The following is an 81718-nucleotide window of genomic DNA, read 5'->3' on the forward strand; positions in this document are numbered from 1 at the left end:
TTGGTTGTTGGGTGTGTGGTAACCTCAATTATCCAAAGAATTTAGGGGGTGGCAATTTTTTTGCCTATAAAGCCCTCTATGGAGATATTTTATAACCTATTTCTTATAGAAGTTTTGACAATACGATACATTGGATGGAGGTGGAAAAATGGGAGTTCCGCCAAAGCATATTGTGACAGCCATCGCTTTCGTACGGAATGATGATAATGAATTACTCTTAATAAAAAGTCCAAGGAGAGGTTGGGAGTTACCAGGAGGACAGGTTGAAGAAGGAGAGTCCATTCAGGCAGCTGCGATACGAGAGACAAAAGAAGAAAGTGGGCTAGATATTGAGATTGAAAAGTTCTGTGGAATTTTTCAAAATGTAAAGCACTCCATTTGCAGTAATTTGTTCATTGGGAAAGTGGTTGGGGGTCATTTGACTACGTCACCTGAGAGTTTAGAAGTGGGTTTCTTTCCGTTAGAAAAAGCACTTGAAATGGTCACATGGAAACATTTTAAGAAGAGAATAGAATATTGTTTAAATGAAGATGTACACCCTTTCTTTGTTGAGGTTTGATTAGTCTTGTCATCGTATTCCCTATAATTATGAAAGAGCTGCCTTATTAAACATTAGGCAGCTTTTTCGTCATTTAACAAACGGTTGAATCCTTGGAAAAACCTTTAGTGCGGTCTCATAAAACACCTGGCTATGATGCTCTTCTGGAATTAAGTTCTTGATGAACTCAATATACGGGGCAATCGGCACTAAGGGCCAATCGGTACCGAATAGAAGTTTGTCATATGAGTCTGCAAATACCAATGCGTGACGTAAATGATCAAGGAAACGACCTTCGCTTTTTTCTACTAGGTCATTCTTTGTTCCGACAACTAATCCAGATAAATCCGCAAACACATTTGGGTTTTTATAAATGATCTCTGCACCTGTCAGTGTCCACGGATCCCCGAAATGTGCCATTATAAAATTTACATTACGGTTGTCAACGGCAACTTCATCTATGGTGAGTGGATGGGAATATTTTAAATAGCCTCTTTCTGAATACGTATCGCCCGTATGAAAAACGACAGGAAGATGGTGCTTTGCCGCCAGTCTATATACAGGTTGATAAACAGGATCATAGGCATAAAACGGATAATAACCAAGATAAATTTTAATTCCAACTGTTTTCGGATGTAATAACATCTTTTCTAAACGAGTGAGTGCCTCTTCGTCTAAGTTGTACGGGTTGATTCCAGCACAGGTAAAGATAGAAGGTGGCAATTCATCTGTTAAATCTAGCCCCATAGGAGTTTGCGTTTCATAATCAGGAAACCCCATTTTAGCTGTTTCTGTTAACCCCATTCCTATTCCAAGTACTACTCCTGCTTCCTCAAATTCTTTGAGGATACCTGAAGGTGAATAATCAACAAATGAAATTTTGTCAGCTGTTTCTTGAAATGACTTTATGTTTGATAGATGGATGTGTGCATCAATGATTTTCATAAGAACTCCTTTTAAAATTGGATGGTTCGTAGTTTTTGGACAGCCATTATTGGTAGAACTCGCTCATCAAACAAAAAGAATAGGGGAGCAGTCTCTTGCTTCTTCTTATTCGTAAAACCTTGTTGAGCCGCAACTAATTGAAAAGCTTCTTTATTCATATAAGCCTCGGTTTCTTCACTCTTTAAACTTGGAATCACATAAAGTTTTTCTTTTTTTGTTTGTGATTCTATATAGGATTCTTTTGGTAGATACATGGGTAATTCCTGCTTACCAGCACGATACTCTGTATTGCCACTTTTTATGGAGAGGTTCGGTAATGCTTCTCCACCAAGGAACAGGTCGGTCAACCATTTTTCTCCATCCAGCCATTTCCCTCCATCATGCATGACCTGTAAAAATGTTGCTAAAACAGGAATGCCCGGAAGCATTAAATAATACTGAATATACTCGACATTTTTCCATTGTGAATGCTCCTCAAATTTTGTGTGAATCGCAATTCCTTTCCATGTATTTCCTTTGCGATCACAGATATTTGTTGTTGAAATAGCTGATTTTTCTTTTAAAAGAGAGAAAGTGGTAATTCCTTCAGGTGCCCATTTCATTCCTCCTGCCCATGGATTCCACCAGCTTTTGGCGGTTCTTTCAGGATACTCAGTATCTAGCCACTCAAGCCCGTTTATTTTCAAGGAGTACAAACCTGGATAAAAATCAGTATTTGCTTTTATTGATAAGCAACCATTGGCTACAACTATTGACCCATCTGACTCTGTACTAAAGGAAATGTCTCCACGTGGTGATAATAGTAGATTCTCAAAATTTGTCCGGATTCCTTCTTGTTGAAAATGAGCCGACAGATGAGAAACAGGATGATTTAATGAGAGCTGTTGTTCAAAAGTAATAGAGTTTTTCTCTTCTTTTGCCTGTATACTCCTTTTACAGACAGGAGAGTGGTCACAAGCTATTTCAAGCGTTCCATTCAAATAACTGTTTCGATAAGTCTTTAATGTGAAGGTTGGTGATGAACTAGGTGGCACAATCATTTGATTTACCTCGAGCTGAAGTTCGTTGGTAATCGGGTGTGGCTCAAGTACCTGTCTTTTCTCAGCGAAAGTCTGAAATTGATTTGCTTCCTGGAAGGAGTCTAGTGCTACTATGATTTTTTCTGTAGTAGCCTTTGCTCCAGGTTTCATTTCACCAATTATTTGCTCAATGACAAACTGCCAACCTTCAGGTGCTGCATGGCTATTCTTTGGCCAAGTTACCCCAACCGTTTCTCCTTCAGTCTTGGAAAAATACCAATTACCTGCTATCATGGCTGGATTTAGGTCTCCGAACTCAAGTGGACGATCTTTCGAAAAATAAACAACTCTTTGATCAAGTGGGAAATACGTGTTGCCGAGTTCTTGGTATAAAGGCTGACTGATAGCGATATTTTGATAAGTAGTAGGATGTACATTTTCAACCTCAACCCACTGGTGAACGATTCCGTCTCCAAAGAGCTGGAGACACTCTGTTAAGTAGATTCCTGGAAATTCCCCCGATTGTAAGACGAACTTAATCAAGATAGAGGAATCATCAGTATGCCAGTCTACTGATGTTGGCTTCTTTTTATTGAATTCGTTTGTATATGGTTTTCCAAGCTTAGGTGCAAGAAAAGCAAAAGATGGTTTTTTCTTTCTAGCATTCTTTTTTAATTGGACATTAAGATCAAGTTTTCGAATGTTTAACTGACTATGGCCATTGTATATGTGCCAGAAAAGTGTTGATTCTCCACCAAATTTCTTCCCTTCACCTTTGAAAGCAACCGATATTTGCTGTTTAAAATCGAGTACATGATTGTTAGTCTTAGTTTGAACATGAATAATTGGATCGTAAAAGCCGTGCTTTTTAACAGTAATTGGTATGGAAATCGTTTTTCTTCCTTTAGCAGGAACTGTAATTTCGTATGTTTTTTGTTTTAGACAGACTAGATCATTCTCAGGGATGGTAAGAACAAAATCTGTGGTGTGAGATAGATTATTCTTTAGCTCAAGATGAAACTCTGATTTTGTATCTAAGAAAGTAAAATTCCCTTCATTGAATGCTTCAAGCTTAGCAGGTTGCATAGGGAAAATTCCAAGGCTCATTTCGCAAGGAACACCATTAATCTCTACGGTTATTTGAATGCTTGGGTGAGTTCGCCAAATACTAGGCTCTTCACCTTTTCGTATAGTAAAAGGCTCTGAGAGTGTCAAATTCTTTTCTATGTTTAGTTTTCCGGTGTTGAGTTGATATTCGACTCGATCATTTTTCGTTCCAGTAGCTTGAAAGGAAAGAGGGGTACCGGATTTGTTTACGACTTTTAATTGATAGCTATGTTCCATTTCCTCAATCACTTCATGGTGCTCCATGGAAAGCTGAACGAGGAAGTCATCGGTTTCAATTAGGGTAATGCCTCGAGCTGTCCGCTCGAATTGTACTCTAGCGTTCGTCTCGGATGAACTCCAGCTATATTCGTAGAAGGTAAACCCGTTTTCTTTTATTCCGTCTGGCTTTACTTCAATTTGCCTTGTGCTAGCTTCATACCAGTCTATTTTTTCGAATAGTGGTTTAAGAAGTGGGGTGTTTAACACGTTAGGGATGAAGTTCATCAAATGGGTAGTGTCATCACGATCCTCCCAAAAGAAGCCGCATTTTTTATAAAGGGGAACAGCTTTGGTGTTACCTGGCCATGTGTATAAATCAAGACGAGGCCAGCCGAGTTCGATTGTTTTTTCAAGAGTTTTCATGACAAGCATCTTGCCAATTTTCTTTCCATGATAATTCGGAAGAACATTGAGTAGAGGGATGTATAAAGAGCCAGTATCCTCCTTATATTCAGATAATCCGCAATAGCCAACGACTTCATTTTCATCTAGCGCTAGGTAAAGCTCAATATTTTCGGAATTGGCTTCCTTTGTTTTTACTTGTTCTTCGGTCATAACACGAGTGTCGCCACCCCAACTGTCACGGCTTAAATTCCACATTTTTGCTACCCCTGCGGCTAATCCTTCGTGATAACTTACGATTTGGATCCCATTTTTTACAGATGGCATATAGTTTCTCCTCTCACTAAGTAGATTCTTCCTTTTTTATTTGAACTTGCTTTTCTTTTATTCTTACTTGAATCATCTTACATCTCCTCCTTGTATGTATTAGGAATGTTTTTCCATCCCAGTTTCAATCGTAACCGCTTAAATTTTCAAAGTAAAGAAAATTCGGACTACAAATTATGTGCAAATACTAGGGCTGAATATAGACCGTGACACGAAAAAAAGCGAGAGTCTCAGACTCTCGCTTTTTCCATTAAGTGTCCACCCCACGCGGACAAAACACACAAATCTGTCCACGAGCGGTGACAGACACCACAAAAAGACAAAAGGGGGTGATTTGTCCACGGAGGGTGTCTGACGCCGCTTTTTCGCCGCTTTTTATGGGTTGGTGGACCAGAGGCCGGCTGATTTTAGGAATACGCGTGGGTGTAGCTTTAGGCCGGATACGATTAGGTCCGCTAGGTCTTCTGGCTGCATGACATTTTCTGGGTTGCCAGAGATTAAGTTTGCTTCCGCAGCGAGGTCTGTTACAACTGTGCTAGGTGTTAGACCGACCACACGGATGTTGTGCTTACGAACTTCTAAAGCTAACGACTCTGTTAAACCTAGTACACCAAATTTAGAGGCACTGTATGCACTTGTTACAGGAGCGCCTTTTTGACCAGCACTAGATGATATATTGACAATGTCTCCAGCTTTTCTTTCAATCATTTCTGGTAAAACCGCACGTGTAGTGTTGTACACGCCCATGAGGTTCACTTTAATGATGTTTTCCCATTCTTCAGGAGAAAGGTCTAAGAAACCGCCAAATTTAGCTGTTCCTGCGTTATTAATTAATATATCTACATCTCCAAGTTCTCCACTAATTTTCGCTACTGCAGTAGTAATCGACTCAAGGTCTGCCACATCAGCTGTTGCGACAGCTACTTTCACATCAAACTCACGCAACTCCCCAGCTACTTTTTCAAGATTAGAAAGGGTTAATCCTACTAATCCAACATTTACTCCTTCTTTTGCAAGAGCTATGGCTGTAGCACGGCCAATTCCTCTGCCTGCACCAGTTACAATCGCTGTTTTTCCATTAATAGATTGCACGTTTACCACTCCTTTTTCTTGTGTAATGTAATTAAATATATCAGGAACCCTTCAATCTAGCCATTGAGACAACTTTTTGATTCAAAATGGTAAAGACAGACTTACTTACTTTGTGCAAATCATGTCAGCTTTAGTCTATTCCTTATGTAAATTGCCGAATAGAGTCGAAAGAATTATCTGAAAATTCCGTTGACGAAGTAGATGGGCTAGGATATAGTAGAGCTAGGATATAACAATATATAACGTCCTATAATGTTGTATATTGAATGAAGGGAGGATAGGCAGTACCCCATACTAAAAAAATCCTTAGGAGGCTTATAAAAATATGAGTACTGAACTAATCGTAGATGTGAAAAATCAAATCAAACATGCGCTTGAGGAAGTTGAGAAAAAACAAATTGATAATGTCTTTTTTGTAGCTTGTGGGGGTTCATCTGCATTAATGTACCCAAGTAAATACGTCATTGATCGTGAAGCGAAAAAGCTAGATGCACATCTTTATAGTGCGAATGAATTTATTCATCGTAATCACGCAAAGTTAGGAGATACTTCTCTAGTAATCTTATGTTCTCATTCTGGTACAACTCCTGAAACAGTAGAATCCGCTAAATTTGCCCGTGCGAAAGGTGCTTTAACGATTTCTCTAACAAATGAACCAACTTCACCTTTGGCTCAAGCTTCAGAAGTTGTCTTAAAGTATGAGTGGGGCCCAACTGCTAATGCATTTGCAACAAACTACTCTGTTCTGTATCAACTAGTCTTTGGAGTCCTTAAGGTTGTAGAAAACAATGAGAAATTTGCAACAATTGAGAAGAGCCTCGAAAACCTACAAACTGTTTTTGAAAAAGCTGCTTCCAAATATCATGATGCTGCTGTAGAATTTGGAAAACAGTACAAGGATGAAAAAGTCATCTACACGATGGCTAGTGGTTCAAACTACGGTGTGGCATACTCTTTCGCGATTTGTATTTTAATGGAGATGCAGTGGGTTCATTCTCATGCCATTCATGCAGGTGAGTACTTCCACGGGCCATTTGAAATCATAGATGAAGAAACACCATTTATCATCCTTCTTGGTCTAGATGAAACTAGATACCTTGAGGAACGTGCCCTTGAATTCTCCCAGCGTTATGGCAAGAAGCTAATCGTTTTGGATGCAAAAGATTTTGACTTTTCTGGAATTGATGAAGAGGTTCAAGGATATATTGCTCCACTAGTATTGAACCACGTATTAAGAAGATACGCAGAAAACTTGGCAGAACAGCGCAATCATCCATTATCTACAAGAAGATATATGTGGAAAGTAGAATACTAAAATCTAACAGGAAAAGCGAAGAGACCTTCGCTTTTCCTCTCATTGCTAGATTAATAGAAAAAAATCTTGAGGGGGCAGATTCATGAAAAAGTTTAAAATCTTTAGTATTATCGCCGTATTAATTCTCTCAATGCTCGCAGCTTGTTCCTCATCTAGTCAAACAGCTTCAGAAGACAGTGATACTGTCGAACTTCGTTTTTTCCACAGATGGCCTACAGAACCCAAAAAGCAATACTTTGAAGAAGCAGTTAAAGAATTTGAAGAGCTACATCCGAATATAAAAATAAAAACCGAAGCGGTTTTGAATGACTCGTACAAGGAAAAAATTCGTGTTGTTTTAGGTTCAAATAATCCTCCTGATGTTTACTTTTCTTGGAGCGGTGAGTTTGCTTACAATTTTGCAAGAGCTGGACAATCCCTAGACTTAACAAGCTATGTTGAGGAAGATAAGGACTGGTCAGGTCAAATCATTGAATCCCAATTTGGTCCATTTACGTTGGATGGAAAGGTATATGGAATTCCTTGGTCCACAGATGGAAAAGCCTTCTTCTATAATAAAAAGGTTTTTAACGACTTAAACCTTGAAATCCCTACCACATGGGAGGAGCTCCTAACTGTCTCTGAAAAAATCAAGGATGCAGGAATTACTCCAATTGCCTTCGGAAGTAAGGCGCCATGGACGATTTCTCATTATATTGGATCACTAAATGAGTATGTCGTTCCGGAAGATGTTATTGCAAAGGACTATAGTCTAACTAATTCAGATGGAGAGTTTACTCATCCTGGTTATGTAACTGCCTTGGAAAAATTCATTGAATTAGAGCCATATTTTAATCAAGGAGTGAACTCCGTTGACCACCAATATGCGAGAGAGCTATTTAACGGAGGAAAAGCAGCGATAGGGTACTTTCAGTTAGCTGAAATTGGTTTGATAGAGCCAAGTCTCGGTGAAGATTTAGGTGTATTCAATACTCCATTCGTTGAAGGTGGAGAAGGAAATCCCAGCTCAATTACTGCTGCTCCAGAAGGAATTATGATTTCTTCTAAAACAAAGCATCCTGAAGAAGCAATGGAGTTTATCAAATTCTTAACTTCTAAGGAAAAAGGAATTGAACAGTTAAAAGAGGTAAGTGAATACAGTGCGGTTAAAGATACAACAACTACTGAAAACGGTTCAGCTCTTCAACAAGAAGCGATCGATCTAATCGTGAATGCTGACAAGACGTACTTATGGTTTGATACGGCTGTAGACATCAAGATTGTTGATGCGTACTTAAATGGTGTTCAACAGATGTTAGATGGAAAAAAATCAGCTGAAGACGTAATGAAAGATGTTCAAAAAGCAACGAAAGAGCTGAAATAATAGTTTAAAAGAAAGGTAGTGTAGGGGACCGAAACTACCTTTCTTTCATAAAGAAAAACAAGAAAAGGGTCGGAAAGGACCTAGAAAAAAAGAGGTGAATACAGTGACACTTAGGAAAATGGCTCCCTATTTATATATTGCCCCTTGTATTTTATTAATGGGATTGTTCGTTTATTATCCCATTGTAGAGAATTTCCGATTTGCTTTTTATGAGTTTTCTGCTTTTGCTCCAGATAAGGTGTTTGTTGGATTCGAAAATTTCCTTGCTCTGTTTCAGGATGAGGTTTTTTATATAGCTTTAAAAAATAATATTTGGTACGCAGTTATCTCAATCGTATGCCAAGTATTCGGCGGGTTAATTTTAGCTGCCATACTAGAGGATCCTTTGACTAGATTGCTAAGTGGTTTTTTCCGAACTGCTTTCTTCCTTCCAGTAATCATATCCATTACGGTAATTGCTTTATTGTTTAGTTTTGTTTACAACCCGGACATTGGGATACTAAACAGCTTTCTACGATTGCTCGGTCTTGAAGAGTGGACAAGGGCATGGCTTGGAGAATCTGAAACAGCTATTTTCGCCGTAATCTCTGTATCACAGTGGCAAAGTATTGGGTATATCATGATGCTTTTCATCGTTGCTATTCAATCTATTCCTCAAGAGCTGTATGAGGCAGCTGATATTGATGGTGCGAATAAATTTTACAAGTTTCTTCATATTACAGTTCCCCAGGTAAAAGAAATGCTTTTTGTAGCAACATTAATTACATTAACAGGCGCATTTACGGTATTTAATGAGCCGTATATTTTGACAAGTGGCGGACCTGGAAATGCAAGTGAAGTGCTTGGCACGTTGCTTTACAAATCAGCCTTTTTTAGAGATGAGATGGGGTATGCATCTGCAATAGCGACCATTATCTTACTACTTTCGTTGGCGGCAGCCATGATTCAAATGAAACTATTTAAGACAGGGAAGGAGGATTAATAGATGGAGACAGATAAAATAACATCAACCGACGTTTCTATGCAATCAATCAAAGTTCGTTCCTATAAAAGTAAAAAGATTGCAGGAGCGATTCCGCTGTATACCATATTAATCTTCTATTTTATGATCATTGCCTATCCGTTGTTTTGGATGGTCATTAATTCCTTTAAAACGACTGAAGAAATTTTCTCAAACAGTTGGGCATTGCCGACAACCTGGCTTGTCTCAAACTATGTTCATGCGTGGAATACTGGAATATCCGAGTACTTTTTAAATAGTACCATTGTTACGTTAAGCACCTGTTTATTAACGGTCTTCATCAGTGCTCTTGGAGCGTACGGTTTAACTCGTTTTCGGTTTAAAGGTAAGAAGCTACTATTAATATTGTGTATGGGTGGAATGATGCTATCTCCGCAGGTGAGCTTAGTCCCCTTGTATAAGCTTATCCAGGCAATGGGTATTCATGACACTTACTTAGCGCTCATTCTTCCCTATGTGGCATACCGTATTCCGATTACTGTGCTATTAATAAGAGCTGCTTTTCTAGAGGTTCCCAAAGAGTTAGAAGAATCGGCTTTTCTTGATGGATGCTCAACATGGTCTGTGTTTACAAAAATCTTTTTGCCGCTAAACCTTCCTATTTTGTTCACAGGGGTCATTATCACTGCTTACTTTACGTGGAATGAATTTATGTTTGCGCTCATCTTTATTGACTCAGACAGTTTAAAAACCATTCCTGCAGGATTAATGCAATTCCGTGATGCATTACAAACCAATTGGGGAGTTCTTTTAGCAGGATTAATGATCTCTGCGATTCCGATTATTACTCTGTTTTTATTTTTACAAAAATATTTTGTTCGTGGTCTTGCTTCTGGAAGTTTGAAAGGATAAGAGAGTGTTAGTAAAAACAGTACTCCAATAGAAAGGAATGTAATAATAATGAAGCTACTAGCAATTGGAGATAATGTGGTGGATGTATATTTGGATCGAAACGAGATGTTTCCAGGCGGGAATGCGTTAAATGTTGCCGTATTAGCGAAGCAATACGGAGCAGAAGAAACAGGATTTATTGGAATTGTTGGAGACGATGCGGAAGGTGAACACATTATTGATTCTTTAGAAAAGAATCATGTGAATATAAGTCATATCCGAAAAGCTTATGGAGAAAGTGGAAAAGCGTATGTGGATATTGACTCAACTGGTGACAGGGTTTTCGTAAAATCAAACAAAGGTGGTATTCAATCGAAGCTACGATTGAAATTGGATCCATCCGATTTTGAGTATACCAAAGGTTTTGATGTTCTTCATACCAGCATTTATAGCAGTCTGGATGATCAACTTCCCCTGATCAAACAGCTATTACCGATTTCCTATGATTTCTCTAATCATTTTACAGTGGAGTTGCTAAAGACGGTATGTCCACATATCACTTTTGCCTTCATATCTGGTAGTGACTTTGGTGACAAACAAATTGAGGAATTAATTAACAAAATTCATGGATATGGCACGCATTATGTGATTGTTACCCGAGGGTCTAAGGGAGTGATCATGTCAGATCGGACACAAAGTTATATACAGGGAATAGAAGAAGCAGAGGTAATAGACACGCTAGGTGCAGGTGATTCATTCATAGCTGGGTTTCTAACTAGTTATTTGAACCACCATACAATTAAGCAGTCACTTCAACTAGCTGCAATACGGGCGGCACGTACTTGTGAAGTGAATGGAGCATTTGGTTATGGAAAACAATTAGTAAAATAAAGAAAAGGGACTGGCTGGTAGTCAAGTCCCTTTTTACGTGGTTATTGTATAAGCGATAACCGTAGTTAAATTTTTAAATGTAGAAAGATGAATAGGTACTTTATACTTATCGTACACGATTTTGTCAATATTGAATAAAATCTCACCAATTTCGCAATTTAGGTGTTCAGCTTCTACAGAAGAGGCAGGGATTCCAGTAATCGTTTTTTTCGTTGTAATGTCCTTCATATCCACGTGATAGATGTTACTCAGGACATCATAGGTGGACTCGTAATCAAATATATGCTCTTGAATGTTAGGAAAGCGCTCTATCGGATAATGGGTTAAATCAAGAGTAAATGGCTCTTCCTCAATATACATTAATCTTAAAAGTTTGAGTACTGGAGCACCGACCTCTATTTGAAGATCTTCTGCAATTTTCTTCGATGCTTTTATTTCTTCACAAAGAAGAACTTTCTTGCTCGTTTTCTTTCCGAGTTGTTTGCTAAAATCCGAAAAACCTTCGATTGTTACTAGTTCGCGAGCAACCTTTTTCCTGGCAACGAACGTACCTTTTCCTTGTTTTCTTTCCAATAAACCTTCATCAACTAAATCTTGAATCGCTCTTCTAACCGTAATTCTGCTTACACCATAAATATCACAAAGCTCCGCTTCATTGGGAATTTGCTGACCTGGTCGATAGGTATTCTGGCCAATTGCTTCTTTTATCGTGTTAAATAATTGTTCGTATAATGGACGTGAACTAGAGCTGTTTAACTTCATAGGAGAACTCCTCTCAAAGTATAAATCATTATATAATATTATATAACATTTATAGGAGAAATGCATATAATTAGTCTGAGAATTTCGAATACTAAAGTAATAAAAAAAGCTCTGGCTTGCAATAGAAATGCAAGCCAGAGCTTTTAAACATATTAAGCTTTTATAGAAGACTCTTTTGGTGCCCATGTCTTTTTCCAAGACATCTGTGCAATGATTAAGACGAGTAAAGCTAATACACCAATACCTGCATATACAAGGAAACCTGTTGCATACGTGCCTGTGATTTCTCTTAACGTTCCAAGGATATTTGGAATAAAGAAACCACCTACACCACCAGCTGCTCCTACAATTCCAGTAACCATTCCGATTTCTTCTTGGAAGCGTTGTGGAACCAGTTGGAATACCGCTCCATTGCCCATTCCTAAACACATCATACCGGCAAATAACAGCAAGGTAACAAGAGTGATGGAAGGTAGCTGACTAACTCCCAGCATGGTTAGAGCGACACCGATAAATAAGAAGGTTAATAGACGAACGCCCCCAATCTTATCGGCAATAAATCCTCCCACTGGACGGAAGAAGCTTCCTGCTGCTACGCAAAGGGTAACAAAGTCTCCGGCTCTTACTCTTGAAAGATCATATTGATCAACGAAAAAGATACTTAAAAAGCTAGATAGTCCTACAAATCCACCGAAGGTAACACTGTATAACAAACAGAAGTAAAGGGCATCTTTTTGTTTAAAAACATTAAAGTATTCTTTAAGTGGTTTTGGTGCTGGCTGGGAAGGAGCATCTTTTGCGATAAGAACAAAGATGATAAACACAATAGCAAGAGGAATCAGGGCAACCCCGAGTACATTATGCCAGCCAATTTGTTCAGCAAGGCGGGGACCAAATAAGGTGGCAAATAAAGTCCCGCTATTTCCCGCTCCAGCAATCCCCATTGCTAACCCTTGTAAATGGGGTGGATACCAACGACTTGCCATTGGTAAGGCTGCTGCAAAGCTAGCACCAGCTACTCCTAATAGTATTCCAATAAAATAAATCTCCGTTAATGTTGTTCCAAACAACCAACCCCATAGAAGTGGAACCATTGTAACGACCATTCCAATGATCGATGTTTTCTTCGGACCAATTCGATCGGTTAAAACACCAAGAACGAGACGGAAGAATGATCCACCAAGAATAGGGATCGCTACAATTAATCCCTTTTGCGAAGGGGATAGACCAAAGTCTTTGGTGATATAAACCCCAAGTGCCCCTAGTATTACCCAAATCATAAAGCTGACATCAAAGTACAGAAATGAAGCAAATAGCGATGGTGCATGTCCACTTTTTCTTAAATTTGCTAACTTCATAGTTACTCTCTCCTTTTAATAGATATGGTATTTCAAATATGTTACCAGCCAATATAATTTTTTCGAGAAAATAAAATCTTACTTAATACATAGAAGAACGAGAAAAAACCTATCTTATTTGTCATTGGAATTCCTCCTTGTTTAGTGTCCAGCTCCAGCGCCTAGCCCCTCGATGGAATAATATAAAGCCATTATTCCTAGGTCATAAGCCAAATCTCACCAGAAGGCAGGCCTTCCTGCGAGATTCGTCTTATGCTTGTCGGGGCTGAACAAGGCGCTTTTGCTTTTCTGTTTGTCAGAGTTTTTACCATCTTTGTCTTGTTAAAGGATAGTATGTATACTCCTGCTTTGTCTCAAAAGGTGTTAGCTAATCTAACACAGAAATTTATTGGAATTTTCAAATGTCTTGAATTTTTATACTTGTAAGCGCATTACAAAATAAACGGAAAAGCGAATGATCTTTTGATTTTACTTCGTAATTCGAAAAATGAGTATACCGTAGTATTGCATAAAAATACTGCCTACTAATAGGCCTTTTATAGTAAATAACACCCAAATAGTACATATCGTGTTAGAAAATGTAACAGGTTAAATTTCATTTCAGTAGATGTATGAAATAATAAAACGAAATTTGGTTTGAGCATCCATCTAAGGTTTGTTGGGGGTTATAACATGAAAAAGCAAAAGTTAGTTATGGTCGGTAATGGTATGGCTGGAGTTCGTTGTTTAGAGGAGATTCTTAAAACAGATTCTGAAATGTTTGAGATTACGGTAATTGGGAGCGAACCACATCCAAACTATAACCGAATCCTTCTTTCTTCCGTACTGCAAGGAACCACACAGCTTGAAGAAATAACCATTAATGATTTTAAGTGGTATGAGCAGCATCAGATTCAACTTTTTACAGGAGAAACCGTTGTTGCTATTGATCATAAAAGCCAAATAGTTATGACAGATAAAGGTCGCAGCTTGTACTATGACCGCTTAATATTGGCAACGGGTTCCGTTCCTTTTGTTCTTCCCTTACCTGGGGTACAGAAGGAAGGGGTCATTTCTTTTCGAACCATTGAGGATTGTCAAAAGATGCAGGAAACAGCAAAGAATCATAAAAAGGCAGTTGTCATTGGTGGAGGATTGTTAGGGTTAGAAGCTGCAAGGGGACTTTTACACCTCGGGATGAAGGTATATGTCGTTCATATTAGTGGTTTTTTAATGGAAAGACAGCTGGATGAAACGGCAGCAAAAATGCTACAAGTAGAACTTGAAAAGCAAGGGATGAAGTTTCTATTAGAAAAACAAACAGAAGAAATCTTAGGCGATAAACGCATTGAAGGACTCCGTTTTACGGATGGAACATCGGTTGAAGCCGACCTGCTTGTTATGGCAGTTGGTGTAAGACCCAATGTTCATTTGGCAAGAGAAAGTGGCATAACAGTTAATCGGGCGATTGTCGTAAATGATTTTCTGGAGACGAGTATTCCCAATATCTTTGCTGTAGGAGAATGTGTGGAGCATCGTGGTATGGTATATGGCCTTGTGAAACCACTCTATGAACAGGCAGTTGTCTTAGCGAATCGTATTTGTGGGGTAGATGGACAAAGTTATGAGGGGACTGTGTTAGCCACTCAATTAAAAATTTCAGGTGTTGATGTTTATTCTATTGGAGCTTTTCAAGAGGACCCTGCAAAAAAGTCAATAAAAATACACGATGAAGTGGAAGGTACTTATAAAAGGCTTGTATTCCAAGAAGACAAAATCATTGGTGCGGTTCTCTTTGGGGATACGAGTGATCGTACGAAATTACAAAATATGATACTTAAAAAGCAAGATGTATCTGATATGGAAAAAGTGACTATTTTTCAATCAAGTGGATCGGGTACAGCAGTTTCCTCCATGGCAGCAACAGAAATAATCTGTAATTGTAATGGAGTTTCTAAAGGGACAATTATAGAAGCGGTTCAAAGCCAAGGTTGTTCTACTGTAGACGACGTAAAAGCATGTACAAAGGCATCCGGCTCTTGCGGAGGATGTAAACCGCTTGTTTCATCACTATTATCCTATATTCATAGTGATGAATTTGATGAAATGAAGATCGAGAAGCCTACGATGTGTAATTGTACAAGGTTAACAGAGGATGAAGTTGTGCATGAGATGCAGGTCCAAAATTTATCCTCTGTTAACGAAGTCATGCAAGCACTGAACTGGAAACACAGAGAAGGATGTTCCAAATGTGTTCCTGCTTTAACGTATTACTTAAGTATGATCAATCCAGAGTATGAGAATGTCCAAGAAACATTATTTGTAAACGAAAAGATGAATGCAACATTGCAAAAGGATGGAACGTACTTTGTTGTTCCGCAAATGTATGGGGGAATGACGAATCCCTATGAGTTACGAAAAATCGCCAATGTGGCAGACAAATATGGAGTGTCAGAGTTAGCCATTACTAGTGAGCAAAGAATTCATTTGATAGGTCTCACAAGAGAAGAACTACCAAAGGTGTGGAAGGAATTAAATATGCCTTTAAGTGCCACATATGGGAACAGAGTTCAGAATGTGAAGACGTGTATTGGTGAGCATATATGCCAATGTGACAAGCAAAAAGCTCTTCAGCTCTCAGCAACTCTAGAAAAGAAACTTGAGTATCTTATCACTCCGTATCGATTGAAAATAGGTGTCTCTGCCTGCTTGCATAATGGTGCTGGTTCGACAACAAAGGATATTGGCATTATTGGAACGAAGCGTGGATGGGAAATTTATGTGGGAGGAAGCAGCGGTCGAAGTGTTAGGGCTGGTCAATTATTTACAGTTGCTGAAACAGAAGAAGAGGCAGTTCATTTCATTGGTGGTCTAGTCCAATACTATCGAGAAACGGCTAATTACTCGGAAAGAACATGGGAATGGGTGGATCGAGTGAGCTTATTGCATGTGAGAGAAGTACTTTTTGATTTTGAACTCCGTCAGCAATTGTTAGAACGACTAGAAGGGGATTCCTTATTGATGAAGGGACCTAAAGATGTTCCTATTTTTTAAAGTAAATTCTAAAGAGTATAAAGGATTGAGGGTGATGATGTGACTGAAATGCTATTAAAATACTTTCGTACAAAGCAAAATCATGTAGAGTCCGAGAAAACATACAACTCGCAGTGTCCATTCTGCAGCATGCAATGCAAGATGCAACTCATAGAGCAATCAATTGTTACACGAAAGAAATATACCACTGTTGGTTTAGATAATCCAACTACACAAGGAAGATTATGTGTAAAAGGCATTAATGCCCACCAGCATACTTTTCATAAAGACCGATTAAAGTATCCGCTTATAAAAGTAAACGGGGAGTTTGTTCGTGCCACATGGGAAGAAGCGATAGCGGTCATCAAAAGTAATATTCAGTCCATTCAAGAACGCCATGGAAAAGACGCAATGGCGGTGTATGGAAGTGCATCCATCACAAACGAAGAAGCCTATTTGCTTGGAAAGTTTGCTCGTGTCGCGTTGCAGACCAAGTACATTGATTACAATGGGAGACTTTGTATGTCATCTGCCGCTTCGGCTGCTACTCAAACCTTCGGAATGGACCGAGGATTTACAAATAGCATAAGTGAAATTCCTTCTTCTCGCTGCATTATTCTGGCGGGAACAAATATTGCAGAATGCCAACCAACCATCATGCCTTATTTTGAAAAGGCAAAGGAAAACGGTGCTTATATTATTGCGATTGACCCTCGTGAAACGGCAACAACGAAAATAGCAGACTTGCATATTAAGCTGAAGCCCGGAACAGATGCCGCATTTGCAAATGGAGTCTTAAAGGTAATTATTGAAGAACAGCTATATAACGAAAACTTTATCTCAGAAAAAGTTAACGGATTCGAAGAAGTAAGGGAGTATGTAACATCAATGACTCTAGAGGAAATCGAATCCTTGTCGGGTGTTCCGATTGATCAGATTCGGAAGGTTGCTCACCGGTTTGCAAAAGAAGAAACAGGCATGATTTTTACGGCACGCGGAGTAGAGCAACACACAGATGGTTCGGCTGCAGTTAGGAATTTCCTAAATATATTACTTTCGGTTGGAAAAATTGGAAAACCAGGCTGTGGGTACGGAGCGATAACTGGGCAGGGAAATGGTCAAGGAGCAAGAGAACATGGACAAAAGGCCGACCAACTACCTGGTTATAGACTCATAGAAAATGATGACCATCGAGCTTATATTGCAAAGGTATGGGGAGTGAATGAAGCTGAGCTGCCGAGAAAGGGTGTCTCTGCATATGAAATGTTTGAAAAAATTCATGACGGTGATATATCCGGGATGCTTTTAATGTGTTCTAACCCCATTGTCTCTAATCCAAATGCACATTTTGTGGAGGAGGCCTTACAAAAACTTTCTTTTCTTGTTGTGGTTGACTTATTCGTATCTGAAACTGCTCGATTAGCAGATGTTATTTTACCGGCTTCCTCTTACTTAGAGGATGAAGGAACGATGACCAATGTGGAGGGGAGAGTCACGTTAAGAGAGGCAAGTTATCCTTGTCCAGAAGAAGTAAAGCATGATTGGCAAATTCTTTGCGAAATTGCTCATGCGATTGGGAAGGGGAAGTATTTTCCTTTTGAATCAGCGGAGGATATTTTTAACGAACTTCGGATTGCTAGTAAAGGTGGAATTGCTGATTATTATGGAGTGACTTATGAGCGACTAAGAGAAGAAAAGGGGCTGTTATGGCCTTGTCCAACTTTAGACCATAAAGGAACAGTCAGGCTTTTTGAAAGTTCATTTGCTCATTCGGATGGAAAAGCAAAGATGGTCTCTGTTTCTAATGTAGCCCCTGTTACAAAGGATCAGGTATGTGAAGAGTTTCCACTTTATTTAACAACCGGACGAGTGATGTCTCACTATTTAACAGGAGTTCAAACACGTAAAAGTGCTTCGTTAGCAGCCAGGAATGTGGAATCGCATGTGGAGATTCATCCGGCTACGGCTTTAAAATACGGGATTAGAGATGAAACCCTTGTGAAGATAACGTCCAGGAGAGGAAGTATTGTTGTACGGAGTAAGCTGTCGGATAGTATTCGTCAAGACACACTTTTTGTCCCGTTTCATTGGGCTAATTCACAAAATGTCAATTTCCTCGTCGGAAAGGAATTGGATCCAACCTGTCGTATGCCTGGATTTAAATTAAGTGCGGTAAAAATAAGCTCTGCCATGGATGTTGGATGACGATAATTTTGGGTGATTTACTCCTTTAATATTCGGAAAATTCGGTTTACGAACTAAAAAGTGTGTGAGGTAATCTAACATGTTAAACAATTTTACACAAATCATGTGTTACAGTTTAAGAAACTTTCTTGGGGAGGCGCGTTAATTTGGCAAAGAAAAAACTCGTTCTTGTTGGTAACGGTATGGCAGGAGTCAGAACCATAGAAGAAATATTAAAGCTTACAAAGGAACAATTTGAAATTACGATTTTCGGTAGTGAGCCACATCCGAATTATAATAGAATCCTACTTTCAAAGGTTTTACAAGGAGACACAGAGGTAGCTGATATTACGCTTAATGATTGGAGCTGGTATGAAGACAATGATATTCAGCTTTATATAGATGAAACCGTGGTTAAGGTTGATTCTGATCGAAAGGTAGTCGTTACAGATGCGGGGAGAGTAGAACCATACGATGAAGTGATAGTGGCGACTGGTTCTGTTCCTTTCATTCTTCCGATTCCAGGTGCAGATAAGGAAGGTGTTACTGCTTTCCGAGATATTAAGGACACAGAAATTATGCTAAAGGCCAGTAAGAAATATAAAAAAGCAGCTGTAATCGGCGGAGGATTATTAGGACTTGAAGCGGCAAGGGGACTTCTAAACCTTGGGATGGAGGTTAATGTCATCCATCTAGCCCCTTATTTAATGGAGCGTCAGCTTGACCCAATGGCTGGAAAAATGTTGCAAACAGAATTAGAAAAGCAGGGAATGACGTTTTTATTAGAAAAACAAACAAAAGAGATTTTTGGAGAAGAGCGAGTCGAAGGTTTGCGTTTCAGTGACGGAACGGAAATTGAAGCGGATCTTGTTGTTATGGCGGTTGGTATTAAACCTAATATTTCCCTGGCGGTGGAAAGTGGGTTAGAGGTAAATCGGGGAATAGTTGTAAATGATTATATGCAAACAAATATCCCACACGTATATGCGGTTGGGGAATGTGCAGAACATAACGGAATTCCATACGGACTTGTTGCCCCGCTTTATGAACAAGGGAAAGTATTAGCGAAAACCATTTGTGATGAAAAGACGGAGCCGTATAAAGGTTCTGTATTGTATACCCAGTTAAAGGTATCAGGAGTTGAAGTGTTCTCTGCAGGTGATTTTACAGAAGGTGACGATAAAAAGGCTGTTAAAGTTTTTGATGAACAAGACAGCTATTATAAGAAGCTCGTTCTTCGTGGAAATCAAATTGTTGGTGCGGTTCTTTTCGGAGATAGCAGCGATGGAAATCGTTTGGTTTCAATGATTCAAAAGCAGGCTGACATTTCAGACACAATGAAGGTTTCCTTGCTGCAGCCAACTGGCCAAGAAGCAGGGGCAAGTCTAGTAGCGACGATGAGTGATGATGAAATCATTTGTGGATGTAATGGAGTCTCAAAAGGCGCGATCGTTGCAGCTATTCAAACACAAGGCTGCTCATCTGTTGATGAAATTAAGGCATGTACGAGCGCTTCCCGTTCTTGTGGTGGTTGTAAACCACTCGTTGCAGAAGTTCTTCAGCACACCTTAGGTTCGTCATTTGATACCTTGCAGCAAAAGGAAGCCATCTGCGGATGTACGACTCTTTCTCGTGATGAGGTAGTAGAAGAAATTAAAGCAAAAGGTTTAACACATGTGAAGGAAGTTATGTTTGTACTAGATTGGAAAACTGAAGAGGGTTGCTCGAAATGTCGTCCAGCTCTTAACTACTATTTAGGCATGGTTAATCCAACTGGATACGAGGATGAAAAAGAATCAAGATTCGTTAATGAACGTATGCACGCAAACATTCAAAAGGATGGAACTTATTCTGTCGTGCCAAGAATGTATGGTGGAGTGACCAATGCGAATGATTTAAGACGAATTGCTGATGTGGTTGATAAGTATGAGATCCCACTCGTAAAGGTAACCGGTGGACAACGAATCGACTTGTTTGGGGTAAAGAAGGATGATCTTCCAAAGGTGTGGGAAGATCTTGATATGCCATCAGGATTTGCTTATGGAAAATCACTTCGTACCGTTAAAACATGTGTAGGAGAACAATTCTGTCGTTTCGGTACACAAGACTCAATGGGACTTGGAATTCAGTTAGAAAAGAAATATGAAGGTCTTCAAACACCACATAAGGTGAAAATGGCTGTCTCAGCTTGCCCAAGAAGCTGTGCCGAATCAGGGTTTAAGGATATTGGATACATTGGCATTGATGGTGGCTGGGAACTTTATATTGGTGGAAATGGTGGTACCCATGTGCGTGGTGGAGATCTTCTTTACAAAGTAAAGACTGAGGAAGAGGTTATCGAGATTACATCTGCATACCTTCAATATTATCGAGAAACAGCGAACTATCTGGAGAGAACATCTGCTTGGGTAGACCGAGTTGGTTTGAATCATATCCGTGAGGTATTAGATGATACTGAAAAGCGTAAGGAGCTAAGTGCTCGTATGGATAAAGCCTTATCTGTAATTGAGGATCCTTGGAAGGCCATTATCGAGGACAAAAAGTTGAAAAAAGAACTGTTTGAAACAGTGGTCACATCGTAATACAACGATCAAAGGAGGAGATCTTCGTATGGTTAATAAAAACATCAGTAAGGTATTAATCAGCTCTCTTCAAGAGCTGCCAGAGCGCTTAGGGAAAACGTTTCATGTGGGAAATATAGAGGTGGCGGTATTTAAGCTCTCCAATGGAACGGTTCGTGCAATAGAGAATCGTTGTCCTCATAAAGGTGGCGTCTTAAGCGAAGGGATTGTAAGTGGTGATTCGGTCTTCTGTCCGATGCATGATTGGAAGATCTGCTTAGAGGATGGATTGGTTCAAGCACCGGATAAAGGTTGCGTTAAAACCTATTCTACGGTAATTGAAGGAGAAGACGTGTTTCTTCTTATTGAATAGTGATTCTATGCATACAATGAAGAGGGGTTCTCCACGTTTCTATCAGGGAAACGGAGAATTCCTTTTCTTTTGGTTTGAATATTTATTAGGGTATATAAATAAAAACACAAATTCATCTTGAAAAAGTATTCTTTTATGCATTATAATTCAGAAGGTAGTTGGAAATATACATTAGAAGTTTCTGTTATTTTAAAAATTCGGAAAATTCCACTTGAATATGAAGTATTTTCTGCTTTAAAATGGAAAAAGGAAGTTTTTCCTTCACCAAATCCAAGAAGGTGACGAGACTAGTATGAAACAAAAGACGGTAACACAAATGATTAAAGGAAACTTTTCGGCATTATCTTCAGGTCAAAAGAAAGTAGCAGAGTTTTTGCTAGAGCATTTGGATGAAGGTTCGCTGCTCACTGCTTTCCAAATTGGGCGAAAAGTGGGCGTTAGTGAAACAACTGTCATTCGCCTAGCGTATGCACTAGGCTTTAGTGGCTACTCAGAAATGCAAGAAACGGTTCGAAGAGAATGGCTAACACATGTTCAACCAGGAAAAAGCGAAGGAAAACCTTCAAGTAGAGATGGCTTTGAAGAAAATCAGTTGTTTTATCAAATCATCGAGAAAGAGAGCCAAGTTCTTAATCAATTGCTTAACCAGTTAGAAATAGAACAAATATGGCGAGTGGTGGATGTGCTTCATCAATCAAAGCGGATTTTTATCGCTGGTTTTGGTAGTTCATATGCTGCTGCTTACTGGTTGTATTACGCCCTAAAACAAATGAGAGAAAATGTGCTTCTCTCTAACCCAAGTGGATTTTTACCTGAAGAACTATGTGAACTTGATGAGCAGTCGACCGTTATTATGTTTTCCTACCCTCGTTACCGAAGAGAATCACTTAAGCTAGCAAACTATGCAAACAATCAAAAAGCAACCCTCATAGCGATTACAGATCGGCAGCTTTCGCCTATTGGCCAGCTCGCACAATTGACTTTAACAACAGAGGAGCATTTGGAATCGAGCCATCATTCGATTGCTTCGGTGATTGGTTTGCTTGAGGTGATTATCTCTGGATTGAACAAAAGGGACAAAGAAAACAGCCTTGTCCGTCAGAAGAAATTAGAGCAGCTATATTCCGAGCAAAATATTTTTTTAGAATGAAAAAGTAGTTACTTAAGAGGAGGTTAACCCTATATGACCAATGCTTCAAATGTTAGAGCGGAAAGAAAGGAAGCTTTACAAAAGTCCTTTTCTGTTCAAGATTATATGAAATTTATCCTACCATCCTTGATCGGTATTATGCTATTTATTATTCCCATTTCAAATGGTGAAGGAATAACGATACCAGTTGCATTCTTTGCCAGTCAATTAAATACCCTTTTTGTTGATCAAATTCCAGCCTTTGCAACTGGTGTCATTATTTTATCTGTTTTAGGTTCACTTATTGCAGTTTTGGCCAAGCCCAAATTTATTATCAATAATACTTTTTTAAATAAGCTGTTAAATGTAAGCAAATTTTGGTTGATTGCACGTGTATTAGGGGCCATTTTTACAGTGATCGCACTTACGAAAGTAGGACCGGAATTTATTTCCTCTGAGAATACAGGAGGGATGTTGCTATTTAGCCTACTTCCGATTTTATTAACCACTTTTTTACTTGCAGGATTTTTATTGCCACTTCTTTTGAACTTTGGGCTGTTAGAGTTTTTTGGAGCATTAACAATGAAGATTATGCGACCAATTTTCAAACTGCCTGGACGATCTTCACTTGACTGCTTAGCATCATGGGTAGGGGACGGGACAATCGGTGTACTGCTAACAACGAAGCAATACGAGGAAGGCTATTATACAAAAAGAGAAGCAGCGGTTATTGCTACAACCTTCTCCGTTGTTTCTATTACTTTTACCATTGTAGTCATTCAGTACTTGAATCTAGATAAATACTTTCTTCATTATTATGCAACGATCGTTATTGCTGGATTAGCAGCAGCTGTGATTATGCCACGTATTCCGCCGTTGTCTAGAAAAGCTGATACAGGTTATGAGCATGCTACATTAGTAAAGGAAACGAGTATCCCAGCTGGTACATCGTACGCAAAATGGGGATTAGCACAAGCGGTTAGTAAAGCAAAGACAAATACAAGTGTAAAGGCAACATTAAAAGAAGGACTTCAAAATGTACTAGATATGTGGATGGGTGTACTACCAATCGTTATGGCTATTGGAGTCACAGCTTTAGTGATTGCAGAATTTACTCCGGTGTTCTCCATTTTAGGAAAGCCATTTGAGCCGATCTTAACGTTAATGCAAATCCCAGAAGCAGACCAGGCTGCTCAAACGATGGTTGTTGGATTTGCGGATATGTTCTTACCAGCCATAATTGGTAGTGGAATCGAAAGTGAATTAACACGTTTTGTTATTGCATGTGTATCCGTTACACAACTGATTTACCTTTCTGAAATGGGAGGATTACTACTTGGATCAAAGCTACCTGTTAGCTTTAAAGACTTAGTACTAATTTTCTTGATTCGTACGGCCATTACTTTACCGATTGTTGCCATTGCAGCACATATTATTTTTTAACTAGAAGGGTTCTGACACAAATGGTTCTTTTAGAAAACTTTATCGATACAGAGCGGAAACAAATTTTGAATACGTATAAAGAACTTCATGAGCTTGCCGAGCCAAGCTGGAAGGAAGAAAAAACTTCTCTGTATGTAAGGCAAAAGCTAGAAGGGGCTGGATTTGATGTCCAAACCTTTCAGGGCCATTATGGGTTGATTGCTGAAATTAAGGGTGAAAGTAATGAGGTAATCGCGATACGTGCGGACATGGATGCTCTTTTGCAAGAGATTGATGGTGTTGTACAAGCGAATCATTCATGCGGTCATGATGGTCATAGTACGATGGTGTTATTCACAGCACTTGCACTTGCTAAAATAAAACATCAACATACCATTCGCTTTATCTTTCAGCCAGCAGAGGAAAAGGCAGAGGGTGCGCTTAAAATGATTGAAGAAGGCGCACTAGACAATGTAAAGTTTCTTTGCGGTATTCATTTGCGCCCAGCATTTGAGGTCGCAAATGGAATGGCAGCTCCAGTGATCTTGCACGGTTCATCAAGCTGTATAAGAGGAACGATTAAAGGAACACCGGCACATGCTGCGAGACCGGAGGAAGGCAATAATCCTATTGAAGCTGCGGCCCTGTTGGTTCAAGCTTTTCAGAAGATTAATGTCCAAACCGATGTGCCATATTCAATTAAAATGACTGAGCTTCATTGTGGAGAAGCATCGAATCTGATTCCAGAAACAGCACGATTCACCGTTGATCTTCGTGCAAAATCGAATGAAGCCATGAAGTTGCTGTTAGAAGAGGCAAAACAATCGATACAAGCCATTGAGGATAGAACGAAAACAAAAATTGTTTACCAACAAGATAGTTATTCTCCTGCTGCAGTGAAGAATGAACATGCGGTGAAGCTTGCCGAAGAAGCCATTAAATCCGTGTTGGGAGAGGAATGCCTCGTACCGATGTGTGACTCTCCTGGTGCAGAAGACTTTCACTTCTACACATTAAAGCGACCAGATATGGTTGCAACCATGATTGGATTAGGTTGTGGATTGGAACCAGGCTTGCATCATCCTAATATGAAATTTGACATTACAGCCTTACTTAATGGAACAAAAATTTTAACAAATCTGTTATTGGAAGCGGACAAACAGACTTGGTAATGACTCCGGTAAAGGAGGAAAGACATTTGAAAAATGAAGTAAGTATTCGTAACCTTCAAACTGTCACAGAGTTAGAAAAGGTACGTGAGTTAGAGGCTCTCATTTGGAGTTTGGAAGATTCTGTACCTGTCAACCAAACGGTAGCCGCAGTGAAAAATGGCGGCTTCGTTCTTGGTGCTTTTCTCCATGAGAAGCTTATTGGTTTTCAATATAGCTTCCCAGGATTTGATGGAGCGAAAGCGTATCTTTGCTCTCACAGCCTCGGGATTCATCCTGATTATCGTGCATTTGGTGTCGGTGAGAAGCTAAAATGGGCTCAGAAGAAGACGGCGCTTCTGAAGGGCTATGATTTAATCACCTGGACATATGATCCGCTTGAAACCGTAAATGCAAATCTAAATTTACATAAACTTGGCGGCGTCTGTTCTACATATATGGAAGATGTATACGGTGTGATGAATGATGGATTGAACTCAGGAATTGCCACCGACCGTTTTTTAGTAGAGTGGAGGCTAAAGTTTGAGAGTGTGAAAAGGGAATTAGATCGAGACGCGCTGCACGTTATAAAAACAGATCAGTTCAATGGAAACCTAACTCCTGAGGAAATTCACTTGAGCCTAGCTCATGATACCCTTTTCGTATCGGTACCAGGGAATTTTCAGAGAATTAAAACAGAAAATTTCTCACTTGCTAAGCAATGGAGAGAGGCAACTCGAAAGGCGTTTACTCACTATTTTAAAGAAGGTTACATGGCTACTGATTTGCTGAAGGAAAAACAAAACCACTACTACTACGTTTTAAAAAAGCTATAGCAAGGGGAGTGTGAAATGGAAGTAAAGAGCATCATTTTAAGGCATGTAAAAATGGACTTGTTAACTCCCTTCACTACGAGTGTGGGTACGGAGGTAGATAAGGATTTCATTATCGTGGAAGTACAGTCCAAAAGTGGTTTGTCAGGTTGGGCGGAGTCTGTTTCAATTATTGAGCCAATTTATAACGAAGAAACGGTGAAGACCAATTGGCATATCATGAGTGATTTTCTAATCCCCTTATTATTAAAAGAACCTATTTCGCATCCGGATGAAGTGTCTGAGCGTTTTCAATATATCCGTGGCAATTATAATGCAAAGGCTGCGTTAGAGTGCGCTGTCTGGGATTTATATGCTAAAGAAAAAAATCTTTCCTTATCAAAAGCGCTCGGTGGAGTAAAAGACCAGATTGAAGTGGGCGTAAGTGTAGGAATTCAAAAGTCAGAAGTGGCGATGCTTAAGCAAATAGAAGAGTATTTAAAAGAAGGTTATAAGCGTATTAAAGTAAAAATTAAGCCGGATTGGGATATTCAAATATTAAAATCTATTCGACGCGAATTTCCTACGATTCCTTTAATGGCTGATGCCAATTGTGCTTATACATTAAAGGATATCGATCATCTTCAAGCGTTAGATGAATTTGATTTAATGATGATTGAACAGCCGCTTGCCTGTGATGACATCATTGATCATGCATCTTTACAAGCGAAGCTTTCGACACCTATCTGTTTAGACGAAAGTATCCATTCTGCTGAAGATGTTAGAAAAGCAATTCAGCTTGGAAGTTGCAAAATCATTAATTTAAAAATTGGCCGTGTTGGAGGACTAACAGAGTCAAGAAAGATACACGACCTTTGTGTAAAAAATGAGATCCCTATGTGGTGTGGTGGCATGTTAGAAGCTGGTATTGGAAGAGCCCATAATATTGCGATTACATCTCTAGCCAACTTTACGCTTCCAGGTGACACAGCCCCTTCATCGCACTACTGGAAGGAAGATATTATCTCACCAGAAGTAGAAATGAGTGGCGGCCTTATTTCTGTACCAGACAAACCTGGAATTGGATTTGAACCAAATATTAAGAAGATTAATCAAGTAACACTTGAACAAAAAATCTTTCGTATATAGTAAAAGGATATAGACTCTTTTGGGTCTATATCCTTTTTTCTACATTTTAAGTATTTGGAGATATGGTGAAAATAGTAGATAATGATCTTATTCATAATAGAGGAGCGGGAAAAGAATGATGTTGTCACAAAAAAGAGAAAACATAAAAATTGGTAGTCAAGTAAAAGTGGTTCAAAAAGCAGATCAACGAACAGGGAAATTAACGGAAGGTGTGGTTGCAAAAATCCTTACTAATAGCCCTACTCATCCACATGGAATCAAGGTTATGCTAGACAGTGGGATAGTTGGGAGAGTAAAGGAAATATTATAAGTTTCCAGAAGTAGGTATTTTACATACAAAGGAATTTTTATTTCGTTCACGTGCAAAGTAATGGTAGGAAAACTATTCTTTGACGCGTGGAGGAAATGAAAATGCCTGATACACCTTCAATGACATCTTCAGAAATTGGAGCAGTATGGATTACATATCAACAAAAGACAATGCTTTTTCAAATGTTAGACTACTTTATCAATAATGCCGATGATCATGAAGCAAGAGAAATCATGAACTCTTTAAAAGAAGAAATGCAACCATTTATTGAACAGATGGTTTCTTTGTTTAATGCAGAGGGAATTCCCATTCCGATCGGCTTTGTTCCTCAAGATGTCAATAAAGATGCACCGAAGCTTTATGATAATGGCTTTGATATTATGTTCGTCCGGTTAGTAAAAAAAATCAGTTCAGGAATGCATACTTTAAACTTAACTATGGTCTATCGGGAGGATATCGTACTTCTCTTTAGAGAACTAACGAAGATGACTCAAAAATATTTTGATAATTGTACAAAGTATTTGCTGAAGAAAGGTCTACTTCCAAGAGCACCATATGTAACAATAGAAAAATCAATTGAATTTGTTAAATCCAATAACTACCTCGATGGCGCAAAACTGTTTAGTGAAAAAAGACCCTTGAATGCGGTGGAAATTGCTCATATTTACCATGGAATTGAGTCAAATGTGACCGGGATGCAAATGATTTTTGGTTTTGCTCAGGTGGCGAAAGAAAAAGAGGCCAAAAAGTTTTTTAATAAGGGTGGAGAATTAGCAAAAGCAATCATTAAGGATATGAGTGAGCTTCTTCTTCAAAATAATATACAAGTTCCAACAACAGCAGGTGGAAATATAACAGATTCAAAAGTTCCTCCATTTTCAGATAAAATAATGACGTACTGTATAAGTCTCTTCTGTAGTTTTTCGTTAGGAGGAAATTCAATCGGAACCGCTTTTAGCCTTCGCAACGATTTACCTTTAAAATTTGCAGCATATATGAAGGATATTTTTGAATATGCCCATGAGGGAGCAAAGATCATGATCCAGAATGGTTGGATGGAAGAGCCCCCACAGACGATCAAGTAAAAGGCATTAAATAGGATGTAAAAGAGCAGGAGCAGATCCTGCTCTTTTTTCACGATAGATGGGAGTGAGAGCGATGAAATTAAGTATATATATCCTGATGTCTTTCTAATATTATTCCTCTTTATTGTAAAATAAAATTTCTTTCCTCCATTAGGTAACCTTCTTTTTCATCGTAATATAATGAAGTAAGACATTCATATGGAGGGGGAAAGGGTGAGGAAACTTTTCGGACTACTACTCATTTCATTTGTTTTACTTATTGGATGTACAAAGAACGATGTTGAAGAAAAGCCTGTGTCACAACCATCAGTGGGAGAGAAGCCTGCAAGCAATGATGGGGACAATCAGTCGTCTGGGGAAAAGCCAGTGAAGGATCCGGGGCAAGAGCAGGATGCCGGAGACTCAGATGACAATCCGGGTACAACCGATCAAGGAAGTACTGGTGTGTCAAAAGTGAAAATATTTCTTATTGGAATAGAAGACAATGGAGCGAGCGGAAAAAAGATTGGCGCAAATGATAGTGCTATACCGGTACTTGTAGATATTGAACCTACAAAGGCACCATTAAAGGCAGCACTTACCAAGCTATTATCCTTAAATGAGCAAATGTACGGCCAATCTGGGTTTTATCATTCTCTTTATCAATCAGACTTAGAAATTAAAAGTGTGATAATTGACGATGGTGAGGCAGTTATTGAACTAACTGGTAATCTAAAACTTGGTGGCGCACTTGATAACCCTCGGGTAAAGGCACAAATTGAAGAAACAGCACTTCAGTTTGATAGTGTGAACAAGGTGTCAGTATTTATTGATGGAAAAACACTTGATGAAGTGTTATCACTTAAGTGAATTTAATATGGACCGAAAAGCTTGAAGCCAAGACTTCAAGCTTGTTTGTTCATACTTTTTTCATACTTCCTTTTTAATATAGAAACATTCGTTAGTTAGAATGACCTATATGAAAAAGTCGTGGAAGGAAGAAAGACCAATGAAACTATTGAAAAATCTCAAATTTGGACAGAAAATTACTGTTCTCACAGTTAGTTTTTTTATTTTTCTTATTATTAGTGGAATAACATCCTTAGTTCAAATTTCAGAAGTGAACTCGAATATTCAAAAGCTTAATAATGAAAATCTCGTACCTATCGTCAAGCTGGAGTCCATTAAATCCGATATTGAATACATAAGAACTCTAGCCAATTCACTTAAGGATACTAGTGGTGATGAGGAAGAGATGCAATCGATTCAAGATGAAATCGAAGCACAAATTGCCAGTACAAATGAAAGTTTAGAAGAATATAAGAATAATAGTAACTACAATGAATTTATGTCTAGCTACAATGAGTATATAGAGGCGATAACATCTTTTCTCGAAAGCGATGGGGTAGGAAGTGAACAGGAGCAGACGGAGACCAATATAGAAAGTCAAGGCCCCCCTCAGGAAATGGTGTTATTAGATTCAACAAAAACGGAATCAGTAAGTGCACTTGATAAAATCATCAATCTACAAATTGCACAAGCTGAAAACACGTATAACGAGAGTGAGACTGTATACAAGACGACCTTAATAATCACGATTATTGTGATAGCAATTGCATTTGTGACGACCTTATTGCTTTCCTTTTTTATTGCTAGATCTATCAGCATTCCTACAAGAAGAGTTACATCTAAGCTCAAGGAAATCTCTGAAAGTAACGGAGATCTTACGGCCCGTATTGGTTACCATAGTAAAGATGAGATTGGTGAGCTAAGCAAAAGTTTTGATACCTTTGTAGAAAAGCTTCAAAAAATTATAAAAGAAGTAGCTGGATCCGCTGAAACCATTTCAGAATCAAGTGATCAGTTAACAGATGCAACTAGTGAAACAACAAAATCACTTGAGCAAATCACTTATACGGTTTCAGAAATTGCATCTGGTACTTCACAAAGTGCTGCGGTAATGGAGGAAACAACGGGTAATTTAATTGAAATGGCAAGCTTCTCTAGTCGTACTTCAAAAGCAACGAAACAAACAGCTGATAAGACTAGATTGGTTCATGAGGCAGCTGTAAATGGCTCAAAAAAGATAACGGAAGTCGTATCTTCTATCTCAAATATTGCTGCATCGTCAAAGGATGTGACCATAGTTATTAATGAGTTGAATACCTCTTCAAACAAAATTAGTGATTTCATTCAGATCATTACAGGTATCTCTGCTCAAACGAATTTGTTAGCGTTGAATGCAGCGATTGAAGCAGCACGAGCTGGAGAAGCGGGGAAAGGTTTCAGTGTTGTTGCGGATGAAATTCGTAAGCTTGCAGACGAAAGTAATCGGGCAGCTTTACAAATCTCAAATTTAGTACAGGAAAATCAAGTGAAAACATCTTCAGCCGTCTCGTCAGTTCTAGAAGTAGAGGAGTTGGTAACCGCTGGAGTTGAGAAATCTAATGACGTATCCGATGCCATTCAACATATTATTTCTCATATTCAAGAGATTTTACATGAGATTAACCAAATTGATGCAGCTGCCGAAAAACAAGCATTATCAACAAATGAAATGGAAATGGCAATGAGTAATTTAGCACAGACAGCAGGAGAAACCGCTGCAGGCACTGATCAAATTCGTACAAGTATTTCAGAACAACTTGCTACAATGACCAATATAGAGGGAACAACCGAACAGTTGTCTAAAATGGCTAAAAATTTACGAGAACTAACAGCTGGATTCAAGATTTAATCACGAGAAAACCCACCAGTTGGTGGGTTTTCATGATTATAAAGACTTTGGTTCAGGTACTTTTGTTAATATCACAAGACCAATAATAAATAAGATTACGAGGCTGAAAACACCACTGCTTGTATGACCTGTTATTTGTGCAGTTGCTGCAACAAGTAGTGGCCCCATAATTGAGGCGAATTTTCCAAAAATATTGTAGAAACCAAAAAATTCATTAGACCGTTCCTTTGGTACAAGCTTTGCAAAATATGATCGACTTAAGGCTTGAATTCCACCTTGCGAAGAGGCAACAAGCATGGCCAGTATCCAGAAATCAGTGGCTGTCTCAAGAAAGAACGCATAAACGCAAACAATGATATAGACCACGATTCCAACGTAAAGCATCTTTTTCTCAGAGAACTTTTCAGCAAGCTTCCCATATAGAATCGCAAAGGGAGCAGCAACAACTTGGGTAACAAATAATACGATTAATAGTGTTGTAGAACCAATACCTAGATCTGTTCCATATGCAGTTGACATCGTAATAATGGTCCCAACTCCATCAATGTAAAAGAAATACGCTAGTAAAAACAAGAATAATGCCCGATACTTTTTAATTTCCTTAAAGGTTTCAGCTAGCCTTTTGAAGCTACTTGCTACAGGCTTAGGATCACGAGGAATATAATAGATTTGATTTACATTTTTAAAGATTGGTATCGAAAATACCCCCCACCAAAGAGCGGTAATGACAAATGAAATTTGGCTGGCTGAAGTCGTAGAGATAGGAATGATCTTAGATTGTGCGAGCATAATAATCGCAATACTAATGATAAAAGGAATGGTACTTCCTATATACCCAAGACTAAACCCACGTGCTGACACACGACTCATTCGATCCTCTGTGGCAACATCAACCAAAAAGGCATCATAAAATACATTTGATCCGGACGAACCGATTACAGCAATCGTGTAAAAGATTAAAAGCCATAGCCATTGATCACTGGGAACAAAGGCTAGTGCTGCTGTCATTGATATTCCTAATGCAACAAAGAAGGTAAAAAATTTTTTCTTAAAGCCTTGATAATCCGCAATTGTACCCAAAATGGGAGCTAGTAGAGCTAGAATGGAAGTTGCAATTGCGATGGTATAGCCTAAATACGCAGTTGAATCGGCTGCATCAACTCCGGAGTTATTAGCTGCTGCCTTATAAAACAGTGGAAAGACAGCAGTAGAGATAATGATAGAATAAGCAGAGCTTGCCCAATCATACATAATCCAGCTTTTCTCTTCTCTGCTAAAGCGCTTCATAAGATTCCCCCTTGAATGGTTACTTCCATTTTTACATAAAAAACAGTTTCATAGATTAGGTTTGGAACTATTTTTACAAACGTTTTACATTATTAGTAACTCTTCTAACACTCTCCCATCAACTGCACCTAGGTCGAGCCCAAGGAGGCGAGCTAGAGTTGGACCTTCATCAATAAGCCTTATGGATGTTAGGGCTTGGCCTGTTCGGATTCCATTGCCGCTTGCAATGAAGAGGGTATTGTAGTCACTTTTTTCTGGTGAATAGCCGTGGCAAGCTTTTGTATACTTTTTTGATGCAACGTCTGTTTCCGTAACTTCATCAATAAAAACGCCTTCAAATGATTCATGAAAGTAATATCCTATAGCTGCTTCTATCATTAAGCTGCAATTTGGGTCTGCCCCGAATTGAGAAGCTCCCTTTGAAGACCAAATGGCTTCGATCTCAGAACGGTCCAGTAATTCACGAACAAGTGTCAAAGTCCTTTGGTCTTGATCCTTTATATAGATATATGCAGATCCATCACAGCTTTTGCAGTATGCCTGCCAGTTGGTAACTTGATTATTTTTCCCAACTTGTAGAAGACCGTGATCACGAAAGAGTACATTAGGCTTTACCACTTTAGACTCATCGAGGGCGCTGTGATCGCCTAATGCGATAATAGTCGATTGATGAAAAATTCCTGCCGACTGTAGGGCATCTATTATTCGGCCGAGTCTTTGGTCGTGTCGTTTAAGCGCGGCAATAGCTTCTTTTGATGAAAAACCAGTTTCATGCCGCTTCGTGTCAAGATCGGTAAAATGGATCAACATGAGGTTGGGCTTTTTCATAAGAATCGTATCAACAGCAGTTTCAAGAACAAAGTCATCAAGTTCTGGCTGGAAAAGTCCCTTTCTGATATGGCCGAATTTTTTGTTCATTTCAAGTTGATAGAGCGAGCTTCCGTTCACTAGTGAAACTGGGATTTGGTGATGCCATCGACGATTGGCGAATATCTCGGGCATATTATAATCAATCTTTGCTTTTGCTGTTACTGGCCAAAGTAGAGCAGCTGTACTCATCCCTTTTTGTTTTGCTTCGTCATACAAGGTCGTTCCTTGGATATCTTTTCTGTACCAATACCAATCCGGAGAGACTTTTCCAGGCTGAAGTAAGGTGTTATTAATAATTCCATGATTCTTTGGTAGTTTTCCAGTTACAATTGTTGCATGACAAGGATACGTAACAGAGGGATAAATCGTCTGTACATTTTTGCAGTAGGAGCTATTTCTTAGTAGCTTTTGAAAATTCGGTAGTGTTTCTAGCAGTGGAAAGTCTAAGCTTGATAAGCAGTCAAACGAAATGACAATTAAATGGTTTGTCAAACGTTCCATGAATGACCTCCGTTATGTAGTTTGAATCTCTTCCTTCATCATATCAAAAAGGATTTCAATTTTCAGAAAAAAATGGAAATACCACAGAAAAAAGACGATGGAGAGAACTCCATCGTCCGTCTTAGTTCTTATTTAAATAGAAGGATTTTACCTACTGTTCCGTCAGCGCTTTGGCCAATTACGCGAACTTTTAACCCATATTGAGGCACGTTACGTCCGGCATCAACCAAGCCTTTGTTTGAATAATCTGCACTGTCATCAAATAATGGAGAACGTTGAGTAAAATTATCTTTCATTGTAATTCCTAGAATACTAGTGTAATCTAAGAACATTTTATCTGTTTTATTAACATTGAAGGCTGCATCGTGAATTTGGTAGCGAGTAGAACCAACCGCACCATCACTCCAGTAGTTCGTGTGCTGATCCGCGTCAACGACACCAACAAAACCTTCACCAGGATGAATTCCTGTCCAGTTAGAATCATACTTTTTATCAACATACCAAACGACTAAGCCTTCGTCATAGCTCATTAAGCTTGCACCACGACGAATATTTGCTAACCCTTCATCAACGCCGTTGTGACTGCGCCACTCAAGCAAGTAGTAATGTTCGGAAGTTACAACTCCGTTTGATTTAGAGAAACCGTCAGGGACGAATGATGATTCTCCCTCAGCATTATCAAATACAACTTGTTCTCCGTTAACACTTACTGCTACATCGTCTACGTATAAACCAGGATTTACTGCTGCCACATCCGTCCAGTAGTTGATGGAAAGTTCAACTTCTTCTCCGACAAAAGCGGATAAGTCGAATTCTGCATCCACCCATTGTCCATTTGAAGAGCCTGTGATTCCATGCCCAGGGTTTTGGTCATGTGGATCAGTTTCTGTGGTAAGGTTTCCTGGAATTGATTTACCATTCACTTGAACGGAAGCATAATCCCAATCCACTTCAATGTCGTACCAAGTTTTAAATGTTAACTTGGCTGATGTTGCATCCGTTAAATCTAGAGTAGTAGAAAAAGAGTTGTCTAAATTATTTCCGCTGCCTGAGAAATACATTGATTCTCCACTGTATGGAGAAGTAATGACGGTTTCTTTGTCAGGAAGTGTTACTTTTAACACATCGTTATTCGTACCTTTTGTTGCTGCTTCATCAAGAAGAACTTCAACTCCTGCTTTAGATACATCTGCAATGTCAATTTCAGTACCTGTTTGCCAGTTGCCACCTGCAGAGGCTTGTAGCATTTCTTTCATATATGGGCTAAAGCCGGTTGGCATAGAACCAGGAAGATCACCTGCCCAGCTACCGCTTGCCATGATTGACCAGTAGGCAACAGCCTCGCCAGCTCCAGTATATTGAGTGTCATATTCATCTGGAAGGCCTAAATCGTGACCGAATTCATGAGCCATTACTCCAACTGCCCCGTCTTCAGGTTCAACTGTGTAGTCGTAAGCAGCCATTGTTCCACCCCAGTATGGGACAGTAGCTTCTGTTCCAGCAATCGGGTAAACTCCACCCAGGTTCCAACGATGTGACCAAATGGCGTCTCCACCGATTTTTCCACCGCCAGCTTCTTCACCAACACCAGAGTGAATCACCATTAGATGGTCAACCAGTCCGTCTGGCTCAAGGTAATCTCCATCGCCATCAAGGTCGTAGCGATCCCATTCATCATAATCTTCAAGATTTACATTTGGATCTGCCGCGGCAGCATTAAGTGCTTCAGCAATTAAGTTTCGAGGTCTTGCATCGCTACCATCAGGAGTAGGGACGTTTCCACCGTAAAATGCAGCTGGGTTTTTAGCTTTGTACCAACCAGCAACCGTACCTTCAACAGAGTAGCTACCGCCAGATTGTTGTTCATAATATTGTTTCATAGATACATAGGTTTTGCCATCTGGACCTTCCCAGCCACCTGTTCCAAAAAGCATGTCCTGATAGTGAGCCTGAGAGTATGCCTCTTCACCCTCGTAGTACATATCGGTTTCTTCAGGGGTAAGAGTATTGTGAGGGAGGTCAGGGTATTCCATTAGCACAACAAGTACTTTATCTGTACGCATGCCACCGTCCCATGCTTCTTCTTGAACAGAGTCAACGGATTGCTTCTTTGTCTGACCAAGCTTGTTTCCTTTTCCGTTTGTTAAGCTAGAATTTTTCATTTCCTTTTGAAGAGCGGTACGAACATCTTCTTCCTTTTCATGGAGCTCACCAGCTTCTTTTTCAGCTGATGTGGCTTTGTTTTGTAGGAATTTGTTGAGAGCTTTTTCTGCCTCTGCTGGGCTTGCATTCTGTGCGATTTTACCTGAAGCTTTTAGCATTTTGATTAATCGCTCGTCATTGGCAATTCCGAGGTCAAAGGGGGAACCACTTGCATGTGAGTGGGAAGCGTGTGAACCACTTGCTGATTCTGCTGCTATTTTTGAACTAAAGGGTAGAGTTGTAGAAAGCATCCCTACACATAGTGCCAAAGCAGCGGCCGAGGATATAACTTTTGAGATTTTCAAATTTTTCCCTCCATCCGATGGTCTATGTTACTAGTTGAAAAGGTATATAGAATTTCAATTATTTAGTAACACGAGTGATTCAAATATATCAGAATAATTTGAAAATGTTTATAGGGAAAAGTGACTGATTATTCTTGTGTAGGTGCATGGAAATAATGTGAATATTTTCCTATAAATGGATAGATAAACGGATGAGAAGGAGAGAATAAGAAGATATGAGAATGTCATCCTAAGGAAGGGATATTTCTTTCAAGATTAATAGACTAGGTGGTTGATTAAAAAAAGGTGACAGACACCCTCCGTGGACAAATCAGGCTGATTTGTCCACGTGGGGCGCACAGTCGCCTTTTAGTTTGACTTTTCCTCGAATAGTCGAGCGATTTCCACTATCACATTTGTTGCCTTTAGCATGTTATCAATGGAGATAAACTCAAATTTCCCGTGGAAGTTCTCTCCACCAGTGAAAATATTTGGAGTTGGTAGCCCCATATAGGAAAGTTGAGAACCATCCGTTCCTCCACGAATGGGCTCGATAATCGGCTCAATGCCAAGGTTCGTCATTGCCTCGTGAGCAATATCAACAATCTCTTTGACCGGTTCAATCTTCTCTCTCATATTAAAGTATTGATCATGAAGCTCAAGTACAATGGTTCCTTGCCCGTACTTTTCGTTCAAGTTAGTAACGATTTTTTCCATCGTAGCTTTTCTATTATTGAAGCTTGATCGGTCAAAATCTCGAATAATGTAACTAAGGACAGTCTTTTCAACATCTCCATGGAAGGAAAGAAGATGGTAGAAACCTTCATAGCCCTCTGTATACTCCGGTGCTTCTTCACTTGGAAGAAGGCTGTTTAATTCCATTGCTATTTTAGCTGAATTAACCATTTTACCTTTTGCCGTACCAGGGTGTATATTATTTCCTTTAATTGTTAATTTTGCAGCAGCAGCACTGAAACTTTCGTATTGAAGCTCGCCGATAGGGCCCCCATCCACGGTATAGGCATATGTGGCAGCGAATTTATCTACATCAAATTTATGTGGACCACGTCCAATTTCCTCATCAGGTGTAAACGCAACTCGAATTTTCCCATGTTTAATCTCCGGATGCTGTACCAAGTAAGCCATAGCAGTCATAATTTCAGCTATTCCCGCTTTATTATCAGCGCCAAGTAAAGTAGTTCCATCGGTTGTAATTAAATGATGTCCGATGTAGTTTTTTAAATTAGGAAAATCCTTTGGTGAAAGGACAATATGTAGGTCTTCGTTGAGTACGATATCGTTGCCGTCATAATTATCATGAAGTAATGGATTCACTCCGTTGCCGGTAAAATCGGTCGCTGTGTCCAGATGGGCTAAGAAACCAATCGTTGGAACATTTTTATCTGTATTTGCTGGAAGGGTGGCCATCACATAGCCATTGTCATCTATACTAACATCTTCTAGGCCAATGGACTTTAGCTCATCTACCAGTTTATTAGCAAGAATAAGCTGTCCAGGGGTGGAAGGGCAGGTGTTGCTTTCGTCATTTGATTGTGTGTCAATAACAACATAAGAAATAAAACGATCAATCAACTCGATTTTCAAAGCACAATTCAGCTCCTTTGGATGATAATTCGAGTTACGAGTTACTAAATTTATGTAACTACAAGAATCATATTATCATAGAGGAAAACCAGTGTCATGCCCCATTTTTTACGAGGAAAATGAGAGGGCTGTCCATCACAGGTGGACAAATCCGCCCAAAGTGTCCACGAACGGTGACAGACACCCTCCGTGGACAAAACAGCATAAAGTGTCCACGAAAGGTGTCTGTCACCCGGTTTTGCACATGGAGTGTGAATAACTACTGGTTGGTGGATCCCATTATATACATATTTAAGGTGGATTGTTAACATTATCCACAAGGATGTGGATAATGTTGTGCACAACCTTGGTCTCGGCTTACAAATGAAGTTGAAAAGCTACCGTGCAGAGGCAGCAAGATTAAATAAGTCTCAAAGAAAAGAACCTCTTAACAGTTTCAATTGTGTGGGGAGCAGATTTAGCGTATGTAAGTAGTATTGGTGGAAAAATGATGGGAAGCAAGATGATGCGAATATTTTCAATGCTTCAGGTGTCTTATTTTTATATTTTGTTTTTTATGTATTTTTCAGTGGTATTACTCTCTTATTGTAGTATAGGAGCAGAATAGTAAAATAAAAGTATGGGTAAGGAAATTAGAATTCACTCTAATTTATAAAAGGACATTAATCCAGTTGAAATTAATGCCCTTTCATAATGAATTTTTTCCTTAGTTACCTTTGAAATAATTAAATAATGTAAGGATTTACCTCTATAGTTGCCGCTTTTTTCACTGCATCTTCTAATGAAAGCCCGTAAAAATTTCTAGCATGGAAAAAACGTCCGCTTTTTTGATCATCAACAAATGCCCCGACCACAACTCCCGGGATCGCACTTTCTACTGTGTTTGGTGCATGCGAGCCACCTAAATCTGTTCTGCACCAGTTCGGATCAGTTATATTAATCATAACATTGGTTCCTTCAATCTTGGAAGCTAAATCCTTCGTAAACTTATCTAGGGCTGCTTTACTTGCGGCATAACCAGCTTGTTCTGGCTCGTTTTTAATTCCGCTTGTTGTATTAATAATACGTCCAAATCCCCGTTCAATCATTTTTGGTATAAGTCGATAACAAATGGTAGTAATCGAGATAAAATTAATACGGAAACTCATTTCAAAATCTTCAATAGGAGTTTTCCAATAGTCTGATCGGTATGCAATTTGTACAGCAGCATTATTAAAAATAATATCGACAGGAGTTCCTTTTTCTTCAATTTCATCAAGCATAGCAACTACTTCGTCGTGGTTAGCTAACTCTGCTTTTACGGAATATGCCTCAACACCGAGTGCTTTTACTTCTGATTCTATATTCTTTGTGTGTTCTAAGTTTCTACTATGCAATATAAGATTACAGCCTTGTTGTGCCATAAAAATAACAGTCTGATAACCTACACCTCTGCTTGCACCAGTAATTAGGGCCCATCTTCCTTTAACATCCACCATAACAAATCCCCCTTTAAAGTATAATTTACTTAACAATTTAAGTAAATTAAGTAATATTTTATCACAATATTACTTATCAGGAAGGATATTCTTTCTAAAATATAATAAGTACCTATATAGAAACTAGATTTAGAGTTTTGTTAAGGTTTGAAGGTGATGTATTATTTTACCTGTTAAGTAATTTCTAATGAAATAAAGTTACAATAAAACAATATTAGTTTAAACTAGTAGTAGGTAGGAATAGGTAAGTAGGGTGGTATTAAGGATGAAAAACAATGTAACAATGAAGGATATAGCGTCCCGTTTAGGAGTTAGTAGTGTAACAATTTCTAAAGCATTAAATGATAAAGAAGGCGTAGGTGAGGAACTGCGGGAGAAAATAAAAGCAGTAGCTGAAGAAATGGGCTATCGTTATAATACCGTGGCCAAAGCCATGAAGGAAGGGACCACTTATAATATCGGGGTTATGATTCCCGAAAGATTTACGAGCATCTCGCAGTCATCCTTTTATTTAGATGTTTATCAGCATATTTCGCGCGCGTTAGAAGAGTATGGATATTATGGGATTTTAAATATTTTGTCTAGCGATGATGAGGACCAATTACATCTTCCTAAGCTCTATCATGAAAATAAGGTAGATGGGTTTGTTTTTCTAGGACAAATAAATAAAGAATACATTAAAACGATTCAAATCATGGATCTGCCAAAGGTTTTCTTAGATTTTTATGATGAGCAAACGGATATTGATGCCATTATTACGGATAACTTTATGGGTGCTTATGAAATAACCAACTATCTTATTAATAAAGGACATAAGAACATAGCATTTGTTGGAAATGTCTATTCTACTAGTAGCATTCAAGACCGTTTCTTAGGATACTATAAGTCCCTCCTCGAACATAAAATGGAGCTTGTAAGTGATTATATCATTAAAGACAGAGACGAACGTGGAAAATATATTGAGATGACGATCCCGGAACACATGCCTTCCGCATTTGTTTGCAATTGTGATCAAATCGCACATAATTTGATTCTTAAATTAAAAAGCCAAGGGATTCGTGTTCCAGAGGATTGTTCAGTTGTAGGATTTGATAATGATATTTACGCTACGATTTCTGATCCTCCGTTAACAACCATTGCAGTTGATGTTGAAGAAATGGCTAAAACATCTGCCCGTTTTATCGTAGAAAAAATAAAAGACAGTCATAAAAGATTTGGCAGAGTTTCAATAAAAGGAAATATTGTCTATAGAGACTCAGTTAAAGAGATTTAAAACAAGGTGGTTATTGCCTTGTTTTTTTTATGTGTAAACAGTACTGATTTTTAATGAAAGTAACGAATAGTATTTACATAAAGTTATCGATTAAGTTATCATCGTGATAAATCCAGTGTTTATTTGGAGCATATAGAACTGAAGGAGGTATACGATGAAGGAAATTTTTATTAAAGGGATGACATATGGCTGGAATACTAAAAGAGGATCTTATCGTACAGATGAAGCAGTAGACTCGCTTAGAAAGCTGAAAGAAACAGGAAGTGAATGGGTCGCTCTGTCCTTTTACACCTTCCAAGAGAATGTATTTTCAACAGATATTACATTTGATTATGGCTTTACCATGACTGATAGGGATATTGAATTTGCTGTTATAAAGGCAAAAGAACTTGGTTTAAAAGTGTGCTTAAAGCCTGTTGTCAATTCTAAAGATGGACTTTGGAGAGCGAGAATTGGCTTTCCAGAGGATGCTCATGAGTATTGGGATAAATGGTTTCGGTCATATACTAATTTTCTCCTTCATTATGCGGAGTTGGCTGAGGAGCTTGGCTGTGAGATGTTTTGTATTGGTTGTGAGATGATTTCAACAGAATCAAAAACGGAGCATTGGATCAAAGTAATCGATGGAGTCAGAAAAATTTACTATGGTCCGATTGTTTATAATGCCAATCATGGGAAGGAAGAAGGGATAGAATGGTTCGACAAGGTTGATATCATTGGAACAAGTGCTTATTACCCTGTGGCTGATGGTCCAGATTGTAGTGAAGAAGTGATGATTGAAAATTGGAAAAAGGTTAAAAAACATATTAAAGCTTTACACCGGAAGTTTAATAAACCCATATTGTTTATGGAAATAGGCTGTCGCAGCGCAAAAGGCTGTGCAACGATTCCATGGGATTTTGAACATACCCATCTGCCATTTGATGAAGAGGAGCAAGCAAAATTTTATTCTTCTGTTATGAAGGTATTTTGGAATGAACCTTGGTTTGCTGGATTTTTCTGGTGGGATTGGAGCACTATATTATATCCCCTTGAAAAAGCAAGTGAGAATACAGGTTTTGATATATATGGAAAAAGGGCCGAACAAATTTTGAAGGATTGGTATTCAAGGTAAGATATGTCAAAGGAGCGTTTCAGATGAAGAAAAATGACAAAATTGTATTTATTGGTGACAGCATTACCGAATGGGGAAGAGGTGGGGATCCAGAAGATATTGGAACAGGTTATGTAAGGCTAATTCACGATTATTTAGTAACCGCTTACCCAGATAAAAAAACGGTAGTACTTAACAAAGGAGTAGGTGGACATCGGATTCCTGACTTAGCAAGCAGATGGGGAGTAGATGTAATTAATGAAAATCCAGCGTATGTATCTATTTCTATTGGAATAAATGATGTGTGGCGTCAACTTGACCATCCAGAAAAGGAGCAAGTATACCCTGAGAAGTTTGAAGAAATTTATTTAGACTTGTTAACACAAGTAAAAGAGAAAACGAATGCCAAAATGATTCTAATGGAACCTACTATCATTAAAGAAGAAGAATTTTCTGAGGGAAATCAAAAGTTGGCACGCTATGCGAAGATAGTAGAGAGATTGGCTGAGAAGTTTGATGCTATTTACGTCCCCACACATAAGGCATTTATAGAATACCTGCAAGCTGACAATCATTACTTGTTAACCCTAGATGGTGTTCATACCAATTCAGCGGGGAATATGCTAATGGCACAAACCTGGATTAAGGCTTTCGAAAACCATGTGAGACATTAGTAAGGTGACTTTTTAATCAACTAATATATTACTTTATTATATAAAAAAATTACTTAACTTTTTAGTTAAGTAGATTGAATTATTAAGTAACTAAGTGTATAATTTTATAATGTAAGCGTTTCATATAACTTGTTTTGGAGGGATGTTGGAATTAATCCGCAAAGATAGGAAGATTAAAAGTTTGCAAGGAGGAAAAGTATGATGAAAAATAGGAAAATATTTTCTACAGTATTGGCGTCAGCCGTTATTTTATCAACCATTTCGCCAGTATATGCCAGCACATCGGTTACGGCTTCTGTGGCATCATCCTCTGTAAAAGCTAGCAAACCAGCTCCCAATAAGGGGAGCAAAAGGGTTGAAAATTTTGTGGATTCTATGGCAACGGATCGTACAAAATCATTGTTCGCCTACCTGAGTGATATACGAGGGAAGCATGTATTATTTGGACACCAGCATACAACAGATGAGGGAATCACACTTACAGGTTCAGATCAACTTGAGTCAGATGTAAAAAACTCTGTGGGTGACTATCCTGCTGTATTTGGTTGGGATACCTTAAGCTTAGAAGGAAAAGAAAAGCCTGGTGTTCCCAATAATCTTGAGCAAAGTCGAACAAATTTAGCTGCCTCTATGAAGCAAGCACACGATCTAGGCGGAATTTTAGCATTAAGTACACACTTTCCTAACTTTGTTACGGGTGGAAGCTTTAATGATACAGCAGGCTCCGTCGTTGAACATATTTTACCTGGTGGAGATAAAAATGCTGAATTTAACGCCTTCCTAGATAATATTGCTGAATTCGCCAATAATTTAAAGGATGATAAAGGTGAACTGATTCCGGTTTTATTTAGACCATTCCATGAGCAGAATGGCGGCTGGTTCTGGTGGGGAGCAAAAACTACAACGACTAGTCAATATAAAGAAATTTTCCGTTATACCGTTGAATATTTAAGGGATAAAAAGGGTGTACATAATTTCTTATATGTATATTCACCAAACGGTACTTTCGGTGGTAGCCAAGAAAACTACCTTACTACATATCCTGGTGATGATTATGTAGATGTTCTTGGAATGGATCAATATGATAACCAAGCTAATCCAGGAACTGAAAACTTTTTAAACAACTTGGTAAGTGATCTAGGGATGATTTCCAGACTGGCTGATGAAAAAGGGAAAATTGCTACATTTTCTGAATTCGGTTATAGCCCGCAAGGTATGAAGGTATCTGGAAATGGTGATTTACAATGGTTTACGAAGGTGATGGATGCTATTAAAGCAGACCCGGATGCAAAAAGAATTTCTTATATGCAAACATGGGCAAACTTTGGACTTAATGGTAACTTATTTGTACCTTATAATGATGCTCCAAATGGATTAGGAGACCATGAGTTACTGCCTGATTTTATTAATTACTTTAATGATCCATATACCTCTTTCTTGGAGGAAGTTGGAAACCCTTATCATTATAAAGTTAAAGCGGCAGAAGAACAGCCATTTATGCATGTTGCCAGTCCAACAGTAGGAGCAACTATCAGTACAGCAACTACTAAGATCCGAGCAAGAGTGTTAAACGATGATCCGTCTAAAGTTACTTTTACTGTTGCAGGTATAGATACGGAATTTCCGATGCAACGCGATGCGGACGGCTATTATTCAGCTGATTGGTCTCCAGACGCCTCATTTAATGGTAAATCTGCAGATATTACTGTAAAGTCCTACGGAGTAGATAACTCGATACAAGAACAAACCTTAAAAGTGTTTGTGAAAGTGCCTGAAATCTCAATTAAAAAATATACTTTTGACTCGAATATAGAAGGTATACAAAATAACGGATCTTGGCCTGAATCGATTGTAACGAATTTGAGTTATTCCACATTAGATGGAGACGGTAAGTTGAAGATCAATGTAAAAGGTTTGAATCGTTCTGATACCTGGCAGGAATTAAAGCTCGAGCTAAAGAGTGTGAATCCAAACGAACTAGGTTATACAAAAAGGCTCAAATTTGATGCATTAATTCCCGTTGAAGCAGGCAATGGAAATGATGACGCAAGCATTCGTGGGGTAGTTATGCTCCCGCCTGATTGGGATAATAAATACGGTATGACAACGACAGAGCAAAAGCTATCTGCTCTTGAGACAACCACCGTAAATGGGGAAGAGTTTGTAAAATATCCTGTTACGATTGATTTGACTGATCCAGCAAAGATTGAATCTGCAACTAGTCTAGCAATCTCGTTGGTCGGTAATGGCTTACAATTAGACGGTGATATCTATTTTGATAACATCGAATTATTTAATACTTACTCAGTAGCACCTACTGATCCATCAGTTGTAGATGATTTTGAGTCTTATCAAGGGGATAGCGCAGCCCTAGCTACAAAGTTTGTTCATGCTGGTGGCGACTCGACTGCTGTTTCTCTTCAGGGGACAAATAAAAGTGGTGGCACTTATGGAATGAAATTTGATTACACACTAGGTGGCTCAGGATATGCAGGTATTACAAAGTCTCTAGGCGGTGTCGATTGGTCAGGCTTTAATAAACTTAAGTTTTGGCTCGCTCCAGACGGAAAAGACCAAAAGTTGGTTATCCAAATTCGTGTTGACGGTGTTTCTTATGAAGCGTATCCTTCCTTAGCTTCAACTACTCCTGGATGGGTTGAAATTCCGTTTAACCAGTTTACTGTTGCCCCATGGGATACAGCTAATGCAGGAAAAACATTAAACAAAGTGAATCTTAAAAATGTTCAAGACTTTGCGATTTACGTGAATTCTAAGAACGGGGAAACTTTAAGTAGTTCTTTGTATTTCGATGATATTAGAGCAATCAATGATGGGACAGGTGGAGTTCCAAACGGTGGAACAGGACCAGGAAGCACACCAGAGCAACCTGGCATCCTATATGACTTTGAATTCGATACCAATGGGTGGATAGTAGAACAAAATCAGGCGAATGCTACCAATCCAACTGTTTCCACAGATGAAGCTGCATCGGGTACCCATTCTCTTTTATCTACCTTGGATTTAACTAAGGCAGGTGGGTTTGAATTAGCAAAGGTACAGGCGGCTGACTTATCGGCTGTAAAAACGATTAGTGCCCGTGTAAAGCTCTCTGCTGGAACTGCGAATGTTCGTCTGTATATTAAAGTTGGTTCAAACTGGGCTTGGTATGACAGTGGGGCAGTAACCGTAGATTCAAGTGGATTTAAGACTCTGACAATTCAACTAGATCCGTCCTGGGGCTTAGATGCTGTTAAATCAATCGGTATAAAAGTGGAACCAACCAGTGGAACTGGAAATGCAGGAGTATATCTAGATAGGGTCGAATTATCTAATTAATAGATTGATAGTTTAATAAAGGTCAGTCTTAAGAGGCTGACCTTTGAATTTTATTTCAATTAGGGGATTTTAATATGGTTTATTTATCTGAAGAAAGTCGTTATGAATCAATGAAATACAATCGAAGTGGCAGGTCAGGATTATTATTACCGGCTGTTTCACTGGGATTATGGCATAATTTTGGAGGGGTAGATACCTTTGAAAATGGCCGTAGTATGTTAAGGAGAGCTTTTGACTTGGGAATAACGCATTTTGATCTTGCGAACAACTATGGGCCGCCACCAGGTTCTGCAGAGGAAATATTTGGACAATTGCTAAAAAAAGATTTCGCACCGTATCGTGACGAAATGGTTATTTCCACAAAAGCAGGTTATTATATGTGGCCAGGGCCATACGGTGATTGGGGGTCAAGAAAATATCTTATATCAAGCTTAGATCAGAGCCTGAAACGAATGGGCTTAGATTATGTCGATATTTTTTATTCTCATCGTCCGGATCCGAATACACCGTTAGAGGAAACTATGGCAGCTTTGGATTCCATTGTGCGTCAAGGTAAGGCTTTGTATATTGGTATTTCTAACTATAGCGTTGAACAAACAACGAAAGCGATTGAAATTCTAAATCAACTTGGAACTCCATTACTTATTCATCAGCCAAGCTATTCTATGTTTAATAGATGGATTGAAGATGGATTACAAGATGTTTTAGAGGAAAATGGGGTTGGTTCGATAGCATTTAGTCCCCTTGCACAGGGTTTGTTAACAAATAAGTATTTAGGGGGCATTCCAAGTGATTCTCGTGTAGCAAAGCCTACAGGCTACCTCCAAGAGGATCATATAACGCCAGAGGTAATTGACCGAGTTCATAAGCTTAATCATATAGCTGTAGAGCGTGGGCAAAGCCTATCTCAAATGGCTCTATCATGGGTATTGCGAGGTGGCAGAGTGACTTCTGTTCTTATTGGTGCTAGCAAAACTAGCCAAATTGAAGAAAACGTAGCTGCCTTAAATAACTTAGAATTTACTGATGAAGAATTAGTAATGATAGATGATATCCTTAATAACTAATCAAACATGTTCAGTGTCCCCAATTGTAGGGGGCGCTTTTTTTCATTTTTAATTCTTAGTATTCTACTATTACAACTGCTCATAAGTGAAAGAATTAATTTTTACATTAAAATTAAAAAGAGTTTACATATTTATATTAGATATATACATTTACATAACTAAGTATATACATTATAATGAAAGCGATAACGATATAAGGAGTGTTCTCATGAAAATAGAACAGGTCGTGAATCAATATAAAGATTATTTTGGAAAAGGAATTAAACCGGTAGATTTTGATGAATTTTGGAAATTGCAGTTAGAAGAACTTGAAAAACTCCCCTTGGATTATGAATTAGAGAAGGTTAACATCCCATCTAATGTGGCAGATTTTTATAATCTTTATTTTACTGGGGTTGGCGGAGCTAGAATTAGATGTCAATACGCTAAACCGAAACAAGTTAAAGGCAAAGTACCTGGAATGCTCATGTTCCATGGCTATCATGTTGATAGTGGAGATTTCGGAGACAAGGCTGGATGGGTTGCAGAAGGATTTTCTGTATTAGCAATGGATTGTCGGGGGCAAGGAGGTCTTTCGGAAGATAGATCCGTTGTAAAAGGCACCACTATGAAAGGGTTAATTATTCGTGGGGTGGAAGAAGGACCAGAAAGTTTATACTTCCGTTCTGTATTCTTGGATACAGTGCAAACTGCTAGAATCCTAATGTCTATGGAAGAAGTGGATAGTGAAGAAATCTATGTTCAAGGTGCCTCTCAAGGAGGAGCATTATCTTTAATATGCGCGGCTCTAGAACCTAGAGTGAAAAAGGTAGTCACACAATATCCGTTCTTAAGCGATTATCGGAAGGCATTTGAATTTGATATAACCTCTTCGGCCTATGAAGAATTGCATTATTGGTTTCGTTTCCGCGACCCTATGCATGAACGGGAAGAGGAATTTTTTAACACATTAGAATATATTGATTTGCAACATTTTGTATCAAGAATCAAGGCTGAAGTTAAATGGGCCATTGCATTAGAGGATGGCATTTGCTACCCAGTACAACAATTTGCGGTTTACAACAAAATACAATCTCCTAAAGAGATGATTTTCTTCCCGGAACATGGGCATGAGTATTTGCCGAAATTTGGAGACCGTGTAAAGGGGTTCTTGTTAAATGAGTAGAATGATAAAGGTAAACAAGGATAGACTAGAGTTCCATTTAACAAACGGTAAGGTGAGTTATTTATTTCGTGTAATGGATAAAATTCAACAATTAGAACATTTATACTTTGGAAAAAGCATTAATCATCGAAACAACTTTGACTATTTAACCGAAAGGGAAGTACGCCCTTCTAATAATCAGTTTGAGGGAGACCATACAACATCGCTCGAACATATTAGACAGGAGTATCCAAGTTTTGGATCAACAGATTTCCGTTATCCAGCCCAACAAATAAAGTATCCGTTAGGTGATCGAATCTCAAATTTTGAATATACTAGTTTCAATATTATAGAAGGAAAACCTAGATTAGAGGGGCTTCCTGCCACATATGCAGAAACAGCAGAAGAGGCTGAAACATTAGAAATTATTCTAAAGGATAAATATTCTGTGCTTTCTTTGCATATGTTGTACACCATTTTTAAAGGTCGCTCAGTGATTGCTAGAAGTGCAAAATTTACTAATAGTGGTCTAGAAACCTATCAAATTGAAAATGCAATGAGTTTAAGTATAGATTTTCCTCACAAAGATTTTGAACTCATCCATCTTAATGGAGCATGGGCAAGGGAAAATCATGTGGAAAGAAGACCTCTATTAACTGGAGTGCAATCGGTTTCAAGTGCTCGGGGAGCTAGTAGTCATGCCCATAATCCTTTTATTGCGTTAGCACGCCCGGAAACAACTGAACATTTTGGGGAAGCATACGGTTTTAGTCTAATTTATAGTGGGAATTTCTTAGCTCAAGTTGAGGTGGATACTTACAACGTAACTAGAGCAATGATAGGAATTAATCCGTTTCAATTTACATGGAAGCTAAACCCAAATGAAAGCTTCCAAACACCAGAGGCAGTACTAGTCTATTCAGCCAATGGTCTAAATGAAATGAGTCAATCGTTTCACGAGTTTTATAGAAATAGACTAGCTAGAGGAGAATGGCGTGATAAGGAACGCCCTATTCTAATTAATAACTGGGAAGCAACATATTTTCATTTCAATGAAGAAAAAATCATGGAAATTGCTCGGACTGGCGCTGATTTAGGAATGGAATTATTTGTTCTTGATGATGGATGGTTCGGTAATCGTCAAGATGATACGTCCTCCCTAGGTGATTGGTTTGTGAATAAGGAAAAATTGCCTAATGGAATGAAAGGGCTATCAGAAAAAATACATGGACTGGGCTTAAAATTTGGTCTTTGGTTTGAACCAGAAATGGTCTGTAAGGATACTAAATTATTTAGCGAACATCCGGACTGGTTGATTCAAGTTCCTGGTAAGAGGCTCTCTCATGGTAGAAACCAATTTATTTTAGACTTTTCTCGTCAGGAGGTTGTCGAGAATATTTTTGAACAGATGGATTCTATCCTATCTGAGTGTCAAATTGATTACATCAAATGGGACATGAACCGTTACATCTCAGAAGCCTTTTCTGTGGCGTTACCAGCAGACCAACAGGGTGAGGTCTCTCACCGTTATATATTAGGAGTTTATTCTTTATATGAAAAATTGATAGAACAATATCCTCATATTTTATTTGAGTCTTGTGCTGGTGGGGGAGCACGTTTTGATCCGGGTATGCTCTATTATGCCCCGCAGGCATGGGCAAGTGACGATACGGATGGTGTCGAGCGTTTAAAGATCCAATATGGCACATCCATGGTCTATCCATTATCTAGCATAGGAAGCCATGTTTCTGCTGTCCCGAATCATCAAGTAGGGAGAACGACATCTTTAGAAACAAGAACAAATGTAGCCTTCTTTGGTACTTTCGGTTATGAATTAGACGTTACGTTATTGACGGAACTAGAAAAGCAACAGATTAAAAAGGACATTGCATTTTTTAAAGAGCATCGAAGACTGTTCCAGCAAGGGACATTTATTAGATTAATGAGCCCATTTGCTGGGAATGAAACCGCATGGATGGTTGTGTCCAAAGATCATTCAGAAGCAATTGTTGGTTATTACGAGGTATTAGCGAAACCGAATCGCCCATATGAACGATTATTATTAAAAGGTTTAGCCGAAGACAAATTATATGAAGTCAATGGCAGTCTTCTCCGATATGGGGATGACTTAATGCAAATCGGCTTATTATTCGGAGATAACTTTATTGGGAAAGCTGATGAGTTTTGGGCTAGAGAGAAAGTGAAGGATTATAATAGTAAATTATTTTATTTAAAAGCAAAAGACTAATAGTTTAGGAGAGACAACCATGAAAAAGTTCCCGGAAAATTTTTGGTGGGGTGCTGCTACATCAGGTCCCCAGAGTGAAGGTCGTTTTAATAAGGAACATGCTAATGTATTCGATTATTGGTATGAGGTAGAACCAGAGGAGTTTTATAATCAAGTAGGTCCGGATACAGCCTCCAATTTTTACAATAGCTATGTAGAAGATATAAAATTAATGAAGGATATTCGCCTCAATTCCGTTCGAACATCGATTCAGTGGACTAGATTAATCGATGATTTGGAAACAGCTACTGTCAATGAAGATGGTGTGCGTTATTATAATAATGTGATTAATGAATTTATAAAACAAGGAATTACGCCAGTTATGGCCTTACATCACTTTGATTTACCAGTAGAACTTTATAATAAATATGGAGGCTGGGAATCAAAACACGTAGTGGAGTTATTTGTAAGATTCGCTGGTAAATGCTTTGAGTTATTTGGTGATCGGGTCAAACATTGGTTTACGTTTAATGAACCGATGGTAATAGTCGATGGGCAGTACTTATATCAATTTCACTACCCAAAACTTGTAGATGGCAAGAAAGCGGTTCAAGTAGCATATAACCTCAACTTAGCTTCTGCAAAGGCAATTAAAGTCTTTCGTGAAATGGGGATGCATGACCGTGGAGCAAAGATAGGGACGATTCTAAACCTGACACCTTCATATCCTGCTACTGACAATGAGGAAGATGTAAAGGCGGGCAGAATTGCTGATTTATGGCGTAATGAGATGTTTTTAAATGCAGCGGTTAATGGGGAGTTTCCAACAGAATTAGTGGATTTATTGACAAAAGATAAAGTCATCTGGGAATCAACTGAAGAAGAATTATCTATTATTAAGGAAAATACAATTGATACATTAGGAGTAAATTTCTATCATCCTTCCCGAGTGAAAGCTCCTGATATTTCGCCAAATAGTACGGCTGATTGGATGCCAAACCGTTACTATGATAACTATGATATGCCAGGGCGTAGAATGAATGTAGATAAAGGCTGGGAAATCTATCCTCAAGCACTGTACGATATTGCTTTAAATATTCGTGATAACTATAAAAACATTGAATGGTTTGTATCAGAAAATGGTATGGGTGTCTCCCGTGAAGAGCGATTCCTTAATGCTGAAGGTATGATTGAGGATGACTACCGAATTGAATTTATTCAAGAGCACCTAGAATGGTTGCATAAAGGAATTGAAGAAGGATCCAATTGCTTTGGTTACCATTTATGGACACCTATTGACTGCTGGTCATGGAAGAATGCTTACCGTAATCGTTATGGATTTATTTCAAATAATATTCATACACAAGTGAAGACCATTAAAAAGTCAGGTTATTGGATAAAAGAAGTAATTGAAAATAACGCTATAAAGTAAAGAGTAAGGATGTTTGTAAAAAGCACCTATTTTTGTAAGAGGCTATCAATGTCCTGGCAAATTAGGTGTTTTTTCATAAAAAAGAACAGGAAGTGTTAACATGTCACTAGTTGTATTCGATATCGGCGGTTCGGCAGTAAAGTATGGAGTTTGGGATAGTGAAGAAATCACTGGAAAAGGCTCGTTTGTTACTCCAGCTACATGGGAAGAAATGAAAGCAAATTTACTACGTGTGAAACAAGAATTTGGTGATCAATATCAAATAGAAGGTATAGCATTTAGTTCCCCAGGAGCAGTGAACCAAAAGACGGGTATCATTGAAGGGGCAAGTGCGGTCCCATACTTGCATAACTTCCCAATATTTACGGAACTGACTGAGCTGCTTGGCTGTCCAATTGCTATTGAAAATGATGCCAACTGTGCTGGTTTAGCAGAGGTTTGGATGGGTGCTGCCAAAGGATTAAAGGATGTTATCTTTGTGGTAGTTGGCTCTGGAATAGGAGGGGCAGTCATTGTAAATGGTAAAATTCATCATGGGAAGCATCTTTTTGGTGGTGAATTTGGGTATATGTTATTAACTGATGAAGGAACCTTTAGTGCTTTAGCTACCCCTGTAAGTATGGCTAATCGATATGCTGAACGAATGAAACTTACCAGTAAGGAAATAAGCGGAAAGGAAGTTTTTGATCTAGCGGAACAAGGGGATCAAGTGGCTATTGAAGAGGTAGAGAAATTTTATAGATACCTTGCACAGGGCATCTATAACTTACAGTACAGTTTTGATCCAGAAAAAATAATCATCGGCGGTGGTGTATCAAGTAAGTCAGATTTAATCCCGCAGGTAACACGTAAGCTTACAGAAATTATCGAACAAGTAAAGATTGCAACCATTTTTCCGGAAATTGAAATATGTCAATACAAGAATGATGCCAATCTCATTGGAGCGGTCTACAACTTCAAACTAAACTATAACAAGTAAAACAAAAGGCCTCTCACCTTATAGGTGAGGGGCCTTACTCAGTTTTTTCTAAACAGGAAGTCTTTGTAGCATTTCAAAACATAGTCTACCATTATGGTAAAAACCCTTCCAGGAATCGGCGATGTTCTCTGGTGTCTGGTAGACCTCACTTCGTAAGGAAGAAATAACTTCGCCCCTTTCATCGATTCTTGAGTACCATTCTCCATTTGGGCGAGAATCATGGAATTTTTCTTGGATATATTTCCACACGTTTTCACTATACGTGATAAAGGTTTCATCTTTTGTTAATTGATAAGCATTGTAAAAGCCAATGACAGCTTCAGCCTGAGCCCACCATACTCTTGTTTTATTTACCATTCCATTAGATTTGGCATCGTAAATAGAACCATCTGCATCTATTCCTTCACTTGCCACACGGTAAGCAATTTGCTTATTCATTTCAAGAATATCAGGTCGATCCAATTTGGTTATATGCAGCGTTTCTGTTAATAACCAGCTAGTTTCAATATCATGTCCATACGAATATGTATCCTTTGTAGGAACCCAATCACAATCAAATGATACTTGGCAATAATGCTCCTTTTCGTTATATATCTTTGTACGAAATATATCTAGCAGGTGCGTAATTCTATCCAATAAGAGTTCATTTGGCCAAACGCTATATAAATTCGTAAACGCTTCTAAGAGGTGAAGATGACTGTTCGTTGTAAAAATGGCTCCAGGTCCTTCGTTCAGTAGTTCATTTTCCTTTTGTTTCCAATCAATAGTAAACTCCTCAAAATATCCTCCGTGCTTTTCAGAAAAACATTTCTCCTCTATTAAATAAAACAGACGAATGGCACGTTCTAAAACCTCCGGATTTGGTGAGATTTTCGCATATTCACTTAAACCGTAAAGAGCAAAGCTTTGGGCATAAATATGCTTTGCAGAAATAAGTGGAGAACCTTTATAATCGACAAGCCAAAAAATACCCTTATGTTCATCATCCCAGAGGCTATTAATTAAAAATTGGTAAGAATGTTCAGCTGCCTGTAAATAAGAGTCATCCTTCATTATAAGATAGGCACGAGAGTAAGACCATAAATGACGAGCGCAAATGACCCCCCCCTTAGGACTCTCTTTATATAACTGTAAGTTGTAATCGACGGTTCCATAAGAACCGCCATTCTCGTAATCTAGTAGTTTTATCCAAAATGGCAAGATGGTATCATTTAGTTCGTTCAAAAATTCATATTTTTTCAAGTGGGACTACCTCCTCTTGTTCCTCTACAATATTTCTGATCCATTTTTTCGTTAATGTCCTTTTTACTCCTAGGACGGCTCGTATCACATCATGTGAATTAGCTAGAGCGTAGACAATAAATAGTGGGAGATGGAAGAAAACACCCAGGGCGGCCAAAGGAAGACCACATAACCATACTCCTAATGTATCTAGCCACATGACATATTTTGTATCACCTCCAGCTCTTAAAATCCCCACATTATTAATATAGTTAATATTTTTTGCAAGAGAGATCGCTAGATATACATAAATGAGACTATAAACATATTGTTCAACTTCTTGGGTGATATGATACAAGGACAAAACATAAGGCATTGCGAAGAAAATCAATATTCCTGCAATAATCGATAATAGTACCGTAATCTTAAGAAATTGTTTCGCATACTCAAAGGCTTTCTTTTTCTGGTTGGCTCCGATTTCATTTCCAATCATGACGGATGACGCATCACTTATTCCTGTAAAGATACAGGTGAAAATGAAGATGATTGGATCAATAAGAGAAATGGCAGCGGTTTGACTCGTCCCCATTGACGCGTATAACCAGAAAAAGATCGTATCTCCTACTCCCCAAGTTGCATGATTTACAATGGAGGGGAAGGTGATTTTAAAATAACTTCTACTTAAGTTACTACGAAATACATCTAGGTTTTCCTTAATGATCTTCCACGAAATAAAATCCTGTTTGATTAATAGCATGAATAGAAGACCAGTCTGAACAATGCGTGCGATGAGTGTAGCAATGGCTGCCCCTTCTACACCCAGTTCAGGTGCTCCGAATTTCCCATAAATCAAAATATAGTTTAATAGTGTATTAATGACTAAAGCGATTACACTATAATAAGTTGGCTTACGGACTTCTCCTGTAGTCTTTAAAGCTACTACAAAAATCATTGATAATGCGGTAAATACATAGGTATGTCCGATAATGATTAGAAAATCGCTACCTATTGTTTTAACCGAAGGATCTGATGAAAAAATACCAATGATCTGATAAGAGAAGAAGCTGGTAATGATAGTAAAAAGTAAAGAAAAGAGAGTAGAAATAACACTAACATATATGACTGCCCGGCTTACCCCCTTTTTGTTCTTCGTTCCCCAATATTGCGCACAAAAAATAGTGGCACCGCTTGCAAATCCCTGGAGAAGAATAATAAGAATTTGCGAGAACTTGTTACTCACCCCTACTGCTGCAATACTATCAACACCTAATCTTCCAACCATTATAGAATCAATCATATTAAGACTCGAAGTAATAAGTAGCTGGATGGTAATAGGGATTGTGAAGTATAACATCCGTTTGTAATATTCGTTTTTATTATCCATTTTCCTCACATACTTTCAATTTAATAACTTTACTTAAAGAATCTAGAAAGATATAATAAATCTACAACAAAAGTATATACATTTCAACTTAAATATATTACTTTTTGTTTACTTTTGTTAATTCAAATGGAGGTTGAAGAGATGAAGTTTATTAAAGGGTTCAGTTTTGGTTATATGAGTAAGCAAGGAGAATGGAGTGATCCAAAAGCAAAACAATCTTTACAATGGCTTAAAGAAAGGTGTGGAATTGATCATGTCGTTCTAACAGTAGTAGCTGAACAGGGTCATCCACAATCAACGACAATAAACTGGAAGGACCATCCAAATGTAGTGAGTGATAAGGAAATCACTGAAATGGTAAAGTTTGCCAAATCACTAGATTTAACCGTAATTTTAAAGCCGATGGTCAATGTCTCCGATGGAACTTGGAGAGCTCATATTAACTTCTTTGATACAGATGTACCTTGTGAGCCGAAATGGTCAGAATGGTTTTCTTCCTATAATGAATTTATTCTTCACTATGCAAAACTCGCAGAAGAAACTAATTGTTATATGTTTGTAGTTGGTTGTGAAATGGTAAATGCCGATCGCCGGGAACAGGAATGGCGACATTTAATCGATGAAGTGAGAAAAGTATATAGTGGTTTAGTTACTTATAATTGTGATAAATACCAGGAAGATGTACTAAAATGGTGGGATGCCGTCGATGTAATTTCCTCTAGCGGTTATTATCCAATTGATAAATGGGAAGAACAGTTAGATCGAATTGAAAGCGTTATCCTAAAGCATGGTAAGCCATTCTTCTTTTGTGAAGCAGGTTGCCCTAGCTGGGAGGGTGGAGAAATGCTTCCAAACGATTGGACCCTAAGAGGGAAAGCAGATATGAATGTACAAAAAGAATGGTATGAAGAAATGTTTAGGGCAACCAGTAAACGCAGTTGGGTAAAGGGTTTTGCCATGTGGGACTGGAAAGCACATCTTTATCCAAAAGAAGATGCGCCATCTAATCAAGATTATGCGGTTTATGGAAAGCCAGCAGAAGAGGTAATTTATAATTATTATAATAGTATTAAATAAGTAAAAGATTGATAGTATTAATGATTTTTAAAAAAAGTATTAATTTTTAAAAATAAAAGACTATACAAAATAAATTAAAAGGTGTTACAATGTTTTTGTAAACGTTTGCTGAATTTAAACCTTGGAGGGAAGTAGAATGAAGAAGTTATTCCGTATGGGGATTGTGGCAAGTGCTTTGGCTATTGCACTAGCCGGTTGTAGCGGCGGTTCTGATAAAACTGACGCAGATTCTGGAAAGGAAACCATTACATTTATTAATCACAAAACTGACTGGACTGGTAATGGTAAATGGGATGAATATATTGCCGAGTTCAATAAAAAACATCCTGATATCAATGTCAAAGTCGAAACGATTACGGATTATGCAGGACAAATGCAAATTCGCTTGAATTCAAAGGATTATGGCGACGTATTTATGGTTCCAACCACCATTAAGCCGGAAGACAATGCAACCTTCTTAGAACCACTAGGCGAAGTAGATGAACTATCTGAGAAGTATATGCTATTAAGTGACCGTGCGTATGAGGGAGTATCCTATGGAATTCCGATTGCAGTAAATACAACGGGGATTCTTGTTAATATGAAAGTATTTAAAGATGCAGGAATTGAAACCATTCCAACAAATCCAAATGATTTTGTTGCTGCATTGGAAACGATTAAGAAAAAGAACCCAGATGTAACACCTTTATACACGAACTATGCATCTGGTTGGACTCTAACAAACTGGGATTTCATTCGTACAGGAGCATCTGGAGACCCAGATGTTACTAATAAAATGGTTTCTGACAATGAACCATTTGCAGAAGGTAAAGTTTTAAATTCATCTTATAAACTATTATATGATTTAGCGAAAAAAGGCTTAACAGAAGCAGATCCTTCCACAACGGATTGGGAACAGTCAAAGAAAGATTTAGCGGATGGGAAAATTGCTGTTATGGTTCTAGGAAGCTGGGCAATCGAGCAAGTTCAAGCATTAGCAGAAAACCCTGAAGACATTCAGTATGCTGCCTTCCCGATCACTGCTCCAGATGGAAAGCAGTATGCAGCAATTGGTGGAGACTATAATATCGGAATTAACGCAAATAGTGAACATAAAGAAGCTGCGCGTACATTCTTAGATTGGTTTATCAATGAGTCAAATTATACTCAAGATACAGGGGCTATTTCACCAATTGTTGGAAAAGAAATGCCAACATCACTTAAAGCTATGGAAACAGCTGGAGTAGAATTTATTCAAGCGAATCCAGCACCTGAAGGAAAAGAATCATTATTTAGTGATATCAACAATGCTTCCGAAATTGGTATCGATACAACTGAAGCAACGAAGCAAAGAGTTGTTGATGCAGCTAAGGGGAATTCTGATGAGTCCTTTGATGCGATTATGAAGGATTTAAACTCTAGATGGGCTAATGCTTTGAAAGAGTTTAGTAACTAGAGTAATTAATAGTAGTCTTTTAACTGGGTTGGTTACAAAAGATGTAACAACCCAGTTCCTCTAATATAAATTAGAATTGAAAATTTTTATTCTTATTCAATTAGAGCCAGCTAATGAGATAAGAGGAGTAGAAACTATGAATAAATTAGAACTAAGTTATAAGGCACAGCGGAGATTAATCATTTTTCTTTTTTCAGCTATCCCTGTATTCCTTCTATTATTGTTTTCTTATTATCCACTTGTAAAAATGATTCAATATAGCTTTACCGATTGGAACGGAACTAGTCCTACAAAGAATAGCGTAGGCTTCGAAAATTATTTAAAAATATTTACTAACCCTGAATACTTTTCCGTATTTAAAGTTAGTCTTTATTACTTTGTGGCAACCTTTGTCCAATTAGGAATTGCACTATATTTTGCTACCATTCTAACATTTAAAGTTAAATTCGCTAATTTCTGGAAGGGTGTACTATTCTTTCCCTACCTTTTAAATGGAGTGGCAATAGGTTTTATTTTTTTATACTTCTATAAAGGTGGAGGAACGTTAGATACCGTATTAACCTTCCTAGGTTTAGAAAATCAAATACAATTATGGCTCGGGGATCGGTCATTAAATAATCTTTCTTTAGCTTTTACATCCATATGGCGTTATATGGGTTTTAACTTTATCATTTTCCTAGGAGCCATCCAATCAATCGATACAGAAATTTATGAAGCGGCAGAAATTGATGGAGCGAGTCGTTTCCAGCAATTTATATACATTATTTTACCGAGTATTAAACAAATTGTATTTTTAAATATCATATTAGGTATAAGCGGATCACTAAGCGTATTCGATATTCCTTATATTATGACTGGAGGGTCAAATGGAACGAAAACATTCGTCATACAAACAATTGATACAGCCTTTAAGTACCATAAATTAGGGTTAGCTTCTGCTATGGCTATCATCCTGTTGATCATTGTCATAGTTGTTACAGTGATCCAAAGATTCTTAACCAGAGAAAAGGGGGTGCGATAATGAAAGCAAATGTTAGTGTAATTGAAACAAAAACTTCTACTAAAGTAGACTCATTACTTATCATCAAGAAGATCATGGGGGCAATCGTAAAGTATGGGAGTTTATTACTTGGTGTAGCTGTTTCAATAATTCCTGTACTCGTCGTTTTCCTTGGTTCCTTTAAGACGAAAGAGGAGTTTTTATCGACGGGAGTTCTTTCTTGGCCAGAAAACTTTACTTTTGACAACTATACAAGAGCGTTTATCGATGGACAGATGTTAGTTGGTTTTAAGAATACTCTATTAATCTTTGTAGTTTCGATTTTGGGTAAGTTGTTACTAGGAACGATGATTGCTTACATTCTGAACCGATTTGAATTTAAAATGAAGAAGGTAATCATGGCGTTATTCCTTCTAGCAACTTTAATCCCTGGAATCACTACACAGGTTGCAACATTCCAGATTATTAACGGAATGGGATTGTTTAACACCATTTGGTCCGTTATCGTATTGAATCTTGGTACGGATGTAATTGCGGTATATATCTTTTTACAGTATTTGAATAATATACCTGTTTCATTAGATGAAGCTGCCATTTTAGAGGGTGCCTCTTACTTCCAAATTTACCGGAAAATTATTTTGCCTTTATTGAAGGCACCGATGATTACCATTCTGATCATTAGTGGTGTTGCTATCTATAATGATTTCTACAATCCATTTCTGTACATGCCATCACCTGAATTAAAGGTTATTTCTACTGCATTATTTGCATTTAAAGGACCTTATGGAACCGATTGGCCTGTTATTCTCGCTGGTGTTATTATCGTTATCACACCAATTCTTATTGTCTTTCTTGCCTTACAAAAATATATTTATAACGGTGTTTCTGGCTCAGTAAAATAAATTTTATCTCTTTATATTAGAGGAAGAGTAATAAAAATGCTTGGCAGAGAGTTTTCCTCTCTTCCAAGCATCTTATTGTTCTAATTTCTTATTAAATCGGGAATATAAACAATTTTCCTCGTAAGAATGATAAAAAGTGGGGGTGCTAAAAAGATAAATGCGATTAAATTTATTTTTACAATTAAGCTAAATGCTATCAGTGTAATAAATATAACTAAACTCCTTAGTGGGTGCCTTATACATGTATCAAATGCTAATGCATAAAGCCATTTTCGGGGATGTGCCTGATTTTTATCAGTAGCCAAAAAATAGACGGTATAGATGAAAAAAATCCATAAAACCGCTGTCCAAACCAGTAGCGGAATTTGTATTAAGCCCAGAAATGGAAATAAGCTATGTAGTGGTTGATAGATACTCATTACCGTTAACCCACTAAATAAAAACAAAAAGAACGATAGGCCCTTATACTGGTGATGTTGATCATAGGACATGCGGAATACCGACTGAATGGATTGATCTTCATAATCATCATGTAAGCTGTTTACAAGCCCAATGGCAGAAGGTACGAATCCATAAATAACTCCGCCTTTTATCATATATATCCAAAAAAAGAAGCTTGAAATAGAGTATTGGGAAATACGTTCGATTAAAAGTCTTATCAAATTCTTCAAAATGTCCACCCTTTTTTGTAATTTAATATATTTATACCTTTAAATACTTATAAATTCAAGCGTATTTAAGTATTTAAACGTATAAAAATATGTCTTTAAAATGTATATTCATTTATTTATTGTTGGTATTGATTTCATTTAAATTATTCTTCATATAATATTGAAAAATATAGTGTAATTTTTTTGAATGTATGTTGTATTAGATATATACCTATAAAATATTAGAAATGGTTTTTATTGGACCATTGCAGTGTTCTGAAGATGAAAAGGATCGTAATTTTAGGGAAGGTGTTAATTATGAATAAATATGAAATCATTTCAACTGAAATAAGAAATAGAATTAAACGTGACTTGTACCCATTGGATCAGCCGATTCCTGATGAATACACGCTTGCGCAGGAATTTGATTGCAGTAGAGTGACGATGAAAAGAGCTCTGGATATTCTGGTTAAAGAGGGGCTTTTATATAGAAAAAGAGGCCATGGTACCTTTATTATTAAGCCTCCTTTTGAGGACGATAAAGTAAATATTATCAGCGAAGAAAACATTGGATTATCTACATTAGCACGTGATCAAGAAGTAAAGAGTCAGGTTATTACGTTCGAAATACAATTTCCATCTGAAATAGTTGCAACACAGCTTAGAATCGACATGGATACACCTGTATACCATATTATTCGTTTAAGAATTGTAAATAATGAACCTTATGTAATTGAAGAAACTTACATGCCTGCTAATTTAATTCCAGGAATTAATGATGCGGTCCTTCACTCTTCTATTTATAAGCATATTAAGGAGACTCTCGAATTAAAAGTAGGTGGAGCACATCGCAAGATTAGGGCATGTAAATCGAATAAGCTAGATCAGGAATATCTAGGTTGTAAGGCAGATGACCCAATATTGGAAGTAGAACAAGTAGCGTTTTTGATAACCGGAATCCCGTTTGAATATTCTTTTTCACGTCATCACTATGATAAGTTTGTTTTTACAACGGTAACGGTCAATAGATAAATCGAAAGGAGTTAACAGAGATGCTTTTAGGGGGAATAGAAGCAGGAGGAACAAAGTTTGTCTGCGCAGTGGGAAAAACGGATGGATCGGTGGTAGAACGGCTTACAATACCGACGAATACACCAGAACTCACCATGCCAAAAGTGATAGAGTTTTTTAAACAATATAATATAAATTCGATTGGCATAGGTTCGTTTGGGCCAGTTGATGTAAACCCAGAAAGTTCAACTTTTGGAGTAATTACATCAACACCGAAATTAGCATGGCGTAATTTTCCTCTTCTTGCGACAGTTCGTGAGCAGTTGAATATTCCTGTGGGAATTACAACAGATGTAAATGCAGCTGCTTTAGGAGAACTCCATCATGGAGCTGCTCAGGGCATGGATAGTTGTCTCTATATTACAGTTGGAACTGGCATAGGTGCTGGAGCAGTTGTTCAAGGAAGTGTTTTACAAGGAATCTCTCATCCTGAAATGGGACATATTCTCATTCGACGTCATAAAGACGACCGTTATGAAGGAAATTGTCCTTATCATCAAGATTGTTTGGAGGGATTAGCTTCAGGGCCAGCAATTGAAGCGCGATGGGGATTAAAGGCGGAAGAACTCCAAATGAATAACGAAGTTTGGGAGCTAGAAGCATACTATATTGCCCAAGCGCTTATGCAATATATCCTTATTCTGTCACCTAAAAGAATAATTTTAGGAGGCGGAGTCATGAAGCAAATGCAAGTTTTCCCTCTTATTTATAAACACTTGAAGCAATTGATAAATGATTACGTAGTTTTCCCTGAAATAACAAATGATATAGAGCGTTATATCGTTAGTCCTAAATTAGGAAACGATGCAGGAATTACAGGAGCGTTAATGATTGCACAACAGGTATTAGAAAAAAGAAAATGATATAGGAGAAACAGGAGGATAAAGGATGCAGCCTTTATTTTTAAAGCCGATCTTTAAAGAACGAATTTGGGGAGGAACCTCTCTTCATGATGAATTCGGATACGATATCCCAAAAGGACGTATTGGTGAATGCTGGGCAATTTCCGCACATCCAAACGGAGCATCCGTTGTTGAAAATGGGGAATATGCTGGAGTAACCCTAGATGCACTATGGAAGGAACATCCTGAATTATTTGGGAATCCAAAAGAGGAAGTATTTCCGTTATTAACTAAAATACTAGATGCTAATATGGATTTATCGGTTCAGGTCCATCCTGATGATGTCTATGCAAAAATCCATGAGAACGGTGAGTTGGGTAAAACAGAATGTTGGTACATTCTAGATTGTAAAGAGAATGCAGAGATGATTTTTGGCCATAAAGCCTATTCAAGAGAAGAGTTAATGTATTTTATAAAGGAAGGTAAATGGGAAGACTTACTCGGGCGGGTAAAAATAAAGCCTGGTGATTTCTTTTTCGTACCAAGCGGTACTATTCACGCTTTGTGTGAAGGGACGCTTGTATTAGAAACGCAACAGAGCTCGGATACCACCTATCGGGTATATGATTATGAACGTGTAGATGATGGTGGAAATAGAAGAGAGCTTCACTTAGAAAAGGCGATTGAAGTTACAACTGTACCACATAAGGCCGAAACAATAACCCCCGTTACTCATCAGGAAAATGGAGCTAAAATTACAACATATATCGAATCATCATTTTTCTCTGTTTACAAATGGGAAATAGAAACAACCGCATCTTTTAAATCGTATAATCAATATTTATTGTGTAGTGTGATTAATGGAGAAGGTTCATTAGTTAAAGATGGGGAAACTTACCTTTTGGGAAAAGGCGATCATTTTATATTACCAGTAAATTTTGGAGTATTTGAAATGAAAGGGCCGATCGAAGTGCTTGTTTCTCAACCATAAATTGAAAATTATTTTTGAAAAACAAAAGAGGTCGTTACTAAATGTTACGACCTCTTTTATTATGGTACTTAGAAAATCATTACAATAATTGATGGTTTACTTTGGAACAGCCTTTTTCTAATTAAACTAAAGGGGGCGATTCTTCCATAAGGCGATCGCTTTTTCTTATTCAACAAAAGCAGTGTTTAGTTCAATAAGAAAGTCCGTTTTATGTGGGGGTTATAAGGATTATTCAAAAGAAAAGACCGCGATATAAGCGGTCAGAAATTGGTTAGAGGTAAAGTATACCAGTTAGTAAAGCCTTTTTTACTTAATATTTACCTTCTCTTTTTTTAGTATATCTTTCACCACATCTTCAATAGTTACATTCCCCAAAGCTTTCTCCATTGCTGTTTGGGCAATTGTAAAAAGTGGAAGAACTGTATCTTGAATGTTTCTTCCAACAGGGCAGTCAGGATTAGGATGTTCATGGATACTAAATAATTCTTTTTCCTGTATCACATTTACAGCTTTATACACATCAAGCAATGTGATATCAGACAAATCTTTCGCTAATTCAGCGCCTGCAATGCCAGGACGTACATGAACTAAACCCGCGCTCTTTAGCATCCCCATTATCTTCCTAATAACTGCTGGATTTGTGTTAACACTACCTGCTAAAAATTCGGAAGAGTTGACTCCCGTTTTATTAATCTCAATAAGAGTTAGAATATGGATCCCAACAGCAAATCTGCTACTAATGGACATCTAAAGCACCTTCCTAGAAATTTGAATAATAATAAAAGTGTAATTAAAATGGTTACAAGTTTATTATACCTTAAGTACGAAGAAATTCTTTAAAAAATTCATTAAGGTTAACCTGTTGACAAACTGGTTACATGTAATTTATATTGTTACATGTAACCAGTTTGATTACAATGTAAAAAATAAACCTCAGGTTTGTATGAATGAGAAATTCTTAAATATAACAGCCAAAGTGTTATAGAGATTTCCACAAGTATGAACATTAAATACATTAAGAACTGAGATCCTTCCAGAACACCACATCAAGATAATCAAGGAATTACTAACGTTTGGTTTGGAATACATGGCAATCTTCTGGGTACTTTAAATATGAAATATTAACATTGGAGGAATTAGTAATGAATCATTTAGTTGTCTATGCACATCCGAACCCTAATAGTTTTAATCACGCAATCCTAGAAACTGTTGTAGCGACTTTACAAGAAAAAGGACACGAAGTATCTGTAAGAGACCTATACAGCATTGGGTTAGATCCTGTTTTAACATTTGATGGAAAAGGTGAAGTATCATCAGAAGTAAAAGAAGAACAAGATTATATACGTAAAGCAGATGTAATCACATTTATTTATCCAATCTGGTGGACAGGGATGCCTGCTATCTTAAAAGGTTATGTTGACAGAGTTTACACGTATGGTTTTGCTTATCAGTACAATGCTGAGGGTGGTGTTGATAAACTTCTAACAGGGAAAAAGGGTTTAATCATTAATACTCACGGAACACCAAAAGATATTTATGACACTATTGGTATGACTGAAGCATTAAAGAAAACTTCTACAACTGGCGTGTTTGAATTCTGTGGGATTGAAAGTGTAGGTCACTTAACTTTTGGAAGTGTTCCTCAAGTAGATGATTCAACTAGAAAAGGAATGCTAGAAGAGATTAAAAATACTGTTAATTCCCAATTCTAATAACCGAGACCTCTCAGTGGAGGTCTTGGTTTTTGGAATGGTTGTTGTTAAAATGGTTACAGGTAATTAAAGTGTGTACATGTAACTAATGTAATAGCGATTGAATTTGGAAGTGTCTTATTGTATACAACAAATAAGGATTCTTCCAAAGCCAGATAAAAACACAAAACGAAAAGTCTTAATAATTAAATGCAAAACCGACCTTACTTAGAACTTTTGGTTTTGTCCGTTTTTAGCACGCTGGTCTGCCGCTTTTGAACGAGCCATTGCTTCTAAGTCGTCATGGTCCGCTAGGTCACGGCTAAATTCTACATCCAACCCGTCTGATTTCAAATTCTTTGGTGTTTGTGGAAGTGTTTGTTTTTTACTCAATGCCAACTCTGCCCCTTTCATAGAAAAAAGTACGGAAATTTAACATATTCCCGTACTTTTATCCTTTACCTTCCCGGACATTGTTATGAATGGAAAAAGTTTAATGTCTCGACTTTTTACCAGAGAATCCTCCTGCTTGGTCAGCAAGTTTGAACTCACGTGAGTAAGTTACTTCTTGCATGCTTGACAACGTGCTTTTAGACTTATCCTTTTTCTTCTTATCACTCATTCAAAAAACATCCTTTCATTAAGGTAGTAATCACGTTACTAATTTTTACCTTAACACTCCATTTGCATACTTCTTTTATGAGTAAATATTAGAAAGAGCTTCTTCAAGAGTCGGAAAGGTGAACGAAAACCCACTCTTAAGTAACTTTTCAGGAATCACCCTTTGTCCTTCGAGCACTAGTATGCTCATTTCACCAAGTAAAAGTTGAAGCGCAAACGATGGGGCAGGTATCCAATGAGGTCGATTTAAGACCGACCCAAGTGTTTTTCCAAAACTCTTCATCGTCACTGCATGAGGAGCACAAAAATTGACGGGACCAGCCAGCTCAGTTGATTCAATTACATGCCGAAGTCCGCTAACGACATCTTTTATATGTATCCAAGAAAGCCATTGATCCCCAGAACCAACCGTTCCTCCTGCAAACAAATGATAAGGAAGAGCTATTCTCGGCAGAGCACCATCCTTTTTGTCTAAAATGACTCCAAAGCGAGCAAATACAGTTCGCACCCCAAACTCTCTAGCCTCAAGGGCTGCAGCCTCCCATTTTTCCACCGTCTGTGCAAGGAAATCATCACCTGCTTTTTCGGTTGCTTCAGTAAAAGTATCAACTGTGGAGGTTCCGTAAAAACCTATCGCGCTGGCATTGATAAGTAATTTTGGTTTTTGCTTTAAGTGTTTTATGATAGAAACTACCTCGTTCGTTGCACTTACTCTGCTATTTAATATGGAAGCTTTCCTTTTATCTGACCATCGTCCACTATTAATGGACTCCCCGGCGAGATTAATGAATACATCGACAGCCTCAAGCTCGCTAGCAGGATCTGCCCTACTTGAAAGCCACTTCACATAAGTGACCCCTTTTTGATACCCATTTTCGGGATTACGCGTTAAAATATAAAGATCATGTCCGTCCGCTCTGAGTGATTCAGTAAGAGCATTGCCAACAAGTCCAGTCCCGCCCGTTATGGCAATTCGCATCAGCTTTCCTCCTTATAAAAAATCATTTACTTTTATTCTACAAGATTGCCTTCATTTTCAGCGTACTCAAATGTGCTACATTACTAAAAGAGGTGAATAAAGATGCCAACAATCACAAAAATAACAGTTCAAAAAAAACGAACCGATCGTTATAATATTTTCCTTGATCATGGAAAAGGAGAAGAATATGGTTTCAGTGTGGATGAGGACGTACTAATCAAACACAGCCTGAAAAAGGGTATGGAGCTTGATGACCTTCTCTTATCGGAAATAGCGTATTCAGATGATATACGAAAAGCTTACAACACAGCAGTAAATTATTTATCACGAATGATGCGAACAGAAGCTGAAGTAAGAAAACATTTAGTTGAAAAAGAAGTGGATGAGGTAATCATTCAAGAGGTCATTCATAAACTGAACGAATACCAATTTCTAAATGATGAACAGCTTGCCTTTGCCTATGTAAGAACTCAAATGAATACAACGGATAAAGGACCAACAGTTATCAAGAGAGAACTGAAGGAAAAAGGAATAGCAGAAACATATATTCTAGAAGCGATGGATGAGTTTCCATTTGAACTACAGCTTGAAAAAGCGGTTGCTTTATGTGAGAAATATATGAAGAAAAACAAACAAGAATCACAGAAAATCATGAAACAAAAGATCGACCAACTTTTATTCAGAAAAGGATATAACTCACAGGTCAACCAAGTTGCTCTTGAGCAAATCGAAGCAACAAGTGATAACGAAGAAATGGAGTCATTGCGTTATCAAGCAGAAAAGTTGGACCGTAAATTCAGTAAATATATTGGATATGAGTATGAACAAAAAATGAAGCAAGCCCTTTATCGAAAAGGTTTTTCCATTGACGCTATAACACAGTATTTAGAGTCCAAATAATATCGTTTATTTGGACTCAATCACAACACATTCTTTCTCCTTTTGTGAAAAAATGATCTCTGCCACTTCTGCTGGAGAACGGAATTTGGAAGGGTCCTTTACATGTTCCGAACCTTTCCAAAAAGGTGTGTTCATTCCACCCATATACACTGCTGAAATAAGAACAGGCTTTGTTTCATATTCCTTCTGTAAGCTTTCAGTAAAGCCTCGAACGGCAAATTTACTTGCAACATACGCCGACTCATTCACTTTTCCCCGCAGCCCAGCGGTTGAAATGATATTCATAACAAAGCTTCCGTCTAATTTGCATATATTTGGAAGAACAGCTTGAGTCATATACATGGTTCCGAGGACATTCGTTTGAAACATCTCCTCGATCTCATTTTCCCTTATTTTATCAAAAGGACCGAAGAAACCAATGCCAGCATTGTTTATAAGTCCGACTACTTTATACTCCTTTAGAAGGGATTGAATGTTCGCGTCTACTTCCTGTTTGTTACGTATATCCATAACCATAATATGAGCGTTATTTAATTGCTTTCTAACTTCTGATAGGCTTTCTTCTGACCTTCCAACTAAAATAAGATGGTAGCCTTCCTTTCCATACTTTAAAGCTAACTCTCGGCCTAGACCCGTTCCAGCTCCTGTGATAATAACCGAATCCAATATGTATCTTCCTTTCGTCTGAGATAATATTATGGTACCATTACGTATACGAAAATACAGCCTAAGAAGCAGGTGGTTGGGATGGAAAAAGAAAAACGTTACAGTGAACTTTCAGAATTTGAATTACATCAAGAAATAGCTAAACTGAATGAGAAGGCAAGAAAAGCAGAGCAGTTAGGTATGGTAAACGAATATGCCGTATTAGAAAGAAAAGCAATAATGGCCAAAGCGTATTTATTAAATCCATTAGATTTTAAGCCTGGTGAGATATATGAAATTGAAGGAGATCCAGGCGCTTATTTTAGAATTGATTATTTAAACGGAGTGTTTGCGTGGGGTTATCGATTAGTGGGGAACAAACAGGAAGAGGCATTACCAATCTCGATGTTGAGAAAAGAGGGAACCAGACAGGCTGATTCCCGATAATTTTATTTACCCTCGAGTACTTGAATTTTTCATCCGTTCTTGTGGATGAGTATTAATGGTTCCATCCGCTCTTTTGGAAGCAAATTCAGGTCTTGCCCTTGGTTCACCCTGGAATTTATTACTGTTTTGGTTTGCAAAATCCTTTGCTTTATTTCGCATCGCATGACCCTCCTAAAAGATGAATGATGAAATAATCAAGCACTCTTAGTATGCTTAACTTAGAGGGGATCGATAACTGGAAAAGAGGTGAAAAGAATGGAACATTATCAGCAAAAACTAATTGAATTATTATTAGAAAAAAATGATAAACTTTCGTATGGACAGGCCCAGACATGGGTGGAGCTTTTGTGGGATGATTTTGAAACAACAAGAGCAAAGGCCGGTTACTCCTACCGAGGAAGTGAGATGACTGAAAGAATTGTTCGACAATGGATCGATTATTATGGTGACAAGCTTCATGATTTTGTTGCTTCTAATCCGAAATATAAGCATCTGTTAGAGCAAGACCCAAGTGAACTTCATTAAAAAAGCGATGTCTACCGGAGACATCGCTTTTCGTTATCCAGGGATAATATCCAGCTTTTTACGTAATTTTTCTTCGCTAAAGATCCAACCCGTATAAGAGGAAAGGATATTAAGTTCAAGATCTAGTTGAACAACCGCCACAAATGGATAATGACCGTTACTGCGATACCGTAGATCTATAAAACGTACTTCGTAATACGTATCATATTCATCCACTTCCCACCGATAAACAGGAGAAAACGATAGAAAAGCGGAAAGGTTTTTATCTTGCTTTGCTGCTTCAAGAACGGGGGTCTCAGGGACTGCAACGCGTTTAAATTGGTCAAGGATACGCACTTTGTTATCATGGGCACGTCCAACAAAGAATTGGTTTTTATTCATAACAGCAATTCGCCACTGGTGAAACTTCATCGTTGGAGCAATAATGATGTCTGTTGCATCTGGAACAAGTTTTTTAACCTCATGATAAACCTTTCTCTGGGTAATAAATCGAAAAATATAGTAAGCAACCAAGACGGCATACACACCGATAAACGAATAACCAGGATGTGCTCCAAATACCCAAGCAATTATGCCAACAATATGCATCGCAAAAATAAATGGATCAAACGTGTTAATAATACCAAGCGCCACCCATTTAGAAGAGAACGGCCGTAACGCCTGCGTACCATATGCATTGAAAATATCAACGAAGACATGAAGAAACACAGCTAAAAAGGTCCAAAGCCATAAGTGAAGTAAATTGGCTTCTGGAAAAATAGGATAAATAATAGCTGTGATGGCTAAAGGCCAAAGCAACACAGCTGGGATGGAGTGTGTGATTCCACGGTGGTTACGAATATAAACGGCATTGTTTCTAAGCTTTAATACTGTGTCAATATCAGGGGCTTGTGAGCCAACAAGAGTAGCAATCATGACACTAGTGGCTGTTGCAGAACTGCTTGCTACAACGGGATCAAGTGTTGCAAGTCCTCCTAAAGCTAATCCCATCACAACGTGTGTACCGGTATCCAAAGGAATCTCCCTCCTTTTTAGGAAATATTTAATCCTTCTCTTATCTTAATTTTATCAATAATTTTCTTGTAAAAGTAGTGATAAATCGTTACTTTAAAGTAGTTGTAACATTTACTGTATATCACGGTCCGAATTTTAAGATTTCGTAAAAAATGAATGGGATAAGCTATTATATTCCCTTAGTATGTACTTGTTTAAATTTTTGGAGGCAAAAAAATGTCTAATTCTTTAAAAAACGTTACAAATATAAATAAGGAAGAATTTCAAAAGGATTTAATCAGCTGGTTTGAAAGAGAGCAAAGAGACCTTCCTTGGAGGAAAGACCAAGATCCTTACAAAGTCTGGGTATCAGAGATTATGCTTCAACAAACTAGGGTAGATACAGTCATTCCATATTTTAACCGATTTATCACAGAGTTCCCTACAATAGAAGCTTTATCAAATGCTGATGAAGAAAAAGTATTAAAGGCTTGGGAAGGGTTAGGTTATTACTCAAGAGTCCGTAATCTTCAATCAGCGGTTCGAGAGGTTCATGAGCAATATGGAGGAAAAGTACCAAATACACCAAAGGAAATTTCTGGCTTAAAAGGTGTCGGCCCCTATACGGCAGGAGCTATTCTTTCCATAGCCTATGGAGTACCAGAACCAGCCGTCGATGGAAACGTAATGCGAGTGTTTTCCAGGATTCTTTCGATTTGGGATGATATTGCAAAAGCATCCAGTAGAAAAGTATTCGAGGAAGCTGTTCGTGCCTTTATTTCACATGAAAACCCATCATATTTTAACCAAGCATTAATGGAGCTAGGCGCATTAATTTGTACCCCAACTTCACCATCGTGCTTGCTCTGTCCGGTTCGTGACCATTGTCATGCCTTCGAGGAAGGAACTCAAACCGAATTACCTGTTAAAACGAAGGCGAAAAAACAGAGAAAGATTCAACTCGCAGCAGTTGTTCTGAAAGACACGGAGGGAAGAACGGTTATTCAAAAGCGCCCTTCATCCGGTTTGCTTGCGAATTTGTGGCAGTTTCCAAATATGGAAATCCATCTCCCTGTTTTAGGAGATAGAGAACAATTAGTATCCAACCTTAAGGAAGAATATGGAGTTCAGTGTAATGTAGGGGAGCTTGTCGGTCATATTGAACATGTCTTCTCTCATCTTGTATGGAATATTAATGTGTATGAAGGAACTTTATTAGCACCTATCACAACATCTGATACTTTAAAGCTTGTTGACCAGGATGAAATAGAAAGCTTTGCCTTTCCGGTTTCCCATCAGAAAATGCTGCGTCAATTTTATAAAAAAGAGTAAACGCCACTAGCTTGTGGCGTTTTTTCTCCCTCTTATCTTTAGTCGTAAGAAATCCTAGTTCCATGCGTCCAGTCGGCTTCATTTCGATGAAGTCCCCCGCGCCCTTCGATTTCCTTAATAATCTCTCGGTGGATGGTTACACCTTCTGAATTTAAATATGGCATAATTTGTTGAAGCGAGTGGTGGAAAAAAGCTAGCTCTTCATTTTTCCAATCCGTTTTTGGTATCATTGAGAGTTCTGTCATATCTCGACCTACATACATTGTCTCACACATCCTCTATTTTTCTTATAGATGTATTGTGGTAATCTTATTTGTGAACTATTCATATAAAAGAAAAATTATCAGAAAGTGAAGGGATATGTACATATGACAAATAAAGTTGCACTAATTACAGGAAGTAGTAGAGGTATTGGAAAAGCAACTGCCCTGCGATTAGCAAAAGAAGGATACGATATTGTCGTTAACTATGCTCGCAGCAAAAAAGCGGCACTAGAAACTGCAGCAGAAATTGAGGCACTTGGTAGAAAGGCATTGGTTGTTAAAGCAAACGTAGGCGATGTTAGTAAAATCAAAACCATGTTTGAAGAAATTGATGCTCATTTTGGAAGACTCGATATATTTGTAAGTAATGCCGCTTCAGGTGTTCTTCGCCCAGCCATGGAACTTGAAGAATCTCACTGGGATTGGACAATGAATATTAATAGCAAGGCACTCTTATTTTGTGCACAGGAAGCAGCAAAACTGATGGAGAAAAATGATGGAGGGAAAATTGTGAGTATTAGTTCACTTGGATCCATTCGTTATTTGGAAAATTACACAACTGTTGGTGTTTCAAAGGCAGCTCTTGAAGCACTTACGCGTTATTTAGCTGTGGAACTAGCACCAAAGAACATTCGAGTGAACGCTGTTTCAGGTGGGGCAATTGATACAGAGGCACTTCTTCATTTTCCAAATCGCGAAGAAATGTTGGAAGAAGCCAGACAAAAAACACCTGCTGGGAGAATGGTTGAAATTGATGATATGGTAAACACGATCATGTTCTTGTTAAGTGATGGTTCCGATATGATTCGTGGCCAAACGATTATCGTTGATGGAGGAATTTCTCTTTTAGTGTAGTAAAAATTGGAAAAAAATTCTTTGGGATAGACCCATCACCTCTTGGATAAATTAATCTCTGTGGAGGTGATTACAATGGCAAAGCAACCAAACAAAACTCAATCTGGAACTAACGTTCAAGAAGTGAGACAACAAAACGCTGCATCAGCTGGACAAGGCCAATACGGTACTGAGTTCGCTAGCGAAACTAACGCACAAGAAGTAAGACAACAAAACGCTCAAGCTGAATCTCGCAAGGGCCAAAACTCTTAATATTAACCACAATAAGGTGCTCTTTCTAATCGGAAAGAGCACCTTATTTATTTTAAGGCGCTTCCGCTTTTCGGTGTCCAGCTCCAGCGCCTAGCCCCTCGAGGTCATAAGCCAAATCCCTCCAGAAGGCAGGCCTTCCTACGTGATTCGTCTTATGCTTGTCGGGGCTAAACAAGGCGCTTCCGCTTTTTCGTGTTCGACAAAACTTCTGATACGTCTACATAACTAGTCAAAGGAAACTCAGGAACCTTACCGAATAGTATATATATCGAAAAAGAAGGCGGTGGGCAAAGGTGAGTGATTTTTCGCGATTAGTTGGTGAACAAATGGCTACAATGGAAAAGCTACTATACATACAAACAGAGCTTGAACGCTGTCAAGAAATTGAAGAGGAATTGAAACTGCTGCAAAAGCATGCGAATTTGGAAAGTATTCAGGATGAGATTCAACAAATGAAGCAGGATTTGCGTGAAATTCATCATATTTTCGAAAGGCAAACGGAGGAGCTTATTCGCTCATATCAGGAAGCAGAAATAGCTTTGAAAAGATAAAAAGAGAAAAAATAACACAATTCAACTAATTTTATACTTAAATTATAAAGCCTTTGAGAAATTTCAAGGGCTCTTTGTTTTAAATTCGATGTTTTACCGTTATAATAGTAGAAAACAGGAAATGTTCTTTGTAACCTTTTGAGGAAAACTTTTATTATATTAGCATTTTTTAGGTTTCGGGAGCGTTCGATTAATGAAAGTAGGGAGAATAATGGGCGTACCCATGGAAGGTGAACCGATCCAAATACATAGTTACAAACATAATGGTCACATCCATCGAGTATGGGAGGAGACTACCGTATTAAAGGGAACGCAAGGATTAGTCATTGGTGGAAATGACCGTACCATCGTAACTGAATCGGATGGAAGAACATGGATAACTAGAGAACCCGCAATTTGTTATTTCCATTCTCAATACTGGTTTAATGTCATCGGAATGATACGTGAAGATGGAGTGTATTATTATTGCAACATAAGCTCCCCATTTATTTTTGATGGAGAAGCATTAAAATACATTGACTATGACCTTGATATTAAAGTGTTTCCAGATATGACTTTTAATTTGTTAGACGAGGATGAGTACGAGCGTCATCGTATTGAGATGAACTACCCGGAAGTCATTGATAAAATTCTTCGCGCAAATGTGGACAACCTGATTAGTTGGATTCGTCAGCGAAAAGGACCCTTTGCACCTGATTTTATTGATACATGGTACGAAAGATATTTAACATACAGACGGTAATCATTTAACAAAAGAAAACGCCTGTTGTCACTAGTTGCAACAGGTTTTTCTTTATGTAAGTAAGAGCTGAATGGAGGGTGTCAGGATGAGTAGCATTCGAAGGTATTTACACTTTGTAAAACCTTATCGATTACAAATCATCGGGACAATCATTATTGGAATCATTAAGTTTGTCATACCGCTATTAATTCCGATTTTAATCAAATATGTCCTAGATGATATCGTTGGTAATCAAACATTATCGGCAGAAGAAAAAACGAGTAAGCTATTTATGATCATGGCCATTATGATGGTAATTTTTGTTGTCGCTAGACCGCCAATTGAATACTATCGACAATACTATGCCCAATGGGTTGCTAGTAAGATCTTATACGATATAAGAGACAAGTTGTACACGCATATTCAAAAATTGAGTTTCAAATTTTATTCAAATAACAAAGCGGGAGAAGTTATCTCACGTGTTATTAATGACGTGGAGCAAACAAAAACATTTGTCATTACCGGACTAATGAATTTATGGCTTGATATGGCCACAATAGCAATAGCGATCATCTTAATGATGATGATGGATGTTAAGTTAACACTTGTTTCACTTGTCTTGTTTCCTTTTTACGCCTTTTCCGTAAAGTATTTTTTCGGTAATTTACGGGGACTTACCAGAAAAAGGTCTCAGGCCCTTGCTGAAGTACAAAGCTTTCTCCATGAGAGAGTTCAAGGGATGTCAGTTATTAAAAGCTTTGCAGTAGAAGACTATGAACAGGACCGTTTTGATAAGCAAAATAGGAATTTTCTAATAAAAGCCCTAGACCATACAAAGTGGAATGCAAAAGCCTTTGCAGTTGTAAATACAATAACAGACATCGCTCCGCTCATTGTGATCGGATATTCAGGTTATCAGGTTGTTCAAGGAGATCTTTCGATAGGAGAAATGGTGGCGTTTATTGCATATATTGATCGTTTGTACAACCCGTTACGAAGATTGGTTAATTCGTCCACGACATTAACACAATCTATTGCCTCCATGGATCGTGTGTTTGAATTTGTGGATGAAAAATATGATATTGATGATTCACCCAATGCAGTTGAATGTAAAAAAGTGGTTGGGAAGGTCCACTTCCAAAATGTGTTTTTTCGATACAATGAAAATGAACAAGATATATTAAAAAACATAAATCTCGAAGTAACACCAGGGGAGACCATTGCACTCGTAGGTATGAGTGGTGGAGGTAAATCCTCTTTAATTAGCTTAATTCCTAGGTTTTATGATGTGACAGGTGGAGCAATTTATTTAGATGGACAAGATATCCGTTCCTTACAAGTCCGTTCACTAAGAGATAAAATTGGAATGGTGTTACAAGATAGTATTTTGTTTAGTGATTCAGTTAAAGAGAATATTTTACTAGCTAAACCAGGGGCGTCAGACGAAGAGGTAATTGCAGCTGCCAAGGCAGCGAATGCTCACGAATTTATCATGAACCTACCAGAAGGGTACGAGACAAAGGTAGGAGAAAGAGGCGTCAAGCTTTCGGGTGGGCAAAAGCAACGGATTGCAATTGCTAGAGTATTTATTAAAAATCCGCCAATTCTTGTAATGGATGAGGCTACTTCGGCTTTAGATTTAGAAAGTGAAGCATTAATTCAAGAAGCTTTTGAGAAGCTTGCAAAGGACCGAACAACCTTTATTGTTGCTCACCGATTGTCTACAATCACTCATGCAGACCGAATAGTCTTGATAGAAAATGGAGAGATTTCTGAAATCGGAAAGCATGAAGAACTGATGAAAAAGCAAGGGAACTACTATAAATTATTCCAAATTCAGCAGTTGGAGCATTAACATCACCCCCGAGGGAGAAACCTTCGGGGGCTTTTTGTCATTTCTTGTAAGAGGTATTCATATGATAAAGAGTATGGCAAGGGAAAATTACTATGTTAACATATTATTCTAAAAATTAGTAAGATTGAGAAATAGTTGTAGACTTACCAGTATTTATAGAATAAAATGAAAAAAAAGAATGAATTGAATATTCAGTAAGAGAGGAGTAACTTTGTGAGTCAAACTCCAGTATTAGATGTAAAACAGCTCCAGACGACCTTCTTTTCATCAGATGGAGAGATTCCTGCTGTTGACCAAATCAGCTTCTCGGTAAATAAGGGAGAGATTCTGGGAATTGTTGGTGAATCAGGATGTGGAAAAAGCGTGACTTCCTTGTCGATTATGAAGCTCATTCCCCAGCCGCCAGGGAAAATAACAAATGGTGAGATCTGGTTAAATGGTGAAAATCTTGTTCAAGCTTCGGAGAAAAGGATGCGTGAAATAAGAGGTAATGAAGTAGCGATGATTTTCCAAGAGCCGATGACTTCCCTTAATCCTCTTTTCACAATAGGAAATCAATTAATAGAAGGAATTCGAATACATAAGAAAATGAATAAAAAAGAAGCACGAAGAGAAGCGATCCAGATGTTAAAGCTAGTTGGACTTCCTCGTGCAGAACAAATAATCGATGAATACCCTCATCAGCTATCAGGTGGCATGAGACAGCGTGTCATGATTGCGATGGCCCTTTCCTGTCACCCACGACTATTAATCGCCGACGAGCCGACAACCGCATTGGATGTTACAATACAGGCGCAAATTCTAGCGTTAATGAAGGATTTGAATGAAAAACTGGATACAGCAATCGTCATGATTACTCATGATCTTGGAGTGGTCGCAGACCTTTGTCAGCGAGTTATTGTCATGTATGCGGGGAAAATTGTTGAGGAAGCAGAAGTAAGAGATATATTCAAAAACCCAAAGCATCCATACACGATGGGACTATTACAATCAGTACCAGATGTTAGAGAGAAAAAGGAGCGGCTTTATTCTATTCCTGGGAACGTTCCGAAGCCTGGATCCATACAAAAAGGCTGTCGTTTCGCAGCCCGCTGCGATAAGGCGCATGATCGTTGTTACATAGAGGATCCGAAACTCTATCAATTGGAGAATGGTCAAAGTGTAAGATGCTTCCTCCATGAAGGAGTTGTTGCTCATGACTAATGTTTTATTGAAAGTTGATAATCTAAAAAAGTATTTTCCTATTACAGGCGGCTTGTTTGGAAAAACAGTCGGCCATGTAAAAGCAGTTGATGATGTTAGTTTTTATGTTCGAAAGGGAGAAACGCTAGGTCTTGTTGGTGAATCTGGTTGTGGCAAATCAACAACTGGCCGTGTTTTAATGCGTTTGTTAGAGGCGACAGAGGGAAAGGTCTTTTTTGAGGATCAAGAATTAACAAGTCTTAATTCAAATGCAATGAGAAAAATGAGAAAAGAAATTCAAATGGTTTTTCAGGACCCTTTTGCTTCTCTAAACCCTCGACATACGGTTGAAAAGATTCTTGAAGAACCGCTTATCGTTCATGGAATGGGTGATAAGGAAGAGCGGAAAAGAAGAGTGAGAGAAATGCTTGAGGTTGTTGGTTTGAGCAGTTACCATGCGAAGAGATACCCGCATCAATTCAGCGGTGGTCAAAGGCAACGGATAGGTATTGCTCGTGCATTAATGACCAAGCCAAAGCTTATTATCGCTGATGAACCTGTTTCAGCACTTGATGTATCCATTCAATCACAGGTGTTAAATCTTCTTGAGGATTTGCAAAAGGACTTTGGTTTAACATATATCTTTATTGCTCATGATCTAGGAGTAGTCAAACATATTAGTGATCGAGTGGGAGTTATGTATTTAGGTAGATTGGTAGAGATTACTGAATCAGAGAAGCTTTACGAAAAGCCTCTCCACCCGTATACAAGAGCTTTACTTGATTCCATTCCGATTCCTGACCCAGATGTCAAAAAGGATCGGGAGCTTTTAAGCGGAGATCTTCCAAGCCCATCTAACCCTCCACTGGGTTGTGCGTTTCACACACGCTGCAGGGATTGTATGGATATCTGTAAAACAACAAGACCCGAAATGAAAGAAGTTGAACCTGGTCACTTTGCTGCATGTCACCTTTACTAAAAAAGTGACTTGAGGCATGGATGATAAATAAAAAAAGAGAGTAGTGAACTCTCAGATTAAGAGGGGGAAAAACATTGAAAAAGCGAACTAGTCTTATGTTCCTTGCTTTTATCCTAATACTTTCATTAGCATTGGTCGGATGTAGCAAGAACACAGCTAATGAGTCTTCTTCAGAAGGAGAAGGTTCAGGAAGCGAGGAAGCTGCGGTTGATACATTAGTTTTTGGACGTGGTGGCGATTCAGTCTCACTAGACCCGGCTACTGCTACTGATGGTGAGTCTTTCAAAGTAACAAAGAACATTTTTGAAACCCTGATTGAATTCGGAGAACAAGACACTGAACTTGCTCCAGGATTAGCAACGGAGTGGTCGAATAGTGAAGATGGATTAACTTATACATTAAAGCTGCGTGAAGGTATCAAGTTTCATGACGGAACAGATTTCAACGCAGAAGCTGTTAAGTTTAACTTTGACCGCTGGGCAAGTGGTGATAAAGAACAATACTACTACTATAACTCTCAATTCGGTGATCGTATCAAAGAAGTGAAAGTGGTAGATGACTACACAGTTGAATTTGTTCTAAATTCTCCATTAGCACCATTCTATAAAAACTTAGCAATGAGCCCATTCGCAATTGCGAGCCCTGCTGCAATTGAAGAATATGGCGATAAGTTCATGGAAAATCCAGTTGGTACAGGTCCATTCGTATTTAAAGAGTGGAAGCGTAATGACAAAATTACAATCGTAAAGAACGAAGAATACTGGCAAGAAGGATTGCCGAAGCTTAGCCAAGTTATTTTCCGTGCGATTCCTGATAACTCTGCACGTTTAAATGCATTATCTTCAGGTGAAGTAGACTTAATTGATGGTGTAAACTTCTCGGATGTTGGAACGATTGAGGCCAATGCAGATTTACAAACATTCTACCGTCCTTCTTTAAACATTGCTTACCTTGGTTTAACAAGTACGCGCGGTCCATTGAAGGAAAAGTTAGTTCGTCAAGCGCTTAACTATGCAGTAGACAAAGAAGCTCTTATTGATGCATTTTATGCTGGAGCTGCGGAGCCTGCGAAGAACCCAATGCCTCCAGTTGTTGCTGGATACAATGATGATGTAGTTGATTATGAGTATGATCCTGAAAAAGCAAAAGAACTTTTAAAAGAAGCTGGTTACGAAAACGGCTTTGAAATGGAACTTTGGGCAATGCCTGTAGCAAGACCTTATATGCCAGATGGACAAAAGGTTGCAGAAGCACTTCAAGCTAACTTCGAAGCAATCGGAGTAAAAGCCAAAATTGTTACTTATGAGTGGGGTACTTACTTAGACAAGGCTCGCCTTGGAGAAGCGGATACATTCCTACTTGGCTGGACAGGTGACAACGGTGATGCTGATAACTTCTTATATGTATTACTTGACCAAGATAGCATCGGAAGCAATAACTACTCTTACTATCAAAACCAAGAAGTTCACGATCTATTGGTAGCAGCGCAATCTACAGCTGACCAAGCTGAGCGTGAGAAGCTTTATAAAGAAGCGCAAGTATTAATTAAAGAAGATGCTCCATGGATTCCACTAGTACACTCACAACCAGCTTTAGCAGGAAAAGCGAATATTACTGGCTTCCTTCCGCATCCAACTGGTTCTGATATTCTTTCAACGGTTGAATTCAAATAATGAATGAGGAAAAGGGAGTGGAGTTTCGCTCCCTTTTTTCACTCTATTCATCCTAAATTGAAGCGAGGTGGACTATGCTTACTTATACAGTTAAACGATTATTTTCCTTGATTCCAGTTCTTCTCGGATTATCATTAGTTGTCTTTTTTATGATTCGAGCTATACCGGGTGATCCTGCTCAGTTAATTCTAGGTCAGCTTGCAACTAAGGAGGCGGTTGAGGCATTAACAAAACAGTTGGGACTCGATCAGCCATGGTTCGTTCAGTATTTTCATTATCTAGGAAACTTGTTAACAGGAGATCTTGGTGAGTCAATTAGGACAAAAGCTCCGATCTCTGAAGAAATGGTCCCTTATTTAATGGCGACCATTGAGCTTTCGTTCTGCGCGATGTTAGTGGCAGTTGTAATTGGTGTTAATGCTGGAATCATCAGTGCATGGTTCCAAAATTCATGGTTCGATTATGTGGCCATGGTATTAGCTTTAGTTGGTGTATCCATGCCGATATTTTGGCTTGGTCTAATGGAACAATGGGTATTTGCTATTAATTTAGATTGGCTTCCAACTTCTGGCAGGGAAGAAGTGAGAAATCCGGTTACTGCTATAACTAATATTTATATTATTGATACCATCATTCAAGGACGAACTGATCAGCTCGTTGAGGTCATTAAACATCTTGTCCTTCCAAGTATCGCATTAGCCACAATTCCAATGGCAATCATTGCAAGGATCACACGTTCAACCATGCTTGAGGTTATGCGTTCAGACTTTATCCGTACAGCACGTGCAAAAGGATTAAAGATGTTTTGGGTTGTGTACAAGCATTCATTAAAAAATGCTATCATTCCAGTTTTGACCATAATAGGACTACAAACAGGGCTATTATTAGGTGGTGCGATACTTACTGAAACAATATTTAGTTGGCCGGGAATTGGTCGTTATATTTATGAAGCGATTGGTTACCGTGACTATCCGGTAGTGCAGTCTGGAGTATTAGTTATTGCTTTTATATTTGTCATGATTAACTTAGTCATCGACTTATTGTATGCAGCGATAGATCCTCGAATTAAATACCATTAATTGAAAGGAGGGGCTTCAATGGAACTTTCAACACAAAAAAATGATCAGCCCATTATTGGAACAGACGAGAAGGTTGTTTCACCCTGGCTGGAAGCTTGGATCAGCTTTAAAAAGAATAAGCTTGCAGTAATTGGAGCGTTCATTGTTATATTCTTTATTTTGGTCGCAATATTTGCACCTTTAATCGCACCTTATACGTTTAAGGAGCAAATGCTGTCTAACCGTTTAGTACCACCATCGAGTGATCATTGGTTCGGAACGGACGATTTTGGTCGTGATATTTTCTCAAGAGTTGTATATGGGGCAAGAATCTCCTTATGGGTCGGTTTTTTAGCAGTATTAGGATCGATTGTAGTTGGCTGTCTACTAGGAATATTAGCAGGATATTATGGTAAGTGGGTTGATACGATTATCTCTAGAACATTTGATATTATGCTTGCTTTCCCTAGTATTCTACTAGCAATTGCAATCGTGGCTGTCCTTGGTCCATCTTTACGTAATGCATTAATTGCGATTGCCATTATCAATATTCCAAACTTTGGCCGTTTAATACGATCAAGAGTTTTAACGGTTAAGCAGGAAGAATATATTATGGCAGCAAAAGCAGTGGGAATGAAAAACTCTCGTATTTTATTTCACCATGTGTTGCCAAATAGTATGGCTCCGATAATTGTACAAGGAACTTTAGCAATAGCAACTGCAATTATTGAAGCTGCAGCATTAGGTTTTTTAGGACTTGGAGCGGAGGCACCAAACCCTGAATGGGGGAAAATGCTTGCGGATGCAAGAACATTCCTAATACAAGCACCGTGGACAATGATATTCCCCGGGCTTGCCATCATGTTGACCGTTCTTGGATTTAACTTAATGGGGGATGGTTTACGAGACGCACTAGACCCACGAATGAAGAACTAACAAAAAGCAGCTGATAAAATGAACTGCCCCATAAATGTTAGACATCAATCTTACATTTATGGGGTTTTTTATGTCTAATTTTACAGCGGAAAATAGAATACAAATGGTTTTAAGGTATTTAAATGGTAACGAATCAATTAAGGA

At 38.2% G+C, this 81718-nt stretch carries 71 protein-coding genes; 50 read left to right on the forward strand and 21 right to left on the reverse strand.

Translation table 11 applies throughout. The annotated features are described in order from the left end of the window. The first annotated feature begins 148 nt into the window (after positions 1-148). Positions 149-559, forward strand: coding sequence for an NUDIX hydrolase (locus tag ACVBAX_RS22295; RefSeq protein WP_447118930.1), 411 nt, complete (start codon positions 149-151; stop codon positions 557-559). 69 nt (positions 560-628) lie between these two features. Here ACVBAX_RS22295 and ACVBAX_RS22300 read toward each other — a convergent pair whose 3' ends face one another. The 3 genes from ACVBAX_RS22300 to ACVBAX_RS22310 all read right to left on the reverse strand — a co-directional run bounded on the left by ACVBAX_RS22300 (position 629) and on the right by ACVBAX_RS22310 (position 5649). Next, the gene (locus ACVBAX_RS22300) at positions 629-1483 is read right to left on the reverse strand and encodes an amidohydrolase family protein (protein WP_447118932.1); all 855 of its coding nucleotides are present in this window, start codon (positions 1481-1483) and stop codon (positions 629-631) included. Between the two features lie 11 nt (positions 1484-1494). Then, complete coding sequence (locus ACVBAX_RS22305; RefSeq protein ID WP_447118934.1) at positions 1495-4557, reverse strand: GNAT family N-acetyltransferase; 3063 nt, start codon at positions 4555-4557, stop codon at positions 1495-1497. A 375-nt stretch (positions 4558-4932) separates the two neighbouring features. Then, a complete protein-coding gene (locus ACVBAX_RS22310; RefSeq protein WP_447118936.1) occupies positions 4933-5649 on the reverse strand; it encodes a 3-ketoacyl-ACP reductase in 717 nt (238 codons plus the stop codon). 325 nt (positions 5650-5974) lie between these two features. Between ACVBAX_RS22310 and ACVBAX_RS22315 the strand changes: the two genes are divergently transcribed. The 5 genes from ACVBAX_RS22315 (at position 5975) to ACVBAX_RS22335 (ending at position 11070) form a co-directional block, all read left to right on the forward strand. Continuing rightward, positions 5975-6964, forward strand: a complete 990-nt coding sequence (locus tag ACVBAX_RS22315) for an SIS domain-containing protein (protein ID WP_430775954.1) — start codon at positions 5975-5977, stop codon at positions 6962-6964. An 82-nt stretch (positions 6965-7046) separates the two neighbouring features. Further along, positions 7047-8327: an ABC transporter substrate-binding protein gene (locus ACVBAX_RS22320; protein ID WP_447118938.1), complete on the forward strand. Its 1281-nt coding sequence runs from the start codon at positions 7047-7049 to the stop codon at positions 8325-8327. A gap of 118 nt (positions 8328-8445) precedes the next feature. Continuing rightward, positions 8446-9309 carry a carbohydrate ABC transporter permease gene (locus tag ACVBAX_RS22325; protein ID WP_447119046.1) on the forward strand — a complete coding sequence of 288 codons (864 nt, stop codon included), beginning with the start codon at positions 8446-8448 and terminating at the stop codon, positions 9307-9309. Between the two features lie 39 nt (positions 9310-9348). Beyond that, on the forward strand, positions 9349-10200 hold the full coding sequence (locus ACVBAX_RS22330) for a carbohydrate ABC transporter permease (protein WP_447119048.1): 852 nt from the start codon (positions 9349-9351) through the stop codon (positions 10198-10200). A gap of 48 nt (positions 10201-10248) precedes the next feature. Continuing rightward, a complete protein-coding gene (locus ACVBAX_RS22335; protein ID WP_447118940.1) occupies positions 10249-11070 on the forward strand; it encodes a PfkB family carbohydrate kinase in 822 nt (273 codons plus the stop codon). Positions 11071-11103: 33 nt separating this feature from the next. Here ACVBAX_RS22335 and ACVBAX_RS22340 read toward each other — a convergent pair whose 3' ends face one another. Together ACVBAX_RS22340 and ACVBAX_RS22345 are read right to left on the reverse strand one after the other, a co-directional pair. Continuing rightward, entirely contained in the window at positions 11104-11832 is a 729-nt protein-coding gene (locus ACVBAX_RS22340) for a UTRA domain-containing protein (protein WP_447118942.1), read from the reverse strand. Between the two features lie 152 nt (positions 11833-11984). Further along, positions 11985-13190, reverse strand: a complete 1206-nt coding sequence (locus tag ACVBAX_RS22345; protein WP_430775959.1) for a nitrate/nitrite transporter — start codon at positions 13188-13190, stop codon at positions 11985-11987. A gap of 672 nt (positions 13191-13862) precedes the next feature. Between ACVBAX_RS22345 and nirB (ACVBAX_RS22350) the strand changes: the two genes are divergently transcribed. The 13 genes from nirB (ACVBAX_RS22350) (at position 13863) to ACVBAX_RS22410 (ending at position 31091) form a co-directional block, all read left to right on the forward strand. Beyond that, complete coding sequence (gene nirB / locus ACVBAX_RS22350) at positions 13863-16223, forward strand: nitrite reductase large subunit NirB (protein WP_447118945.1); 2361 nt, start codon at positions 13863-13865, stop codon at positions 16221-16223. A 39-nt stretch (positions 16224-16262) separates the two neighbouring features. After that, complete coding sequence (gene nasC, locus ACVBAX_RS22355) at positions 16263-18407, forward strand: assimilatory nitrate reductase catalytic subunit NasC (protein ID WP_447118947.1); 2145 nt, start codon at positions 16263-16265, stop codon at positions 18405-18407. A 146-nt stretch (positions 18408-18553) separates the two neighbouring features. Beyond that, positions 18554-20968, forward strand: coding sequence for a nitrite reductase large subunit NirB (gene nirB, locus ACVBAX_RS22360; RefSeq protein WP_447118949.1), 2415 nt, complete (start codon positions 18554-18556; stop codon positions 20966-20968). 28 nt (positions 20969-20996) lie between these two features. Beyond that, entirely contained in the window at positions 20997-21320 is a 324-nt protein-coding gene (nirD, locus tag ACVBAX_RS22365; protein ID WP_447118951.1) for a nitrite reductase small subunit NirD, read from the forward strand. A 292-nt stretch (positions 21321-21612) separates the two neighbouring features. Continuing rightward, positions 21613-22470 carry a MurR/RpiR family transcriptional regulator gene (locus ACVBAX_RS22370; protein ID WP_447118953.1) on the forward strand — a complete coding sequence of 286 codons (858 nt, stop codon included), beginning with the start codon at positions 21613-21615 and terminating at the stop codon, positions 22468-22470. Positions 22471-22503: 33 nt separating this feature from the next. Beyond that, positions 22504-23892 carry a YjiH family protein gene (locus ACVBAX_RS22375; RefSeq protein WP_447118955.1) on the forward strand — a complete coding sequence of 463 codons (1389 nt, stop codon included), beginning with the start codon at positions 22504-22506 and terminating at the stop codon, positions 23890-23892. A gap of 20 nt (positions 23893-23912) precedes the next feature. Continuing rightward, positions 23913-25043 (forward strand): amidohydrolase, encoded by a 1131-nt coding sequence (locus tag ACVBAX_RS22380; RefSeq protein WP_447118957.1) that lies wholly within the window; start codon positions 23913-23915, stop codon positions 25041-25043. A gap of 26 nt (positions 25044-25069) precedes the next feature. Continuing rightward, positions 25070-25855: a GNAT family N-acetyltransferase gene (locus ACVBAX_RS22385; RefSeq protein ID WP_447118959.1), complete on the forward strand. Its 786-nt coding sequence runs from the start codon at positions 25070-25072 to the stop codon at positions 25853-25855. Between the two features lie 15 nt (positions 25856-25870). After that, positions 25871-26980, forward strand: coding sequence for an o-succinylbenzoate synthase (gene menC / locus ACVBAX_RS22390; protein WP_447118961.1), 1110 nt, complete (start codon positions 25871-25873; stop codon positions 26978-26980). Between the two features lie 118 nt (positions 26981-27098). Continuing rightward, positions 27099-27290, forward strand: a complete 192-nt coding sequence (locus ACVBAX_RS22395; RefSeq protein ID WP_447119050.1) for a YwbE family protein — start codon at positions 27099-27101, stop codon at positions 27288-27290. 101 nt (positions 27291-27391) lie between these two features. After that, entirely contained in the window at positions 27392-28375 is a 984-nt protein-coding gene (locus ACVBAX_RS22400; protein ID WP_447118963.1) for a DUF3231 family protein, read from the forward strand. Between the two features lie 213 nt (positions 28376-28588). After that, on the forward strand, positions 28589-29224 hold the full coding sequence (locus ACVBAX_RS22405; protein ID WP_447118965.1) for a GerMN domain-containing protein: 636 nt from the start codon (positions 28589-28591) through the stop codon (positions 29222-29224). 139 nt (positions 29225-29363) lie between these two features. Next, positions 29364-31091 carry a methyl-accepting chemotaxis protein gene (locus tag ACVBAX_RS22410; RefSeq protein WP_447118967.1) on the forward strand — a complete coding sequence of 576 codons (1728 nt, stop codon included), beginning with the start codon at positions 29364-29366 and terminating at the stop codon, positions 31089-31091. A gap of 36 nt (positions 31092-31127) precedes the next feature. On the opposite strand, the gene ACVBAX_RS22415 is transcribed toward ACVBAX_RS22410, so the two are convergent. The 5 genes from ACVBAX_RS22415 to ACVBAX_RS22435 all read right to left on the reverse strand — a co-directional run bounded on the left by ACVBAX_RS22415 (position 31128) and on the right by ACVBAX_RS22435 (position 39318). Then, on the reverse strand, positions 31128-32378 hold the full coding sequence (locus tag ACVBAX_RS22415) for an MFS transporter (RefSeq protein ID WP_447118969.1): 1251 nt from the start codon (positions 32376-32378) through the stop codon (positions 31128-31130). An 84-nt stretch (positions 32379-32462) separates the two neighbouring features. Beyond that, positions 32463-33749: an alkaline phosphatase family protein gene (locus ACVBAX_RS22420; RefSeq protein ID WP_447118971.1), complete on the reverse strand. Its 1287-nt coding sequence runs from the start codon at positions 33747-33749 to the stop codon at positions 32463-32465. Positions 33750-33877: 128 nt separating this feature from the next. Continuing rightward, positions 33878-36202: an immune inhibitor A domain-containing protein gene (locus ACVBAX_RS22425; protein WP_447119052.1), complete on the reverse strand. Its 2325-nt coding sequence runs from the start codon at positions 36200-36202 to the stop codon at positions 33878-33880. Positions 36203-36604: 402 nt separating this feature from the next. Then, a complete protein-coding gene (pepT, locus tag ACVBAX_RS22430; protein WP_447118973.1) occupies positions 36605-37840 on the reverse strand; it encodes a peptidase T in 1236 nt (411 codons plus the stop codon). 725 nt (positions 37841-38565) lie between these two features. After that, entirely contained in the window at positions 38566-39318 is a 753-nt protein-coding gene (locus ACVBAX_RS22435) for an SDR family NAD(P)-dependent oxidoreductase (protein WP_447118975.1), read from the reverse strand. A gap of 265 nt (positions 39319-39583) precedes the next feature. Here ACVBAX_RS22435 and ACVBAX_RS22440 point away from each other — a divergent pair, with 265 nt between their 5' ends. The 9 genes from ACVBAX_RS22440 (at position 39584) to ACVBAX_RS22480 (ending at position 52543) form a co-directional block, all read left to right on the forward strand. Further along, on the forward strand, positions 39584-40591 hold the full coding sequence (locus tag ACVBAX_RS22440) for a substrate-binding domain-containing protein (protein ID WP_447118977.1): 1008 nt from the start codon (positions 39584-39586) through the stop codon (positions 40589-40591). A gap of 154 nt (positions 40592-40745) precedes the next feature. Beyond that, positions 40746-41705 carry a glycoside hydrolase family 113 gene (locus ACVBAX_RS22445; RefSeq protein WP_447118979.1) on the forward strand — a complete coding sequence of 320 codons (960 nt, stop codon included), beginning with the start codon at positions 40746-40748 and terminating at the stop codon, positions 41703-41705. Between the two features lie 23 nt (positions 41706-41728). Beyond that, positions 41729-42358: an SGNH/GDSL hydrolase family protein gene (locus tag ACVBAX_RS22450; RefSeq protein ID WP_447118981.1), complete on the forward strand. Its 630-nt coding sequence runs from the start codon at positions 41729-41731 to the stop codon at positions 42356-42358. 198 nt (positions 42359-42556) lie between these two features. Beyond that, a complete protein-coding gene (locus ACVBAX_RS22455; protein ID WP_447118983.1) occupies positions 42557-45694 on the forward strand; it encodes a glycosyl hydrolase in 3138 nt (1045 codons plus the stop codon). Between the two features lie 74 nt (positions 45695-45768). Next, complete coding sequence (mgrA, locus tag ACVBAX_RS22460; protein ID WP_447118985.1) at positions 45769-46761, forward strand: L-glyceraldehyde 3-phosphate reductase; 993 nt, start codon at positions 45769-45771, stop codon at positions 46759-46761. Between the two features lie 208 nt (positions 46762-46969). After that, a complete protein-coding gene (locus ACVBAX_RS22465; protein ID WP_447118987.1) occupies positions 46970-47926 on the forward strand; it encodes an acetylxylan esterase in 957 nt (318 codons plus the stop codon). Beyond that, positions 47919-50153, forward strand: a complete 2235-nt coding sequence (locus ACVBAX_RS22470) for an alpha-galactosidase (RefSeq protein WP_447118989.1) — start codon at positions 47919-47921, stop codon at positions 50151-50153. The genes ACVBAX_RS22465 and ACVBAX_RS22470 overlap by 8 nt, the downstream gene beginning before the upstream one ends. 19 nt (positions 50154-50172) lie before the next feature. Beyond that, complete coding sequence (locus ACVBAX_RS22475) at positions 50173-51564, forward strand: glycoside hydrolase family 1 protein (RefSeq protein ID WP_447118991.1); 1392 nt, start codon at positions 50173-50175, stop codon at positions 51562-51564. Positions 51565-51664: 100 nt separating this feature from the next. Then, complete coding sequence (locus ACVBAX_RS22480) at positions 51665-52543, forward strand: ROK family protein (protein ID WP_447118993.1); 879 nt, start codon at positions 51665-51667, stop codon at positions 52541-52543. A 48-nt stretch (positions 52544-52591) separates the two neighbouring features. Here the strand turns inward: ACVBAX_RS22480 and ACVBAX_RS22485 are convergent, their stop codons facing one another. Next, on the reverse strand, positions 52592-53785 hold the full coding sequence (locus ACVBAX_RS22485; RefSeq protein WP_447118995.1) for an AGE family epimerase/isomerase: 1194 nt from the start codon (positions 53783-53785) through the stop codon (positions 52592-52594). Next, positions 53772-55148: an MATE family efflux transporter gene (locus ACVBAX_RS22490; RefSeq protein ID WP_447118997.1), complete on the reverse strand. Its 1377-nt coding sequence runs from the start codon at positions 55146-55148 to the stop codon at positions 53772-53774. Before ACVBAX_RS22490 ends, ACVBAX_RS22485 begins: the two co-directional genes overlap by 14 nt. Positions 55149-55289: 141 nt before the next feature. Here ACVBAX_RS22490 and ACVBAX_RS22495 point away from each other — a divergent pair, with 141 nt between their 5' ends. From ACVBAX_RS22495 to ACVBAX_RS22510, 4 genes are all read left to right on the forward strand, one after another. Continuing rightward, entirely contained in the window at positions 55290-56225 is a 936-nt protein-coding gene (locus ACVBAX_RS22495) for a glycoside hydrolase family 113 (RefSeq protein WP_447118999.1), read from the forward strand. Between the two features lie 136 nt (positions 56226-56361). Beyond that, positions 56362-57660 carry an ABC transporter substrate-binding protein gene (locus ACVBAX_RS22500; protein ID WP_447119001.1) on the forward strand — a complete coding sequence of 433 codons (1299 nt, stop codon included), beginning with the start codon at positions 56362-56364 and terminating at the stop codon, positions 57658-57660. Between the two features lie 136 nt (positions 57661-57796). Beyond that, positions 57797-58681, forward strand: a complete 885-nt coding sequence (locus tag ACVBAX_RS22505; protein ID WP_447119003.1) for a carbohydrate ABC transporter permease — start codon at positions 57797-57799, stop codon at positions 58679-58681. 74 nt (positions 58682-58755) lie between these two features. Continuing rightward, complete coding sequence (locus ACVBAX_RS22510; protein WP_447119054.1) at positions 58756-59562, forward strand: carbohydrate ABC transporter permease; 807 nt, start codon at positions 58756-58758, stop codon at positions 59560-59562. A gap of 80 nt (positions 59563-59642) precedes the next feature. On the opposite strand, the gene ACVBAX_RS22515 is transcribed toward ACVBAX_RS22510, so the two are convergent. Continuing rightward, entirely contained in the window at positions 59643-60233 is a 591-nt protein-coding gene (locus ACVBAX_RS22515; protein WP_447119005.1) for a hypothetical protein, read from the reverse strand. Between the two features lie 297 nt (positions 60234-60530). On the opposite strand from ACVBAX_RS22515, the gene ACVBAX_RS22520 reads away from it, so the two are divergent. From ACVBAX_RS22520 to manA, 3 genes are read left to right on the forward strand one after another with little or no spacing between them, the layout of a single operon-like run. Then, positions 60531-61244: a GntR family transcriptional regulator gene (locus ACVBAX_RS22520; RefSeq protein WP_447119007.1), complete on the forward strand. Its 714-nt coding sequence runs from the start codon at positions 60531-60533 to the stop codon at positions 61242-61244. Between the two features lie 20 nt (positions 61245-61264). Beyond that, complete coding sequence (locus ACVBAX_RS22525) at positions 61265-62146, forward strand: ROK family protein (protein WP_447119009.1); 882 nt, start codon at positions 61265-61267, stop codon at positions 62144-62146. Positions 62147-62171: 25 nt separating this feature from the next. After that, positions 62172-63116 (forward strand): mannose-6-phosphate isomerase, class I, encoded by a 945-nt coding sequence (gene manA / locus ACVBAX_RS22530; RefSeq protein ID WP_447119011.1) that lies wholly within the window; start codon positions 62172-62174, stop codon positions 63114-63116. A 306-nt stretch (positions 63117-63422) separates the two neighbouring features. Here the strand turns inward: manA and ACVBAX_RS22535 are convergent, their stop codons facing one another. After that, a complete protein-coding gene (locus ACVBAX_RS22535; RefSeq protein WP_447119013.1) occupies positions 63423-63863 on the reverse strand; it encodes an Rrf2 family transcriptional regulator in 441 nt (146 codons plus the stop codon). 395 nt (positions 63864-64258) lie between these two features. On the opposite strand from ACVBAX_RS22535, the gene ACVBAX_RS22540 reads away from it, so the two are divergent. Continuing rightward, complete coding sequence (locus ACVBAX_RS22540) at positions 64259-64828, forward strand: NAD(P)H-dependent oxidoreductase (protein WP_447119015.1); 570 nt, start codon at positions 64259-64261, stop codon at positions 64826-64828. A 207-nt stretch (positions 64829-65035) separates the two neighbouring features. On the opposite strand, the gene ACVBAX_RS22545 is transcribed toward ACVBAX_RS22540, so the two are convergent. From ACVBAX_RS22545 to ACVBAX_RS22555, 3 genes are all read right to left on the reverse strand, one after another. Continuing rightward, positions 65036-65221, reverse strand: a complete 186-nt coding sequence (locus ACVBAX_RS22545; RefSeq protein WP_447119017.1) for a YfhD family protein — start codon at positions 65219-65221, stop codon at positions 65036-65038. A 79-nt stretch (positions 65222-65300) separates the two neighbouring features. Continuing rightward, complete coding sequence (locus tag ACVBAX_RS22550) at positions 65301-65429, reverse strand: YfhE family protein (protein ID WP_084362114.1); 129 nt, start codon at positions 65427-65429, stop codon at positions 65301-65303. A gap of 75 nt (positions 65430-65504) precedes the next feature. Continuing rightward, positions 65505-66407 carry a TIGR01777 family oxidoreductase gene (locus tag ACVBAX_RS22555; RefSeq protein WP_447119019.1) on the reverse strand — a complete coding sequence of 301 codons (903 nt, stop codon included), beginning with the start codon at positions 66405-66407 and terminating at the stop codon, positions 65505-65507. 102 nt (positions 66408-66509) lie between these two features. Here ACVBAX_RS22555 and recX point away from each other — a divergent pair, with 102 nt between their 5' ends. Beyond that, positions 66510-67307, forward strand: a complete 798-nt coding sequence (gene recX / locus ACVBAX_RS22560) for a recombination regulator RecX (RefSeq protein ID WP_447119021.1) — start codon at positions 66510-66512, stop codon at positions 67305-67307. A gap of 6 nt (positions 67308-67313) precedes the next feature. On the opposite strand, the gene ACVBAX_RS22565 is transcribed toward recX, so the two are convergent. Further along, a complete protein-coding gene (locus ACVBAX_RS22565) occupies positions 67314-67973 on the reverse strand; it encodes an SDR family NAD(P)-dependent oxidoreductase (protein ID WP_447119023.1) in 660 nt (219 codons plus the stop codon). Positions 67974-68054: 81 nt separating this feature from the next. Here ACVBAX_RS22565 and ACVBAX_RS22570 point away from each other — a divergent pair, with 81 nt between their 5' ends. Continuing rightward, entirely contained in the window at positions 68055-68399 is a 345-nt protein-coding gene (locus ACVBAX_RS22570; RefSeq protein ID WP_340902677.1) for a YfhH family protein, read from the forward strand. Positions 68400-68405: 6 nt separating this feature from the next. Here the strand turns inward: ACVBAX_RS22570 and ACVBAX_RS22575 are convergent, their stop codons facing one another. Then, positions 68406-68558 carry a small, acid-soluble spore protein K gene (locus ACVBAX_RS22575; protein ID WP_160548983.1) on the reverse strand — a complete coding sequence of 51 codons (153 nt, stop codon included), beginning with the start codon at positions 68556-68558 and terminating at the stop codon, positions 68406-68408. A gap of 96 nt (positions 68559-68654) precedes the next feature. Between ACVBAX_RS22575 and ACVBAX_RS22580 the strand changes: the two genes are divergently transcribed. After that, entirely contained in the window at positions 68655-68924 is a 270-nt protein-coding gene (locus ACVBAX_RS22580; protein WP_160548982.1) for a YfhJ family protein, read from the forward strand. A gap of 33 nt (positions 68925-68957) precedes the next feature. Here the strand turns inward: ACVBAX_RS22580 and ACVBAX_RS22585 are convergent, their stop codons facing one another. Then, entirely contained in the window at positions 68958-69938 is a 981-nt protein-coding gene (locus ACVBAX_RS22585; RefSeq protein WP_447119026.1) for a metal-dependent hydrolase, read from the reverse strand. A 216-nt stretch (positions 69939-70154) separates the two neighbouring features. Between ACVBAX_RS22585 and mutY the strand changes: the two genes are divergently transcribed. Beyond that, entirely contained in the window at positions 70155-71249 is a 1095-nt protein-coding gene (gene mutY, locus ACVBAX_RS22590) for an A/G-specific adenine glycosylase (protein ID WP_447119028.1), read from the forward strand. A 38-nt stretch (positions 71250-71287) separates the two neighbouring features. On the opposite strand, the gene ACVBAX_RS22595 is transcribed toward mutY, so the two are convergent. Beyond that, positions 71288-71512, reverse strand: coding sequence for a hypothetical protein (locus ACVBAX_RS22595; RefSeq protein WP_251520240.1), 225 nt, complete (start codon positions 71510-71512; stop codon positions 71288-71290). A 105-nt stretch (positions 71513-71617) separates the two neighbouring features. Here ACVBAX_RS22595 and fabL point away from each other — a divergent pair, with 105 nt between their 5' ends. From fabL to ACVBAX_RS22645, 10 genes are all read left to right on the forward strand, one after another. Further along, positions 71618-72367: an enoyl-[acyl-carrier-protein] reductase FabL gene (gene fabL / locus ACVBAX_RS22600; RefSeq protein ID WP_447119031.1), complete on the forward strand. Its 750-nt coding sequence runs from the start codon at positions 71618-71620 to the stop codon at positions 72365-72367. A 75-nt stretch (positions 72368-72442) separates the two neighbouring features. Then, positions 72443-72619: a gamma-type small acid-soluble spore protein gene (locus tag ACVBAX_RS22605; protein ID WP_430775983.1), complete on the forward strand. Its 177-nt coding sequence runs from the start codon at positions 72443-72445 to the stop codon at positions 72617-72619. Between the two features lie 293 nt (positions 72620-72912). Next, positions 72913-73170 carry a YgaB family protein gene (locus ACVBAX_RS22610; protein ID WP_447119033.1) on the forward strand — a complete coding sequence of 86 codons (258 nt, stop codon included), beginning with the start codon at positions 72913-72915 and terminating at the stop codon, positions 73168-73170. 211 nt (positions 73171-73381) lie between these two features. Further along, positions 73382-73912 carry a nucleoside tri-diphosphate phosphatase gene (ntdP, locus tag ACVBAX_RS22615; RefSeq protein ID WP_119710494.1) on the forward strand — a complete coding sequence of 177 codons (531 nt, stop codon included), beginning with the start codon at positions 73382-73384 and terminating at the stop codon, positions 73910-73912. Between the two features lie 85 nt (positions 73913-73997). Next, complete coding sequence (locus tag ACVBAX_RS22620) at positions 73998-75746, forward strand: ABC transporter ATP-binding protein (protein WP_447119036.1); 1749 nt, start codon at positions 73998-74000, stop codon at positions 75744-75746. A 213-nt stretch (positions 75747-75959) separates the two neighbouring features. Further along, on the forward strand, positions 75960-76949 hold the full coding sequence (locus ACVBAX_RS22625) for an ABC transporter ATP-binding protein (protein WP_447119038.1): 990 nt from the start codon (positions 75960-75962) through the stop codon (positions 76947-76949). After that, positions 76942-77907: an ABC transporter ATP-binding protein gene (locus ACVBAX_RS22630; protein ID WP_447119040.1), complete on the forward strand. Its 966-nt coding sequence runs from the start codon at positions 76942-76944 to the stop codon at positions 77905-77907. Before ACVBAX_RS22625 ends, ACVBAX_RS22630 begins: the two co-directional genes overlap by 8 nt. Before the next feature lie 74 nt (positions 77908-77981). Then, complete coding sequence (locus ACVBAX_RS22635) at positions 77982-79580, forward strand: ABC transporter substrate-binding protein (protein WP_447119042.1); 1599 nt, start codon at positions 77982-77984, stop codon at positions 79578-79580. Positions 79581-79654: 74 nt separating this feature from the next. Beyond that, the gene (locus ACVBAX_RS22640) at positions 79655-80659 is read left to right on the forward strand and encodes an ABC transporter permease (protein WP_119707033.1); all 1005 of its coding nucleotides are present in this window, start codon (positions 79655-79657) and stop codon (positions 80657-80659) included. 18 nt (positions 80660-80677) lie between these two features. Then, a complete protein-coding gene (locus ACVBAX_RS22645) occupies positions 80678-81574 on the forward strand; it encodes an ABC transporter permease (RefSeq protein WP_447119044.1) in 897 nt (298 codons plus the stop codon). The last annotated feature ends 144 nt before the right edge of the window (positions 81575-81718 follow it).

The organism is Robertmurraya sp. GLU-23 (assembly GCF_052983275.1).

Bases quoted from the DNA above. Each gene is read 5' to 3' on its own strand.
- ACVBAX_RS22490 (WP_447118997.1), bottom strand. From the start codon at position 55,148: ATGGATAATAAAAACGAATATTACAAACGGATGTTATACTTCACAATC.
- ACVBAX_RS22370 (WP_447118953.1), top strand. From the start codon at position 21,613: ATGAAACAAAAGACGGTAACACAAATGATTAAAGGAAACTTTTCGGCA.
- ACVBAX_RS22535 (WP_447119013.1), bottom strand. From the start codon at position 63,863: ATGTCCATTAGTAGCAGATTTGCTGTTGGGATCCATATTCTAACTCTT.
- ACVBAX_RS22620 (WP_447119036.1), top strand. From the start codon at position 73,998: ATGAGTAGCATTCGAAGGTATTTACACTTTGTAAAACCTTATCGATTA.
- ACVBAX_RS22305 (WP_447118934.1), bottom strand. From the start codon at position 4,557: ATGCCATCTGTAAAAAATGGGATCCAAATCGTAAGTTATCACGAAGGA.
- ACVBAX_RS22345 (WP_430775959.1), bottom strand. From the start codon at position 13,190: ATGAAGTTAGCAAATTTAAGAAAAAGTGGACATGCACCATCGCTATTT.
- ACVBAX_RS22445 (WP_447118979.1), top strand. From the start codon at position 40,746: ATGAAGGAAATTTTTATTAAAGGGATGACATATGGCTGGAATACTAAA.
- ACVBAX_RS22410 (WP_447118967.1), top strand. From the start codon at position 29,364: ATGAAACTATTGAAAAATCTCAAATTTGGACAGAAAATTACTGTTCTC.
- ACVBAX_RS22645 (WP_447119044.1), top strand. From the start codon at position 80,678: ATGGAACTTTCAACACAAAAAAATGATCAGCCCATTATTGGAACAGAC.
- ACVBAX_RS22315 (WP_430775954.1), top strand. From the start codon at position 5,975: ATGAGTACTGAACTAATCGTAGATGTGAAAAATCAAATCAAACATGCG.
- ACVBAX_RS22470 (WP_447118989.1), top strand. From the start codon at position 47,919: ATGAGTAGAATGATAAAGGTAAACAAGGATAGACTAGAGTTCCATTTA.
- ACVBAX_RS22425 (WP_447119052.1), bottom strand. From the start codon at position 36,202: ATGCTTTCTACAACTCTACCCTTTAGTTCAAAAATAGCAGCAGAATCA.
- ACVBAX_RS22545 (WP_447119017.1), bottom strand. From the start codon at position 65,221: ATGAAAGGGGCAGAGTTGGCATTGAGTAAAAAACAAACACTTCCACAA.
- ACVBAX_RS22505 (WP_447119003.1), top strand. From the start codon at position 57,797: ATGAATAAATTAGAACTAAGTTATAAGGCACAGCGGAGATTAATCATT.
- ACVBAX_RS22570 (WP_340902677.1), top strand. From the start codon at position 68,055: ATGGAAAAAGAAAAACGTTACAGTGAACTTTCAGAATTTGAATTACAT.
- ACVBAX_RS22550 (WP_084362114.1), bottom strand. From the start codon at position 65,429: ATGAGTGATAAGAAGAAAAAGGATAAGTCTAAAAGCACGTTGTCAAGC.
- ACVBAX_RS22510 (WP_447119054.1), top strand. From the start codon at position 58,756: ATGGGGGCAATCGTAAAGTATGGGAGTTTATTACTTGGTGTAGCTGTT.
- mgrA (WP_447118985.1), top strand. From the start codon at position 45,769: ATGGTTTATTTATCTGAAGAAAGTCGTTATGAATCAATGAAATACAAT.
- nirB (WP_447118945.1), top strand. From the start codon at position 13,863: ATGAAAAAGCAAAAGTTAGTTATGGTCGGTAATGGTATGGCTGGAGTT.
- ACVBAX_RS22540 (WP_447119015.1), top strand. From the start codon at position 64,259: ATGAATCATTTAGTTGTCTATGCACATCCGAACCCTAATAGTTTTAAT.
- ACVBAX_RS22440 (WP_447118977.1), top strand. From the start codon at position 39,584: ATGAAAAACAATGTAACAATGAAGGATATAGCGTCCCGTTTAGGAGTT.
- ACVBAX_RS22500 (WP_447119001.1), top strand. From the start codon at position 56,362: ATGAAGAAGTTATTCCGTATGGGGATTGTGGCAAGTGCTTTGGCTATT.
- ntdP (WP_119710494.1), top strand. From the start codon at position 73,382: ATGGGCGTACCCATGGAAGGTGAACCGATCCAAATACATAGTTACAAA.
- ACVBAX_RS22300 (WP_447118932.1), bottom strand. From the start codon at position 1,483: ATGAAAATCATTGATGCACACATCCATCTATCAAACATAAAGTCATTT.
- ACVBAX_RS22400 (WP_447118963.1), top strand. From the start codon at position 27,392: ATGCCTGATACACCTTCAATGACATCTTCAGAAATTGGAGCAGTATGG.
- ACVBAX_RS22450 (WP_447118981.1), top strand. From the start codon at position 41,729: ATGAAGAAAAATGACAAAATTGTATTTATTGGTGACAGCATTACCGAA.
- ACVBAX_RS22330 (WP_447119048.1), top strand. From the start codon at position 9,349: ATGCAATCAATCAAAGTTCGTTCCTATAAAAGTAAAAAGATTGCAGGA.
- ACVBAX_RS22580 (WP_160548982.1), top strand. From the start codon at position 68,655: ATGGAACATTATCAGCAAAAACTAATTGAATTATTATTAGAAAAAAAT.
- ACVBAX_RS22575 (WP_160548983.1), bottom strand. From the start codon at position 68,558: ATGCGAAATAAAGCAAAGGATTTTGCAAACCAAAACAGTAATAAATTC.
- ACVBAX_RS22335 (WP_447118940.1), top strand. From the start codon at position 10,249: ATGAAGCTACTAGCAATTGGAGATAATGTGGTGGATGTATATTTGGAT.
- ACVBAX_RS22395 (WP_447119050.1), top strand. From the start codon at position 27,099: ATGTTGTCACAAAAAAGAGAAAACATAAAAATTGGTAGTCAAGTAAAA.
- ACVBAX_RS22455 (WP_447118983.1), top strand. From the start codon at position 42,557: ATGATGAAAAATAGGAAAATATTTTCTACAGTATTGGCGTCAGCCGTT.
- ACVBAX_RS22295 (WP_447118930.1), top strand. From the start codon at position 149: ATGGGAGTTCCGCCAAAGCATATTGTGACAGCCATCGCTTTCGTACGG.
- ACVBAX_RS22525 (WP_447119009.1), top strand. From the start codon at position 61,265: ATGCTTTTAGGGGGAATAGAAGCAGGAGGAACAAAGTTTGTCTGCGCA.
- fabL (WP_447119031.1), top strand. From the start codon at position 71,618: ATGACAAATAAAGTTGCACTAATTACAGGAAGTAGTAGAGGTATTGGA.
- ACVBAX_RS22435 (WP_447118975.1), bottom strand. From the start codon at position 39,318: ATGGTGGATGTTAAAGGAAGATGGGCCCTAATTACTGGTGCAAGCAGA.
- ACVBAX_RS22495 (WP_447118999.1), top strand. From the start codon at position 55,290: ATGAAGTTTATTAAAGGGTTCAGTTTTGGTTATATGAGTAAGCAAGGA.
- menC (WP_447118961.1), top strand. From the start codon at position 25,871: ATGGAAGTAAAGAGCATCATTTTAAGGCATGTAAAAATGGACTTGTTA.
- ACVBAX_RS22320 (WP_447118938.1), top strand. From the start codon at position 7,047: ATGAAAAAGTTTAAAATCTTTAGTATTATCGCCGTATTAATTCTCTCA.
- ACVBAX_RS22475 (WP_447118991.1), top strand. From the start codon at position 50,173: ATGAAAAAGTTCCCGGAAAATTTTTGGTGGGGTGCTGCTACATCAGGT.
- ACVBAX_RS22380 (WP_447118957.1), top strand. From the start codon at position 23,913: ATGGTTCTTTTAGAAAACTTTATCGATACAGAGCGGAAACAAATTTTG.
- ACVBAX_RS22420 (WP_447118971.1), bottom strand. From the start codon at position 33,749: ATGGAACGTTTGACAAACCATTTAATTGTCATTTCGTTTGACTGCTTA.
- ACVBAX_RS22640 (WP_119707033.1), top strand. From the start codon at position 79,655: ATGCTTACTTATACAGTTAAACGATTATTTTCCTTGATTCCAGTTCTT.
- ACVBAX_RS22520 (WP_447119007.1), top strand. From the start codon at position 60,531: ATGAATAAATATGAAATCATTTCAACTGAAATAAGAAATAGAATTAAA.
- ACVBAX_RS22555 (WP_447119019.1), bottom strand. From the start codon at position 66,407: ATGCGAATTGCCATAACGGGCGGGACTGGACTTGTTGGCAATGCTCTT.
- ACVBAX_RS22325 (WP_447119046.1), top strand. From the start codon at position 8,446: ATGGCTCCCTATTTATATATTGCCCCTTGTATTTTATTAATGGGATTG.
- ACVBAX_RS22375 (WP_447118955.1), top strand. From the start codon at position 22,504: ATGACCAATGCTTCAAATGTTAGAGCGGAAAGAAAGGAAGCTTTACAA.
- ACVBAX_RS22340 (WP_447118942.1), bottom strand. From the start codon at position 11,832: ATGAAGTTAAACAGCTCTAGTTCACGTCCATTATACGAACAATTATTT.
- ACVBAX_RS22480 (WP_447118993.1), top strand. From the start codon at position 51,665: ATGTCACTAGTTGTATTCGATATCGGCGGTTCGGCAGTAAAGTATGGA.
- ACVBAX_RS22595 (WP_251520240.1), bottom strand. From the start codon at position 71,512: ATGTATGTAGGTCGAGATATGACAGAACTCTCAATGATACCAAAAACG.
- nirD (WP_447118951.1), top strand. From the start codon at position 20,997: ATGGTTAATAAAAACATCAGTAAGGTATTAATCAGCTCTCTTCAAGAG.
- ACVBAX_RS22415 (WP_447118969.1), bottom strand. From the start codon at position 32,378: ATGAAGCGCTTTAGCAGAGAAGAGAAAAGCTGGATTATGTATGATTGG.
- ACVBAX_RS22605 (WP_430775983.1), top strand. From the start codon at position 72,443: ATGGCAAAGCAACCAAACAAAACTCAATCTGGAACTAACGTTCAAGAA.
- recX (WP_447119021.1), top strand. From the start codon at position 66,510: ATGCCAACAATCACAAAAATAACAGTTCAAAAAAAACGAACCGATCGT.
- ACVBAX_RS22630 (WP_447119040.1), top strand. From the start codon at position 76,942: ATGACTAATGTTTTATTGAAAGTTGATAATCTAAAAAAGTATTTTCCT.
- mutY (WP_447119028.1), top strand. From the start codon at position 70,155: ATGTCTAATTCTTTAAAAAACGTTACAAATATAAATAAGGAAGAATTT.
- ACVBAX_RS22465 (WP_447118987.1), top strand. From the start codon at position 46,970: ATGAAAATAGAACAGGTCGTGAATCAATATAAAGATTATTTTGGAAAA.
- manA (WP_447119011.1), top strand. From the start codon at position 62,172: ATGCAGCCTTTATTTTTAAAGCCGATCTTTAAAGAACGAATTTGGGGA.